General features: G+C 37.5%; 98 protein-coding genes (1 of these 98 running past the window's edge). 70 read left to right on the top strand and 28 right to left on the bottom strand.

Annotation, left to right across the window (positions count from 1 at the left end; translation table 11 throughout):
• A protein-coding gene (locus BUC06_RS02700) for an OmpA family protein (protein WP_073329434.1) crosses the window boundary here: on the bottom strand, nucleotides 1-11 show its beginning. 823 nt of this gene lie to the left of the window's left edge; only the first 11 of its 834 coding nucleotides appear in the window; it begins with the start codon at nucleotides 9-11; the stop codon falls past the left edge of the window.
• Between the two features lie 87 nt (nucleotides 12-98).
• Between BUC06_RS02700 and tilS the strand changes: the two genes are divergently transcribed.
• From tilS to BUC06_RS02625, 14 genes are all read left to right on the top strand, one after another.
• On the top strand, nucleotides 99-1,397 hold the full coding sequence (gene tilS, locus BUC06_RS02695) for a tRNA lysidine(34) synthetase TilS (protein WP_083563912.1): 1,299 nt from the start codon (nucleotides 99-101) through the stop codon (nucleotides 1,395-1,397).
• Nucleotides 1,394-1,948, top strand: a complete 555-nt coding sequence (locus BUC06_RS02690; RefSeq protein ID WP_073329430.1) for an RNA polymerase sigma factor — start codon at nucleotides 1,394-1,396, stop codon at nucleotides 1,946-1,948. The genes tilS and BUC06_RS02690 overlap by 4 nt, the downstream gene beginning before the upstream one ends.
• An 88-nt stretch (nucleotides 1,949-2,036) precedes the next feature.
• Nucleotides 2,037-2,999, top strand: a complete 963-nt coding sequence (locus tag BUC06_RS23325; protein ID WP_083563910.1) for a redoxin domain-containing protein — start codon at nucleotides 2,037-2,039, stop codon at nucleotides 2,997-2,999.
• An 87-nt stretch (nucleotides 3,000-3,086) separates the two neighbouring features.
• The gene (locus BUC06_RS02675; protein WP_073329427.1) at nucleotides 3,087-3,533 is read left to right on the top strand and encodes a YHS domain-containing (seleno)protein; all 447 of its coding nucleotides are present in this window, start codon (nucleotides 3,087-3,089) and stop codon (nucleotides 3,531-3,533) included.
• 23 nt (nucleotides 3,534-3,556) lie between these two features.
• Nucleotides 3,557-4,471, top strand: a complete 915-nt coding sequence (locus tag BUC06_RS02670) for a hypothetical protein (protein WP_073329423.1) — start codon at nucleotides 3,557-3,559, stop codon at nucleotides 4,469-4,471.
• 44 nt (nucleotides 4,472-4,515) lie between these two features.
• A complete protein-coding gene (locus tag BUC06_RS02665; RefSeq protein ID WP_073329420.1) occupies nucleotides 4,516-4,944 on the top strand; it encodes a DM13 domain-containing protein in 429 nt (142 codons plus the stop codon).
• Between the two features lie 10 nt (nucleotides 4,945-4,954).
• Nucleotides 4,955-5,320, top strand: a complete 366-nt coding sequence (locus BUC06_RS02660; protein WP_073329417.1) for a DoxX family protein — start codon at nucleotides 4,955-4,957, stop codon at nucleotides 5,318-5,320.
• The gene (locus tag BUC06_RS02655; protein ID WP_073329415.1) at nucleotides 5,317-5,826 is read left to right on the top strand and encodes a hypothetical protein; all 510 of its coding nucleotides are present in this window, start codon (nucleotides 5,317-5,319) and stop codon (nucleotides 5,824-5,826) included. The genes BUC06_RS02660 and BUC06_RS02655 overlap by 4 nt, the downstream gene beginning before the upstream one ends.
• On the top strand, nucleotides 5,827-6,537 hold the full coding sequence (locus BUC06_RS02650; protein WP_073329412.1) for an NRDE family protein: 711 nt from the start codon (nucleotides 5,827-5,829) through the stop codon (nucleotides 6,535-6,537). It abuts the gene before it with no gap.
• Nucleotides 6,512-7,564, top strand: coding sequence for an ATP-grasp domain-containing protein (locus tag BUC06_RS02645; protein ID WP_073329409.1), 1,053 nt, complete (start codon nucleotides 6,512-6,514; stop codon nucleotides 7,562-7,564). The genes BUC06_RS02650 and BUC06_RS02645 overlap by 26 nt, the downstream gene beginning before the upstream one ends.
• 51 nt (nucleotides 7,565-7,615) lie before the next feature.
• Nucleotides 7,616-9,691, top strand: coding sequence for a protein-disulfide reductase DsbD family protein (locus BUC06_RS02640; RefSeq protein WP_073329406.1), 2,076 nt, complete (start codon nucleotides 7,616-7,618; stop codon nucleotides 9,689-9,691).
• 301 nt (nucleotides 9,692-9,992) lie between these two features.
• Nucleotides 9,993-10,517 carry a biopolymer transporter ExbD gene (locus BUC06_RS02635; protein ID WP_073329403.1) on the top strand — a complete coding sequence of 175 codons (525 nt, stop codon included), beginning with the start codon at nucleotides 9,993-9,995 and terminating at the stop codon, nucleotides 10,515-10,517.
• Nucleotides 10,518-10,636: 119 nt separating this feature from the next.
• On the top strand, nucleotides 10,637-11,419 hold the full coding sequence (locus tag BUC06_RS02630) for an alpha/beta fold hydrolase (RefSeq protein ID WP_073329400.1): 783 nt from the start codon (nucleotides 10,637-10,639) through the stop codon (nucleotides 11,417-11,419).
• A 70-nt stretch (nucleotides 11,420-11,489) separates the two neighbouring features.
• Nucleotides 11,490-12,302 carry a patatin-like phospholipase family protein gene (locus BUC06_RS02625; RefSeq protein WP_073329397.1) on the top strand — a complete coding sequence of 271 codons (813 nt, stop codon included), beginning with the start codon at nucleotides 11,490-11,492 and terminating at the stop codon, nucleotides 12,300-12,302.
• Nucleotides 12,303-12,324: 22 nt separating this feature from the next.
• Here the strand turns inward: BUC06_RS02625 and BUC06_RS02620 are convergent, their stop codons facing one another.
• Both BUC06_RS02620 and BUC06_RS02615 read right to left on the bottom strand, forming a co-directional pair.
• Nucleotides 12,325-13,914 (bottom strand): T9SS-dependent choice-of-anchor J family protein, encoded by a 1,590-nt coding sequence (locus tag BUC06_RS02620; protein WP_083563906.1) that lies wholly within the window; start codon nucleotides 13,912-13,914, stop codon nucleotides 12,325-12,327.
• 85 nt (nucleotides 13,915-13,999) lie between these two features.
• Nucleotides 14,000-15,007, bottom strand: coding sequence for a DHH family phosphoesterase (locus BUC06_RS02615; protein WP_073329392.1), 1,008 nt, complete (start codon nucleotides 15,005-15,007; stop codon nucleotides 14,000-14,002).
• A gap of 234 nt (nucleotides 15,008-15,241) precedes the next feature.
• On the opposite strand from BUC06_RS02615, the gene rpmH reads away from it, so the two are divergent.
• Both rpmH and BUC06_RS02605 read left to right on the top strand, forming a co-directional pair.
• Nucleotides 15,242-15,400: a 50S ribosomal protein L34 gene (rpmH, locus tag BUC06_RS02610; protein ID WP_034701860.1), complete on the top strand. Its 159-nt coding sequence runs from the start codon at nucleotides 15,242-15,244 to the stop codon at nucleotides 15,398-15,400.
• 154 nt (nucleotides 15,401-15,554) lie between these two features.
• The gene (locus BUC06_RS02605) at nucleotides 15,555-16,265 is read left to right on the top strand and encodes a cell division ATP-binding protein FtsE (RefSeq protein ID WP_073329389.1); all 711 of its coding nucleotides are present in this window, start codon (nucleotides 15,555-15,557) and stop codon (nucleotides 16,263-16,265) included.
• A 76-nt stretch (nucleotides 16,266-16,341) separates the two neighbouring features.
• On the opposite strand, the gene BUC06_RS02600 is transcribed toward BUC06_RS02605, so the two are convergent.
• From BUC06_RS02600 to BUC06_RS02590, 3 genes are read right to left on the bottom strand one after another with little or no spacing between them, the layout of a single operon-like run.
• Nucleotides 16,342-17,037 carry a tRNA1(Val) (adenine(37)-N6)-methyltransferase gene (locus BUC06_RS02600; RefSeq protein WP_073329386.1) on the bottom strand — a complete coding sequence of 232 codons (696 nt, stop codon included), beginning with the start codon at nucleotides 17,035-17,037 and terminating at the stop codon, nucleotides 16,342-16,344.
• Nucleotides 17,037-18,491: a sensor histidine kinase gene (locus BUC06_RS02595; RefSeq protein ID WP_073329384.1), complete on the bottom strand. Its 1,455-nt coding sequence runs from the start codon at nucleotides 18,489-18,491 to the stop codon at nucleotides 17,037-17,039. The genes BUC06_RS02600 and BUC06_RS02595 overlap by 1 nt, the downstream gene beginning before the upstream one ends.
• 1 nt (nucleotide 18,492) lies before the next feature.
• Nucleotides 18,493-19,077 (bottom strand): riboflavin synthase, encoded by a 585-nt coding sequence (locus BUC06_RS02590; RefSeq protein WP_073329381.1) that lies wholly within the window; start codon nucleotides 19,075-19,077, stop codon nucleotides 18,493-18,495.
• A 48-nt stretch (nucleotides 19,078-19,125) separates the two neighbouring features.
• Here BUC06_RS02590 and pdxA point away from each other — a divergent pair, with 48 nt between their 5' ends.
• From pdxA to BUC06_RS02545, 9 genes are all read left to right on the top strand, one after another.
• On the top strand, nucleotides 19,126-20,217 hold the full coding sequence (gene pdxA, locus BUC06_RS02585) for a 4-hydroxythreonine-4-phosphate dehydrogenase PdxA (RefSeq protein WP_073329378.1): 1,092 nt from the start codon (nucleotides 19,126-19,128) through the stop codon (nucleotides 20,215-20,217).
• An 84-nt stretch (nucleotides 20,218-20,301) separates the two neighbouring features.
• Nucleotides 20,302-20,838, top strand: a complete 537-nt coding sequence (locus BUC06_RS02580; protein ID WP_073329375.1) for a YceD family protein — start codon at nucleotides 20,302-20,304, stop codon at nucleotides 20,836-20,838.
• 66 nt (nucleotides 20,839-20,904) lie between these two features.
• A complete protein-coding gene (gene rpmF / locus BUC06_RS02575) occupies nucleotides 20,905-21,108 on the top strand; it encodes a 50S ribosomal protein L32 (protein WP_007843326.1) in 204 nt (67 codons plus the stop codon).
• A 127-nt stretch (nucleotides 21,109-21,235) separates the two neighbouring features.
• On the top strand, nucleotides 21,236-21,715 hold the full coding sequence (accB, locus tag BUC06_RS02570; protein WP_073329372.1) for an acetyl-CoA carboxylase biotin carboxyl carrier protein: 480 nt from the start codon (nucleotides 21,236-21,238) through the stop codon (nucleotides 21,713-21,715).
• A 99-nt stretch (nucleotides 21,716-21,814) separates the two neighbouring features.
• Nucleotides 21,815-23,170: an acetyl-CoA carboxylase biotin carboxylase subunit gene (accC, locus tag BUC06_RS02565; RefSeq protein ID WP_073329369.1), complete on the top strand. Its 1,356-nt coding sequence runs from the start codon at nucleotides 21,815-21,817 to the stop codon at nucleotides 23,168-23,170.
• Nucleotides 23,171-23,499: 329 nt separating this feature from the next.
• Nucleotides 23,500-23,904, top strand: coding sequence for a type VI secretion system tube protein TssD (gene tssD, locus BUC06_RS02560; RefSeq protein WP_073329366.1), 405 nt, complete (start codon nucleotides 23,500-23,502; stop codon nucleotides 23,902-23,904).
• A gap of 400 nt (nucleotides 23,905-24,304) precedes the next feature.
• The gene (gene rocD, locus BUC06_RS02555) at nucleotides 24,305-25,552 is read left to right on the top strand and encodes an ornithine--oxo-acid transaminase (RefSeq protein WP_073329363.1); all 1,248 of its coding nucleotides are present in this window, start codon (nucleotides 24,305-24,307) and stop codon (nucleotides 25,550-25,552) included.
• Nucleotides 25,552-26,307 carry a glycosyltransferase family 2 protein gene (locus tag BUC06_RS02550; RefSeq protein ID WP_073329360.1) on the top strand — a complete coding sequence of 252 codons (756 nt, stop codon included), beginning with the start codon at nucleotides 25,552-25,554 and terminating at the stop codon, nucleotides 26,305-26,307. Before rocD ends, BUC06_RS02550 begins: the two co-directional genes overlap by 1 nt.
• 383 nt (nucleotides 26,308-26,690) lie before the next feature.
• Nucleotides 26,691-27,434 (top strand): polysaccharide deacetylase family protein, encoded by a 744-nt coding sequence (locus BUC06_RS02545; RefSeq protein ID WP_073329358.1) that lies wholly within the window; start codon nucleotides 26,691-26,693, stop codon nucleotides 27,432-27,434.
• Here BUC06_RS02545 and BUC06_RS02540 read toward each other — a convergent pair.
• A complete protein-coding gene (locus BUC06_RS02540; protein WP_073329355.1) occupies nucleotides 27,431-28,510 on the bottom strand; it encodes a glycosyltransferase family 4 protein in 1,080 nt (359 codons plus the stop codon). The two genes, BUC06_RS02545 and BUC06_RS02540, sit on opposite strands and share 4 nt — an antisense overlap.
• 59 nt (nucleotides 28,511-28,569) lie before the next feature.
• Here BUC06_RS02540 and BUC06_RS02535 point away from each other — a divergent pair, with 59 nt between their 5' ends.
• From BUC06_RS02535 to BUC06_RS02500, 8 genes are all read left to right on the top strand, one after another.
• Nucleotides 28,570-29,547: a WaaS/CpsH family glycosyltransferase gene (locus BUC06_RS02535; protein ID WP_073329352.1), complete on the top strand. Its 978-nt coding sequence runs from the start codon at nucleotides 28,570-28,572 to the stop codon at nucleotides 29,545-29,547.
• Nucleotides 29,544-30,731: a glycosyltransferase family 4 protein gene (locus BUC06_RS02530; RefSeq protein WP_073329349.1), complete on the top strand. Its 1,188-nt coding sequence runs from the start codon at nucleotides 29,544-29,546 to the stop codon at nucleotides 30,729-30,731. Before BUC06_RS02535 ends, BUC06_RS02530 begins: the two co-directional genes overlap by 4 nt.
• 66 nt (nucleotides 30,732-30,797) lie before the next feature.
• The gene (locus BUC06_RS02525) at nucleotides 30,798-32,033 is read left to right on the top strand and encodes a glycosyltransferase family 61 protein (protein WP_073329346.1); all 1,236 of its coding nucleotides are present in this window, start codon (nucleotides 30,798-30,800) and stop codon (nucleotides 32,031-32,033) included.
• A 280-nt stretch (nucleotides 32,034-32,313) separates the two neighbouring features.
• Nucleotides 32,314-33,084 carry a T9SS-dependent choice-of-anchor J family protein gene (locus tag BUC06_RS02520; RefSeq protein ID WP_073329343.1) on the top strand — a complete coding sequence of 257 codons (771 nt, stop codon included), beginning with the start codon at nucleotides 32,314-32,316 and terminating at the stop codon, nucleotides 33,082-33,084.
• A 2-nt stretch (nucleotides 33,085-33,086) separates the two neighbouring features.
• A complete protein-coding gene (locus BUC06_RS02515) occupies nucleotides 33,087-35,030 on the top strand; it encodes a hypothetical protein (RefSeq protein ID WP_073329340.1) in 1,944 nt (647 codons plus the stop codon).
• Nucleotides 35,031-35,107: 77 nt separating this feature from the next.
• The gene (locus BUC06_RS02510) at nucleotides 35,108-36,016 is read left to right on the top strand and encodes a glycosyltransferase family 2 protein (protein WP_073329337.1); all 909 of its coding nucleotides are present in this window, start codon (nucleotides 35,108-35,110) and stop codon (nucleotides 36,014-36,016) included.
• A 132-nt stretch (nucleotides 36,017-36,148) separates the two neighbouring features.
• Nucleotides 36,149-37,657 carry a glutamate--tRNA ligase gene (gene gltX / locus BUC06_RS02505; RefSeq protein WP_073329335.1) on the top strand — a complete coding sequence of 503 codons (1,509 nt, stop codon included), beginning with the start codon at nucleotides 36,149-36,151 and terminating at the stop codon, nucleotides 37,655-37,657.
• Between the two features lie 48 nt (nucleotides 37,658-37,705).
• Nucleotides 37,706-38,662 carry an acetyl-CoA carboxylase carboxyltransferase subunit alpha gene (locus BUC06_RS02500; RefSeq protein ID WP_073329332.1) on the top strand — a complete coding sequence of 319 codons (957 nt, stop codon included), beginning with the start codon at nucleotides 37,706-37,708 and terminating at the stop codon, nucleotides 38,660-38,662.
• A gap of 62 nt (nucleotides 38,663-38,724) precedes the next feature.
• Here the strand turns inward: BUC06_RS02500 and BUC06_RS02495 are convergent, their stop codons facing one another.
• Complete coding sequence (locus BUC06_RS02495; RefSeq protein WP_073329330.1) at nucleotides 38,725-39,453, bottom strand: DUF6759 domain-containing protein; 729 nt, start codon at nucleotides 39,451-39,453, stop codon at nucleotides 38,725-38,727.
• A gap of 145 nt (nucleotides 39,454-39,598) precedes the next feature.
• Between BUC06_RS02495 and tsf the strand changes: the two genes are divergently transcribed.
• The 10 genes from tsf (at nucleotide 39,599) to BUC06_RS02445 (ending at nucleotide 57,265) form a co-directional block, all read left to right on the top strand.
• Entirely contained in the window at nucleotides 39,599-40,426 is an 828-nt protein-coding gene (tsf, locus tag BUC06_RS02490; protein WP_073329327.1) for a translation elongation factor Ts, read from the top strand.
• Nucleotides 40,427-40,622: 196 nt separating this feature from the next.
• The gene (locus BUC06_RS02485) at nucleotides 40,623-43,973 is read left to right on the top strand and encodes a T9SS type B sorting domain-containing protein (RefSeq protein ID WP_073329324.1); all 3,351 of its coding nucleotides are present in this window, start codon (nucleotides 40,623-40,625) and stop codon (nucleotides 43,971-43,973) included.
• Between the two features lie 77 nt (nucleotides 43,974-44,050).
• Complete coding sequence (locus BUC06_RS02480) at nucleotides 44,051-46,912, top strand: T9SS type B sorting domain-containing protein (protein ID WP_073329321.1); 2,862 nt, start codon at nucleotides 44,051-44,053, stop codon at nucleotides 46,910-46,912.
• A 137-nt stretch (nucleotides 46,913-47,049) separates the two neighbouring features.
• Entirely contained in the window at nucleotides 47,050-49,893 is a 2,844-nt protein-coding gene (locus BUC06_RS02475) for a T9SS type B sorting domain-containing protein (protein ID WP_073329318.1), read from the top strand.
• Between the two features lie 113 nt (nucleotides 49,894-50,006).
• Nucleotides 50,007-53,405, top strand: coding sequence for a T9SS type B sorting domain-containing protein (locus tag BUC06_RS02470; RefSeq protein ID WP_073329316.1), 3,399 nt, complete (start codon nucleotides 50,007-50,009; stop codon nucleotides 53,403-53,405).
• 161 nt (nucleotides 53,406-53,566) lie between these two features.
• Nucleotides 53,567-54,355, top strand: coding sequence for a hypothetical protein (locus BUC06_RS02465; RefSeq protein ID WP_083563903.1), 789 nt, complete (start codon nucleotides 53,567-53,569; stop codon nucleotides 54,353-54,355).
• Between the two features lie 203 nt (nucleotides 54,356-54,558).
• Nucleotides 54,559-55,332 (top strand): DUF6759 domain-containing protein, encoded by a 774-nt coding sequence (locus tag BUC06_RS02460; RefSeq protein ID WP_073329309.1) that lies wholly within the window; start codon nucleotides 54,559-54,561, stop codon nucleotides 55,330-55,332.
• 98 nt (nucleotides 55,333-55,430) lie between these two features.
• Nucleotides 55,431-56,108, top strand: a complete 678-nt coding sequence (gene trmB, locus BUC06_RS02455) for a tRNA (guanosine(46)-N7)-methyltransferase TrmB (RefSeq protein WP_073329306.1) — start codon at nucleotides 55,431-55,433, stop codon at nucleotides 56,106-56,108.
• A 21-nt stretch (nucleotides 56,109-56,129) separates the two neighbouring features.
• On the top strand, nucleotides 56,130-56,825 hold the full coding sequence (locus BUC06_RS02450; RefSeq protein WP_073329303.1) for a DUF6759 domain-containing protein: 696 nt from the start codon (nucleotides 56,130-56,132) through the stop codon (nucleotides 56,823-56,825).
• 5 nt (nucleotides 56,826-56,830) lie between these two features.
• Nucleotides 56,831-57,265: a DUF6759 domain-containing protein gene (locus BUC06_RS02445; RefSeq protein WP_073329228.1), complete on the top strand. Its 435-nt coding sequence runs from the start codon at nucleotides 56,831-56,833 to the stop codon at nucleotides 57,263-57,265.
• A 130-nt stretch (nucleotides 57,266-57,395) separates the two neighbouring features.
• Here BUC06_RS02445 and rpsB read toward each other — a convergent pair whose 3' ends face one another.
• The 3 genes from rpsB to rplM all read right to left on the bottom strand — a co-directional run bounded on the left by rpsB (nucleotide 57,396) and on the right by rplM (nucleotide 59,206).
• Nucleotides 57,396-58,157, bottom strand: a complete 762-nt coding sequence (gene rpsB, locus BUC06_RS02440) for a 30S ribosomal protein S2 (RefSeq protein WP_034746531.1) — start codon at nucleotides 58,155-58,157, stop codon at nucleotides 57,396-57,398.
• Nucleotides 58,158-58,357: 200 nt separating this feature from the next.
• Complete coding sequence (rpsI, locus tag BUC06_RS02435) at nucleotides 58,358-58,744, bottom strand: 30S ribosomal protein S9 (RefSeq protein WP_042722891.1); 387 nt, start codon at nucleotides 58,742-58,744, stop codon at nucleotides 58,358-58,360.
• A 6-nt stretch (nucleotides 58,745-58,750) separates the two neighbouring features.
• Entirely contained in the window at nucleotides 58,751-59,206 is a 456-nt protein-coding gene (rplM, locus tag BUC06_RS02430; protein ID WP_034706094.1) for a 50S ribosomal protein L13, read from the bottom strand.
• A 351-nt stretch (nucleotides 59,207-59,557) separates the two neighbouring features.
• Between rplM and BUC06_RS02425 the strand changes: the two genes are divergently transcribed.
• Nucleotides 59,558-60,673 (top strand): DUF3667 domain-containing protein, encoded by a 1,116-nt coding sequence (locus BUC06_RS02425; RefSeq protein ID WP_073329225.1) that lies wholly within the window; start codon nucleotides 59,558-59,560, stop codon nucleotides 60,671-60,673.
• Here the strand turns inward: BUC06_RS02425 and BUC06_RS02420 are convergent.
• Nucleotides 60,670-61,002, bottom strand: coding sequence for a hypothetical protein (locus BUC06_RS02420; protein ID WP_073329222.1), 333 nt, complete (start codon nucleotides 61,000-61,002; stop codon nucleotides 60,670-60,672). The two genes, BUC06_RS02425 and BUC06_RS02420, sit on opposite strands and share 4 nt — an antisense overlap.
• Before the next feature lie 185 nt (nucleotides 61,003-61,187).
• On the opposite strand from BUC06_RS02420, the gene BUC06_RS02415 reads away from it, so the two are divergent.
• The 4 genes from BUC06_RS02415 to BUC06_RS02400 all read left to right on the top strand — a co-directional run bounded on the left by BUC06_RS02415 (nucleotide 61,188) and on the right by BUC06_RS02400 (nucleotide 67,991).
• Nucleotides 61,188-64,535 carry a methylmalonyl-CoA mutase family protein gene (locus BUC06_RS02415; RefSeq protein ID WP_073329219.1) on the top strand — a complete coding sequence of 1,116 codons (3,348 nt, stop codon included), beginning with the start codon at nucleotides 61,188-61,190 and terminating at the stop codon, nucleotides 64,533-64,535.
• Between the two features lie 212 nt (nucleotides 64,536-64,747).
• The gene (locus BUC06_RS02410; RefSeq protein ID WP_073329217.1) at nucleotides 64,748-65,785 is read left to right on the top strand and encodes a hypothetical protein; all 1,038 of its coding nucleotides are present in this window, start codon (nucleotides 64,748-64,750) and stop codon (nucleotides 65,783-65,785) included.
• Nucleotides 65,786-65,854: 69 nt separating this feature from the next.
• Nucleotides 65,855-66,565 (top strand): Dph6-related ATP pyrophosphatase, encoded by a 711-nt coding sequence (locus tag BUC06_RS02405; RefSeq protein ID WP_073329215.1) that lies wholly within the window; start codon nucleotides 65,855-65,857, stop codon nucleotides 66,563-66,565.
• 253 nt (nucleotides 66,566-66,818) lie between these two features.
• On the top strand, nucleotides 66,819-67,991 hold the full coding sequence (locus BUC06_RS02400; protein WP_073329213.1) for a serine hydrolase domain-containing protein: 1,173 nt from the start codon (nucleotides 66,819-66,821) through the stop codon (nucleotides 67,989-67,991).
• Here the strand turns inward: BUC06_RS02400 and BUC06_RS02395 are convergent.
• The 3 genes from BUC06_RS02395 to BUC06_RS02385 are packed head-to-tail and all read right to left on the bottom strand — an operon-like array spanning nucleotide 67,930 to nucleotide 69,643.
• Nucleotides 67,930-68,544 (bottom strand): hypothetical protein, encoded by a 615-nt coding sequence (locus tag BUC06_RS02395; RefSeq protein WP_073329211.1) that lies wholly within the window; start codon nucleotides 68,542-68,544, stop codon nucleotides 67,930-67,932. The two genes, BUC06_RS02400 and BUC06_RS02395, sit on opposite strands and share 62 nt — an antisense overlap.
• A gap of 53 nt (nucleotides 68,545-68,597) precedes the next feature.
• Complete coding sequence (locus BUC06_RS02390) at nucleotides 68,598-69,323, bottom strand: hypothetical protein (protein ID WP_073329209.1); 726 nt, start codon at nucleotides 69,321-69,323, stop codon at nucleotides 68,598-68,600.
• On the bottom strand, nucleotides 69,320-69,643 hold the full coding sequence (locus BUC06_RS02385; RefSeq protein ID WP_073329207.1) for a PadR family transcriptional regulator: 324 nt from the start codon (nucleotides 69,641-69,643) through the stop codon (nucleotides 69,320-69,322). The genes BUC06_RS02390 and BUC06_RS02385 overlap by 4 nt, the downstream gene beginning before the upstream one ends.
• An 84-nt stretch (nucleotides 69,644-69,727) precedes the next feature.
• Here BUC06_RS02385 and BUC06_RS02380 point away from each other — a divergent pair, with 84 nt between their 5' ends.
• Nucleotides 69,728-70,267 carry a 2'-5' RNA ligase family protein gene (locus BUC06_RS02380; RefSeq protein ID WP_073329959.1) on the top strand — a complete coding sequence of 180 codons (540 nt, stop codon included), beginning with the start codon at nucleotides 69,728-69,730 and terminating at the stop codon, nucleotides 70,265-70,267.
• A gap of 44 nt (nucleotides 70,268-70,311) precedes the next feature.
• Here the strand turns inward: BUC06_RS02380 and BUC06_RS02375 are convergent, their stop codons facing one another.
• Both BUC06_RS02375 and BUC06_RS02370 read right to left on the bottom strand, forming a co-directional pair.
• Entirely contained in the window at nucleotides 70,312-71,676 is a 1,365-nt protein-coding gene (locus BUC06_RS02375; protein WP_073329205.1) for a T9SS type A sorting domain-containing protein, read from the bottom strand.
• Nucleotides 71,677-71,678: 2 nt separating this feature from the next.
• A complete protein-coding gene (locus BUC06_RS02370) occupies nucleotides 71,679-72,170 on the bottom strand; it encodes a hypothetical protein (RefSeq protein WP_073329202.1) in 492 nt (163 codons plus the stop codon).
• A gap of 100 nt (nucleotides 72,171-72,270) precedes the next feature.
• On the opposite strand from BUC06_RS02370, the gene ruvC reads away from it, so the two are divergent.
• The 5 genes from ruvC (at nucleotide 72,271) to BUC06_RS02345 (ending at nucleotide 77,718) form a co-directional block, all read left to right on the top strand.
• On the top strand, nucleotides 72,271-72,825 hold the full coding sequence (ruvC, locus tag BUC06_RS02365; protein ID WP_073329200.1) for a crossover junction endodeoxyribonuclease RuvC: 555 nt from the start codon (nucleotides 72,271-72,273) through the stop codon (nucleotides 72,823-72,825).
• A 532-nt stretch (nucleotides 72,826-73,357) separates the two neighbouring features.
• Nucleotides 73,358-74,428, top strand: coding sequence for a DUF4407 domain-containing protein (locus BUC06_RS02360; RefSeq protein ID WP_073329197.1), 1,071 nt, complete (start codon nucleotides 73,358-73,360; stop codon nucleotides 74,426-74,428).
• Between the two features lie 14 nt (nucleotides 74,429-74,442).
• Nucleotides 74,443-76,305 carry an AAA family ATPase gene (locus tag BUC06_RS02355; RefSeq protein ID WP_073329194.1) on the top strand — a complete coding sequence of 621 codons (1,863 nt, stop codon included), beginning with the start codon at nucleotides 74,443-74,445 and terminating at the stop codon, nucleotides 76,303-76,305.
• 132 nt (nucleotides 76,306-76,437) lie between these two features.
• Complete coding sequence (locus BUC06_RS02350; protein WP_083563901.1) at nucleotides 76,438-77,028, top strand: phage tail protein; 591 nt, start codon at nucleotides 76,438-76,440, stop codon at nucleotides 77,026-77,028.
• Nucleotides 77,029-77,034: 6 nt separating this feature from the next.
• Nucleotides 77,035-77,718, top strand: a complete 684-nt coding sequence (locus BUC06_RS02345; protein WP_073329192.1) for a T9SS type A sorting domain-containing protein — start codon at nucleotides 77,035-77,037, stop codon at nucleotides 77,716-77,718.
• A 364-nt stretch (nucleotides 77,719-78,082) separates the two neighbouring features.
• Here BUC06_RS02345 and BUC06_RS02335 read toward each other — a convergent pair whose 3' ends face one another.
• The 8 genes from BUC06_RS02335 to BUC06_RS02300 all read right to left on the bottom strand — a co-directional run bounded on the left by BUC06_RS02335 (nucleotide 78,083) and on the right by BUC06_RS02300 (nucleotide 87,304).
• Entirely contained in the window at nucleotides 78,083-79,948 is a 1,866-nt protein-coding gene (locus BUC06_RS02335; RefSeq protein ID WP_073329187.1) for a zinc-dependent metalloprotease, read from the bottom strand.
• Between the two features lie 353 nt (nucleotides 79,949-80,301).
• Complete coding sequence (gene guaB / locus BUC06_RS02330; RefSeq protein WP_073329184.1) at nucleotides 80,302-81,762, bottom strand: IMP dehydrogenase; 1,461 nt, start codon at nucleotides 81,760-81,762, stop codon at nucleotides 80,302-80,304.
• A 179-nt stretch (nucleotides 81,763-81,941) separates the two neighbouring features.
• Nucleotides 81,942-82,442 (bottom strand): DUF4252 domain-containing protein, encoded by a 501-nt coding sequence (locus tag BUC06_RS02325; RefSeq protein ID WP_073329182.1) that lies wholly within the window; start codon nucleotides 82,440-82,442, stop codon nucleotides 81,942-81,944.
• A 13-nt stretch (nucleotides 82,443-82,455) separates the two neighbouring features.
• The gene (locus BUC06_RS02320) at nucleotides 82,456-83,736 is read right to left on the bottom strand and encodes a DUF4252 domain-containing protein (RefSeq protein WP_073329179.1); all 1,281 of its coding nucleotides are present in this window, start codon (nucleotides 83,734-83,736) and stop codon (nucleotides 82,456-82,458) included.
• Between the two features lie 66 nt (nucleotides 83,737-83,802).
• Nucleotides 83,803-84,474, bottom strand: coding sequence for a hypothetical protein (locus tag BUC06_RS02315; protein ID WP_185116973.1), 672 nt, complete (start codon nucleotides 84,472-84,474; stop codon nucleotides 83,803-83,805).
• Nucleotides 84,449-84,958, bottom strand: coding sequence for an RNA polymerase sigma factor (locus BUC06_RS02310; protein ID WP_073329954.1), 510 nt, complete (start codon nucleotides 84,956-84,958; stop codon nucleotides 84,449-84,451). The genes BUC06_RS02315 and BUC06_RS02310 overlap by 26 nt, the downstream gene beginning before the upstream one ends.
• A gap of 622 nt (nucleotides 84,959-85,580) precedes the next feature.
• Nucleotides 85,581-86,741: a GlmU family protein gene (locus tag BUC06_RS02305; RefSeq protein WP_073329176.1), complete on the bottom strand. Its 1,161-nt coding sequence runs from the start codon at nucleotides 86,739-86,741 to the stop codon at nucleotides 85,581-85,583.
• A 311-nt stretch (nucleotides 86,742-87,052) separates the two neighbouring features.
• Nucleotides 87,053-87,304 carry a type B 50S ribosomal protein L31 gene (locus BUC06_RS02300; RefSeq protein WP_073329174.1) on the bottom strand — a complete coding sequence of 84 codons (252 nt, stop codon included), beginning with the start codon at nucleotides 87,302-87,304 and terminating at the stop codon, nucleotides 87,053-87,055.
• Nucleotides 87,305-87,485: 181 nt separating this feature from the next.
• On the opposite strand from BUC06_RS02300, the gene BUC06_RS02295 reads away from it, so the two are divergent.
• The 6 genes from BUC06_RS02295 (at nucleotide 87,486) to BUC06_RS02270 (ending at nucleotide 92,891) form a co-directional block, all read left to right on the top strand.
• A complete protein-coding gene (locus BUC06_RS02295; protein WP_073329171.1) occupies nucleotides 87,486-88,895 on the top strand; it encodes a hypothetical protein in 1,410 nt (469 codons plus the stop codon).
• Complete coding sequence (locus BUC06_RS02290) at nucleotides 88,895-89,221, top strand: nucleotide pyrophosphohydrolase (protein ID WP_040997695.1); 327 nt, start codon at nucleotides 88,895-88,897, stop codon at nucleotides 89,219-89,221. Before BUC06_RS02295 ends, BUC06_RS02290 begins: the two co-directional genes overlap by 1 nt.
• An 87-nt stretch (nucleotides 89,222-89,308) precedes the next feature.
• Nucleotides 89,309-90,532, top strand: a complete 1,224-nt coding sequence (locus BUC06_RS02285; RefSeq protein ID WP_073329169.1) for a 3-phosphoshikimate 1-carboxyvinyltransferase — start codon at nucleotides 89,309-89,311, stop codon at nucleotides 90,530-90,532.
• A 53-nt stretch (nucleotides 90,533-90,585) separates the two neighbouring features.
• Nucleotides 90,586-91,071, top strand: a complete 486-nt coding sequence (locus BUC06_RS02280; RefSeq protein ID WP_073329166.1) for a hypothetical protein — start codon at nucleotides 90,586-90,588, stop codon at nucleotides 91,069-91,071.
• Nucleotides 91,072-91,086: 15 nt separating this feature from the next.
• A complete protein-coding gene (locus BUC06_RS02275; RefSeq protein ID WP_073329165.1) occupies nucleotides 91,087-91,761 on the top strand; it encodes a hypothetical protein in 675 nt (224 codons plus the stop codon).
• 143 nt (nucleotides 91,762-91,904) lie between these two features.
• The gene (locus BUC06_RS02270; RefSeq protein ID WP_083563899.1) at nucleotides 91,905-92,891 is read left to right on the top strand and encodes a phosphatidylinositol-specific phospholipase C; all 987 of its coding nucleotides are present in this window, start codon (nucleotides 91,905-91,907) and stop codon (nucleotides 92,889-92,891) included.
• An 86-nt stretch (nucleotides 92,892-92,977) separates the two neighbouring features.
• On the opposite strand, the gene BUC06_RS02265 is transcribed toward BUC06_RS02270, so the two are convergent.
• The 3 genes from BUC06_RS02265 to BUC06_RS02255 all read right to left on the bottom strand — a co-directional run bounded on the left by BUC06_RS02265 (nucleotide 92,978) and on the right by BUC06_RS02255 (nucleotide 99,296).
• A complete protein-coding gene (locus tag BUC06_RS02265; protein WP_073329160.1) occupies nucleotides 92,978-94,810 on the bottom strand; it encodes an alkaline phosphatase in 1,833 nt (610 codons plus the stop codon).
• 65 nt (nucleotides 94,811-94,875) lie between these two features.
• Nucleotides 94,876-96,384, bottom strand: coding sequence for a RagB/SusD family nutrient uptake outer membrane protein (locus BUC06_RS02260; RefSeq protein WP_073329157.1), 1,509 nt, complete (start codon nucleotides 96,382-96,384; stop codon nucleotides 94,876-94,878).
• A gap of 23 nt (nucleotides 96,385-96,407) precedes the next feature.
• Nucleotides 96,408-99,296, bottom strand: a complete 2,889-nt coding sequence (locus BUC06_RS02255; RefSeq protein ID WP_073329154.1) for a SusC/RagA family TonB-linked outer membrane protein — start codon at nucleotides 99,294-99,296, stop codon at nucleotides 96,408-96,410.
• A gap of 394 nt (nucleotides 99,297-99,690) precedes the next feature.
• On the opposite strand from BUC06_RS02255, the gene BUC06_RS02250 reads away from it, so the two are divergent.
• From BUC06_RS02250 to BUC06_RS02205, 10 genes are all read left to right on the top strand, one after another.
• Nucleotides 99,691-100,479 carry an SDR family oxidoreductase gene (locus BUC06_RS02250; RefSeq protein ID WP_073329151.1) on the top strand — a complete coding sequence of 263 codons (789 nt, stop codon included), beginning with the start codon at nucleotides 99,691-99,693 and terminating at the stop codon, nucleotides 100,477-100,479.
• A 111-nt stretch (nucleotides 100,480-100,590) separates the two neighbouring features.
• On the top strand, nucleotides 100,591-102,195 hold the full coding sequence (locus tag BUC06_RS02245) for a BamA/TamA family outer membrane protein (protein WP_073329148.1): 1,605 nt from the start codon (nucleotides 100,591-100,593) through the stop codon (nucleotides 102,193-102,195).
• Between the two features lie 206 nt (nucleotides 102,196-102,401).
• The gene (locus tag BUC06_RS02240) at nucleotides 102,402-105,548 is read left to right on the top strand and encodes a SusC/RagA family TonB-linked outer membrane protein (RefSeq protein WP_073329145.1); all 3,147 of its coding nucleotides are present in this window, start codon (nucleotides 102,402-102,404) and stop codon (nucleotides 105,546-105,548) included.
• A 19-nt stretch (nucleotides 105,549-105,567) separates the two neighbouring features.
• Nucleotides 105,568-107,103, top strand: a complete 1,536-nt coding sequence (locus BUC06_RS02235; protein WP_073329143.1) for a SusD/RagB family nutrient-binding outer membrane lipoprotein — start codon at nucleotides 105,568-105,570, stop codon at nucleotides 107,101-107,103.
• A gap of 80 nt (nucleotides 107,104-107,183) precedes the next feature.
• Nucleotides 107,184-109,526, top strand: coding sequence for a phosphocholine-specific phospholipase C (locus BUC06_RS02230; protein WP_073329140.1), 2,343 nt, complete (start codon nucleotides 107,184-107,186; stop codon nucleotides 109,524-109,526).
• Nucleotides 109,527-109,748: 222 nt separating this feature from the next.
• Nucleotides 109,749-110,327, top strand: a complete 579-nt coding sequence (locus BUC06_RS02225; RefSeq protein ID WP_073329138.1) for a hypothetical protein — start codon at nucleotides 109,749-109,751, stop codon at nucleotides 110,325-110,327.
• Between the two features lie 91 nt (nucleotides 110,328-110,418).
• Entirely contained in the window at nucleotides 110,419-111,225 is an 807-nt protein-coding gene (locus BUC06_RS02220) for a WxL protein host-binding domain-containing protein (protein ID WP_228423606.1), read from the top strand.
• A complete protein-coding gene (locus tag BUC06_RS02215; RefSeq protein WP_073329135.1) occupies nucleotides 111,218-113,974 on the top strand; it encodes a COG1470 family protein in 2,757 nt (918 codons plus the stop codon). Before BUC06_RS02220 ends, BUC06_RS02215 begins: the two co-directional genes overlap by 8 nt.
• A gap of 38 nt (nucleotides 113,975-114,012) precedes the next feature.
• The gene (locus tag BUC06_RS02210; protein WP_228423605.1) at nucleotides 114,013-114,495 is read left to right on the top strand and encodes a hypothetical protein; all 483 of its coding nucleotides are present in this window, start codon (nucleotides 114,013-114,015) and stop codon (nucleotides 114,493-114,495) included.
• The gene (locus tag BUC06_RS02205) at nucleotides 114,496-115,035 is read left to right on the top strand and encodes a hypothetical protein (protein WP_083563897.1); all 540 of its coding nucleotides are present in this window, start codon (nucleotides 114,496-114,498) and stop codon (nucleotides 115,033-115,035) included.
• Nucleotides 115,036-115,343 lie beyond the last annotated feature (308 nt).

Raw genomic sequence — 115,343 nt, 5'->3', positions numbered from 1 at the left:
ATAATCTTCATAAGTAATCATTTTTAGACGAATCAAAGTTAGGAAAATTGAATTGAATTTTATGGATTATCTTTGCATAAAAGAAATCCTCAGCAGACATTTTGGAAAAATTCAGTTTTAAAAATCAGCTTGAAAACCTTGTCCGGAACCCGGAAAACCACCACTATCTTCTTGCCGTAAGCGGAGGTGCTGACTCTATGGTTTTAGCCTCTCTATTTCAGGATTTAGGGCTGATGTATCAGGTAGCTCATATCAATTATAAACTCCGGGGAAAAGATTCGGATCTGGATCAAAAAACGGTTCAGGATTTTTGTGAGAAAAATCATATTCAATTTCATCTGTATGAAGTTTCAGAAAAAGATAAAAAACCGGAAAACTCTATTCAGCTGTGGGCAAGGGAACTTCGCTATCATTTTTTCAGAGAAATTCAGGAGCAGCAAAACCTGGAATTCCTTGTTACTGCGCATCATCTGAATGATCAGCTGGAAACGTTTATCATCAATCTTTCCAAAGCTTCAGGCATCAACGGACTGAGTGGAATTCCTGCAGAAACCCATAATATTCTCCGACCACTCTTAAACTTTTCAAAAAAGGAAATATATGAATATGCCGAAGAAAACAGGATTGATTTCCGGGAAGACCTTTCCAATAAAAAGAGTGACTATCTAAGAAATAAGATCAGAAATGAAATCGTTCCAAAACTTTTAGAAACGAATGACCAATTTCTGGAAAACTTCAAAAAAAGCTCTTTGTATCTTAACCAGACCAAAGATTTTGTACAGAAACAGATTGAAGAGATTGAAAATAAACTGATCGTATTTAACCCCGAACATAAAATCTTATCAAAAGAAAAGCTGCATAAGGAAAGTGCTTTCGTACAGTTTGAGATCTTAAAGAAATATGGATTCCATCAGGAGGAAGAAATTCCAAAAATATTTACGGCAGAAAACGGAAGCTATTTTTACTCAAAAGAGTATCAATTGGTTGTTGATCGTGACGAATTAATTTTCATACACAAAAAAGCAGAAAAAGAAACGCCAAACGACATTCTTCTGATTGATAAATTTGATTCTTCCGAAAACCAAATCGTCATTAATCTGGAAAATAATATTGAAAAAATCAATAAGGATTTTGAATGGGATTTTGATGTTGAAAAATTACACTTTCCGCTACGACTTAGGAGACAAAAGGATGGTGATGAGTTTTATCCTACAGGTTTTTCAGGCAAAAAGAAGGTTTCTAAGTTTTTTAGGGACGAAAAAATATCTATTTTAGTGAGACAAAAAATCTGGATTTTAACGGACTGTGATAATTCCGTTTTGGGAATCATTCCTTTCAGGCAGGATCGCAGATTTATGGCAACAAAACACACAGAGAAAGTTCTGACTATTACATGAACAAAAGAACGACTAATGCTTTAGCTATCGAAGATTTCCAAAAAGACAATAATGTTGCCTTTGGTGTTCTGTACCAAAAATATTTCGGGTACACCCGGAAATTTGTTCTTGGAAACAAAGGAAATTTAGAAGATGCAGAAGATGTTTTTCAGGATGCTTTGATTATTTTGTACGAGAAATTGTACGATGACGATTTCAAAGCCTACACTTGTCTTGCCAATTATGTCACCGGGATTTCTAAAAACCTGTGGCTTAAAAAACTGAGAAACCGAAACTTTTTTGTGGAAATTCACGAAACCTATTATTTTGACAACAAGGAAGAGATTAACCAAGCCATAGAAAACGAAAGAGATTATTGGGATAAGCTCAACGATTATATCAACGAAATCTCTTCTCACTGCCAGAATCTCATCCATGATATTTTTATTCAACATAAAAACATCGAAGAAATACAGGAAAAATACAAGTATTCCAGCAAACACAATGCTCAGAATCAAAAGCATAAATGTGTAGAACAAATCCGAAAAATAAAAAAAGAAGATAATTTTTAAACCTGATTATCAATACATTATAAAAAATCACCTTTTCATCGGGTGATTTTTTTTGTTTTTGGGAACTTCATAGTAAATACTTTATCTTATGCTTACCAAACTTTTTTACGGATTTTGCCTTTTGATGACGATTTCCTTTTATGCACAAAATAAAACAGGCATTCAGTTTCAAGACAAAAATTTAGAGGAAGCCAAAAAACTGGCTGAACAAGAAAACAAACTTATCTTCATAGATCTGTATACTACATGGTGCGGGCCATGCAAACTGATGAAAAAGAATACCTTCCCGAATCCTGAGCTGGGAGAATTCTTCAATAAAAATTTCATCAGTCTTTATATTGACGCCGAAAAAGAAGGAACAGAACTTGCAAAAAAATTCAAAATCGTTAATTATCCGTCCTTTCTTTTCTTAGACCAGAACGGCGAGCTGGTACAGTATGATTTTGGATATTATAACGCTGCACAATTTTTAAATATCGGACAGTCGGTTTTAGAAAAAAGAAATCCGAACAAAAAAATCAAAACGCTGGAAGAGGTAAAAGGCAAAATGGCAGGCGAAACGATTGCCAACTTTACAGCGAAAGATCAATTTAATAAAACTTTCTCTTTGTCAGCGGAAAAAAAGAAAACGGTGTTGGTTTTCATTCGTGGACAATGGTGCCCTTACTGTAATAAGTACATCGAAAGCCTTCAAAATCTTGCGCCTGAATTACAATCTAAAAACACAAGATTGGTCATTATTTCTCCCGAAAAACCTGAATTTATAGAGAAAACCATCAGTAAAACTAAAACTCAGTATTCCGTTTTGTATGATGAAAACTACAGAATTGCAGAACTTTTTGATGTTCTCTACACTCCCGAGAAAAAAACGCTTGATTTCTACGAAAACCGATTGGGAGATGATTTCAAGAAAAGCCGTTCCGATAATTCCGGAAGACTACCTGTTTCTGCTACTTATATTTTAGATGAAAATCAAAAAATAATCTGGAGACATTTCAATCCTGACTACAAAGAAAGAGCTTCGTTGGAAGATATTTTAAAACAGCTTTAATGTGAAATCGCCATTATTAGAAAACACAAATACCGATAAAGACTCTGCGTTTGCATAAGACAAATGAAAAACAATAAATATCTACATATGAAAAATATAATAATCATCCTGACATTTTTGGTTTCGTTTTTTGCATTTTCTCAAAAAAATGAACACCGAAATCTAGAAGACAAACTGGCGATACAAGGCTATGACCCCGTTTCCTACATTGAACAGAAAAAGGCCGTAAAAGGTAAAAAAGAACTGGCAGTTAATATAAATGGAGCCATTTATTATACTTCTTCGGAAAAAAACAAAGAATTCCTAAAAAAAGATCCCACCAAATACGAGCCGGCTTACGGAGGTTGGTGTGCATTTGCAATGGGAGATGATGGTGAGAAAGTAGAAATTAATCCTACAACTTTTAAAATCATTGATGGAAAAACCCATTTGTTCTACAATAAGTTTTTCAGCAACACCCTTTCTTCCTGGAATAAGAACGAGGCAAAACTGAAAAAAAGCGCAGACCAGAACTGGAAGAAACTGACTAATTAATCCTCATCAAAAAAAATAAAATTATGAAAACATTTAAAATTTTCTTGGGAACAGCATTTTTATTACTTCTGCAAAGCAATTATTTATTTGCCCAAGGATGCAGTGATGCCGGATTCTGTACGGTTAACAGTTTTCAACCCAATAATAATGACAGCATAAAAGCTTACCATAATCAGATTAAAACCGGAATTTTCTTTGGCAAAGCAGATAATTCAATTTCTGCGTTTGGAGGCTATATCGAATACAACAGGCAGCTTGGAGAGAAATTTGGTTTTGATGTAAAACTGACATCGTTGGCACAAAGCGGAAACGATGTTTCCACCTTCGGACTTTCTGATTTGTTTTTGAATGCCAATTACAGAGCTAACGAAAAACTAAAATTCACATTAGGCGCAAAAGTTCCTTTGTCTGACGCGGGAAATTCTAAGGACAATATACCGTTGCCAATGGATTATCAATCCAGCTTAGGAACGCTTGATTTGATTGTAGGAGTTGGATATAAGATTAAAAAACTCCAGTTGGTTGCCGCTCTTCAACAGCCATTAACACAGAATGATAATCAGTTTCTGGCATCACAATATCCCGCGAGTTCAGAGCTGCGAGGGTTTTTATCCACTAATAAATTCAAAAGAAGCGGTGACGTTTTGCTAAGGATTTCTTATCCACTAATGATTCATTCAAAGATAAGACTTACCCCGAGTCTTTTGCAGATTTACCACCTGAAGAACGACCGGTTTACCAATCAAAACAATGAAGAACTGCAGATTAATAATTCAGAAGGACTTACGCTTAATGGAAATGTTTATCTGGATTACGAAATCAACAGAAGAAATGGCATTCAACTTAATATGGGCGTTCCTTTTATTGTAAGAAAATCCAGACCTGATGGATTGACGAGAAGTTTCATCGCCAATGTAGAGTATAGGGTGAAATTTTAATTCCCCGATCAGAAAGTTTATAAAAGATAAAAACATCAGAAATTATGAAAACAATGATCACCTTTATTTTCGCATCACTTTTCTTGGTTTCCTGCATCAGAGAAAGCACAGCAACAGAAGATTTAATGGAAATGGCTCCGGAAAATGCCACGTTAAAATATTCCGGAAACTTTATGCAGGGACCTTATGGAAATAACGTCAATGGAAAAGCCGAAATTTATGAAAAAGACGGAACTTATTCTTTGGCTTTTAATGATGGTTTTATGATTAGCAATGGTCCTGATCTGTACGTTTATGTAAGCAAAGAAAAGCAACCATCGCAATTTGTTTCTTTAGGAAAACTGAAATCTGTGAATGGCGGACAAACCTATACTTTTACAGGTTCAATAAATTTCGATGAGTACAAATACGCAGTCGTTCATTGCCAGCAGTACAATCATTTATTTTCTTACGCCTTACTCGAGAAAAAATAACTGTACAAATATGAAAAACTACATCAATTGGATATTAAGATTGGTTCCCTCCATTATTTTACTGCAAACTTTATTCTTCAAATTTACGGCACATCCGGATTCTGTCGCTATTTTTTCTAAGCTTCACGCAGAACCTTTTGGAAGAATTTTTTCCGGTATTCTGGAACTCATCACAGCAGTTTTGATACTGAACCCGAAAACCTCTTTCTGGGGAGCTGTTTTGGGATTTGTAACGATGATTGGAGCGATAACTTCACACATTTTCATTTTAGGAATTGAAACCAATAACGATGGCGGAAAATTATTCTATCTTGCTCTTACCGTTCTTGTTTTCTGTGTGATTCTTTTGTTTAAATTTAAAAAAAGTAAAGTATGAATAAAGACGAATCGGTTTATGTCATCTTACATGAGATTCTTACCGACCAACAGAATTTACTGAGAAAAGTTTCGGCAAAAATGTACACTCATACTATTCCATCTCTGGACGGTTCTACCATTGGCGGCCATACAAGACATATCATTGAGTTTTTGGAGATTTTACTGAACTCTTATCATACGGATCAAATTAATTATGATGAAAGACAAAGAAATCTGGAACTGGAAAAAAATCCTGAAAAGGCTATACAGGCTATTTCTGAAATACTTTCCAACATCAACTTGCCCAACAAAAATTTGATGATGCATCAGACAGTAGGAAATGTGTCTTTGGAAATCCCGACCAATTTCTTTCGGGAACTGCTCTACAATATCGAGCATTGCATTCATCATCAGGCTTTGATAAAAGTAGCTTTTAACGAGATTAAAATGAGCCATTTACTCAACAAAAATTTTGGGATTGCACCTTCCACCATACAATACAGAGAAACTCAAAAACTAAATTAAATGTGTACTGTAACGTATTTTCCACTGAAAGACCAAATTATTCTGACTTCTAACCGGGACGAAAAACCCAATCGTTCCGCAAAGGAAATCCATCAGGAAAAAGGTGTTTTTTATCCAAAAGACGCCACAAAAAACGGAACCTGGTTTGCTGTTTCCGAAAGCGGAAATGCTCTAATTTTATTAAACGGAGCTTTTGAAAATCACCGTAAAACAACTGAATATCATAAAAGTAGAGGACTCATTGTTTTAGATTTAATTGTGAAAGACAACATTCTCAATGCCCTACAACTAATTGATTTGAAAAATATTGAACCTTTTACTTTGGTTATTTTGCAGGAAAAAAATTTGGCAGAATTCCGTTGGGACGGCGCTGAAAAACATTTTAAAATGTTGGATATTACTCGTCCGCAAATATGGTCTTCCGCTACTTTGTATGATGCAAAAGCACAGGAAAAAAGAAGACAAATTTTTCAGGCGTTTTTACAGAACAAAACGATTTCTGAAAATAATATCTGGGAATTTCATCATCAGAAAAGCGGCGATATGGAAAACGGAATTACCATAAAAAGGCAAAATACGATACAAACTATCAGCACGACACAAGTTGTAATCTCTCACGAAATTACATTGAAACATAACGACCGACTCAACCCATTTTCAAAACCTGAAAAAATATCCCTTAAAAATGAAACTCAAACATCGCATTCATAAGATTGCACATTGGGAATATTGGTCAACATTTACCATTTACTTACCGCTTTTTCCGGTTTGGCTTTACTGTGCCTGGAAAGCAAGAACACTCTTATTTTTCCACGGCGCAAATCCTTCCATAAAATATGGCGGAATGGCGATGGAAAGTAAAAAAGAAATCTACGATTTGATTCCCGAAAACTGGATTCCGAAGACTCTTTTTGTCTCTTCACAAACTCAATTTCAGGAAATATTATCCGAATTAAAATCACATCCAATAAACTTTCCCATTATTGCAAAACCAAATATTGGCTTAAAAGGTTTAGGCGTTGTTCAGATTGAAGATGTAGATGAATTAGAACATTATCAAAACAATAGTGATTACGATTTTCTAATTCAGGAAAAGATAAATTTCCTACATGAAGTCGGCATTTTTTACCATCGTTTTCCAGACGAAAAATCGGGCAAAATCACAGGAATGGTCAAGAAAGAATTTCTTTCTGTAAAAGGAAACGGCAAAAAAACCTTAAAAGAATTGGTAATGGAAAATCCCAGAAGTGCTTTCCAAATCAAAGCTATAGAACAGAAAATGGGAAACGAGATGCAGAAAATAGTTCCTGAAAATGAAGAAATTACTTTAATTCCATTTGGAAGTCATACAAGAGGTGCAAAATTTATAGATATTTCAACCGAAGTTACAGAAAAATTAGAACAAAAAATAGATGAAATCTGCACCAGAGTGAATGGCTTTTATTTCGGAAGGCTGGATGTGATGTTCGAAAATTTGGAGCTTTTACAAAAGGGCGAAAATTTCAAAATAATAGAGATAAACGGTGCTAAAAGTGAACCGACCCATATGTATGACCCAAAACATTCCTTATTTTTTGCCTGGAAAGAAATTACCAGACACTGGAGAATAATGGCAGAAATCAGCAGAAAAAATCACGAAACAGGTTTTCCTTATCTCAAGATAAAAGAGGGGTTTTTAGCTTTAAAAAATAATCTGGCTATAGAAAAAAGGCTGAGGAAGATTTCTTCGGTTGATTAATCTGCAAAAAACAATTACTTTTGTATAATAGTATTTACATAAAATAAAAATATGAGATTCTCTTCGATTTATAAAATTTCGTTTCTCCTTTTCTTTTTTATTACTCTCGGATTTTCGGCACAGATCAAAAATCCTGTAAAATTTAAATTTACCATCAATGAATTAGGCAACAATCAATACGAGGCTGTATTGAATGCAACGATGGAAAGTGGCTGGCATATTTATTCCAAAGATCTGCCTGAGGATACAGGAATTCCTACTGAATATAAAGTTTCAGGGAAAAATATTGAACTGATAGGGAAATTCACTGAAGTCGGTAAAAAACATGAAGAATTTTCGGAAGCCTTTGGCGGAACCATTGTTTTTTATTCCAATGCAGCCGGTTTCAAACAAAAATTCAAATTAAAGGACCCCACAAAACCTGGTGAAGTAATTTCAGAAATTACGTATCAGACGTGTGACGACAGAGTGTGTCTGGCTCCAAACACTTTAGAATTCAATCAAAAAGTAACGCCAAAAGGGGCTGCTGAAGAAACTGTAGACGAAAAAGCTGAAGCTACAAAAGATTCAGTAAAAGCGATAGAAACTGTTGTCACAAATCCTGAAAAAGGAGCTGTGACGGTTACCCAAACTTCACAATTAGATCCCAAGCAACTAAAAATAGCCACCATTGATTTCCAGAAACCTTTAACGGATTGTGGAACTGCGGTTGAAAAAGTTGGTGAAAACTACTGGACGTATTTATTTCTGGGATTTGCAGGAGGTCTTATCGCCTTACTGACACCCTGTGTTTTCCCAATGATTCCACTTACAGTTTCATTCTTTACAAAAGGAAGCAGTAATAAAGCAAAAGGAAAAAGAGATGCACTGATCTATGGTTTTTTCATTCTTCTGATCTTTGTGCTTCTAAGTGTTCCGTTCCATCTGATCGATGGGATTGCCGGGAATATTTTCAATGAAATTTCGACAAGCGTCTGGCTGAATGTGGCCTTCTTTATCATATTTATCTTCTTTGCAGGAAGTTTCTTCGGATACTATGATATCACGCTGCCCAGCTCTATTGCCAATAAATCTTCAAAAGCAGAAGAAGCAGGTGGACTTGTTGGTATTTTCTTCATGGCTCTAACGCTGGTTATTGTCTCTTTCTCATGTACAGGCCCTATTCTGGGAGGTTTGTTAGGAAGTGCAGTGACTGGATCATCTAACGTTCCGATGCTGCTTACTTTTGCATTGGCAGGATTTGGATTGGCGTGGGCTATCGTTTTCGGATTGCTTGCATTATTCCCGCAAGCATTAAAAAGTCTTCCAAAGTCCGGAGGCTGGATGAATACGGTGAAAGTGGTTCTTGGATTTGTAGAACTGGCTTTAGCTTTAAAATTCTTATCTAAAGCTGATTTGGTTTCTAAAACGTTCTTGTTAAAAAGAGAACTTTTCATTGCCATCTGGATCATTATTGCATTAGGACTGGCTTTATATTTATTCGGGATTATAAGATTTCCGCATGATGATAAAAAACCGAAAATTTCTATCACAAGAAAAATATTGGGGGCATTAGGAATTGGTTTTGTGATTTACCTTATTCAGGGATTAATTCCTGCTGAGCGTCCAAAACTCCAGTTATTAAGCGGAATTTTACCTCCACTGAATGTTAGTTATCTGCATGATGAGAAAGACGGAATTCTGGGAATGCATCCTGAACACGATTTCTTTAAAGCGATTGAACTCGCTAAAAAAGAGAACAAACCTATTTTGATAGACTTTACAGGCTACGGCTGTGAAAACTGTCGTAAAATGGAGGAATTCGTCTGGAGCGAACCGGATATTCTTCCTATACTTCAAAATGATGTTGTACTGGCTTCTCTTTATGTAGATGACAAAGAAGAACTTCCTGAAGATCAAAAAACTAAAATTGATCTTGGAGACGGACAGATCAAAAAAGTAAAAACCATTGGTGACCGTTGGAGTTTATTCCAGCAGGTGAATTTCAACAACAATTCTCAGCCACACTACGTTCTGATCACTCCGGACGGAAAAGTAATCAACACTCCGGTATCAGGATATATGCCGAAAGAAGATTTCAAAAAATTCCTGGAATGCGGCGTTAATTTTTACAAAACAATGAAATAAGATCAACTATCAATATCATCTACAGCCTTATCAATTTATTTTGGTAAGGCTTTTTTTATATAATTATTCAAAAGCAAGCAGGTTTCATCAATCAACTTATCAATAATACACAAATACTTAAACTGTCACAAAATGTTATGAAATTAAAATACAAAAATATATTTTTATGTTAAATAGGAATTTATTTTTAAAAATTTATAACAATTAAGCAATTTAGGTATAAACTTTGCATCGCTTCCATCAAATCATCATAGGTTTTTACCTTTCATCAAATACCGTTTAACATTTAAAAATATGAATTATGGCTGAAGTAATCGCACAAGAAAAACAAGGAGGGAAGCAAAAGAAAAAATTAATCCGGGTAGACATGACTCCTATGGTAGATCTGGGATTTCTACTGATCACTTTCTTTATGTTCACCACCAATTTTACAAAACCTAATGTAATGGACCTGGGACTTCCTGCGAAGGATCCTCATCCAAACCCTATTACTGATAATGTCATTAGAGATAAAAATCAGGTAACCTTTATTCTGGGAAAAGACAACAGAGTGTTTTACCATCAGAGTAACGAGACTGATCTGAATGCAGGAAACCTGAAGGAGACAGATTTCAGCGGCGTGAAAATCTCTAAGATTATTTCTGAAGCCTATAAAAATGCTCCGGTACCAGAAAACTTTACCGTTATTGTAAAACCTACAGATGAAGCCAATTATAAAAACTTCGTAGACATTCTGGACAACATCGCCATCTCTAAAAAGGAAAGATACGGTATCACCGATATAAAGCCCTGGGAAAAGAAAGTTTACACAGAATTGACAAAATAAGATAAGGAGCATTTTTAGAATGCTCTTTTTTTATTTACATTTGATTTTGATAAGGCAACTGATTTTGAAATCTGACATTGTCTTCTGATTTATTTTTAACGGTTATAATATTTAAGATCATGCTGAATTTTGAGAGAAAAGGAAACGGAAAAGAAACTTTGATACTGCTTCACGGATTTATGGAAAACCTGTCGATCTGGAGTGATATGGAACCTCATCTTTCTAAAGATTTTTCATTGTTGAAAATAGATCTTCCAGGTCATGGTCAGTCTGATATTTTAGGGGAAGTTCACACGATGGAATTGATGGCGGATGAAGTAAAAAAAGTCCTAGATCATGAGAAACTTGATAAAGTCCACCTGTTGGGACATTCTATGGGAGGCTACGCCTCGCTGGCATTTGCAGAGAAATACCCCCACACTCTTAAAAGCATGACCTTATTTTTCTCAACCTATTTCGCTGATGACGAAGAGAAAAAACAACAGCGAATTAAAAGTTACAGAATCATCAAAGACGCTTTTGCCCACTATGCGAGAGCCGGAGTTCCGAATCTGTTCAATCCCAATGAAAGGGATATTCTCGAGGGAAAAATTGAAACCGCTCTTGAAACCGCTCTTTCGACCAATAACCTGGGAGCCCTTGCCTCGGTAAAAGGTATGGTAGAAAGGACGGACAAAAAACATATCATGGAAAATCTGGAAGCTAAAATTTTAATTTTAGCAGGAAAGCACGATAATGCCGTAAAAACAGATAGGGTTATCAAACATCTACCGGACAGAACCAATATAAAATCATATATCCTTGACTGCGGACACAACGGGCACTGGGAGAAACCGGGCATCTGTGCAGAAATTATCAATACAGAACTTCTTCATAATCTGCCAAAAAAATTAGTCATGTAAAAAAGCATTCATAGATGCCGGACAATGCATATCAAAATTTCTTGTATATTAGTAGAGATTAATTATCTCAATGAGTTTATTCTCTTTCAAAAAAAAGAAACCACCAGTCATCGGGCTTACACTTTCCGGCGGAGGAATGCGGGGAATTGCCCATATCGCAGTACTGAAAGCACTGGAAGAATATAACCTTAAACCTCATATCATTTCGGGAACCAGTGCAGGCTCTATTGTAGGCGCTTTCTATTCTTTCGGTAAATCACCGGATGAAATGATGGACATTGTAAGGCATACTACTTTTTTTTCGAGGTCTTATCTGAAACTGTCAAAAAATGGTCTCTTCAGCCCAAATTTCATTTTAAAACTGTTGACCGATCATTTTCCCGAGAATGATTTTAAGATCTTAAAAATCCCGGTTTACGTAACTGCAACAGAAATGACTCACGGAATTGTAGATTTCTTTTCAGAAGGAGAACTTTTCGCGCCTCTTCTGGCTTCGTCAAGCGTTCCTTTCATTCTGCCCCCTGTAAGAATGGGCGAAAAAATATACGTAGACGGTGGTGTACTGGATAATCTTCCTATCGAACCTATTATTGACAAATGTGATTTTTTAATTGCTTCTCATGTCAATTCTATAAGCTATGATGAACTCAAAAAAATGAGTGTGATGAAGGAATTTGACAGGATTCTTCACCTAGCCATTGCCAAATCTGTTTATTCTAAAGTGAAATCCTGTGATATTTTTTTAGATCCGCCTAAAATGACGAAATTCAGTTTATTCAGCAAAAAAAATCTGGACATCATGTTTCAGGAAGTTTATGAATATACCTGTAAAGAACTGGAGGAGAAAGGGTATAGAAAAGGCTCCCCAATTGAGAGCCTTTAATTTATCTGATTATTAAGTATAATTATTCTTTGATGACCTTAAATGTCTGTTCAGAATCTGCTGTTTTTACTTTAACAACATACACTCCTGATTTCAAATCATTCGTCTGAATTACAGAAACATTTTCTTTAACAGATTTAACCAATCTGCCCTCAGCAGAATAGAAGGTCACTTCTGTTACTTTTCTGTCTGCTGCTGAAATATTTAAAATATCCTGCATTGGATTCGGATATACGGCTAATTTTGTTTTCGCATTCGTTTCATTTACCGCCAGTGATCCGGCAGGAACGATGGTAATACTGTAATCTTCAGCTTGTCCGTAAGCCGTTGTTCCTGAAGTAGCCGTAAGCGTTGTACCTGAAGAATAACAAGGACTTAAGTAAATGGTTGAACCGTACGTCTTTTTCACTCTCATTCTGGTCTTTCCTAATGTTGCTGTAGCCGGAACAACAATATTTCCGGTAGCTGTTTTGGTATCTATACCGGTGGAGTTCACTAATGTTACTGCAGTAGCTGCCGTTCCAAAAAACACTTCTCCAGTATCTAAGAAATCTCCATCCTGATTCCAGTCTATGTAGACAATAAATCTATTTGAATTATTCCCGTCTGTATTGCCTTTGAAGGTTATCGGATAAGTTCCGCCCTGTTCCACTGAAACATTTCTGTTAGCAAAATTTTCGTGGGCAGGACTTGTTAATGCTTCTGAAGAAGTATTGGTCATACTTCTTAACTGAACAGACGTAATAGGCTCTATACCACTTGTAAATAATAGGTTTCCATAGCAATAGGGAGCAAATGATTCTCCGGTTGTGAAACTTGAAGTTTGACATCCGACCGCTGCACCGGCAGCATTTTTAGCGACCACTTTCCAATAGTAGGTGGTATTTCCCAATAATGTTGTAAAATCAGCAAATAAATAATTGCTGGCCACCAGCGTGGTTGGATTGGGGTTGGTGTCCAGATACAGATCGTAGCTGTCTACTTTTGGTCCTGAGGTTGGCGCTGTCCATGTCAATGTTACCGAATTTGGATTTACTCCTGTTGCTCCATTGCTTGGTGAAGTTAAAGCAGCAACACAATTGGGAACGACCGTAGGCGCAGTATCACTGCTTACATCATCAAACAGCAATCTGAACATATCTGCAGAAGTGGAGTGAAATCCTACATACACTGTTTGTCCTACATAAGAAGAAAGATCTACTGAGAAGAAGGTCCATTTACTTGGAGCAGGGGTCAAAGGGGTAAGTATGGTGGTAAAGGCAGCTGCAGTGGCTGTTGTAGTAGATAATTTAACAGCGTAGCTTTCCACATAATTAGGGTCCTGATTCTTCACAAAATAGGTAAGTCTGTCATTAACACCTGCTACTACCGTAATGGCAGGAGTTACTAAAAAATCATCATGAGCTGCAGTACTGAAATTAATTTGCGCTGCATTAGGTAACGAGTACACACTTCTCGGAGCTCCCGGGCCAAAAGTAAACCCGTTGGTATCTCCTCCGTTAATTACACTCCATCCGGCGGGAGTTGTGGTACCTGCATCAAAGTTTTGAAAAAATTGCGCATTGGCCATAAACGGCAATGCAAACAACATCGTAAGTAATTTTGTTTTCATAAAATAATTTGTTTTTTCATTAATTCACTGCCTAAAGTACAATAAATTTACAAACAAAACAAACTATAAGTCCATTCTTTATGACTTAATGAATTTCTCCTTCTCCAAGAAAACGTTTAAAATCTTCGATGGTGCTACTCAGGGATCCATCAGATTTTCCACCTGCTGCATTGATATGCCCGCCTCCATTAAAATATTTTCTGGAGAACTGATTCACATCTACATCATCTTTACTTCTAAAAGAAATTTTAATGAAATCATCATATAAATCTTCCATAAAAAATGCTGCCATTTTTACTCCTGCAATACTCAGCCCATAGTTAACGAAACCTTCCGTATCCCCTTTCTGGAATCCGTACTCTTTCAATTCGTTTCTTGTGAGAGAAAGTAAGGCTACCTTACCATTATTCACTACTTCTATTCTTCCTAATACCAAAGCAAGAAGGTGAAGACGGGAAACGGTGTTGGTATCCCATGTATTTGAAGTGATAATGGAAGGATCTGCTCCTTTTTCAATCAGATTGGCGATAATACGGTGCGTGGTTGCACTTGTAGAACGAAAACGGAAACCGCCCGTATCAGTCATAATTCCCGTATAAAGACATTCTGCAATATCCTGATTAACCAGCTTCTCATCATTCATTGCTTCAATAAAATGATAGATCATCTGTGAAGTAGCAGGGATTACGGTGTCAGAATACACGAAATCAAACACCTCCGGCTGTTGATGATGGTCGATAAGAATTTTCTTAGCCTTGGCTTTAGTCAGCCACTCCCCTAATAATCCTATTCTTGAAGGAGAATTAAAATCAAGGCAAAAAATTACATCTGCTCCACTGATAAGCTCAAATGCATATTTTCTCTTATACTCTCCGATGATCACCTTTTTAGACTCCGGCATCCATTTCAGAAATTTTGGAAAATCATTTGGAACAATCACTTCTGCCGGAATTCCTTTTGCTCTCAAATAATGTTTTAACCCCAGACTGGAACCTATTGCATCTCCGTCCGGATTATAATGAGTAAGGATAACGATCTTGTTTTCAGGCGTAAGTAGCGTACTGATATCTAAAAGTTCTGTTGGTGTAAACATCGTGTGTTTATTTTTCTTTAAATTTGAGTTTTCAAAGATAGAGCTTTTAAATAAATCATTTCAATATAATTTCCGCCCCCGGATTTCATTTCCATTCGCGGGTTATAGAGAATAGGATCAAAAACATTTCAAATAATTTCTAAAAAAAGATGACTAAAATTTGTAACTTTTAAAAATTTCTATATCTTTGCAACCTGAAAATTAATAGATTAATTACGATTTAAATATATAGTAATGAGTAAAAGAACATTCCAGCCATCAGAAAGAAAGAAAAGAAACAAACACGGTTTCAGAGAAAGAATGTCTACGCCAAATGGTAGAAGAGTTTTGGCAGCAAGAAGAGCTAAAGGCAGAAAGAGTTTAACTGTTAGTGCTGCACGCGCTAAGAGATAATATCTCGGATATCATATACAAATCATGCTTGAAAAGAAGTTTTTCAGGCATTTTTTGTTGTTAAAATTTCCTAAAGTTTAGGTTTTTTAAGCTTCTTTTTTCTATTTTTAAGATCTGAAAAAATATTTTAGAAATAGCACGATAAAACTGAATTATGCCGCATACAAATATCTCCGGAGATAATATTATAAGCTTACAGCACGCAAAAATTGCGCAAAAAAACTTCACTGTTCTTACTGACGTTAATCTTAACATCAAAAAAGGCAGATTCTGCTACCTTATCGGAAAGACAGGTTCCGGAAAAAGTTCACTTTTGAAAACGCTTTACGGGCACATTCCTTTAGCATCAGGACATGGAGCTGTGGTAGGCTTTGAACTGGCCAAGCTGAGACCTTCAGACATCCCTAACCTGAGAAGAAAATTAGGAATTGTATTCCAGGATTTCCAGTTACTTTCCGACAGAACCGTTGAGAAAAACTTAAAATTCGTTCTTGAAGCAACAGGATGGAATGATAAAGTAAAAATGGAGGACCGCATCAACGAAGTACTGGGAAGTGTCAACATGAAAAGCAAGAAGCACAAAATGCCTCATGAGCTTTCAGGAGGAGAACAACAGCGTGTTGCTATCGCGAGAGCTTTACTTAACCATCCTGACCTTATCTTAGCCGATGAGCCTACAGGAAACCTTGACCCGGAAACATCCAATGAAATCATGACCCTCCTGAAGCAGGTAGCCCTTGAAAACGGAGCCGCTGTAGTCATGGCAACACATGACTACCACATGATCCAGAACTTCCCGGGAGAAGCGATCAGATGTGAGGACGGAAAGGTATCTGTACTGGATACAGCAGAATTATTCGAGTAAGATTGAAAAATTCAAAGAATTAGAAATTTGAAAAGATAGGCTAGACTTTTATCATCTAATCTCTTATTTCTAACTTCTATTTTTTAAAGACATGAAACTCTTTTGTGAGTTCAAGATATTGGTCCGAGTATTGTCTCGGACTTTTTTCTATGACAAAATCAGATACCTCAACCGGCAATTCTGCAGATGAAAATTCAAGAACTAATCTTTTCGTTTTTGAGTTTTCAATTCCTTTAATATTGATTTTCCGGGTGAGAAACAGGTTATTATCCAAAGCAATTTGAATAAAACCATCGCCCGCCTCAGCAGGAATAATAACCGACAAAATACCTTTCCCAGACAACAATTTGGCAGAAGCTGCGATAAGTTGCTGAAAATTCAACTCTACGGTTTGACGGGCAATTTTGTCTTTACCGGAACCTGACTCTTCAAAATAGGGAGGATTGGAAACAATCAGATCAAATTTCTTCTCTGTTTCAAAGGTTTTAAGATCCTGATGACTATTTTTTAATCTTAAATGAAAAGGGGAATGTTCAAAATTCGTTTGGGTTAGTAAAGCAGCCTCCTTATTAATATCAAGTCCAAGAAAAAATGCCTGTGTATTTCTTTGGGCAAGCATTAATGAAATCAGGCCTGTTCCTGTTCCTATTTCTAAAACTTCCCAAGCATGGGCCACATTAGCTAAAGCACCCAGCAAAACACCATCTGTTCCTACCCGGAAGACGTCTTTTGACTGCTGAATTTCGAAATATTTAAATGTAAAAGGTTTCACTATAAATTCGTAGGAAGTGTTATCGTAAATGTAGAACCCTTTCCTACTTCTGATTTCACAGCGATTTCACCTTTGTAGTCTTCAATCATTTTTCTTACCATAGAAAGTCCAAGTCCCATTCCACTGTTTTTAGAGGTAAAATTGGGCTCAAATATTCTTTCGTACATATTTTCAGGAATTCCTATCCCGTTATCCTGTACGGAAATCATTACTCTTCTCTGATGCTGTTCCACATCTACATTAATTATCAGTTTACGCTCTTCACTCTGAGCCTGTTTTGCGTTCGTTACAAGATTGGTAATGATTCTGGAAAGATAAATTCTATCCATATTGATCATAATATTAGTCTTATTGGAATGCATAAATATACTGTCGTCATTGAAAACACGCAGAATATCTTCAACTTCTGTATTAAGGTTGATCACCTCATTATTTTTTTCCGGAAGTTTTGCAAATTCTGAGAAAGCAGAGGCAACAGTAGCAATCAGGTCAATCTGATCTACCATGGTTTTGCTCATCTGTTTTACTCTTTCTCTGATATTCGGATCTTCAGGATCAAATTTTCTTTCAAAATTCTGAATGGTAAGTTTCATTGGGGTAAGCGGGTTCTTCACCTCATGCGCTACCTGCTTTGCCATTTCTCTCCATGCTTCTTCAGACGCCTTAAAACGCAGTCTTTCTTTCTGGTCCTGAATCTGCAAGATCATCCTGTTATAAGCTCTGGCCAGGGCATTAAGCTCATCATTTTTATAGTACCTGATAGGACGCATTTCATTTTCAAATAATGTAATACGGGTAATCATATCAGAAAATTTAGTAATATTTTTTGCAAGACTGTTAGAAGTCACCCAGCTTATCCAGATACTGAAAAGAATAAGGAAAATATCTACCAAAAGAATATATTTGATATACTGGTGAAGAACATCCAGATAGGCGGATTCATTATGATACAAAGGAATGTATACAATGCCTATCGGTTCAAGTTCATTGTTTTTCAAAAGGAGATAGGATGAAGTGCGTCCTGCATCTTTGGTTTTATCGTAGCCTCTGATATCAACTCTGGAATCTGTGGCCAGAATTTTATTGACAATATTGATGGGAATTGTTTTCTGATCGATAAGACTTTCATCTTTATTGGAAAGAAGATAACTTCCCTTCAGATCATAGATCACAATATCATGTTGGTTGATATCTGCTATTTCGAAGATTTTATTACCCAACACCTTTGGCAGATCCTCTGTCTCTACAAGGGTGCGGCTCACTGCATAGTCCAGATACCTCATTACCGCATTGGTCTTCTCCTGCATATCAATATTGCTCTGCTGCAGAGAATTGTTCCTCAAGACAAAATAGGGAACCAGCGATGTCGCAACAACACTTAAAAAACATACAAGCAGGAACCCGAAAAATACCCGGTTCCTTAGACTGTATCCTTTGTATTTACTTATTGACATCCTACTTTTTAATTAACCTAGCAATATACTTACCAATGATGTCAAATTCTAAATTAACTTTGTCTCCGATTTTAAGATGCTTCATATTAGTAAACTCCCAGGTATAAGGAATAATGGCCACTGAAAACTGTGTATCTTCACTTTTTGCCACTGTAAGACTGATTCCGTTTACGGTAATGGAACCTTGTGGAACGGTTACAAACTGGCCTTCATCTTCGTATTTAACCGTAATAAAATAACTTCCGTCTTTATTTTCTATCCCTGCTACTTCACCGGTTTTATCCACATGTCCCTGTACAATATGTCCGTCTAACCTTCCATCCATCTTCATGCATCTTTCAAGGTTAACCACGGTTCCTTCCTTCCATTGTCCAAGATTTGTCTTTTCTAATGTTTCGTTGATTGCCGTTACCACGTACTGATTATCTTTAATTTCAACAACCGTCAGGCAACAGCCGTTATGAGCAAGGCTTTGGTCTATTTTTAATTCGCTGGTAAAAGGGCATGTTAATGTAAAATTGATGTTACTTCCTTTTTCTTCAATCTTTTCAATAACACCAACTGCTTCAATAATTCCTGTGAACATATTATTTTTTGCTAAATTTGTAAATTATAATCTTCAAAGATAATCAAAATGAGCCCAAAAAACCACAAAGTACGAGTAGGAATTTCAATAGGTGATTTTAACGGCATCGGTCCGGAGATCATCATGAAGTCTCTGAAAGACAAAACCATTACGGACTTTTTCACTCCGGTGATTTTTGGCTCGGGAAAGTTATTCACCTTCCAGAAAAATATTTTCAAGCTAAATCTTAATTTCAACTACATCAACGAAGCATCACAGGCTCAGGCAGGAAAACTGAATATGGTGAACCTGGTAAAGGATAATGTGAATGTAGAATTGGGAACTCCGACACAGGAATCGACCCAAATGGCTATCGATTCTTTGGAACTGGCCACCGAAGCTTTAATGAAAGGAGATATTGACGTTCTTGTTACTGCTCCTATCAACAAGGATGAAATGGTAAAAATGGGTTTCAAACATGCCGGACATACAGGATATTTTGAGGAAAAATTCAGTAAAAAAGGACTGATGTTCTTAGTTACAGAGGATCTTAAAGTAGCTGTTTCCACCCATCACATACCCATTGCCAGTGTTGCGGAAAATATTTCCAAAGAAAAAATTAAAAAACAGATCAGAGCCCTGAATCAAACGCTGATTGAAGATTTCTGCATTCAGAAGCCAAAAATTGCAGTATTAGGACTGAACCCTCACGCAGGAGACGGAGGCGTAATCGGAAAAGAGGAAATAGAGATCATAGAACCTGCTATTAAAGAACTTTCTGACAATGGAATATTAGCCTTTGGACCTTATCCTGCAGACAGCTTTTTCCAGCCTAATAAATATAAAAAGTTTGATGCTGTATTAGCCATGTACCACGATCAGGGACTGGCTCCATTCAAAACATTAGCGTATGAAGAAGGGGTGAATTATACTGCAGGACTTCCATTTATCAGAACCTCTCCAGACCATGGAGTGGCGTATGATATTGCAGGAAAAAACATAGCAGATGAACAGAGTTTTACAGAAGCCATCTTCACTGCTATTAAGATATTCAAGAACAGAAGCGAATATAATGATCTGATGACCAACCGTATGCAACCGAGAAAAGTATCTGTTGATACCGGTGTAGATGAGGATCTGCCTGATGAAAATGAGGCATAATTCGTTAAAACAAATTTTAAATTAATTTGTTATGGATTTTATTTGTTATTATAAAAAAATTGCATATTTTTGCACACTCATTTTATGGACAAGTTAAGAAACTATGACGTAAGCTTTTCCGGACTTAAAAACGGAAAGCACGTGTTCAAATTTGAGATAGATCATACGTTCTTTCAATTATTTGACACTGAACAGGAATTTACAAATCCTAAAATAGTAGCTGATGTTTTTCTGGAAAAGCATACTACCTTTTTAGAATTTGAGATCAAAGTAGACGGGACAGTAGAGCTCATTTGTGACCTCACCAATGAAGAATTCGATTATCCTGTTGAAAACGAGATTGGAATTTTGGTACATTTTGGTGAAGAATATGACGACAGCAATGAAGATGTCATTACTATTCCCAGCTCAGATCATGCCTTTAATGTGGCTCAACTGATCTATGAAAATGTACAGCTTTCTATACCGATGAAAAAAGTTTCACCGAATGTAAGCGATGAAGATCTTGAAATCTTAAACAGGTTCAGTCCAAAAGATATTGAGGAATCTGAAGAAGAGGAAGAAGAACATGAGAGCGACCCGAGATGGGAAGCACTGAGAAAGTTAAAAGACAATAATTAAATAAAATAATTTAAATATGATGAGATGATGAATCTCATCGCTCATCAATTAAAAAAGTTATTCAAAATGGCACATCCTAAGAGAAGACAGTCGTCCACAAGAAGAGATAAGAGAAGAACTCATTATAAAGCAGTAGTTCCTCAATTAGCGAAAGATGCAACAACTGGTGAACTTCACCTTTACCACAGAGCTCACTGGCATGAAGGAAAACTTTACTACAGAGGTAAAGTAGTATTGGAAAAAGAAGTAGCAACTACAGAAGAAAACTAAGAGTCGCTTTTCACTGAAAAAGCCTCATTTTAATACAAAAACCGCCCAATTTTGATAAAATTGGGCGGTTTTTTGTTGTTTTTTATGTTTTTTTGGTATCTTTGGGACAAAATCAAATATCAAATTTATGGACATTAAAGACATACAAAATCTTATCAAGTTTGTATCTAAGGCTGAAGTTTCAGAAGTGAAATACAAAACTAAAGATTTCGAAATCACTATTAAAACTCCATTAGCAGGCAGCGACGCGGTTTATGCACAGCCAGCAGTTTACCACACAGCTCCTCAGACAGCAGCAGCTCCGGCACAGGTAGCAACTCCTGCAGCACCAGCTGAAAAGGCTGAACCTGTATCTGATGACAGCAAATACGTTACAATCAAGTCTCCAATGATCGGTACTTTCTACAGAAAACCATCTCCGGATAAAGATGTATTCGTTAACGTAGGTGACGAGGTTTCTGTAGGAAAAGTAGTTTGTGTAATCGAAGCAATGAAGTTATTCAACCAGATCGATTCTGAGATCAGCGGAAAAATCGTGAAAATTTTGGTAGATGATGCCACTCCGGTAGAATACGACCAGCCTTTATTCTTAGTAGATCCATCTTAATTTAGAGGTTAGATGTTAGACATTAGATGTTAGACTCAATTCTGCATTCAAAATAACATTATCTAATTTTCAAATTATCTAATTTTCAAATTGAAGAAGATGTTCAAAAAAATATTAATAGCCAATCGTGGCGAAATTGCAATGCGTATTTTACGTACGTGCAAAGAAATGGGGATCAAAACCGTTGCGGTATACTCTACTGCAGACAAAGACAGTCTTCACGTAAGATTTGCTGATGAAGCAGTTTGTATAGGTCCTCCTATGAGCAAAGACTCATACCTAAAAATCCCTAACATTATTGCGGCGGCAGAAATCACCAATGCAGATGCCATCCATCCAGGTTACGGATTCCTGTCTGAAAATGCTAACTTCTCCAGAATCTGTCAGAAAAATAACATCAAGTTTATTGGTGCTTCTCCTGAACAGATCGAAAAAATGGGTGATAAAGCCAATGCCAAAGCTACCATGAAGGCCGCAGGGGTACCTTGTGTACCAGGTTCTGACGGATTGATTGAATCTTACGAGCATGCTGTAAAAGTAGCTGCAGAAACAGGATACCCTGTCATGATCAAAGCTACTGCAGGTGGTGGTGGAAAAGGGATGAGAGCTGTATGGAAAGAGGAAGACCTTAAAGATCACTGGGAATCTGCTATTCAGGAAGCTGTAGCTGCCTTCGGAAACGGAGGAATGTACATGGAAAAACTGATTGAAGAGCCCAGACATATTGAAATTCAGGTTGCCGGTGACCAATACGGAAAAGCATGTCACCTTTCTGAAAGAGACTGTTCTGTACAGAGAAGAAATCAGAAACTGACAGAAGAAACTCCTTCTCCGTTCATGACTGACGAACTTCGTGAGAAAATGGGTGAAGCAGCCGTAAAAGCTGCAGAATTCATTGGATACGAAGGCGTAGGTACTATTGAATTCCTTGTAGACAAACACCGAAATTTCTATTTCATGGAAATGAATACAAGAATCCAGGTAGAACACCCGATCACGGAACAGGTAATTGATTATGATCTGATCAGAGAACAAATCCTTCTTGCTGCAGGAACTCCTATTTCAGGAATCAACTACTATCCGAAACTGCACTCTATTGAATGTAGAATCAACGCTGAAGATCCTTATGCAGACTTCAGACCATCTCCGGGGAAAATCACAGGATTGAATATTCCCGGTGGGCACGGAATCAGAGTAGACACTCACGTTTATTCAGGATATAGTATTCCTTCTAACTATGACTCAATGATTGCCAAGCTTATCACTACGGCTCAAACCCGTGAAGAAGCTATTGCTAAAATGAGACGTGCATTGGAAGAATTTTATATCGAGGGAGTGAAAACTACCATTCCTTTCCACAGACAACTGATGGATAATGAAGATTATCTTGCAGGAAACTATACAACGAAATTCATGGAGGATTTTGTAATGGATAAAAAATATGATAATCACTAAGATTATTGATCTATAAATTGTAAACTGCCTCTTTCGGGGCAGTTTTTTTATTTCTGAGGTTTTGATATTGTTTATTTTAATAAGAAATATTGAAACGCTTTTTCTGTCATTCATTAATGGTCCTGTCAATAAGAAGTTAATAAATGCTACCTACAAAAAACTTAAACCACTGACAGCCAACAAACAGCAACCCTAACACTTGTTAGTCGAAGAATTACGACACTTTTTAAAATTTATTCAATTTTTTTTTTTTGATACTATAATTACTTCTATTTTTGGTGACATAAAATAACAAACCACACAATATTAACAATTAAAATTTACTAATCATGGCAGACAGAAATTCAAGAGGAATTTTAAAATTCAATGGCGGTGAAGGACAAAAGTTATTAAAACTTAACTACAGTGTATCCCGCTCTACAGACGTATCAGGAAGAGTTGCATCAGACCCGTCTAATGCACTGATCAAACTTACAGTGGAAGCCACTGAAAAATCAGATATCCTGGAAAGCCTTCTTAACGGAAAATACAAGCCGACAACCGGAGAAGTAACATTCAACAAGTCTCACGAAGAAGGAACATTAACTACTTTAAAATGGGAGAACGGTTATGTGATCCAGCATGAATTAGATTTCGATGCAGTAGATGAAAACAGTATGTATATTACTTTTGTGATCAGTGCAGAACAAATTGATCTTGGAAATTCTTCTTACAGAGGAGAATGGCCATCTTAAGAATATAATTCCTACATCCAAAAAACAGCAGACAGAATAGTATTCCCGGCTTTAGGGATGCTGTTCTGTCTTTTTTTGACGATCCCTATTCATTTCTAATTACAGAAGTTACCAATAATATAAGATGAAAAATATTTAGAAAAGTGGCAAAAACAGTACCCTAAAAAATAACACGAAAGTATTACCTTAAAAACGGATATCTCTTTTCGTCAAAACTTCAAAGAAAAAAAACCATCTTGTCAAAGATATAAAACCTGCATTGCCCGATTTGTGAAATAAATATTTTCTAAAACAGCGTAATGTACCCTTAAAATACACTTTAATTACTGTCGTGTACCACATTACGTTTTTGTTTATGCATCTCATTAATAATGCTTAAATTTGTCGAAAACCAAAACATATGTCAACAGCAGCAACAGCAAAAAACTCACAGTATTTTATTGACCTTGAAGACAAACATGGAGCGCATAACTATCACCCTCTTCCAGTGGTTCTTGACCGCGGAGAAGGCGTTTTTGTATGGGACGTAGAGGGCAAGAAATATTATGATTTTCTTTCAGCATATTCTGCTGTGAACCAAGGACATTCCCACCCAAAAATTGTAGCAGCTTTAGTACATCAGGCTCAGAAACTGGCCCTGACTTCAAGAGCATTTTACAATTCAAACCTAGGAGAGTACGAGCAGAAAATCACGACTCTTTTCGGATTCGACAAGGTTCTTCCAATGAATTCCGGAGCTGAAGCAGTAGAAACAGCCGTAAAATTGGCCAGAAAATGGAGCTATGAAGTAAAAGGAATTTCAGAAAATGCAGCTAAGATCATTGTTTGTGAAAATAATTTCCACGGAAGAACAACAACCATTGTTTCTTTCTCTAATGATCCCGATGCCAATCAGAACTATGGTCCTTTTACTCCCGGATTTATAAAAATCCCTTACAACGATACTTCAGCACTTGAAGAAGTACTGAACAGAGAAGCAGGAAATATTGCCGCATTTTTAGTAGAGCCTATTCAGGGTGAAGCTGGTGTTTATGTTCCGGACGAAGGTTTTCTGAAAAATGCTTCTGAACTGTGTAAGAAGCATAACGTTCTTTTCATCGCTGACGAGGTTCAGACGGGGATTGCAAGAACAGGACAACTGATTGCGTGCCATCACGAAAATGTACAGCCGGATATTCTGATCTTAGGAAAAGCACTTTCAGGAGGAATGTATCCTGTATCAGCAGTATTGGCGAATGACAACATCATGAATGTCATCAAGCCTGGACAGCACGGTTCTACTTTCGGAGGAAATCCAATTGCATGTGCAGTGGCAGTAGCAGCTTTGGATGTAGTTGCTGATGAAAAACTTTCTGAAAGAGCAGAACAGCTAGGGCAGCTTTTCAGATCTGAGATCGAAAAAATTATTGAGAAGAACAGCCTTATTACCAAAGTAAGAGGAAAAGGTCTTTTAAATGCTATTTTAATCAATGATACTCCGGACAGCTCTACAGCATGGAACTTATGTCTTCAGCTGAAAGAAAATGGTCTTCTTGCAAAACCTACACACGGAAATATCATCAGATTGGCACCGCCTTTGGTGATTACAGAAGAGCAGCTTTTAGACTGCGTTAAAATCATTGAAAAAACTATTACAGAATTTCGTTAATGAAGTTATCAGTCTGTTATATTGTTTTAAATGGAGAAAGAATCATAGAGAAAAGTATCAATAGCATTTACGAAATAGCTGATGAGATCATTATCGTTGATTCTTTTTCCACAGACAAAACTGAGGAGATTTGTACCGGATTTCCAAAAGTAAAATTTATCAGAAAAAAATTTCGCGGCTTCGGCTGTCAGAAAAACTATACCCTGTCTGAAGCTTCAGGGGAATGGATTCTGTTCCTGGATTCTGACGAGGTTCCGGATGAAACAGCAGTGAATGCCATTAAAGAAATTTTAAAAAGCTCTAACCCCACTTATAAGGTATATGAGATTCACTTCAACAATATCCTGCTGAGCAAAACCATCAAATATGGAGGCTGGGGTAATGTATGGAGAGAAAGATTTTTCAAGAAAGGTCACGGAAAATATACGGATGATCTTGTCCACGAGTGCTTTATTACGAAGGACAAAAAAGGTAAACTTCCTGGAAATATCAATCATTATACTTATAAAAGCATTGCTCATCATATTGAGAAGATTAATAATTATACTCAGTTGATGGCAGAAAAAAAGGTTTCCAACGGAAAATCGGTCTCTCTTTTTAAGATTATATTTTCCCCATTTTATGATTTTATGAAAACCTATTTTTTTAAGCTTGGTTTTCTGGATGGGGTGGCGGGATTTTATATTTCGATCACCGGAGCATTTTATACGTTTCTGAAATATATCAAGATCAACGAGATTCTAAAATTCAAATAGTCTCTTTCACATAGACAATAAAAAAAGCCGGATTGCCACTTAAATCGCAGCCGGCTTTTTTCATCATCCGACATCTTTAATCTGCTTTATATAGTCAGATCGCTTCAGTTGATCTTCCTGAAGACTCGATTGATCATCTTTTCTTTAGTTTTATAACTAATTGGTCAGAAATTTAAATTTTATTTTAATGTATTTTTAAGCTACTGCGTTCAATAAATAATTAATTTTGAATACTGTAACAGATATCTATTTATGTAGACTCATACCAGTATATCAGGTAATATATTAACCTAAAGATAAAAACAGCAGAATGATATGGACCGTAAATAATTTTTCATAGAAATAAATTCCATGAAATTAACGATCCCAAAACTCAGATAACCATGCTCAGATTTGTTAAAAGGACTCTTGGATTTTCAAGCACAGAAAGTGTCCGTATCCTAATGTATCACAAAGTTCTTCCGGAGAAGCAAATCTTCGGAAAAGATTTTCTTACGGTATCAGCCGAAGATCTGGAAAAACAATTTGAATACATTAAAAAGAATTACAACACTTTATTCTTTAACGAACTCACGACCCAAAGTCATCTGAAATATAAACTCATTCTTACTTTTGATGACGGGTATCTCAACAATCTGCAATATCTGGTTCCCCTATTGCAAAAGCATCAGCTTAAGGCTACAATCTTCATACCCACCGGACTTATCCAGAGCGATGAAAGCGATCAAAACCGTGATATGATGACGTTTGAAGAGATCAGGTCTCTGAATCCCGAATATGTTGAAATTGCATTGCACAGCCACGCTCACAAAAATTATTCCCAGATCTCTCTTCAGGAAGCAGCGGATGATCTTCGTGAGAACATTCGTAACTTGGAAGAAAAAGAAATTCCTTTTACAAAAGTACTTGCCTACCCTTATGGAAAATTCCCCAAAAAGGGAGAACAAAAAAAAGAATTCTTTGCCATGCTTGAAAAGGCCGGAATTACTTCTGCAGTGCGCATTGGTAATAACATCGCTTCCTATCCGTGGAAAAATAAATTTGAAATCAAAAGGATCGATATCAAGGGAGGCGACAGTTTCAGTGTATTTAAATGGAAACTGAGGCTCGGAAAGATTAAACTTTAATTCAACAGTTCACTGTAAAGGTTTTCGTAAGCATCTGCCATTTCCTGATATCCAAATTTCAGTGCCCTCTCTTTTAACCGGATCGCATATTCATCTGCCCTGGCTCCGTAAGCCTGCATTCCGGACGCGTAAACATGTTGCATGTGTTCTGCCTCGAAATTATCAAAATAAAACGCCAGATCGCCTCCAATTTCAGGGAGACTCGTCAGTTTACTCAAAAATACCGGCTTTCCAAAATACATTGCCTCTACAGGCGGAATTCCAAATCCTTCAGCTAATGACGGATGACAGTAGGATTCGCAATTCTGAAGCAGGAAATACTTTTCGCTGTTATCTACATTTTCCAGGATATGTACTCTGGTTTCCAATCCCAATGTCTTGATTTTTTCCAAAAATTTCTCTTTGTAGGCAGACTTTGCGGAAGAGGTCACAAGCACTAAATCCCTGTCATTCTGGGAAATAAGATCAAGAAGCGATTCCTGATTTTTCTTTGGAAACAGAACACCAATATTTAAAATATATTTTTTTCCGATAAAACTGTAGTTGTTCTCAGATTTGAATTCTAAATTTTCAGGAAAGATCAACCCATTGTAAATCACCTCCACTTTGACATTATTTTTTAGGGCAAAAAAATGTTTGTTTTTAATAAAATCATTTTTCACGAATTCTGAAATACAGACTATTGCATCAGCATTCCCTATGTTTTTCTGAACGACTTTAGTGGTTTTGTTCACTTTTTGTTCTGAGCTCCCATCGTGGAGAAAATTAAGATCATGGAGCGTCACTACCTTTCTCTGTCCTTTTTTTACGGTATGAAAATATTTAGAAAGCTGATGCGCCGTATGGATCAGAGCAAAAGATTGGGTATTGATTGAGATTTTCTTTTGCCAGAATCTCCAGTTGATAATATTAAAGTTTTTTTTCGTCTGTGGAATATTTTTTTTTGGTCCGTAAAAGGTATACTCAAAATCAGACGGTTTTTCGTCCAGACCCTTTATTAATGAAACACATACGTTGGCAATTCCCGACTTCGGGTACTTCAATCTTTCGGCATCAATCAGAATTTTCTGTGTCATTATCGTCAGGCTTTTCATCAAAAATATAAATTTAAATATGAAATTTTTATTTTTGCAGTATGAAAATTTGTTTAATCAGCTTCGATTTCTGGCATTATGATGAACACATAGTGGAAAAACTGAGTGATAGAGGCATTCAGGCATGCCATATCAACATCGGAGCCTTTACCCATAAAAATACCGGAGAGCGTATAAAAAACACTTTCAGTAAAATTTTTCTGGGAAAAAACCCGAAATATCACAAAAGACAAAGTTTCATATTGGAATCTCTGGAAAAAATTGGTAAGCAGGATCAGATTCTTGTGATCAATCCGGAAGCTATTGAAGAAAGCATTCATCAGAAGATAAGAGAATATGCAGACCGGAATATCGCTTATCTTTATGACAGTATGGCCAGAAATCCCGCAACCCATCTTTTACATTATTTTGACACTGTATTTTCTTTTGATGATCAGGATGTGAAAAACTTCGGATTTGAAAAGATTACCAATTACAATTATCTTGATTATCTTCCCGCGTCCAGACAGCATCCGAAGCTGGATCTGTTTTACATTACTTCTTATGATCAGAAAAGACTCACGGCGTTGAATCTGCTGATCAACAGAGTGTCTTCTATGAAACTAAAATTTGAAGTCTATATCGCAGGAAAGAAAGGCTGGAAAAACAAACTGAACCAGATCATTGATCAAAAGAATATCGATATTTTAAAGTTCGGAAGAAAAAAAATACCTCATCACGCTCTGCCGGCTTATTATAAAAACACCAAAGTCATTCTTGATCTGATGCGTGCTGACCAAACCGGACTCAGCTTCAGAATATTTGAAGCAATGGCTCTGGAAAAAAAGATCATTACGGACAATCCTACCATCAAAACTTATGATTTCTACAATCCTAACAACATTTTGGTACTGGATAAGAATTTCCGTAATGTGAAAAAAGATTTTTTCAATACTCCATACGAAAAACTGCCTGAAGAAGTTTATTATAAGTATACTCTTGATCATTGGGTAAATACTGTATTTAAACTGAATTCATGAAAGAAATAAAAAATGTACTTATTGTAACCCGGGAATACAAATCTTCCCGAACCCCTAAAGTAGGAGGTACAGGCGTTTTTTATAAAAACTTATGTACTGAACTTGTAAAAAGAGGAATTTCAGTACATGTTTTCCTGATCTCAAAATATACATTTGATCTTGAGGAAGACGGAGTGAATATCCATTCTATCAAAGATATTTTCAAAGCTAATCCTCTTCTTGAGCTGGTAAGATCTTTTACCGGAAAAGTAAAGGCATTGGAAAAGATTCATTTTAAAACTTATTTGTCTGAGAAAAGAATAATATCCGACACCATCCATACCTGGATAAAAAAAAACAATCTTCATTTTGATGTTGCAGAAACCCATGACTTTGATGGTCTCGCGCTTTCCATCCCTGAGGGAATTCCTTATGTGATCAGATGCCACGGTTCCTGGTCTGTTCTGGAAAAATATTTCGGCTATAAAAAAGTTCATCAGGGAAGGATTTTTTGTGAACAGGAAGCTTTTAAAAATTCAGGAAATATCATTACGATATCCCGGTACAATGAGACGATTAATAAAAATCTTTTTGGCATTAAAAATTCAAAGCTCATCTATAACGGTATTGATGAAAAATTTTATAAGCCAGAGGATAATCCTGAAATGATCATCCATTCTGTTTTCTATTTAGGAAATGTTTCTTATGAAAAGGGCGCAGAAACGCTGATCAGTTCTTTTATTAAACTTAAAAAAGATTACCCCGAAGCATCCCTCCATTTCATAGGAAATCCTAATCATTACCCCGAATATATTACTGAACATATTCAGGATAAAGAAATAAGAAATTCCGTTCATTTTTATGGGAATAAATCAGCTGCAGAAATTGTACAGCTTATCAGCAAAGCAGAGGTGGTATGCTTCCCCTCCAAAGGTGAAAATTTTAGCTTATCTTTGCTTGAAGTAATGGCCATGCAGAAACCTGTTATATGTTCTTCAATAGATTCCTTTAAAGAAATCATTGAAGAACCTGTCAATGGCCTGATTGCTGAGGAAGAAAATTTCCATGAAAAAATAAGTCTTATTTTTAAAGACAAAGATCTGAGAAACAGGCTATCATTACATGCCCGAAAATCGGTAGAATTACAATTCGGTATTGATAAGATGGTTGATGAAACCATAAGGTATTATCAGGAAATCATATAGAAATACAATTTTATAGATCACTGAAAATAACGACCTAATTTCTTAGTTCATCCTAAGTTTTAGAATATGAATGCAAAGGAACAAATTGAAAATTTAGAAGAACAGCTTAAAGCACTTAGAAAAAAATATTATATCAAGTCATTTTTCAGAAAAGCAAAAAGACTGGTTACCGATTTTTTACCGCTGGATTCTATACCATCCGAATATTGCACAGAAAAAATTACAATCACTGAAAAACATGAGGCAGAACTATATTTGCCTAAGACTTTTCATGCTCCGCAGCGATCTGTAAAAACACCTAAAAATGCAGTCGAAATCTTTGCACTTCAAAATGTTCTCTGCACACCGAATTCCACTTACTTTTTAAATCTTAAGAAAGATAAAATATTCTATGAAAAATGGCATGATGACGACAGGATTATCTATGTCTACAATACCAATAATTTAATGCAGCATTCAATAACGCTTGCCAAGGTAAAGAATTATAAGAATGTATATTATGATGAGGAAGCGATTTTTCTGGGCGGAACTTTTACTTTTAATTATTATCATTTTCTGGTAGACATCCTTTCAAAGATTGAGTTCTTCCAGTATATCCCCGATGCTAAGAATAAACTGATCATTATAGACGAAGAAATACAAAAGGTGGAAAACCTGAAAGATCTTTTATATTTCTTTCTGAAAGATTATAAAATATTATTCCTCAGCCACGACAAAAACTATTTTCATTTCAAAAAACTGTGGCATATCACCAGTACGAACTATGCTATTCCGAATATTATGCCTGGAGAGGTGTATGAGCCCGGATTTGCAAAATTGTCAAAATCGTCTCTTCAGTTTCTTAGAAAAATCGCCTTCGACAATTTGAATCTTAGTAAAGTTCACATAGATCCTGTTAAAAAAATATTTATTTCAAGAAGATCACAGTACCGAAAATACAATGACGAAGAAATCTTTGAAGTGGCAAAAACATTTGGATTCGAAGAAGTATTTTTTGAAGACCTGAACATCCACGAACAAATCTACCTGGTCAATAATGCCGACTACATCATCGGACCGAGTGGAGCAGCATGGACCAATGTTTTGTTTGCCAAACCGGGAGCGAAAGGTCTCAGCTGGTACAGTGCTGTATGGGGGGATTTTGCTATTTTCTCTACTTTAGCCAAGGAAGTCAATTTTGATCTTTATTTTTATATTTACCCTCAAGACGATGAAGGCTTTCATGAAGATTACAAACTTGATCCTGAAATTTTCAACCAACAGCTTCAGCAGCTATTTGATTCAAATTCTTCAATTCATTAACAAGCATAATTTGTTTTAAAAATCATTCTCATCAACCTTATGATCATCTAAAAAAAATACACAAAACACGATCTATTCTTGTAAAACCTTAATTATTATAGAGATTACACTATTGTATTTTCATTAAATTCTAATATATCACATTATTATATCTAAAAATAATGTAAATTTCCTCCGCCAAATTGCGATTATAATTGAATGAAAAATTTTGAGGTTGTACATAACTTATTATGTCCTATTTCATCATAAATCAAACTATTATCTGTAAAAAACATATCGCATGAAATTGATATTTATAGGTCTTCTTTTACTCAGTGTATTCTCGTTTGGACAGTTTTCTGATAATTTTGACACGTATCATCTTTCAAAAGTTCCGGAGGACTGGGCTATTTTTAAAGGGAACAATGATGCAGGAAATGACTCTAATAACTGGCAGTTAGAAACCGTGAATAAAGATGGGTCTAATAAATGCTTTTTTGTAAGATATGAGAATTCCGGTGAATTAAACGAAGACTGGCTTGTTACTCCTAAAATAGACCTGAGTGATTATCAAAATAATTATTTAATCTTCTCACAACGGAATTCTTTTCCCGGTAACAATACAAGATATGAAATCAAGATATCTATAGACTCTCAATCGGATCGTGACCAATTTGAGACCGTTGCCTCTTATAGCGATGCCACATTTGGTAAAAATTTCAGTATAAAAAAAATCAACATTTCAAAATACGATAAAAAGCAAATCTATATTGCTTTTGTAAAAAAAGATGACGACGGAAATAACTGGTTCATAGATAATGTATCGGTTGAAGGGAGTTCTGTTTCAGGAAAAAATAAATCATTGTTTTTCCCTAATCCTACATCCGGAAAACTTTATGCAGAACAAAAAATTACAAGCATTCAGGTGATCAGTATGGACAACAGACTTCTAAAAACCTATTCAAACACCAGTTCTATTGATATTTCTGATTTGCCGGCAGGAATATATCTTCTTAAGGGTACTTACGAAAATGAAGAAATTTTTGAACAAAAAATTGTAAAAAAGAATTAACCATGTCTAAAACTAAAGTACTGCTTTTTAAAAGTTTTATACTCGTATTTTTGCTTCAGAATTTCATCTTTGGACAAAACTATTTTGTAGGATTTTCAAAAGAACCGATTAACCCCAACTCTACGATATTGTCCTCTCCTCTCGCTGGATTCGGAGATCCCAAACAAGGAAGATTCAGCATCAACTTCATGGAAACAGGTACCGCAAAAAATGTTGTTGCCATGTGCTCCTCCGATACAAAATTATATATTGCTACAGGAAATAACAAACTTTGGCAGGCTGAAATCAGCTCCGGTGATCCCAACTGGATTTATATAGGACCGTCTTATTATGTAACCGCACTCGCTTATGGAAACGGGAAGCTCTATGGTGCAGATAAAAACAATAAGTTGTGGATGAGAGATGCGGTAGAAAACGACAATCCATGGATCAATATTGGATCTGCCTATAACACTACCGGGTTGACCTTTTTAAATAATAAATTATACGGTACTACGAAAAACAATAATTTGTGGGTAAGAGATGCTACTCCGTTGAGTTCCCCATGGACCAATCTGGGGAAAGCTAATTCTGTAAGATCACTAACCAGTGATGGATCCAATTTAATTGCATTGTCTAAATATGATAATGAATTATGGACAAGAACTACCTCACTATCACCCAATGAAAAATGGCTAAAAATTGGAACTCCCAACCATACAACTTATGGTAACTATTTATCAAATATCACCTATATTAAAAATAAACTGTACGCAACTTCCAATAACAATAAATTGTATTACTCACAACATAGCCAGACACCCATCTATGCCTATGCCTCTTATTTTGAAAAAAACTCAAAAAAAGCACTCATTATTACCTTAGATTTATGCGGGATCAATTATTCTTTTTCACATACAATAAAAGCCGAAATAAAAAGCCTGTATAATATCGATGAAAACGCAATTTTAATTAATTGTTCACATACCCATTATGCTCCGGTATCTCAAAATTACTCTTGTCTCCAGGAATTCTATCAAAATCCCAATCCTAAATATCTTGAGATTGTAAAAAATTCTATTTTAGTAGCTACACAAAATGCCATTAACAGTAAATCAAACAACAGTTTAAGCTTTGTAAAAGGTAAAACGAATATTGGATACAACAGAGCGGATATTACGAAGGACTTAGATAACAATATCACCATGGTTATTGCAAAACAAAGCAATACAAATATTGCAAATGGTGCCATTCTGAGCGCAAGCACTCATCCTGTATCATATAGTCAGGCACGGGACTTTATTACGATTTCATCAAACTATGTTGGAGCCACGAGAGATAAACTAGGAACGTTAAAAAACATTAACAGTGTCCAATTTATGCAGGGATGTGCAGGCGATATCAATCCTTACAAATCAGATACTCCGGATCAGACAGCCACTAAACTAACGCAAGATTTTAGTAATTTATTTTCTTTATCATCATCCAATATCAGCGGAGAAATTACCGTTAAATTCGATTCTATTGCGGTACCTCTTAACAATTTCACGTTCAATAGGGCTGTCAATATTAAAAAGGCCAATACCGGAAAATATGACCAGGCCTCTGAAAGGAATGTAAGATGGGCCAATAAAATTATTAATCAATATACTTCCGGTACCCTTTCCAAATCGGCAACTGTCTATATTCAAATTTTAAAAATAGGTGACTGGAACATTATTGCCCTGAGCCGGGAAGCTGTTTCTCAATATGCCATTGATTTATACAACCATTTTCCTGCTCTAAAATTAACCGTATTAGGGTATTCCAATGATGTATCAAGTTACCTTCCCGTACAATGGCACATTAATAAATCTGTTCCAAATTATGAAGGGTATGAAAGCTTTTTCATTTATGGGCAAAGTGGTATTCCTGTCAATAATGTGGAAGATATGATATTGACAAAAATATATAGCATGATGCAATAAAATCAATCAATCCATTATCTTTGAATTGGAATATCTTATTCATTCTACATACAGAAAAATCAGTAACAGTTTAAACAATGAACAATCCGCCGCTTGTAAGCCTCATCATCATCACCATGAACCATGAAAAGTTCATCGAACAGGCCTGCATGTCCGCCATTTCGCAGACCTACCCTCACTATGAAATTATTCTACTGGATAACGCTTCGAAAGATAAAACCTTTGAAAATGCAGAGAAGGTGCTTTCACAATTCGGACAGCATTATCAAATGATCAGGAATACCGAAAGTTTCGGGGTGGCTAAAAATATTAACATTGCAGTTTCCCATGCTTCGGGAGAATATATTTCCCTGCTTTCGGGAGATGACTGGTATACGGAAGATAGTTTGATGGAGAAAGTATCCTATATTCAGGAAAACCCGGTAGATTTTATCCTTTCAGACGGCTATAAATATTATCAGACAGAAGACAAAACGACTGACGCCTACACTCCAAAAGAAAAAAAACAGGTCATCGACAGTCTTTCCAATTTTTTCCATGAAAATGTCTCTGAAAATAAAACGTCCAACGTAGGAACATTCGTAAAAAGAGAACTTTTGGTAAAATATCCTTTTGATGAAAATATTAATACTGAAGACTGGGATATGAATCTCAGACTCACCTCCAAAGGCTATAAGATCGGATTTATCGACAAAAAATTATTCTACTACAGAATTCTTTCCACCAGTTTATCGAGAAACTGGAAGCTGATGAAAGATTCTTATGAGAAAGTGACCCATAAATACATAGACTACATTAAAGCTGACCAGGAACTTTATAAAAAATACAGGCTTAAGCTTATCCATTTCAACTACGAAATCCAATTATCCGAAACAAACTCGGAATCGGAAAAAGCAAGACTGCAGATGGAATGGAAAAAAGAAAAGTATAAGGTCAAGTACAAAAATCCTGTCTTATTCTTTAAACTGCTGATGCTAAAAAAATAAATCAAAAGGATGGAGTAATTTTTAACTTCATCCTTTTTTAATTTCTGAAATCAAAAAAAGCCAATAACCAAACTGTAAATAATCCTAAAAACATATAATTTTAAGTAAATTTGCACCAAAATTTTAATTGAAATGGAGAAAGTAAGAGTTCGTTTTGCTCCAAGTCCTACCGGACCTTTGCATTTGGGAGGCGTAAGAACCGCATTATATGATTATCTTTTTGCCAAAAACCAGGGTGGCGAATTTGTCCTTCGAATTGAAGATACAGATACGGCGAGATATGTAGAAGGAGCTGAAGAATACATTGAGGAAGCTCTAGAATGGTGCGGAATCATTCCTGATGAAAGCCCGAAGAAAGGAGGGAAATTTGCGCCTTACAGACAGTCTGAAAGAAGGGATATCTACGACAGATATACTGAGCAGATCCTGAAAACAGACTATGCCTACCTCGCTTTTGACACGCCTGAAGAACTGGATGCTATCCGTGCTGAGTTTGAAGCAAAGGGAGATGTTTTCTCTTATGACAACAAAACCAGAAACCGACTGAGAAACAGTATTGCACTTACTGAAGAGGAAGTTCAGCAATTGCTTGATGAAAAAACACCTTATGTGGTAAGATTCAAGATGCCGGTGGACAGAATTCTGAACCTTGAAGATATCATCCGTGGAATATCTGCGGTCAATACCAATACATTAGACGACAAAGTTCTTGTCAAGAATGATGGAATGCCTACTTATCATTTTGCCAACATCATTGATGACCACGAAATGGAAATTTCTCACGTGATCCGTGGAGAAGAATGGCTTCCGTCTTTAGGACTTCACAAATTATTATATGAGGCAATGGGCTGGGAGGCTCCTCAGTTTGCTCACCTTTCATTGATCTTAAAACCTGAAGGAAAAGGAAAGTTAAGTAAAAGAGATGGTGACAAGTTCGGATTCCCTGTATTTCCATTGGATTTCAAAGATCCTGCGACGGGAATTGTTTCTAAGGGGTACAGAGAAAACGGATATCTTCCTGACGCCTTCATCAATATGGTTGCCCTTTTAGGATGGTCTCCGGCGGATGACAAAGAAATTTTAACTCTGGAAGAAATGTGCAAAGAATTTGATCTTCACAAAGTACATAAAGCGGGTGCCAGATTCAGCAAAGAAAAATCAGAATGGTTCAACCACCAGTATATTCAGTTGAAATCTAATGAAGAACTTCTTCAGATCTTAAAAAATACAGACCTTGACTTGTCAGCGGTTTCTGATGAAAAATTAATCAGGATCATCGGTTTGATGAAAGAAAGAGCTACCTTCCCGAAAGATATTTACGAAAACGGAAAATTTTTCTTCGAAGCTCCCGTTTCTTATGATGAGAAAGCATCGAAAAAAGCTTGGAATGATGAAACGTCTGCTGTTTTAGGTGAATTAGCAGAAAATCTTACGACCACTGAATTTACTTCAGAAATTGTAAAGCAGGCGATCCATGATTTCGCGGAAAACAAAGGCCTGGGAATGGGAAAAGTAATGATGCCACTTCGTTTATCTTTAGTAGGAGAACTGAAAGGTCCTGACGTTCCGGATATCATGGAACTTATTGGAAAAGAGGAGTCTATCTCCAGAATAAACAATGCTATCAATAATTTTAAATAGTTTTTCATAATTTTTCATAAATTTGAAAGATTTAATTTACTTCAAGAAATGGAATATTTAAGTTTCGAACTTCCTATAAAAGATCTAATGGATCAACTTCAGACTTGTTCTTTAGTAGGAGAAGAAAGTGGTGTTGATGTAAAATTAGCATGCAGCCAGATTGAGGATAAGATTTTAGAAAAGAAAAAAGAAATCTACGAAAATCTTACCCCTTGGCAGAGAGTACAACTATCCCGTCATCCGGATCGTCCTTATACAATTGACTATATCAACGGAATGGTAGATAAAGGAAGTTTTCTGGAACTTCACGGAGACAGAAATTTCGCAGACGACCCTGCAATGATCGGCGGTTTAGCCACATTGGATGGTCAGAAAGTAATGATCATCGGAACCCAGAAAGGGAGAACGACCAAAGAAAGACAGTACAGAAGATTCGGAATGCCGAATCCTGAAGGATACAGAAAAGCTTTACGACTTATGAAGCTTGCTGAAAAATTTAAAATCCCTGTAGTGACTTTAGTAGATACGCCGGGAGCTTATCCTGGATTAGAAGCTGAAGAAAGAGGACAGGGTGAAGCGATCGCCAGAAACATTTTTGAAATGGTTCAGCTTAAAACTCCTATTTTCACTTATATCATCGGTGAAGGAGCAAGTGGTGGTGCCTTAGGAATAGGAGTAGGAAACAAAGTGTACATGCTTGAAAACACCTGGTATACCGTAATTGCACCCGAAAGCTGTTCTTCCATTTTATGGAGAAACTGGGATCACAAGGAAGATGCAGCCAATGCACTAAACCTTACCCCAAAAGATGCTTTAAGAGAAAAATTCATTGATGGAATCATAGAAGAACCTCTTGGAGGTGCTCAATATGATCCCGAAGTAGCTTATCTGAATCTTAAACATTCTATTTTACAGAATATCAAAGCTTTTTCAAAATTCTCAGGACAGGAACTTGAAACCCAAAGGCAGGAGAAATTCATTGCGATGGGACAGTTTAAAGGATAAAAAAATAAAAACGGTTAAGAACTATTTCTTAACCGTTTTTGCTTATCGTCTTCTTAATTTTATTATTCAGATACATTGAGTGCGATTTCTATATCCTTATCAATCTTTTTGAGTGATGAATATTTTGCATCGCATACCATTGTAGTCAGTACATACTCTCCTTTATCAATCAGAATAAAATTCTGTCCTTTTGCAGGAACAGTCAGGTTATAATATTTTTTTCCGCTTATTTTCACGATCAGATTACAGCTTGATCTGTTCTTAATGTTAATATAAGCATCGTTTTTATTGGTATCATTATTGAAAAGATGGGTAAGCATCGCTGCCGTTCTTTTGGCCTCTTCGCTGGGCTCCGCCTTATTGCTTGCTCCAGCGCTTTTGGAAGATCCTGCGGAAGCATAGCTTACAGTTCTTTCTGGTTTTGATGCAATAGCTGTCGTCGTACCTGTCTTGGAGGCAAGTACTTTTCCACTGTTCAGTTCATTATTCTTAACAATCTTTTCAATTTTTTCCTTGCTGATAGGTTTAATGGTAGGTTTTGCTTCAGGAGAATTATCTGCCATGATCATATCGATCAGTTTTCTTTTAAAGTAATCTGATTTGGCATGTCCGGGATTTTGTTTCAGGAAACCGGCAATGACTCTCGCCTCTTTTGAAGCCTCTGCATCCTGCTCTGTATAGATGATGATTGTTTCTTTTTCTACGACAGCCTTAGATTTCGATTTCTTCTTTTTTTGTGAAAAACCTAGTGTAAAAATGCATAGAAATATCAGTAGAAAGATTTTTTTCATTAATCAAGTCTTTAAAATAGTATTAAATATATCAATAACGTGAAAAGTCATTTTTTAGTTTATCATTAAAATCATTATCTTTGCCCTGCTCTAAAAGTAAGCTAAAAATTATTACTAATCTTAAATAAAAAAAATAATACATATTATGTCTTATACACCAGTTGCTGCAGACGTAGCGAAATTAAGAAACCAAACAGGTGCAGGTATGATGGACTGCAAGAAAGCTCTAGTTGAAGCAGAAGGAGACTTCGAAAAAGCAGTAGATATCCTTAGAAAAAAAGGACAGAAAGTAGCTGCTAACAGAGCTGACAGAGAATCTTCTGAAGGTGCGGTAATCGCTAGAGTAAACGAGGATAACACTTTAGGTGTTGTTATCTCTCTAAACTGCGAGACTGACTTCGTTGCAAAAAATGAAGCATTCATTGAACTAGCGTACGAATTAGCTGAAATGGCTATTTTTGCTGCTACTAAAGAAGAGCTTTTAGCTACAGATTTCCACGGACTTACGGTTGCTGAAAAATTAATCGAGCAAACAGGAGTTATCGGTGAGAAAATCGAGATCGGAGCTTTCGAAAGAATCGAAGGACCATTCTTGGGAGCTTACATCCACGCTGGAAACAAAATCGCTGCTATCACTGCCCTTTCTGCTAAAGTAGACGGAGCTGACGAAGCTGCTAAATCTGTTTCTATGCAGGTTGCTGCAATGAACCCTATCGCTTTAGACGAAACAAGAGTTTCTCAGGAAACAATCGATAAAGAACTAGAGATCGAAAGAGAACTTCTTATAAAAGAAGGGAAGCCTGAAAACATTATCGAAAACATCCTTAAAGGTAAAATGCAGAAATTCTACAAGGACAACACATTGGTACACCAGTCTTTCATCAAAGACGGAAGTATCTCTGTTGCTGACTATGTAAAATCTGTTAACGCAGACCTTAAAGTAACAGGATTTGTAAGAATAAGCTTAGCTTAATTATCTTTCAAAAAATAATACGGAATCCCGGTGAATATTTCACCGGGATTTTTTTATGGGATCATCCGCTGCTGTTAACCCAATATGACGTGAATCTTAAATCTTCAACAATATAATCATAAGTGCCTATTTGTGAAATATTTTAAGGTGAAAATAGATTATTAATGTTTAAATTTGCTGCCCCTTATAATAAAGCATGAAAAAATTTCTACTAGCTATTTGCACTTTTCTTTGTTTACTCGTTAATGCACAATTAGATAATGAACACTGGTTTGCTCCTATGTCAGCAAGTTCCCTTCAGGGATCTCCGCAATGTTATTTATATTTGTCAACCAACGAGACGGTTCCGTTTTCTGTGCAGGTTTCCAATAACAATATTGTTTTTTCTACCGTACAGGTAAGCAAAGGAAATCCCGTACAACTTACCGTTCCAAGCAATTATATGATTGCTTCCACAGCCAACCAGCTTTTTACCCAGAATTCAATGGGCCTGCATGTAAAAGGAATTAAAAAATTCTTTGCCAACTTCAGGTTTTCAGTTCCCAACCAGGCTGAAATCATTACTTCGAAAGGATTGGCCGGGATAGGAAAAACTTTTTTCATAGGGACTGCGCCTACCACTTTCCCTAAAGATTATGTCAATTCTACCCTAGGAGTTACTGCTACGGAAGACAATACCACTATTACCCTATCCGGATATAATTCTGATGTTGTTTTCTCAGACGGCAGCGTCATGCCTACCAGAACATTTACCATCAACAAAGGAAAATCTTACATCATTGATGTCACAAGCGATATGGGGGGAGCAAGTAACAGAAAAGGATTATTAGGCGCAAAGCTTGTTGCCAACAAACCGGTATCAGTCACGAACGGAAACTTCAACGGTCTTTATACTACCCAGAATAATAGCAATGTAGACATCCTGATGGATCAGGCTGTTCCTGTAGACAGATTAGGAAAAGATTTCGTCATGGTAAAAGGAAATGGCCCGGCTACTGTGGGGATGGAAAAAGCCCTGATCATTGCTACAGAAAATAATACGACCCTTACTGTCAACGGAAATCCTTTACCTGGCGTTAACCTTAATGCAGGTGGATATTATATGATCGAAGGAAACAGCTATATCAATCAGGGGAATGGAAATTACAATATGAGCATCTCTTCCAGCAAAAACGTTTACGTATACCAGCTTCTCGCCGGAACTTCCGGAAGTACGGTGTATCAGACAGGAGGAATGAATTTTATCCCGCCTTTAAGCTGCTTCCTGCCAAAAGAAATCAATGAATTAGGCTTTATTAACAGAATCGGAACTACCTACTACGATACCAAACTTAACATCATCACACAGGCAGGTGCTGCGGTAACACTCAACGGTAATCCGGTTGCGGCAGCTACAGGTCCTTATCCTGTAACCGGAAATCCAGGGTGGGTCACTTATTCTGTTATGAATGTTTCCGGAAATATTACTGTCAACTCTACAAAACCTGTCACTGCAGGAATAGCAGCAGGAAATGGGTCTGTAGGATACGGAGGTTATTTCGCCGGATTTTCTTCAGTCCCAGCCATTACAAAAACAGGAGACTGCTACGCAGGGATTCGTCTTGAAGTAGACAACAGTTATGATGCCTACCAATGGTATTTCAATGGTGTTCTCATTCCAGGAGCGACCTCTTATTTTATCAATCCCGAATTATACGGGGCAGGAACGTACACCTGTTATATCACTAAAAATAACTGTGAATCCAGATTAACCTCCGAATACCAATATACATTATGTCCTCCGATCTCTACAACAACATACAATATCGGATCATGTAATACCAAAGTGATCACTCCTGTTTTCACGACCTCTACGCAGGCCATTGTTCCTTCACATACAAGTATTATTTCTCAGCCAACCAATGGTACAGCTACGGTAAATCCTACAACCGGACAGATCACTTATACTCCTAATGCCGGACTTACAACGGATACTACAGATTCTTTCATTTATTATATTGATGGAAACGGAAACCCGGCTGATTTTGAGTATTTCAAAGTGGTAATGAATATTGATGTTCTTCAAACTCAGAATGCTAATCTTTCTTCATGCGCCAATGCCAGTGGAAACGGAACTTTTAACCTCACAACCGCTATTTTAAGTCCGGATACTGGGACGACAGCAACTTATTATACCAATGCTAATTTAACCGGACAGATTACAAGTCCTGCCACCTATTCAGGTCCTGCCGGAACCATTTATGCTAACGTAACCTCAGCCTTTGGATGTACTAAGGCAGCACAGATCATCTTAACCCTGAATCCTTCACCTAATGTGAACACCAGTAATTTTAACGCAAGCTTCTGCGATGATAATTTTGACGGAATCATCAGTGTAAATTTCACCACTGTAACTCCCCAGATTGTAAGCAATTCAGCCAATTTCACCGTACAATATTACCTCATTCAGGCAGATGCTACTGCAGGAAATAACAACACCCTTCCCGCTAACTGGACTTATAATGCCAATACAACCGTTTATGTAAGAGTAACCCCAAACATAGGGGACTGTCCTGCAGCACTTGGACAGATCAATTTTACCATTGGAAATAAAATTACATTAATCACCAATTCTGTGACAGCGGATGTCTGCGATAATGACCTCAGCGGATCTGAATCTGCCAATCTTAATGATTATAAAAATTTATTTACTGCAGATCCTTCGGTGATCTTATCATTCCATACTTCACTGGCTGATGCGCAGGCAGGAACCAACGCAATCTCCCCTACTCAGAATATTACTTCGGTCCATACTTATTATGTAAGATTTCAAAGCAATACGGCATGTCCGGCTACCGGAACTTTAAAACTTAATTTAAAAACACCTAAAAAATCTAACAGACTCAACAACCAGGTGGTTTGCTCAGATGAAAAAGTAGTATTGGATGCAGGACCTGGCTTCTCATCTTATCTATGGAGCAACGGAGCAACAACGCAGAGTATCACCGTAGGTGCGGGAAATTATTATGTAGATCTTGGGTCCAATGGATGTGTATACCGCCAGACGGTAAGTGTAACAACGGCTCAGGCTCCAACCATTACAAGGGTAGATACTTCAGGCTCTACTGCGACAGTCTATGTGACGGGAGGAACTGCTCCTTATCAATATTCTCTGGATGGAATGAATTATCAGTCTTCCCATGTTTTCATGAATCTTTCAAGAGGTATCCATAAGGTCTATGTACTGGGCTCAGACGGATGTATGCCGGTGACCAAGGAATTTTTGGTCCTGAATCTTGTTAATGCCATTACCCCTAACGGTGACGGACTCAATGATGTTCTTAATTATTCTGATCTAAGGATCAAGCAGAATGTGAAAATTGAGGTAGCGGATCGCTACGGAGCGTCTGTTTATAAGTCTTCCGATAAGAATTACGTATGGGATGGTAAGGCCAACGGAAGAAGTCTTCCTACAGGAACCTATTGGTATGTAATTACCTGGACAGAACCTGACACGAAATTACCAGTTTCATATTCGGGATGGCTTTTAATTAAAAATCGTGATTAATTTTTAACTTTTGTTATATTTATTTAATACTATTTCAAATATTATTTTAAATTTGTAGAAATCCTAATTCCACACACATGAAAAGATTTCTACTCAGCTTAGTATTACTTCTTTTATCAATTAATACCGTCTTTGCACAAAGGGATACGGAGCACTGGTTCGCCCCTATGGCGGCAAAACCATCTGCATTGATAAGTCCCAAACAGGCTTTATATTTTTCTACGGATTCTGTAACCCCGTTTCCTGTGGAAATATATAGTAACGGGGCATTGCTTGGGACGGTTACGATCATGAAAGGTGACCCTAAAGTGTTTGACATATCAACTGCTACCATGATTACAATGGAACCCCTTGATATGTTTAAACCTGTTGGTAAAGGAATTTACACTAAAGGTTTAAAACCATATTACGTCAATTTCAGATTTAGTGTTACCAGCCATGGAGAAATATTAACCTCTAAGGGGAAAGCAGGAATCGGAAAAAAATTCTATGCCGCTTCGACTCCAATGACAGGGCAATCTATTACATATTTAAATTTCACAGCCGGAGTTTTAGCGACTGAAGATAATACAACGGTTACCGTTTCAGGATATAGTTCAGGATTACAGTTTACCAACGGTACTACAGGAACGACAACCCCAACGATGACATTTACCCTTAATAAGGGACAAGCTTATATCATTGAGGGCCGCGATAATACCGGAACGAATGCCACGGGTTTTATTGGCGCAAAGATAGAATCCAATAAACCGATATCAGTTACAAACGGAAACTTTAACGGACAGTTTGCGCTTCCGTCTTCTGCCGGCTCGGCAGGTTCTGACATTGTGATGGACCAGTCTGTTCCTACGGACCGATTGGGAAATGAATTCGTTCTTGTAAAAGGAAACGGAGACGACAATGACGGCGACGAGGATGCATTAATCATTGCGACCGAAGATAATACACAAGTTTACCTTAACGGATCTACTACTCCTGTTCAAACCCTGAATGAAGGACAATGGTATAGAGTAGGCCAGGGAGCAGGTGGCAGCTATGTATTCCCATATATAGACCAGGGGAGTTCGCACTTTAATATGCATATCAAAACTTCTAAAAATGCCTATGTGTATCAGCTTCTGGCTGGTCTTCCCAACAGTACAGCAACAGAAGGATTCAATTATATTCCCCCTTTGAATTGTTTCTTACCAAGAAAAATTGACGAAATAGGATTGATCAATCAACTTCCTGAAAGCAGCTCAAGTGGTACAAAAAATGTTAAATTAAATGTACTTACTGAAGCCGGAGCAATTGTTAATGTTACCGTAAACGGAGCACCTGCACCAACCGTTCAGGGACCTTTCACTGTGACAGGAACTACAGCATGGGTGTCTTACTCTGTTCCCAACGTGACAGGAAACGTTACCGTTACCTCTACTAAAGCCGTTACTGCAGGTATTTCTGCAGGAAGTGGTGCTGTAGGATACGGAGGCTACTTCGCCGGATTCTCATCCATCCCGGTCATTGCTAAACGTTCCGGAGAATGTGCACCAGGCATTATACTTGAGGTAGATGATAGCTACGAAGGCTACCAGTGGTTCTTAAACGGAACAGCGATCACAGGAGCCACGGCCAATACATTCTCACCTGCAACGGCCGGAAACTATACGGTAAAAGTAACCATGGGAACATGTCCGCCTGTTACAACCCCGATTTATAAGGTATTTAGCTGTTTAAAACTGACAACACAAACATTGAATGCTTGTGCCACTAAGGTGATCACTGCTGCATTTACCTCTTCAACACAGACTGTAGTACCAGGAACACTGGTTATTATTACCCCTCCTGCCCATGGTACTGCCGTGGTGAATTCAAACGGAACCATCACCTATACCCCTACAACCAATTACTATGGGGCGGACCAGATTGTTTATAAATTCTGTGGAAATGGTGTTGAATTTATAGACTGTGAACAAATTACCTTAAACCTTACGGTTGTTCCTTTTGTAGTGAGAGATGCTATCATCAAAGCATGTCAGTATGATGTAGATCCGTATGCTTATTTTGATCTTACCAAAGCTAGCGTTACTGACTATAATCCGGTAGTAAAAAAATACTATCCGTCGATGGCTGATCTTAATGCAGGAACCAATGAGATTACCACTCTAGCTAATTATCCATCTGCCGGCGGATTCGTTTATGTAAAAGTAACGACCAACGAAGGATGTACGGCCAACGCAAAAATTGAATTGATCCCTCTGCCAATCAAAAAATCACCAATTCTTGTGGATCAGTTTATCTGCGCAGACAGCAAAACAAATCTGGATGCAGGTCCGGGATACGATTCTTACCAATGGAATACAGGGGCTACAACACCTGCTATCCAGAATGTAGGAATTGGGGAATACACTGTAATTCTGGGCAAAAACGGATGTTTTCTGACGCAGATCGTGAGAGTAAGAAAAGTTGAAGATCCTGTCATTACCAAGATTGAAATTTCAAATACTACAGCTACAGTGGTTGTAAACGGAGGAAAAGCTCCTTACCAATATGCAGTAGATACCCCAACAAACTGGCAGGACTCTAATATATTTACAGGTCTCACAAGAGGGCAGCATACATTCTATGTAAAAGATGTTTATAATTGTGATCCTACAACCGTAGAAGTAACAATTCCGAATTTGATCAACGCAATAACTCCTAACGGTGATAACAAAAATGACTTTATAGACTACAGTGAATTAGCCTACAAAGAAAACCTTACTTTTGTCATCTATGACCGATACGGAAACATGATCTTCACCGGAAACAAATTCAATAATTACAAATGGGACGGAAGACACTATGACAAAAAACTGGTTACCGGAACCTATTGGTATCATATCAACTGGAATGAATCCAATAAAGAAAAAACTCCGATTAAGTATACCGGATGGATTTTAGTTAAAAACATTGAATAATCCATTCTGACTATAAATATTTAACCGCGATTTCAAATCGCGGTTTTTTTTTAATCTAAAATCCATATTTTTTAAACATTTTATAATACCACATTAAATATTCTCCTATTTTTGCGGGAATCCTAATTCCCAAATAAATGAAAATATTTTTACTTACTTTTCTTTTGCTGTTGACAGCTATTAATCCCCTTTTTGCGCAAAGAGACACAGAACACTGGTTTGCCCCGATGGCGGCCCGAAGCTCCAATGTAAGTTCTCCTCAACAGGCCCTTTATTTTTCAACAGACTCTACCACTCCATTCCCTGTAGAAATCTACAGCAACAATACCCTTCTTGGAACAGTAAACGTTGCTAAAGGAGCTCCCCAGACCTTTCAGATTCCTTTGGGAAGCATTATCACAAGCAATATTTCTGAACTGTTCGTTCCTGTAAACAAGGGGCTTTACACAAAAGGAACAAAACCTTATTTCGCAACCTTCAGATTTTCTGTTACCAGCCATGGTGAAATTTTAACCTCTAAGGGAAAAGCAGGAATCGGTAAAAAGTTTTATGCGGTAGTTTCCCCTATAGAAAACCCGGTTGTTGCCTTAAATTTCACGACCGGTATTATGGCTACGGAAGACAATACGGTGGTTACCGTTTCAGATTATTCTGACAACGTCATATTTACCAACGGATGGACAGGGGTAACCAATCCCAGTTTAACATTCACTCTTAATAAAGGTCAATCCTATATTATTGAAGGAATTGGTGATAAGGCCGGAAATAAAGAAGGCTTCATCGGGGCCAAAATAGAGGCTGACAAACCTATTTCTGTGACGAACGGAAATTTCAACGGCCAGTTTGCAATCATTCCCCCAGGTTCTATCTTTGACGGATCTGATATTGTAATGGACCAGTCCGTACCAGTAGACAGACTGGGAAATGAATTTGTTCTTGTAAAAGGAAACGGAGACATTAGTGAACGAATGGAAGACGCTTTGATTGTTGCTACTGAAGGCGGTACCCAGGTATTCATTAATAATGGAGCCACCCCGGCAATTACACTAAGCGAGGGAGAAAGCTACAGGGTTAATAAGCTGAACAATACCAATTATATCAATCAGGGCAATAACCATTATAATATGTACATTAAAACAACGAAAAATGTTTACGTGTACCAGCTATTAGCAGGCGTTGCAACGAGTAATGCTACGATCGGGTTCAATTATATTCCTCCGTTGAACTGCTATCTTCCAAGAAAAATTGATGAAATAGGAAATATTAATATCTTACCTCCTACCACCAATAATGTTAAACTCAATATCCTTACAGAGACAGGTGCTGCCGTTACCGTAAACGGAGGAACTCCTCCAGCCGCTCAGGGCCCCTATCCGGTATTGGGAACTTCATCATGGGTATCTTATTCTGTACCGAACGTTACGGGAAATATGACCATCACCTCTTCAAAAGCTGTCACTGCAGGGATCTCCGGTGGAAGTGGTGTTGTTGGTTATGGAGGATATTTTGCTGGATTTTCTTCGATTCCTGTTATTGCCAAGCAAACCGGAGACTGTATTCCGGGAATTGTCCTGGAATTAGATGACAGTTTTGATTCTTATCAATGGTATAAAGACAATGTTCCCATTACAGGAGCAGTAAGCAATTCTTATACACCTACTCAATCTGGAGAATATACTGTCAAAATAACAGTGGGTTCTTGTCCTCCCATTATAACGCCTGTCTATAAAGTATATACCTGTCTTACAGAAACTACATTAAACCAGACTGTATGTGACGGGGTTAAGTTGATTGTTCCAACGTTTACAAATTCTACCCAGTCCGTGGTTCCAGGTACCGTAACCATCATTACCCCACCAGTTAATGGCAATGCTGTCATTGATCCTGTTACTGGTGTTATCAGCTATGCTCCTGCTTTCAACTATGTTGGACCTGATTCTTTTGTTTATAAATTCTGTGGAAACAATCCTAATTTTACAGACTGCGAGCAAGTGACCCTGAATTTAACTGTTTCAGAAAGTCCCATTGTTAACAATGCTTCTCTAAGAACATGCTTTCTAGAAGCTAATCAGGCTACCGGATTGTTCAATTTAACGAATGCCTCTGTCACAATGCAGCCGGGAGTTACCAAAAAATATTATCCCTCTCCAACAGATGCAGATAACAGCACCAATGAGATTTTAAATCCCACCAATTATATTGCTCCCACTGGAGTAGCTTATGTAAAAGTGATCAATGCTAACGGATGCTACAGAATTGCAGAAGTTACACTGACCGTTCTGCCTCCTGTAAAATCGGCTGTTCTGGTGGATAAAATTATCTGTGTCGAGGATAAAACAACACTGGACGCAGGTCCGGGATTCAATGGGTATGAATGGAGCACCGGGGCAACAACACAAACTATTCAAAATGCAGGAGTAGGCAACTACTGGGTAAAGCTGAAAACAGGAGACTGTATCACCCTTCAAACTGTTAAGGTATATGCGTCAGAGCAACCGGTTGTATCTAATATTGAGATTTCAAACACGACAGTGACGGTATATGCAATAGGCGGAAACCCTCCCTATCAATATTCTCTGGATAATATCCAGTGGCAGGATTCCAATATATTTGCAGACGTCGCCAGAGGCACTCCTGAGGTGTATGTAAAAGACAGTTATAATTGCGAACCTGTAAAAGTGGAAATTACTATTCCTAATCTGATCAATGCGATTACCCCCAACGATGACGGGGTGAATGACGTCCTGGATTACTCTTTATTATCAGGCAAAAAGAATCTGGAGTTTACTATTTTCGACCGATATGGAAGTAAAATATTCCAGGGGGATAAAACCAATGGTTATAAATGGGACGGAACCTTAGGCGGAAGCAAAAGAGTTTCTACCGGAAACTATTGGTTTGAGATCCGGTGGAATGAACCTTCCGGCAAGCAGACCGCTGTAAAATATACCGGATGGATCCTTGTCAAAAGCAGAGAATAAACACGTAACACCATCCATTTCAAAACCGCGATTTTAACATCGCGGTTTTTTTATTACTTTTTCAGGGAATGAATACATTTTATTATTAAATTTGTGTTAAACCCCTCCACTGAATGAAGAAAATTTTATCTTTTCTATTTATATTTTGTATTTTCACCTTTACCTTGGCCCAGCTGGACAGAGAACACTGGTTTGCGCCTATGATGGACAGGAGTGGAAGTCCCAATCCGTATCAGAAATTATACTTATCTACCAACAGGACAACAACTTTCCCGGTAAGTATTTACAATAATAATGTGCTTATTGGCACTGTAAATATCAGTAAAAACAATCCTCAAAAATTTGATGTACTCAGAAATTATATCATTACGACCAATCAGACTGATCTTTTTACACCTACTTCCAAGGGATTATATTTAAAAGCAGAGTTTCCTTTTTATGCTAACTTGAGATTTTCCGTCCTTAATCATGCTGAGATCATTACTTCAAAAGGAATACCTTCCACCGGAAAAAACTTTTACGTTGCCAACGCCCCCATTACGGTTGGAAATCCTATTTTAAATTTTATGGCCAGCGTTCTTGCCACAGAAGACAATACTGTAGTTACCGTAAGCGGATATAAACCAGCAGCCCAGTTTTCAAACGGAACTACGGGCGCCACAAATCCTATTATGACCTTTACCCTCAATAAAGGTCAGTCTTATATTATGGACGGTATAGGCTCGTCTGCCGGAAACTCTGATGCCTTCATCGGTGCCAAGATTACTGCCACTAAACCCGTCAATGTCACCAACGGAAATTTTAATGGCCAGTATGCAGGCAACTACCCTACGAGTTCTGATATTCTTATGGATCAAGCCGTTCCGGTAGAGAGACTGGGAACTGAGTTTGCTCTGGTAAAAGGAAACGGAACGATTGGCTCCAATATGGAAGGAGCCCTCGTCATTGCCACGGAGGACAATACCCAGATCTTTGTCAACGATGAAATTCCTCCTCTGACCACCTTAAATGCGGGACAATATTATGTAATTTCTGATTCAAAATATAAAGCCCAGGGGCTCAGTCATTATAATCTTTATTTAAAGACCTCTAAGAATGCGTATGTGTACCAGATCCTGGCCGGAGATTCCGCCTCGGGAAGTGAAGTAGCAACAGGTGGATTTAATTTTATCCCGGCACTGAATTGTTATCTTCCAAAACAGATCAATGAATTGGGTTTTATTAATGAAAACTTTGTTCATTCCAATGCTAACCCTTCCGGAATTCTTAATATCCCCACAAAACTCAACCTGATCACAGAAAGAGGAGCAAATGTTACAGTAAATGGAGCCACTCCACTGCCAACCACCGGCCCGTTCAACATGACAGGGACCAACAGCTGGGTTACCTACGGTATTCCCAATGTAACCGGAACGATCACCGTGATTTCTGACAAAGCCATTACGGCAGGAATTAATGCAGGAAGTGACGCGGTAGGTTATGGCGGATTTTTCGCAGGTTTTCCTACGCAACCTGTTATTTTAAGATCAGGAGGAACTTGTGCCCCAGGCATAGTGCTTACAGTAGACCCGATTATTTATGACACGTACCAGTGGTATATGAACGGAACTCTTATTCCGGGAGCTACCGCATCATCCATTAGCCCTGCACAGTCCGGATATTACACCTGTTCGGTGACTATGGGAAGGTGTGCCCCTTTAGTGACAGAACAGTTTAAAGTACTCAACTGTACAAAGCTTACTACATCAACCTATAATGTATGTACCACCCAAACGATCACGCCAGCCTTTACAGACTCCCCACAGACTCCTGTAACTTCTACAGTGGCTATTGTTACGCCTCCGGCGTTAGGTACTGTCGCTGTAAATCCAGTAACCGGAATTATTACCTATACTGTTAATACACCAGGAACTACCGGAACAGATAGTTTTTCCTATACCTTCTGTGGAAACGATCCTGTATTTCCAGATTGTGAAACGGTAACCGTTAACATCAATATTCTTGCGCTTACGGTTAACAATATTACATTGCATGCCTGTAACATTAATGGGCAAGGAACATTTAATCTTACGTCCGCCAATGTAACCAATAACTCACCGGTAAACATTACGTATTATCCTACTCTGGTGGATGCCCAGACAGAAAACCCCGGAGCACTTATCACAACAACAAATTCATATACTGCACCCGACGGCACTATTGTGTATGCTGTGGTGAAAAATAATTTAGGCTGTAAAAGTATTGCTCAGATCACACTTTCCCTGTACAATCTGGCGATAGTTCTTAATAATTACAACGGCATTTTTTGTGATGACAACCTGGACGGAACAGTTACGGTCATACTTTCCAATATAACCGGTATTGTACTTAATAACCCTGGCTATTTTATCAACGTACGATATTACGCAACCTTTGCTGATGCTAATGCCGGAAATGCCAATACCCTTCCCAACAACTGGAGCTATACCGCTACAACAACAATTTACATCAGGGTAGAGTCCCCGGACGGATGTGCTGTGGTGGTAAAACCTTTACAGTTCAGTATTGGAGCCAGAATTACTTTGATCACAAAAGCTGCTGCTGCCAATGTCTGTGATGATGATCTGGATGGAATAAAAGCAGCCAACTTAGCTCAGTTTATCCCACAGTTTACCATAGATCCTAATGTTACTTATACGTTTCATGCAACTCAGGCTGATGCCCAAAATAACAATGCTCCTCTATCCGGGACAGTCAATGTTACAGGAACACAGACTTTTTATATCAGATTTCAGAAAAACGGTGTTTGTCCTGAAGTGGGATCCATTAAAATTACAATCAAAATACCTAAGAAGTCTGATCTCTTAAAAGACCAGGTTATTTGTCCTAAAGCCACGACAACGCTAGATGCAGGACCTGGATTTGAAAAATATTTATGGAGTACAGGAGCTACCTCACCCTCTATTTCCAATGTTCCGGCGGGGAGCTACTGGGTAGAGCTTACATTCAATGGTTGTGTTTACAGACAGATTGTGATTGTTACGGAATCACCTACACCAATGATCACCTCAATAGAGATCAACGGAACGACAGTAACGGTTGGAGCAAGTGGCGGAACACCACCTTATGAGTACTCTCTGGATGGAGTAAGCTGGCAGAGTTCCAATATTTTCAACAATGTACCGAGAGGCCCTCATAAAGTTTTTGTAAGAGACTCAAAATTATGTGAGGAAATAACAAGACCTTTCGCTATCATCAATCTGATCAATACCATTACTCCCAACGGTGACGGACATAATGAACAGATCGACTACTCTGCTTTAATGAGCAATACCAATCTTGAATTCAGAATATTCGACCGGTATGGTGCTGAAATTTTCAGAGGAAGCCCGGACAACCGATACATATGGGATGGAAGAATGGGAGGAAGACCTGTACCTACGGCTACGTACTGGTATTTTATCAGCTGGGTTGAATATGGTACTTCTACCTCTGTAAAATATACAAGCTGGCTGCTGGTAAAACATAAATAATGACTGATTGTCCGTTTATATTTACCGGTATTCTTCTCATTGTTGTACGTTTATAACATTCATTAACAGTTTGGTATTAAAGTTTAATATAACTTTAACCTGAGATCATTATCTTAATCGGTATAAATTGCTGTATTTCTACGTAATTTTGCCCTAATTATATGAAGAAGCTAATTACCCTTTTGATGCTGGTTTTTCTAGCAAAAGTCAGTGCACAGATCTACTCAGGAGAGGTGTTTTTAAGAGACAACTCAATCTTGTATCTTAATCAGGTTTATGTAACCAATCTGAATACCCAGAAAACCGTACTTACCGATTATAACGGCACTTATAACATCCCTGCAGCTCCAGGCGATGTGATCCGTTTTACCTCTATTGTCACGGAACGAAAAGATGTAAAACTGACCCCTCAGATGATACAGCAGAAAAATTTAATTGAATTAAAGATTGCGTACTACGAGATCCAGGAAATTGTACTGACCCGTTTCAAACCTACCGGAAATTTAAGGTATGATGTAAATTCTATACGCAAAGTGGATAAAGCACTGGCAATAAAAAAAGTAATCGGCTTACCTGAACCTAAAGGCGACGGAACGTCTCCAGAACTTCCGGTGGCAGGATTGAGGGACGGTGGTCTTACTTTCAGCCTGGAAAGCATCTATGACATCCTTTCGGGAGACCGGAAGAAAAAGCAGCGTTATATGGCTTACGAAAGAATGAATAATTCAGTATCCCAGATCAAAAATTATCTTGGGAAGGATTATTTCGCGAAGTTCAAGATTCCGGAAAACCTGATCGACAATTTTCTTCAGTTTGTTTATACCTCAGAAAATATCGAGGCATATGTACTCGCAGGTAATTTTGAAGCGATAAAAATTCCAATCGAAAAATACCTTCCCATCTACCAGAAAAGGCTTAAAACCTCAAATCTTCAGGAGGTTATTAAATAATCTTCCGATATCAAAGTCTTTAAAAAAAGATACACTATTTAAAATTTATAGTGTACATTTCTTTTTTATTTAAAATATGCTTAATTTCCTATCACAATTAAGTGTTTAAAATAAAAATAGCTGTACGTCGTTATTATAGAGAAAACTAATTGGCTAAACACAAATTAAGAGAGAACACCAAATCCTTATTTAATATTTTGTCAATGAAAAAATTACTTTTATTTTTTGTTTCCATTCTATTTATGAGTCTGTCTGCCCAAAAAAAGGGAAAGGACTACAGCAATATTTTAAAAAGTAAAAACATCTACGAGATCAATGCTTTCCTAAGGGATGCTCATCCTGAGGACCCACGCAGGTCAGTACTAAAACCGCGGGTTATGGAAATGATGACGCAATACATTAAAGAGGCTCATCCTGCTGACCAAAAAGTAAAAGATATGCAGGAAATGCTTGCCCTTCTCAAAAGACGACCTTCTACCAAGATCAGCTTCGACGAGATGAATGCAATTATCAAACAGAAACAAATCGCCAAATACAAAGCAGAGCTTGCTGCTAAACAATCCACTGTAGTCTATACTCCAAGTACAGCTCAAAATGCCTTTGTAGTCAACACCTCTGCGAACGCTGCAGTTCCCAATGCAGAAGCCGAAGAATTCAATATGCTGATGGCCGTAAATCCGGTAGAACACAAGAACAAAACAGTAAAAATATTAAACTCTCTATTTGACAATGATCCCAACAGTAAGGAAAGTATCATCCTTATTCAGAATAAATCCGATTGCAATATCATTGTGAGAATGGAAGGTGTTGGAACTACAAAGTACAGGCTTGCCGTTCCTGCCCACGGTGAAAGCTCAATCGTTATAGATAAAGGGCAGTATCTTTTTACCAGTCTGGTCTGCGGGGCACAGTATGCATCGCAAAAAACGATTGAAAAAGCCATCATGGTAGCTTTGGGAAGTTCTGCAACACCATAAACCCAATATAAATACACTCAGTACATGCCTTTTATGTTTAAAAGACAAGGTAGTCTATGTAAAATTCGCTATTTTTGCGGGATTTTATAAATGACTCGATGGGCAAAAATAAATTAGCAAGATTCGCTGAAAACAAGATTTTACCAAATGTTATCCAACCTACAAGAGAAGAAGCTTTAATCGGTATTCCGCTGAAGGGAAACTGGAGAAAAGATTTCTTTAAGAACGACAATCCAATTGTACTGGAATTGGGTTGTGGCAAAGGAGAATATTCTGTAGGACTGGCCAAAACATTCCCTGAAAAAAACTTCATAGGAATAGATATTAAGGGGGCCCGATTCTGGTTCGGAGCTAAAGAAGCGGTGGACAGCGGCATGAATAATGTAGCATTCCTGAGAACACAGATCGAACTTGTAGACCATTTTTTTGCTGAAAATGAAGTGGACGAGATCTGGATCACTTTTCCTGATCCTCAGATCAAGTATAAACGTACAAAACACAGACTGACTCATCCTGACTTTTTAGAGCGATACAAGAAATTTCTGAAACCGGGTGGAATTATCCACTTAAAAACGGATTCGGAGTTCCTTCACGGCTATACATTAGGCTATTTACAGGGAGCAGGCTACGAAATAATTTCTGCTCATCACGACATTTACGGTGCTCCTGAATATGATCCCAACACAGAACACCTGAGAGATATAAAAACTTATTACGAAGAGCTTTTTTCGGCGAAAGGAAAAACAATAACTTATATTAAATTCAGGATAAGCTGATGAAATAAAAACAACAAATTGATGAAAAAAATTTTAACGACCCTCCTCTTTTTCCTGATTACGGGTTCTGCTATCGCGCAGAAAAAACACAAAGACATTCTGAAAAGCGTAAACATCGCAGAAATTGAAGAATACCTTAAGAACGCGCATCCTGAAGATCCCAAAAGGAGCGTTCTTAAGCCCAAACTGATTGCCCTTAAAAACTCTGAATGGACCAAAGGCGCACAGACTGCCAAACCTATGGAGGCAAGACCTGTCATCACTGATATCCCCAACAGGTTGTTGAGGAATTCAAACTCAAATGATGCAGAAGAGTTTAAAAGACTGATTGCTGAGACGTCTGACCAGCACAAAGAAAAAACGGCAAAACTTCTCAATGCTATGTTTGATGAAGACATTACCAGGAATGAGGCTATCCTCCTGTTTAGAAACAATTCAGATTGTAACATCGTCCTGAGAATTGAAGGAAAGGATTTCCATAATCTGGCGGTTCCGGCACATGGCGAGAATTTCATTACCCTCAATAAGGGCCATTATACTCTTAACAGTAATGTCTGTGATATCAGATACTCTTCTGAAAAGGACATAAAAAAAAGTATATTTGTAGTGATTGAAAACCCGGGTGCGCCCAAGCCTGAAGCGAATAAAGATCTGGTAAAAGACAACAAAGAAGTAACACCCGTGAAACCTTCAAAAAAGAAAAGATCAAAAAAATAACCGGTATGAAAAAGCTTCTCTTTTTCTCTGTGATTTCACTCAGTATTATAAGCTGTAATGCAAACTACAGCAGCTATCCCGTAAGAACCAATTACCCTGCAGGTTCCGCAACTTCAGCGGTCAATACCGAAAGGGAATATGCTGAGCTTATCAAAACCTACAAACCTGAAACAGCTGAAGTATTGAATGATCTTCTTAATGCAGACTCTCCGACTGCTCTCAAGACTTCAGTTTCCGTAGAAAACAGATCACCATGCAATATGGTTCTTACCATAAGCGGAAATGGCTTCTTTAAAAAGATTCCGATAGCTTCCGGCAAGGTTGGCTATACAATGGTTCCTAAAAACCAAAACTACAGACTATCCGGAATGCTCTGCAACTCATCTTATCAATCTACGAAATTTATTTCCACTTCATACGCGATAAAAATTTCTAATTAAATACAAACCCCACTTTATAAAGCGGGGTTTCTATATCATTAATGTGATATCAAGCTATTCTAATTGAATACAAATAAAAAAACGCTGGATCAAGATCCAGCGTTTTTCCTATATTAAAGAAAATCTTTAATTATTCAGCATCGAAATCAGCATCTGTTTCAGCAGATACTTTTTCTCCTTCTTCTTTAGATTTTTCTTTATCAGCTTTTCTTTGAGACTGACCTTCTTTGATAGAATCAGAAACAATGTTCAAGATCATATCAATAGACTTAGAAGCATCATCGTTTCCTGGGATAACGAAGTCTACTTTTCTTGGATCAGAGTTTGTATCAACAATACCGAAAACTGGAATACCTAATTTCTTAGCTTCAGTTACAGCGATATGTTCTCTCATGATATCTACAACGAAGATAGCAGAAGGAAGACGAACCATGTCAGAGATAGAACCTAAGTTTTTCTCCAAGTTAGCTCTTTGTCTGTCTACCTGTAATCTTTCTTTTTTAGATAAAGTTTCGAACGTACCGTCTTTTTTCATTTTGTCGATATGGTTCATTTTCTTTACAGCCTTTCTGATTGTAACGAAGTTCGTTAGCATACCTCCCGGCCATCTTTCTGTAATATAAGGCATATTAAGTTCAGAAGCGTGTTTTGCCACTACTTCTTTCGCTTGCTTCTTAGTCGCTACGAAAAGAACTTTTTTACCTGCAGAAGTTAATTTTTCTAAAGCACTACAAGCTTCATCTAATTTAACTGCTGTTTTATGTAAGTCTACAATGTGAATACCGTTTTTCTCCATAAAAATGTATGGAGCCATATTTGGATTCCACTTTCTAGTCATGTGACCGAAGTGTACGCCAGCCTCTAAAAGGTCTTTTACATTTGCTTTTGCCATGTTTTCTGTTTTTGTTAGTTTACTTTCCGTTTCTTAAACAATCAACAACTTCTTTAGATGGGAGAAGTGTTTGGATGCTAAACGTAACGGGCAATTTGCTTTAAGCTTTAGGCATTAAGCTGTAAGCTTCAAGCGAGTTAAAAAGTTTAATAAGTTTTTCAAAAAGCCTATCGCGTAATGCTTTAAGCTTATCGCAATTCTTAACGTTTTGAGAATTGGAATCTTTTTCTTGCTTTTTTCTGACCTGGCTTCTTTCTTTCCACCATTCTTGCATCTCTCGTAAGTAAACCAGCAGGTTTCAAAGCTAATCTGAATTCAGCATTGATTTCGCATAAAGCTCTTGAAATACCTAATCTGATAGCTTCTGCCTGACCTGTATTTCCACCACCGAATACGTTTACGGTAACGTCATACTGACCAACAGTCTCAGAAAGGATAAACGGTTGGTTCAATTTATAAACCATAACGTCTGTAGAGAAATAAGTTGCAGCATCTTTACCGTTTACTGTAATGTTTCCAGAACCTGGTCTTACATAAACTCTCGCTACAGAAGTTTTTCTTCTTCCGATTTTGTGAACTATAGACATAATTAATTATTTAAATTCGTTAACATTAATTGTTTTAGGCTGTTGAGCTTCATGTTTGTGCTCAGTTCCTTCATATAAATAAAGGTTCTTTAATAAAGCAGATCCTAATCTATTTTTTGGCAACATACCTTTCACAGATTTTTCCAATACTTTTAAAGAATCTTTCTTCTGAAGTTCAGCCGCAGTCATAGACTTCTGTCCACCAGGGTAACCTGTATGCCAGATGTAAGTCTTATCAGCCCACTTATTTCCGGAAAGCGTAATTTTCCCAGCATTCAAAACGATAACGTTATCACCACAATCTACGTGAGGTGTAAAGTTCGTTTTGTGCTTACCTCTCAAAATCTTTGCAACCGTAGAAGCTAGTCTTCCTAACGGCTGTCCTTCAGCGTCTACCACAACCCATTCTTTATTAGCAGTAGCTTTGTTCGCTGAAACAGTTTTGTAACTTAATGTATTCACACGTTTTAGTTAAAGATTAAACATAATTTTCCCCTAAAAGGGTGTGCAAAGGTACAAATAATTTTCGTAACCCAAAAACATATTTTATTTAATCTATATTCACTAAGATTTTAATACCATCTTAATAGATTCTAACGACAGTTCTAATTTTGGCACAGAACTTGTAAAATGAATCGCCGATGAAAAAAAATATTTAGAAGATTCTAAAAACACAAGCGATAAAGCAAAGAGTTTTATTCTTAAACTCTTTCTTTATTAATTTTTCTTAAAAGATTCCTGCAAAAGCTTACTGATATACTATTTTATATAGCAAAATATTTATATTTGCTCCCAAATCATATTCTATAATTCATGAGCCACGGAAAAATCAGAGAAGATAAAACCTGCCTGAACTGCGGGCATCAGGTTGAAGAAAGATTCTGCCCACACTGTGGACAGGAAAATATCGAAAGCCGCCATCCCTTTTATTATCTCTTTACTCATTTTTTTGAAGATTTCACCCATTATGACGGACAGTTCTGGGGAACGATGAAGAATCTTCTTTTCAAACCGGGGCGACTTACCAAAATCTATCTGGAAGGAAAAAGAACTCAATTTGTTCCTCCAGTAAAACTTTATATCTTCATCAGCTTCTTAACCTTCCTTTTCATTTCATTCCAGATCGCAGATATGAATTTCGGATTACAGGGAGCAGATAATGAGAAAAGCCTTAAAAAGGAAATTCAAAAAGCAGTTTCAGAAAATGACACTATCCGTAAAGACATCCCGGAGTCTCGCGATATTACCATTGGTATTTCTTCCGAAGACGGGGCACCATCTAAGTTGTCAGATACTAAAACCGGAGATACCATCAAAACTAACAGAAACGGTATAGACCTCAAAGAAGTATTTAAGAGTAAAAGTATTACTCAATCTTTTGGATTGCAGTCTATGGAGGATTTTGACAAGAAAGAAGAAAAAAACGGAAACAAATACAAAACGATCCGTCCATTTGTTGCCAAGGTATTTGAATTGGAAGAAAGAGGACATTCGCCACGTGAAATCGTTGATTTATTTATCAGGAGCTCTATTCAAAATTTACCTAAAGCTCTTTTTATATATCTTCCCCTGTTTGCTTTTCTTTTGTGGATATTTCACAGCAAAAAAAAGTGGTGGTATTTTGATCATGGTGTTTTTACACTCCATTATTTCTCTTTTTTATTGCTGCTCACCTTACTTATTTTTGTAGTGAATAAATTGTTGAGCTACTTTGACGAGAATACTTTTGTGATCGTCATGAAGATCCTTTTCATTTCAGCTGCTGTGATTTATTCAGGATGCTATTTCTTTATAGCTCACTACAGAACCTACAGAACCCATCCTGCGCTTACTATTTTAATCGGTGCTATCCTATTTATTATTAACTATGTCTTATTCCTCTTTCTATTGATAGGCTTAGGAGTAGTAAGCTTTTTACTGATGCACTAACGGCGCAGAGATTTGTTTGCTCTGAAACTTGCAATTAAGTAATACGCTACAAAAACCGTTGAAAATTTAAGGATTGAAGGAATGGCAAGCTCTAAGCTGAATACAAGTGTTCCTATCAGTACTAAAACAGCCATTGCCGCAAAAGAAATACCTAATTTTTGTGGGAGTGTAAAATTGGGGGTATCCAGATAATAAGCGATTCCCCATGCAATCCCAAAAGCCAGTGCATAATAGATATCCAGACCGACATTTTCAGAACTGTAAAAAAAATAATTGATCAGGAAACTAAGAACTGTTCCTAACGCAAAGTACATCAAAGCCTTTTTCATACTCTCTATATAATTCTGCAAAAATAGAGAATTTAATGATCATTATTAAACGAATGATTGTTAAGTTGGGGAAATAACAACCTATCCTTTTCAAACAACCTTCTTAAAATCAAATTATTAGACAAAACCAAAAGGTTCTTATTTTATTATTATATTTGAAAATTCAGAAATTTTCTAGATTTTTTATGGAAACCCAAAAATATACTCCAATCAACAAAGTGAGAATCGTAACCGCGGCGTCATTATTTGACGGACACGATGCTGCGATTAATATCATGCGCCGCGTGATCCAGGGAACAGGATGTGAAGTGATCCACCTTGGGCACGACAAATCAGCAGAGGAAGTTGTCAACACAGCGATCCAGGAAGATGCCAATGCTATTGCTTTAACCTCATATCAGGGAGGTCACAACGAATATTTTAAATATATCTACGACCTTTTGAGAGAAAAAAACTCGCCGCAAATCAAGATTTTCGGTGGCGGTGGCGGTGTAATTCTGCCTGAAGAAATTGAAGATATCATGTCTTATGGAATCGACAGGATTTATTCTCCGGATGACGGCCGTGAACTTGGTTTACAGGGAATGATTGATGATTTGGTTAAAAGATCAGATTTCGCAACAGGAAAAGACGTAACTGCAGAGGATCTGGATTCAATTGATTTTGAAAATTCCACCAGCATTGCGAAAATCATTTCTGCCGTAGAAAACTTTTCAGACGAAAAGCCGGAACTGGTAAAAGCCATTGACGAAAAATCAAAAGACTTAAATATTCCGATTATCGGTATCACTGGTACTGGTGGTGCGGGAAAATCTTCATTAACAGATGAATTGGTAAGACGTTTCTTACGTTCCAATACGGATAAAAAAATTGCCATCATTTCGATCGACCCTTCAAAAAAGAAAACCGGAGGTGCTCTTTTGGGAGACAGAATCCGTATGAACGCGATCAATGATCCGAGAGTGTATATGCGTTCGATGGCGACCAGAGAGAATAACGTTTCCGTATCCCCTTTCATCCATTCTGCTTTGAATGTACTGAAACTGGCTCATCCGGATGTAATCATTCTGGAAACTTCGGGTATCGGTCAATCCGGCTCAGAAGTTTCAGATTTTGCCGATGTTTCCATGTACGTAATGACTCCTGAATATGGAGCTTCTACTCAGTTGGAAAAAATCGACATGTTGGATTATGCAGATTTGGTTGCTTTAAATAAATCTGACAAACGCGGAGCTTTAGATGCGCTTCAGGCTGTCAAAAAACAGTTCCAGAGAAACCATTTGTTGTGGGAAAGTCCATTGGATGATATGCCGGTTTATGCAACAAAAGCCTCTCAGTTCAACGATCACGGAACGACTGAACTATTCAACAGATTGATTGAAAAAGTAAACGAAAAGTTTTCAGCATTAAATCTGCAAGGTTTTGTTGAGCAGGAAGTGACGGACGAAGTAACGATCATTCCTCCAAAAAGAGTTCGTTATCTTTCTGAAATTGTTGAAAACAACAGACAATACGACGCCAATGTTGAAAAACAGGCTGAATTAGCCCGAAAAATGTATCATATAGAAGGAGTAAAAAGCTTCCTTTCCAATGAGACTTTAGATGCTGAATATCAAAAGGCTGAAAAAGACCTTCAACAGGAAAATATCGATTTTCTGAAAACATGGGATGACACAAAAGAAGCTTTCAAAGCTGAGTTTTATTCCTATTTTGTTCGTGGAAAAGAAATCAAAGTTGAAACTTCAACCGAGTCTTTATCCCATTTAAGAATTCCTAAAATTTCTTTACCAAAATATACCGATTGGGGAGATCTGATCAAATGGAAAGGCCAGGAAAACCTTCCGGGAGGATTCCCTTACACAGCGGGAATTTATCCGTTCAAAAGAACCGGTGAAGATCCGACAAGGATGTTTGCAGGAGAAGGAGGGCCGGAAAGAACCAACAGAAGATTCCACTACGTTTCTGCGGAAATGGATGCCAAACGTTTGTCAACAGCGTTTGACTCTGTAACTTTATATGGCCAGGACCCTGCTTTACCACCGGATATTTATGGTAAGATCGGAAACGCGGGAGTTTCTATTGCTACATTAGATGATGCTAAAAAGCTGTATTCAGGTTTTGATCTGGTGAATGCAATGACTTCGGTTTCTATGACCATCAACGGTCCTGCTCCTATGCTGCTGGCTTTCTTTATGAACGCTGCTATTGATCAGAATGTTGAAAAATATATTGCTGAAAACAAACTTGAAGCTAAGGTTGAAGCTGTTTTAAAAGCAAAATTTGATGACAGAGGTTTAGAAAGACCAAAATATAACGGAGAATTACCACCTTCCAATAATGGTTTAGGATTAAAACTATTAGGAATCACAGGAGATGAAGTGATTCCTGCTGAAGCTTACGCAGAAATTAAAGCTAAAACAATTGCTACGGTTCGTGGTACGGTTCAGGCAGACATTTTAAAAGAAGATCAGGCTCAGAATACCTGTATTTTCTCTACTGAATTTGCTTTAAGACTGATGGGTGATGTTCAGGAGTTTTTCATTACTGAAAAAGTAAGAAATTTCTACTCCGTATCGATTTCAGGCTATCACATTGCTGAAGCAGGAGCCAATCCGGTTTCCCAGCTGGCATTTACACTGGCCAACGGTTTCACTTATGTGGAATATTATCTGAGCCGTGGAATGGATATCAATGATTTTGCACCCAACTTATCTTTCTTCTTCTCCAATGGTATCGACCCTGAATATTCAGTGATCGGACGTGTAGCCAGAAGAATCTGGGCAAAAGCAATGAAAATCAAATACGGAGCAGACGAAAGAAGCCAGATGCTGAAATACCACATCCAGACTTCCGGACGTTCTCTTCATGCTCAGGAAATTGATTTCAACGATATCAGAACGACGCTTCAGGCACTTTATGCGATCTATGATAACTGTAATTCTCTTCACACGAATGCTTATGACGAGGCGATTACCACTCCTACTGAGCAGTCTGTAAGAAGAGCAATGGCGATCCAGTTAATTATCAATAAGGAATTAGGTTTAGCTAAAAACGAAAATCCATTACAAGGTTCATTCATTATTGAAGAATTAACAGACCTTGTAGAAGAAGCCGTGTATACAGAATTCGACAGAATTACAGAAAGAGGCGGTGTTCTTGGTGCTATGGAAACCATGTACCAACGTTCAAAAATCCAGGAAGAATCTATGCATTACGAATGGCTGAAACATACAGGAGAATATCCGATCATCGGGGTGAATACTTTCCTTGGAAAAGACGGTTCGCCAACGGTTCGTCCGGGAGAAGTGATCCGTTCTACTGAAGAGGAAAAGCAGGTTCAGATTGAAACCCTTCATAATTTCCAGAAATCGAATGAAGATAAATCTGAGGAAGCCCTTAGAAAGCTACAGTATGCCGCCATCAATCAGCAGAATTTATTTGCCGTGATGATGGATGCCGTGAAATACTGCTCTCTTGGACAGATCACCAACGCCCTATTTGAAGTGGGTGGTAAGTACAGAAGAAATATGTAACGGCAGTGCCGTAGACAATTATTGACTACTAACTGCATCAACAATTATAAATTAAAACCTCAAGGAATTTTCTTTGAGGTTTTTTTGTATTTTTTTTCTGACACTGATAACACGAAATTATTTTTGAACTGTTAAAAAATGATTCCTGTTTTCAGTATTTACCAGATTTCTTTATTTTCGCAAACATAAAATATCTATTTTTATAGTATACCATGAAAAACACAGTACAAAAAATTCAAGTTCTTATTGCCTTATGTCTTGCGGTTTTTTTATTTTCCCAGAAGCGTGTAGAAGATTTTACAATCAGTCTTCCTGATCAGAAACTGGAGAAAAGTTATTATAAAACCATTACGTTAATCGATAACCGAATAGATACCACTTCTCTTGGGATTGTCCAAAAAGGGGCATTCAATACAAAAGCGAGGGTAGTTCCCACGACCAGTTTACCGGATCAGTTTCAGAATCTCTTACAACACATCAATGGAGCCAATACAGAAGAAGGCACCATCGTCATGTATCTGAGACAACTCTACTTTGCGGAAGTCACGGGAGCTTTCAGCGAGCATGGCTACTGCTATTTCCAGGCCTATCTATTTGCAAAGAACGATGATGGAACGTATTCTTATCTTGATAAAATAGATTCTGTCATCGACCATTCTTCAATGGATGTTACCAAAGCGACCATGAAGAAAGGAAGTGAGATGGTAAGCGATTTTATCCGTAAAAACATCTCCAAAAAAGCAGCGGAAACCAATCACTACACCTTAGACGATATCAAGAATTTCGACAATATTGAAAAACAAAAACTGGCTCTTTATAATTCGGAAACCTTGAAAGACGGGCTTTATAAAAATTATGAGTCATTCAAAAACCAACAACCTGACAAAGAGATTGTTAATCCTAAATTTTATGGAAAGTCGTCTAAAATCATCAAAATATATGAGATGACGGATGGTAAAGAAAAAGAAGTTAAGAAAAATGACAACTATGCTGTAGTATATCAGGGAATTCCATATCTCTACGTTCCTGTTGAAAATTTATTTACAAAAACTGAAAAAAGAGATGGTGATTTTTACCTCATCGGTAAGATAAAAGGAACTGCTAAAACCGGAAATGTGATGACGGCTACGGTCTTTTTTGGCATAGTTGGTGGTTTAATTGCAGCCAGCCCTGCCTCTTATCCTTTTGAACTAAAAGTTGATTATCTGAACGGCGCATTCATTCCGATCAAAGAAGTAGAAAAACAATAATACCTACCTATCCCTTATCTATCAACCTTCTATCACCAGGAAGGTTGATATTTTTAATTGACAAGCCATATGAAACCAAAAGCCGTATTCAACTGGAGCAGTGGAAAAGATTCAGCTCTTGCCCTTTATAAAGTTTTACAGGAAAACCGTATTGAAGTAACCACTCTTTTGACCAGTATCAACAAAGAATTTCAGAGAATTTCTATGCACGGCGTTCACGTTTCACTTTTGGAGAAGCAGGCTGAAAGTTTGGGACTCCCTTTAATCAAAATGGAGCTCCCCAAAGAACCGTCTATGGAGGAATACCGGGAGCTGATGAACAAGACCATGTCGGAAATTAAGGCCATGGGAGTCACTCAATCCATCTTTGGAGATATCTTTCTTGAAGACCTTCGGAAATACCGTGAAGAACAACTGCAATCGATCGGAATGGAAGCGGTATTTCCTCTCTGGAACAAGAATACTACTGAGCTTATCCATGAGTTTCTTGATCTTGGTTTTAAAACTGTTGTTACCTGTGTGAATGAAACGTATCTCGATAAAAGTTTTGCCGGCAGAATCATTGATCGGGACTTCATTCGTGATCTTCCTGAAAATGTTGATCCATGCGGAGAAAACGGAGAATTTCATACGTTTACTTTCGACGGCCCTATTTTCAAAGAACCTGTACAGTTTGAAATCGGGGAAACGGTAAAGAAAACGTACCCTAAACCTAAAGCCGATGGTAAAGATCAGGAAGAAGAATATATTTTCTGGTTCTGTGATCTGAAGCTTAAATAATGGATAGGAAAACTTCGTTTTAAATTCATTAAAACCAAAACGCGTTTTTAAGAACAAAAAATATTTTGTGAAATTTTCCACGATTCATAAAAGTACTAATGATCTGTGCACTGCTTTTGTAAAAAACGAGTAATAAATTACAACATTTCCCATTGATCTGCAATAATATTTCATATTTCCTGCCCTGTTACATTGAGCAGTTTTTCTTATTTTTGATAGACAATGCTGTAAAAAATTTATTTCCCATCACAAAATGACAAAAAAAATCTCTTCCTTTCTTTTATTCATTTTTCTCATATCCGGTTTAATTTCATGTAAAAATGAACCTGCTCCCGCTATTGCTCAACCCATTAATAAAAATGCGGTTATCGATTCAACAATTACCGCTTTCCAGACCACTCTTTTGGAGCAGCAGATTGATTCTGTTTTTAAAAAATATGATTTCAACGGAAGTATTGCTGTATTTAAAGATTCACTTCAGCTGTACAGAAAAGAAAATGGTTATTCGGATTTTAAAACGAAAACAAAGATGGACAGCACTACTGTTTTTGCCATCGGTTCTGTAAGCAAGCAGTTCACTGCAGTACTTATCCTTCTTCAGATGGAACAGGGGAAATTGAATGTTACCGATAAAGCCTCCAAATACCTTAAAGAATTTCAGACCAAAGAGTATGAAAATATCACGATTCACCAGCTTTTAAACCATACTTCAGGGCTCAATATGTTTGGAGGAAAACTGATGTTCAGAAGTGGTTCAGATTTTTTTTATTCCAATGACGGTTTTAATGCATTGGGAAAAATTGTAGAAGCCGTTTCCGGAAAATCGTATGATGAAAATGCTCAGGAACTGTTTAAAAAAGCAGGAATGCCCCATTCTTCTACAGCAAATGTTTTCGAAGGAAAGAATTTTGCGAGCGCTTATCTGGGCAACGGGAACAGTTTTCAGGTAGTTCCCGATATGCCGAAGCGACTGGCTGGAAAAGACATCGGAACTCCGGCTGGCGGTATTCTTTCTACCATAGATGATCTTCACCAATGGAACTGTGCTCTGTATAGCGGAAAGATCCTGAAACCCGAAACGTTAAAGCAGTTTAGTTCTAAAAGCGCAGAAAGGCATCATGCTATTCTGGGTAAAATGGGTTACGGCTACGGAATTATGATGAACATCGGAAAACCTGAATGCTATTTTCACAGCGGCTATGTAAAAGGCTCTCCGTCTCTGAATATTTATTATCCGCAAACCAAAACATCGGTGATTATTTTATCCAATATTGCAAATGAAGAAAAAGGAAAGAGTTCCACTTTCCGACCTCACATGGAAGTTAAAAAAATCACAGATCATCTGGAAAACACCTTATTACAGCTTAAATCAAAACATTCACTTTCTTTGTATTCCAATAGAGAAGCTGAATCTGAACAGCAGTAGCGAACAAAAAGAAAGGTTTTATCATGACGGAAAGAACCATTTTTAAATCCTGAAAGAAGAAAGAAGTACATCCAATCACCACCAGCCCCACGAACAGGTTTTTTAACAACAAAGGATGGAAACTGATTTGTGTATAATGGTACAGCTTCATTTTTCTAAAGATAAAATTATATCCCGAAAGTCCAAATATGATGGCAAAAGCTCCCATCTGCACCTCATTATAAAGATCAGGTTTTATATAGAGTACAATTAAAAAACACACGGAACTCAGTAAAGCATATCCTGTCATCTTTCTGAATCTGTTCCGAATAATATCTTTCTCAATTCTGGAGATTTTTCTGGTTGAAAGTAAGTCTGCTTTTACCATTTCAAGCTCATAGCTCCAGTTCATTTTGGTTTGAAGAAAAGCTTCCTGAAAACCTGTATTATGTTCTTCCATCAGGTTGGTGATCTGAAGGATAAAATGGTCTTTGATTTCCAGCAAAAGCTTCTGATCCAGTTTTTTTGAAAGAAGGTACTGTATGATTTCAGTTTCCTGCGCAGTATTTATCATATCTATATCATTCGGGTTATTATATTATTTTTAAAATGAGCTTCCTGTGTGTATTATTTAACTGAAGGTTCAAGAAAATTATGCAATTTTTTCAGTGACTTTTTATGTTCATAGAAATTGAGTAATGTAAAGATAATAGCCGTTTGCAGTACAAAAGGAATCAGTAATGTAACAATAACTCCAAAGATCTCTGTGGTATTTTGATTTTTGAAAAACTGATAGGCGTAATGTCCGTTTTTTCCAACGACCTGTATCATGGAAACGGCACTTATCACCATCAGCCCCACATTCTTTTGGTACATTGTATAAAAGCATTTTCCTTTGTATTTAAGGTCCGCCTTTGTATATTTCCATATCTTCATATTGAAAATCCAGACCGCAACCAGTGCCAGCAGGAACACCCCATTCATTAATCGGAAAAACAATTTGTATTCTTCCTGATTTTTTGAAGAATAGATGAGAAGCAGGTTAATCCCAAAGAAAATAAGTCCTATTAAAAAAGATTTCTTCAGCAGGCTATTGTATTTTTCCTTCATTACTTTTTTGGCAATCAAAGGAAGTTCTACAGGGGAAAATAAGAGATAGCTGACCATTTTGAATTCGCCGTCCCAGGATTTTTTCACTTTCAGAAATGCATCTTCAAAACTCAGATGTTCATTGATCCGGATATCTGAAATCTGCGAGATCATATGGTCTTTAATTTCCAGTAAAATGTCAAGCGGAAGCTGTTGAAAAATAAGATAATCTGTAACCTGATTTTCCTGTGTTTCAGTCATCATAAATTAAAAATAGCATTTAGGTTCAACAAATAACTTTTCATTTCATTCTCCTGAACAGCCTGATCTTTTTTCCCTTTTTCAGTCAAAAGATAATATTTTCTGTCTCTGCCATTGATTTTTTGAACCTCCGAAGTGATCATTCCATCATTCTCCAATTTATGCAGCAGCGGATACAACGCACCCTCCGTCATTTCAAGCTCTCCTTCTGTAAGCTCTTTTGCCCGCTGGGTAATTTGATAGCCGTACATTTTTACTTCTTTTGAAAGCAATTTCAGAATAATGTTCTGGAGTGTTCCTTTATAGAGGCTGTTTTTTTTCAAATGACGATATTTTTAATACCTTACAAATCTATGCATAATTTTCTTATGTATGTAAATTTTATCAGAAAAAATGTATTTTGTTGTATGAAAAAAATGTATTTCATTGCGATTTACCCTCCTCAGGAAATCGTTGAAGAGGTAAAGGCATTTAAAAAAGATCTCGCCTTGAATTACGAAAATTCAAAGGCGTTAAAAAATGATGCGCATATCACTTTATTCCCTCCTTTTTCGAGAGCGCTTGAATTGGAAAGTGACATCCATGCTGCTTTTCAAAAAATAGACACCAATCTCTCTCCCTTTGAAATTACATTAAATGGTTTTGGGAGTTTCCCCAATCCTAAAAATCCGGTAATTTATGTACACCCCGAACCCAATGAAAACCTACATATTCTTTATGAAAGGGTAAAGCAATATTTCAATTTCATTCCCTATTCTTTCACCCCTCACATCACGGTTGGATACAGGAACCTTAGTTATGATAATTACCTGAAAGCGTGGGAGATTTACAGGGAAAAAGAATTTAAAACTAAATTCATAGTTGACAAAATAACGCTCCTCCGGCATGATCAGGAATGGATTCCCATTGCAGAAAAGAGGCTGACAGAAAACGTCAACAAACAATAAATGCCGCCTTATACAAGCGGCACTCTATTTTGAATCTTATCCATCTATTCTTTAATGATTTTCTGGGAAATGATCATTCCGTCATTTTCATAAACATTAACAAGATAGCTTCCAGCCGGAAGATTTTTAATATCTATCCACAATGTTGAACGATCTTTCAGTTCAGATTTCCCTCTGATGAGTTTTCCTGAAGCATCATACAATTCAACTCTTGTATTACCCGAAAAATCCTGTTTTCCTCTGATGAAAAATTCGCCATCGGAAGGGTTAGGATAAATACTGTATCGTCTTTCTTCTGCTTTTACCTCTGTCATTTTGCGAGCTGAAGATTTATTCAGCGTCCAGGTGACATTGGTAAAATGAACGGTACTGTGATTATTGACCTTTATCAATGGATTATTATCATTAACAGAAAAGATCAGGGTATTATTTCCTGCATTCAGCTGGGAAGGAGAAATGGTGATTGCATTGGCTGTTGAGGCAAGCAGTGTTCCGTTCAGCTTCCAGGAATTAACCAGTGTGTTGGGAATCGGAAGAATTTCGTTAACGGTAAATGTTACGTTAGAATTGGCATTTACCGCTGAAGTATTGGCAGGGGTATAAGAATCCACCGGAGATACCAGTGAATGAATTTTTTCAATAATAGCTTCTTTACAGACTGAACAGAACTGTTGATTCAGATACCTCATCTCACAACTTTGGTGAGGGCGGAACCAGGAAGGGCTTTCGGCAAAAGAATAAACCCCTACTCCATTGGTTCCTACCCAGTTTTTCCACTTTACGGTAGCGGGATTGGAGGTCTGCGTTTTATTGGGAGATTCTCCGGAGCCGGAAAACCAGTATTCATCAGCAAGCTTTCCAAACGAATGTCCTAATTCATGAACAACAATTTCATTGGATGAACCATTGAGCGAAGCAAATGCATACGCACCACCGCATCCTCCATATTCTGTAGAGTTCCCCAGCACATAGGTAATATCGTAATCCGGTACATTGGCGGCAAGCACCTGACCTACTTTGTTTGTCGTATTGCTGTACATACAACGATGGACCCCGAAATCAAAGGAGGATCCAAGATAATTACCGGGATTAGAAACGGGAATTACAGGTTCTGTCACATCGGTGGCTGTTCCCGGATGTTTTACTCCGGAAGCGGCAGAGACTACTTTCACTGCGTAGGCGTTGAAATAGTTTTTATATTCCGTATAGGGGCTTTTTGTAAAAAGATAATTGACAGTGGCCTGTGCAGATGAAACGAAGGAATTTTGCTGAGCAGTGGTAAAACCATCACCTAATACTGCAATAATAATTCGTTTGTCGTTCGTTCCGTTCTGAAGAAGAGGAACCGTCTGGAAAGTCTGTGCAGCACAGCAGCTTCCGATTAATAAGGCTAATAAAGTTTTTTTCATGATTAAAGTTTTTGAGTGAATACAATCTGTGTTCCTGAATCAGTTACTTTCTCGATTTTTACCATTTGAATGTGTTCAGAATAGGCATATCTGACACTGAATTCTGCATTGTCAAGGGATATTTTCTTTCTGCTGACTCCCTCTTTTTCGTATACTTCCATTTCGGGATGCAGCGGATTTTTCACGAGCTGCTTGCTCACTTCTTTCCCTCCAGAATCAGATAGAATGACAATCAGATCTCCGCTTTCAACTTCACTTCTGTCGAAAGAAGGGCTGAATTTCAGTTTTCCTTCAGTAATTTTCTTTTCCTGAAGGACAATTCTTTCTTTTCCGGAAGCTTCTTTATCAGTCTGAAAAAACAGATAAACAATCTTGCCTTCTTTCCGGATCTCAGCACCAGCCGTTTTATCCCACCAATAGCCTAATGCGCTGTTTTTCTGAAAGCTGCAGAGTAGCAGTACGGGAACCATTAAAAGATTAAATAAATTTTTCATGACATTTTTTATTTAAAGTTATAAATATTTCCCGAAATGTTGAATATTTTAAATGATATTTTCTCTGATAAAAAAGTTTAGAATATCCTATCTTTGAACCATGATTTCAGAGAAGATAATTTTAGGGATTGACCCGGGGACGGCTATTATGGGTTTTGGTATTATTTCCATAAAAAAAGGAAAGATGGAAATGATTTCAATTCATGAACTGATCCTGAAAAAATACCCGAACCATGAAACGAAGCTGAAATATATTTTCGACAAAACATTAGCTCTGATCGACGAATATCATCCTGATGAAGTAGCTCTTGAAGCTCCGTTTTTTGGAAAAAATGTACAGAGTATGCTTAAACTGGGCCGAGCCCAGGGAGTTGCCATGGCTGCAAGTCTTCACAGAAATATCCCTATTACAGAATACTCTCCGAAAAAGATCAAGATGGCCATCACCGGAAATGGAAACGCCAGCAAGGAACAGGTGGCAGGAATGCTTCAGAACCTTTTAAATCTGAAAGAATTTCCTACAAAGTATCTGGATGCCTCGGATGGTCTGGCTGTTGCGGTATGTCACCACTTTAATTCCGGAACAGTAGCCGGTACAAAATCATTCACCGGCTGGGATAGTTTTCTTAAACAGAATCCGGACAGGTTGAAATAGTATAAACGAAAAGAATCCTTCTCAAAACAAAAAAGTGAAACGGATTCTATCATCGTAATTAATTATATTTGAATTTTAATGTCACTCCATAATCATGTATTCCTGTCTCCTGCAGCTCCTTCCCATTGTATTTATAACTATAATAGCTTCCAAGATTAGAATTATTATTACTTTTTCTTTACTTGTTACTTCCTTCGCTTTTGTATAAGAAGTTGCGCCACCGCCGCATCAATGCCTATAGTAGAAAACAAAATGGTGATTGATAATCTGCTACAATACTTCCTGGGCAGAAAACCCAAGGATAGTGCATAGAACAAATGCACCATAGTAGAATTTCTTCATCTGTTTGTGTATTTGAGTTAATACTTGATGTATTTTAAATAAAATATAAAAAAATCAATCTTCTATCATCATCAAAATAATACAATGAAAATCAATCCATTAAATCAAAACACTCAATTACTTGGTAAAACATAATACTATCTTTTACATTGGTATGATTTTTAGTATTACATTTGTATAAATTTTCAGTATGAAAACAAACCAACAAACTATAAATCAAGCGAATCATAAAATAAACTGGTTCCAGAAGTTTCTGATGGTATGCTCCGGAGGAAACATTCATATTTTAAGAAAGACCCCCAGCGAATGGAATAAATTTTCAGGAATTGGAGGGATCGTACTGTTTACCGCAGTCTTTGCTACTCTATCAGCAGGATATGCGATGTATACGGTATTTGATAATATATGGACTTCCGCAGGATTTGGAATTCTATGGGGATTAATGATTTTTAATCTTGACCGATATATTGTTTCGTCGATCAAAAAAACAGGAACATGGTGGAATCAGATTTTGATGGCAATTCCCCGTCTTATTCTAGCCACGTTCTTAGGAATTATTATTTCAAAACCTTTAGAACTTAAAATTTTTGAAAAAGAAGTCAATAAACAATTAAATACGATTATTCAACGAAATAAAAAACAGCTTGAGGGTGAAATGAGCGGCCGGATTTTAAAGCAAAGCGGCCCCTTTGAAACGGAAAAAAAGCAGATCGCCGAAAAGACATTACAATACCAAAAAGCATATGACTCAGCGGCGGTAGAACTTGAAAAAGAAATCCTTGGAAAACAGTCAGGCCTCACCAGTGGAAAAGAAGGATATGGCCCTAATGCAAAACGTAAGCAGGAACTAAAGGAACAGCGTCGTCTTGATCTGGAGAATTTCCAGAAACAAAATGCATCCAGAGTGGCATATTTAGATCAGGAAATCTCTAAAGTCTATACAAATCTTGAAACGGAAAGAAAATCGTCAGAAACCTTTGAAGATAAATTTAATGGATTTGCAGCAAGACTTCAGGCATTGGATGAACTTGGAAAAAATTCAGCGATCATAGGATTGGCAGCCGCTTTTATTATGGGCCTTTTTATCTGTCTGGAGATCTCACCGGTTTTGGTTAAATTAATTTCCCATGTAGGGCCTTATGATCACCTGCTGGAAAAAACAGAAAATGATTTCAGGCTTTATTCTAAAGAAAAAATTGAAAAAGGAAATGCTCTTACCGATTTCAGAATTGACGATTTTAAGGATAATTTAAAAAAATAACGTATTTTTCATACATGATTATTGATAAAGAAGAGATCCAGAAAAAAAAGAAAAAGCTGGACGACTGCAAAGCATTCCTGAAAAAAGAATTCATCGGAATTGATAAGATTATTGATGATTTAATGGAATACCTTCAGATCTGGTATCTGATGCCTGAAATCCTGACACGACCTGTGGTGATTAATCTATGGGGAATGACAGGGGTTGGAAAGACAGATCTTATCCGGAAAACCGTTCGTTTTCTGGAATTTCAAAACCGTTTTGTAGAGATCGAACTGAGCAACAGTGATGAAACCACTTGGAGCAAAAGTGTTTCCGATATTTTCCAGAGCAACCGCCTCAATGACGAAAAACCCAGTATCGTACTTTTTGATGAAATTCAGCGTTTTAACACCATCGATCCAGACGGCACCCCTGTACCACAAACGAAGTTTACCGATTTTTGGGAACTTTTAAGTGATGGAAGACTAAGCAGAAGGGAGCGTGATGATCTTGAACATTATCTGTTCTCCTATCTTCTCCGCAAAAAGGAAAATGATCGACGCAAAATGAACGGGGAAGCAGAAATGGATGAAAATCCCTATCTGAACCTTTGGGATGCTAAAGAACTGAAGAAATACCTCAGCATGGAAGATGATGTGATGAGCATCATTGATATGAAAGAGGAAGATATGATCAAGCTTATCCTTAAGAAACAGAAGGAGAAAAAAATCTACGAACCCGTAGACTATAGTAAAATGCTGATTATCATCAGCGGAAATCTGGATGAGGCTTTTCAGATGTCCCGTGAAACCAGCGAAGCAGATATTGATGCCAATATTTACCATGCCTTCACAAAGAAAATTACCGTTGTTGATATCAAAAATGCTTTATCGAGAAAATTCCGTCCGGAACAGGTCGCGAGATTCGGAAATATCCATCTGATTTATTTTTCATTAAAGACGGAAGATTTTCAACAGCTGGTTCAAAGGGAAATAAATAATCTTAAAACGAAAACGAAGTCAAAATTCGGGATCAGCCTAAAGATCACTAAAAATATTAATGAACTGATTTACAGAAACGGAGTTTTCCCGGTTCAGGGGGTACGACCTGTTTTCAGCAGTGTTGTTGATATTTTGGACACGAACCTCAGCAAATTCCTCTTTGAAGCCATCATCAATGAAGACAAAACAATAGAAATAGATTATCTGGTAAAAGAGAAAACCATTGCCGGAAAAGTGGGAGGACGGATCATTAATATACCGTACACAGGAAGGATCGACCGTATACGCCAGTCTAATCAGCAGGATGCCGTAGCCAACATCAGCGTTCATGAATGCGGACATGCCATTTTGTATATGCTCTACACAGGTTATGCACCCCTGCAACTGAAGAGTAAAGTAGCCAGCAGCTATGCCGCAGGATTTACATTCCCTCACCAGATTCATGACACGAAAGAAAGCCTTCTGGATAGAATTAAAATTTATCTTGCCGGAGGTATTGCGGAAGAAATTGTTTTTGGTGAAAATAATGCAAGCATAGGAAGAAGCCATGACAGAGAACAGGCCACCGCCCTCGCTGCTGATTATATCAGAAAATATGGATTTGATGAAGATTTTCAGGCCGCCTACAGCCTTGAAGATTACCCTCACCGCATGCAGCATGACATTACGGATAAAAAGATTGAAAAAATCATCCAGGATCTTGCAAAGAAAACAAGAGAGGATTTGCTTCTTCACCTGGATCTGCTGAAAGATATGAGCATTGAACTGAGTAAAAAGGGAAGCATGCTGCCTAAAGAGATCTCTGAAGCAGCCAGAAAGCATCAACTCGAGGTAAGCATAAAAGAGGAAGGCTATCTTCATATTGCAGAATATCATAAAACACTCAACTCATAGAGAATAAATCCAACATAATACAGATATACATTAATAAAATCTTACCTTTCGGTTAATTCTGAAGGGTTTTTTATTTCTATAATGACTTTATCCGAAATATTTTATAATTTTACACCACTTAAACTAATCATCATGAAAAACTTAATTTTAGCCATCACACTGCTTGTAAGCTGTGCATTCACACCTACTTTAAAAGCACAAATGGATCCTTATCTGGGACAAATTATTTTTGTTCCTTATAACAGAACTCCTAATGGATGGGCAGACTGTAACGGACAGCTTTTATCCATCGCTCAAAACCAGGCTCTTTTCTCTTTAATAGGAACAACCTTCGGAGGAAATGGAACGACTAATTTTGCATTACCGGACATGAGAGGAAGATCTCCTATTTCTTATGGAATGGGTGTCGGTAGTGCTAACAATTATATCGTAGGCCAGACCGGAGGCAGCGAGTCTGTTACTTTAACTCAACAGGAAATGCCTGCACATTCTCATACCGTAAATGCCGTAACCAGTGAGGGCAATCAGAATGTGCCAACGAACAGTCTTCCTGCAGATACAAAACTTTTAGACAAGGAATATTCTGATGCTGCTGCCAATACGACGATGAAGGCAACAATGATCAATCCGGCCGGAGGAAATCAGCCTCACGAAAACAGATCCCCTTTCCTTACGATGAGATGTATCATTGCAACACAAGGTATTTATCCATCTTTTAATTAATAAGTTATGAAAACTCTATACTTATTAGCCTTAGCTCTTGGAAGTTCAGTGGCCGCGCAGACCATTACCTTCAAAGGATGCTATAATCTGTTTGACAACCAGAACTTTGTTTTTACGAAAAGCGGAGTGGATGCGTACAATAAAAACATCTACATCACGACACCGGTTGATGGGCAGCCATGTGGCGGATTAGGAAGCTGCGAGTTTAAAATCCAGTGGAATAATGCTCTTACCAGATGGGAATTTCTTGCAGATACAGGTAACGGAACTTTCGTCAATCCCAATTTGATTTATTACAACTCAACAGGAAACAGCGCCAGTTCAAGACCACCAAGCAATACATTTGGATTATGGGTAGAGAATACAGCTGTAACAATCGGCCAGTGCGGAGGTAATCTTACCGGTACCAACTCTACCATGACAGGTGATGTAAGCAGTTCTTCACTCGCAACATCCGATGTTACAAAATCTAAAATTCAGGTTTTCCCAAATCCTGTTTCCGATATCATCCGTATTTCAGGAATCGATAACGGACAGACTATCCAAATTTATAATGTAGATGGAAGACTTGTAAAATCTGAAGCATTCGATCAAAAAGTGGATGTTTCTCAACTTTCTGCAGGAGTCTACGTTTTAAAAGTTAGCACTAAAAATTTCGAATCCCATGAATTTAAATTCGTGAAAAAATAAAAATACAATGCCAATATAGCATTAATTGATTATTGATATAGCCTTCAGAATTGCCTGAAGGCTATTTTGCTTAATAGGAATATTCTTTGATGGCTCCATACTATGCCTTCAAGTGTTGTCAATCAATACAGCTACTTTCCAGAGACTTAAAAACTACGAATTGCTTATCAGTAAAGAGCTGTTGATGACGATCTCAAAGTACCGCTTGCTGTTTCTGAAAGATTCAGGCAGGCAAGATCAAAAAGGAAGGCTTCTTACTGCTGTGATTAAGCGGAGATATCGATTCATTAAAAATAACTGACAGTAATTTAATGAAAAATGCCTCCATAACCGGAGGCATTTAAACTTTTACAACATCAAAAAATTATTTAATGATCAGTTTAGATGTTTTTACGTCTTTTCCATTGGAAATCTGAACCATATAAACTCCTTTTTCAAGCTGTTGGTTTATTTTGTAAAGCCCGTTTCCTTCATCAGATACTGATGGACTGGATACCACTCTTCCTGACATATCAGAAATGGAAACTTTTAAATCTTTTCCGTTTTTAGCTTTGATAAATACATTATCACCTGTCGCAACCGGATTAGGGTAGATAAAAAGATCATTATTATCTGTTTTCACTTCACTTGTTGCTAAAGTAGTAACAAATTTCACTGTATAATCCTCTGCCTGTCCATATTTTAATTGACCGCAAGGAGTAATATTAGCGTTCTCATCATCTACAATAACTCTCATTCTTAATGGAGTATTAAGTACCGTAGAAGCAGGCGCTGTAAAGTTTACGTTAAAAGTACCAATTAATGTAGTAGGATCTGCAATAATATTATCAGCTGAACCAATAAGTTCAGAAGATTCAAAAGTACCGTTATTATTAAAATCAATCCATGCTCTCACTTCATTATTTGAATCTGATACATTTACCTGAAGGTTATTTGAGGCTGTTGCCAGAAGCTGAGTGGATGTAGCTCTCAAACAACTTGTTCCTGTATAATCTTCATAAAAATTAGCAGCATTCTGCCAGTAACCCGTTGAAGCATTATTAATATTTCCTAATTTCACCAAAGTTGGTCCTACAAAGTAATTGCCTGGATTGGCCACACCCGTTGGAGCACATGCAGGAATAGGTGTCCCGATGGAAGAAGCTGCAGATGGCGCTGTTCCTCCAAGTGAAGTACTTAGCGCTCCCTTCATTAAAAAGTAATAAAGAGCAGCTCTGTCATGTTGTCCATTGGTAAACTTAAATGCTATTGGGTTTGTATAATTCATCATATTATACTGCACTCCCTGATAATTAGTCCCTGTACAATAATTCATACTGTTATTGGTTGGAGCCGGATCATTAAGTAAACTTCTTGATCTTTCTGTATCACAAACCTGATCATCATCTTTAGTACAGTCATTATTTGTCTGTGCAGGGCAGTAAGAAACATCAGTAGTTCCTTGTGGTGCATCAGCGTTGGCATTACCAAAAGTATGAAGTAGTCCCATACTATGTCCAAATTCATGGGCTAAAGTAATATCATCCTGCAAAGTAACTACAAAAGATTTCATGAAAGATTCATATGAAGAATCCGGATTCTGAGGTAATCCTGCCCATCCCATAATCCCATACTGTCCACCGCCATCTACTTTATTCATGATATAGATGTTAAAGTAAGAAGCCTCCGGCCAGTGTGGAGCAATTGTTTTTACCTGTGCAGTAGTAACTCCATTTGTTCCGCTACGTTTTACTCCGTAATTATCATATCCTGTAAGTGTACCTCCATTGTATCTGATAATTCCTGTTGTCGCATTGCAGCTAGGATCTCTTTTAGCCAATACTAATTTGATTGGCATTGTAGCCGCCACTCCAAAATCAGCTGGAACTCCCTGAGCCCACTGATAGGTACCAGCATACATTGCATTACAACGATCCAGCCATGCCTGAATCTGGACATCACTTTTATTATATGCAGATCCCACAGCAGCTCCCGTAGGGGCTATTACGTGGACCACTACAGGAATTTCATAAACTCCATTGACTGTTTTAAAAGCACTCCCGTTCTTAGCCGTGCTGTTCTGGTTGGAACTAGCAATACGACTACGGATGTTACGAATCATTTCGTCTATTTCCTGATTCTCTTTTTGGTGTCCTCGCTGCTCGGCATCAAAATCACACCAATCTTTTTTTTGTTGTGCTGATACTGAAAGAGAAAACAATACAACTCCACAAAGGAAAATTTTCTTCATACTTCTACTATTTAAATTATAGATTTTATTATTGCTTTATTATTACTCTAAAAAAAGTAACCATAAATACATTTCACATTAGTAGAAAAAAATGACTTTTGTTACAAATATTTAATAGTTTTTTAAGAAAAAGATAACATTTCGTTTAAAAGGCATCCTATTCAAACAACAAAAAATCAATTAACATTAATATAAAATAGAATAAAATTCTACAACAAAATATAAAATAAGAATTAAACGACCGCTTATCATTTACAGATTAAAAATTTACAGTTAGTTAAAATAAATTATCATCTTATAATAAAATAGGCTGCACAAATCTGCGCAGCCTATTTTATATTTAGCTTATAATTCTAAAAAGAATAATTCGGAGCTTCCTGAGTAATAATTACATCGTGCGGGTGAGATTCTTTCAATCCACTTCCGGTAATCATCACCATTTTGGTATCTTTCTGTAAAGCTTCAATATCTTTAGCTCCACAGTATCCCATTCCTGCTCTTAAACCTCCGGTAAGCTGGAAAATCACATCTTCCAATTTTCCTTTGTGCGGTACTCTACCTTCAATTCCTTCCGGAACGAATTTTTTAGCCTCACTCTGGAAATATCTTTCTTTGCCTCCTCTCTTCATCGCAGAAAGACTTCCCATTCCCTGGTAAGATTTGAATTTTCTTCCCTGGAAAATAATTTCCTCTCCCGGAGCTTCATCTGTTCCGGCTAAAAGAGAGCCCAGCATGACAGCTCCTGCTCCACTTGCGATAGCTTTTACAATATCTCCCGAAAGTTTAATTCCTCCGTCAGCGATCACGGTTACGTTCTTAGATGCTGCATATTCATAAACATTATAAATAGCAGATAGTTGAGGAACCCCTACTCCTGCAACAACTCTGGTTGTACAGATAGAACCAGGTCCAACTCCTACTTTAAGAACATTAGCACCAGCTTCAATAAGATCTTTTGCCGCTTCTGCCGTTACAATATTTCCTCCTACGATATCTAAATCCGGATACGTTCTTCTGATTTCTGAAATTTTATCCAAAACACCTTTAGAATGTCCGTGGGCTGAATCAATAGCCACAATATCAACACCAGCATTCACCAGCGCTGCAATTCTGTCCATGGTATCTTCTCCTACGCCAACTCCAGCGCCTACGATAAGACGACCTTTGTGATCTTTATTTGAATTCGGATATTCCAGTTGATTGTCAATATCTTTAATCGTAATTAAACCTACAAGTTTGTTATCCTGATCTACAATCGGAAGTTTTTCAACTCTGCTTTTCAGAAGAATTTCTTTTGCTTTCTCAAGGTTTGTATTTTTATCAGAAGTGATCAGATTTTCTTTCGTCATGATCTCTTCAACCTTCATCGCAAGGTTTTCCTGATATTTTACATCTCTGTTGGTAATGATCCCGATCAGTACATTGTCAGCATCAACGACAGGAAGACCGGAAATTTTATATTTGGCCATTGTTTCCTTGGCTTCAGCTAAAGTATGATCTTTTGAAAGGGTAACGGGATCAGAGATCATTCCGTTTTCGGAACGCTTTACACGATTGACCTGTGCAGCCTGCTCAGCAATCGTCATGTTTTTGTGGATGAAACCTAAACCACCCACTCTTGCCAAAGCAATAGCCAGATCTCCTTCAGTAACTGTGTCCATCGCAGCAGAAACTATCGGAACATTCAGCGTGATTTTGTCGGTAAGTCTTGATTTTAATGATACCTGATTAGGTAAAACTTCTGAATAAGAAGGGACTAGAAGAACGTCATCGAAAGTGATGGCTGTCTCTACAATTTTGTTATGAATAGACATCTTTACTTTCTTTGCAAAATTAGGTTATTTCAGCGAGATATGAAAATCCTTTTCAATAGTTTAAATAAAAATTAATAATCAATAACTTAAATCGAAAAACCGCTCTTATCAGGAACGGTCTTTCTGTACAAAATAATTAGTGTAGTATGAAACTACTTGTTATATCTCTAGGCAGCTGATTACTTATCAGTTGCTTCATTAATTACTTTTGAAATATCATCAGCCGTAAAACTCCCTCTCACATCAACGAAAACCAATTCTTTATCTGAATTTACAGTGATCATCATATTTTTAATGGTTTCGCCATTCTGTTTTACTCTTACATTGACATTTTCTCCGTCATGTTTGATGGTTGCCCAGTCTTCAAAATCATTATTGTTTAAATATTTAGAATAATCATTCAGCATGGCTTTGCTTCCGTTATCTACCGTCATTACTTTTATCTTTGAGATTTTCTTGATCAGCGCAATGACTTCCTCACTTTCGCCATCTTCCCTCAACGCCTTTTTAATAAAAGGCTTGGCCAGAAATACAGGGACATTGAAACTTGCAAATTTTGCTTCTTTATAATTGTGTCCGGACTGTTTAAAGAAATCGATATTAGGCCTTCCTGAAACAATGCACGACTGAAGGATAAGCACTGCTAAAATTCCTGTAAAAAATTTTATTAAAGTTTTCATGGCTGTTAATTTGTTAATCTATAGGTTTCAGAGTTCCTCCTGATGTCTTGCTGATATTCGCTTCTATTTCCGGTCTTCCTTTATATTTTACCAATCCTCCTGAAGAAGCCCTTACCTTAAGTCTGCCGGAAACATTCACAGAAAGATTTCCTCCGGATGTAGCCTCCGCTTCAAGATTATCCAGTTTTAGTTCGTCTGCTTTACACAAAGCACCGCTGCTGATATCTATTAGTCCGGAATTAGCTTTTCCCTCAATAGCCGCATTGGATCCGCTGGAAGCCTTTACCATAACAGATGTTGCCGTAACTCCTACTCTTATATTTGAGCCTGAAGAAGCTGCAATTTCTACTGCGTTGGTGATTTTAAAATCTCCCTTAACATTCGCTCCGGAAGAAGCATCAATATTCAAGCTGTTTTCTTTTATAGAATTCACCACTCTGAAGTTAGCTCCCGACGAGGCTTTGATATTATCCATTCTAGGTGAAGAAATATTAACGCTTAAATTTTTAAATCTTAAATTTTTTTGTCCTTTATTATCTATATATACCTTTAAAACTCCGTTTTCCACTTTAGTAATCACGTACTGAAGTTTATCAGCATCTGCAATAACTTTCACATTGGTAGGACTTTCCTGTTTGAAAACTACATTCACGCCGGTGCTTACACTAATTCCCGAAAACTCACCTACATTTCTGGCCTCTCCGTTCAGATAGGAAGAATTACTCTCGGAGGTAAAACTAGTTCTTGTATTGGTTACAGAATTGGTTTTTGTTTCGCTGGAATTGATGATCTTGTTCACATCATCCATCGAAAGTTTTCCATCCAGCATGACGAGGATATTCTCTCCTTTTCCTCCATCAATGCTTAAAAGCAGGTCATCCAGGATCCCGTCTTTTGCTTCCGCAGAAAGAAATTTAATCTTTGCTCCGGAATTATTAACGGACATGATCTCATTGTAGTTCAATGTTTTTAAATAGGATGCCACATCTTTGTTTAGCTGTGCAAGATGAGTCTGAACCTGAATTCCTTCTTTGCTATTTGCTTTCTCAGGATTTTCGGTGATCAGAATTTTTAATCCGTTAATTTTAGACAGTAGCGGCTTGATCTGATCCAACTGTGAATCGTCTATATTAAGACTGCTAAGCATACTAAACATGGGTTTAGCAATTTTAATAGAGGTTACTCCTTCCACTTCCTGATACTTCTCAAAAAGTCGGTCAAACTTGTCGCTTTGCCCGGACACCATAAAGAAATGGGAAAAGGCAAGGGCAAATATTATGAATATTTTTTTCATGAGTCAATTTTTATTTTTTAAAGCTGATTACTTTTGCCTGATCAGGTGCATAATCTATTTTGTTTGTTAATAATCGTCTTCTACAACGGTAGGCTGTGCTAATTTTTCACTTACGTTATCCGCAAATATCTGGAATGAATACTTAGTCACATTGATGGCTTCTTCAACATTATCGATTCTTTTACCGTTGACGATAACATATGAATTTTTATAGCCTGTTGAATCTTTTAAAGCTTTGTTACTAAAAGATGAATTGTTCACAAATCTAGGCTTTACTTCTTTTTTAAGTCTTCCTCTTTTAGGCAGAATCTCATCCATCACATCTTTTTCCGCTACTGAATTCTCCTGAAATATAGAATCTTTCTTTGCTCCGGAAATAGAGTCGGTATGATTCACCGCTACCTGTTCCTGATGGTCATTATTCTCTTCTATAAATTTTGATTTCTGTTTCAAAACCTCATTTTTCACGAATTGCTCTTTTTCAATAACACCGGTACGGTAATCGTTAAAGAAAAAGCCAACACTCAGGAGAAGGACTAATCCTGCTGCCATCCAGAACCATTTCGGGAAAGAAGGTTTATTCTTCGGTATCGGAATAATAGGTGCCTGCTGAGTTTCAGGGTCAGGAACTCCTCCTTCTGCCTTCTGAAGAAAATCTTCAAAGCTCCAATCCATTTTTTCTTCCTTGATATCCTGGAAGATTTCGTTGTATTTATTCTGAAATTGATCTTTGTTCATAGCTCATCAGTTGTGATATTTGTTCTTTTACTTTTTGTCTCGCCCGCATCAGGTTGACTCGTACTGCGTTTTCTTCCATGTCCAGCATTTCTGAGATTTCGGAGACTTCATATTCTTCTACATCTTTCAGATGGATCACCATTTTCTGTTTTTCCGGGAGCTGGTTGATAAATCCTATAATATAATCCTTCATATTATTGATATCCATGCTGTATAATTCTGAGCGGTGAAGCTGCAAATCTGCAAATCCCAACTTTACATCGTGGTGCTTCAGCCGGTTCAGGCATTCGTTCCGGACGGACTTTAAAGCATAGGATTTCAAATTTCCAAACTTTTCGAGTTCCTCCTTCTTCTGCCAGAACTTTATCATCAGGTCCTGCACCACATCCTCTGCTTCATCACTGCTCATCACAAATCTTTTCGCAAAACGATACATCTCGTCTTTGAGAATAAACACCGTATTCTTGAAAGTTTCTTGGGTCATGAGTTTTGTTTCTATTAGTAAGACAATTAAAATCTTAATTCTATTACATGATACTTTAAAAAAATTGATATTTCCTGCATTCCGCATCTTCCACATACTCATAAACCCCTTCTACAAAAGCGTTTCAATGATTTTTATAAAAATACCTATTTTTTTTCTTTTTAGAAAGATAATTTCAAAATCTTAAGTTTTCTGCTATTTTTCGGTATAATAAATTTGAAAGTTCATAAAGAGATAGAAAACTTACATCCCATTGCTTCTCCTTACCATACCTTTAGAAATACAATCATCTGTGGGATTTGTGGGATAAAAAAAAATTATTTGTAGTGGGGGTTTGAACGATAAACAATTCCCGCAGATCACACGAATCACCCAGATGATTGGGTTATGTGAATCTATTTATTTTGTGCAATCCGTGGTCAATAAATAATAACCACAAAGGCAATTTTTTTTAAAACACTTTAGTTAATTTAAGTTGACCTTACAACTACATAGAAGGACACATAAGTTTTCCAAAAATCTAAGATTTTTATATGGACAAAGTGGTAAGAAATATTCTCAATTATCAGTGTTCTTGTATAACTTGTAGCAAAAAAAACCTCCGAAATGGAGGCTTTCAATATTAATAGGTATCAAAAATATGTTTTAAAATAGCTTTATCATCATCGGTTAATGGCATTTTCCTTCTTGCCATAGCTCTTTCCGCGACTTCATAAGCTTTGTCCAGCTTAAATCTTTCATCATCTTTACCTCCGCCCCACGAAAAGTTTTCTACCAGATTGGGTGGAAAACCGGGTTTGAATATATTGGAAGCAACGCCAATTACAGTTCCGGTATTCAATTGGGTATTGATCGCTGTTTTGGAATGATCGCCCATGATCAGCCCCGCAAACTGAAGTCCTGTATCTTCGAAAGCCTTTGTTCTGTAATTCCATAATTTGACGTGGCTGTAATTATTTTTAAGGTTGGAAGAATTGGTATCTGCTCCGAAATTACACCATTCACCAATCACTGAATTTCCTACAAAACCCTCATGACCTTTGCTTGAATAACCAAATATAATAATGTTATTCACTTCACCACCTACTTTACAATGAGGTCCCACTGTAGTAGCTCCGTAAATTTTTGATCCTAAATTAAACTTAGAATCCTCTCCTAATGAAATCGGTCCGCGAAGATTACAACCTTCCATCACCTCAGCATTTTTTCCTATATAGATCTTCCCCGTTTTTGTATTGATGGTAGAAAATTCTATCTGCGCTCCTTCTTCTATAAACAGGTCTTTTTTATCTCCTAAAAACCCATTGGTAGAAGATAGTTCCTGTGATGTTCTCCCTTCTGTAAGCAAGGCAAAATCAAAATCTATGGCCAGATGATTATACGTAAACAGATCGGTTGGTTTTTTAAAGAAAATTAATTCCTCTTTGATATCTGTCATCTTTTCAATCTGATTCAGGGAAAACCCTTTCATATTGATTTTAGCAGCGACCAGTTCATCTTCATAAACGAGCGCCTCTCCTTGTTTAAGGTCTTTGATCTGTTGGATTACAGTTTCTGTAGGAAGAAAATTAGTAACCAGGAAAAGACTTTCCTTGTCTTCGGGAGTTTTAAATTTATCCTGAAGATAATTTTCAGTAAAGTAAGAAACTTCGGTATTTCCCAGGATCTTTTGCCATCGTTCAGAAAAAGTAAGAATTCCGCATCGCATGGCGGCTACAGGACGGGTAAAGGTAAGAGGAAGGAAATCTTCCCAATATTGGGCATCTGAAAATACTAATTGCATTGTATAGAAGTTAGAGATTAGAAGTTAGAAGTTAGAGGCTGAAACCTGGAAGTCTTATCGTTGACAACCAATTGACAGGATCTCATTTCTGTTCAGAACAAAAATACGAAAATAGCGGGAATGGAGAAATTAGATGTCAGAAGTTAGAGATTAGTTTATAAAAGTCTCCGTAAGAATATGTTTCTTTCTGTTTGAAAAGAATATGATTTCAATTTATAGAAATAAAGTACAAAACATACCCAACTAAATTCTATTAACAAAAAAAGTCTTCCAATCAATTGGAAGACTTCAGTATGTTGGGTAACAAAAAATTACTTGCTGAATTTTTTGTATTTGTTCATAAACTTATCAACTCTACCTGCAGTGTCAACCAGTTTCACTTTACCAGTGTAGAAAGGGTGAGAAGTTGAAGAGATTTCCATTTTGATCAATGGGTATTCTTGTCCTTCAAATTCAATGCTATCTTTTGTTTCTGCAGTAGACTTACAAAGAAACACGTCGTCGTTACTCATATCTTTGAAAACAACAAGTCTATAATTTTCTGGGTGGATTCCTTTTTTCATAATACAATTTTTAAAAAATTAAAGTTTGCTTTCGAAATAGTAATGGTATTTCTCTGCTAATTTTAGGCTGCAAAAATACAACATTTTTTTAAATATCCAAATACTGCATCCAATTTTTTTTATTGATAAGAAATTCAAAGTATTTTCGTTAAATTTGGAATCTATTTAAACTTTAATTTCGATGAAATTCAAACTATTACTGGCTTTTTCTTTCTGGATGCTTCTTGTGGCGGTATCATGTAATAAAGACGATATTACTTTTGATGCTCCCTCACAACAGTTGAGTTTTTCAAAAGACACCGTATTCTGTGACACGGTTTATCACCAGGTACGTTCTGAAACCTATGTCGTAAAGGTATATAATAATGAAGACAAGGACGTTCTCATTCCAAGAATCAATCTTGAAAAAGGAAGTGCATCATTATATAGGATCAATGTAGACGGAAAACCTGGATTTGATTTCAAAGATGTGCCTTTGAGAAAGAAAGACAGTATGTATATTTTTGTTGAAATAGCACCTGAAGCTACAGGTCCGCAAGCTATAGCAGAAGATAAGATTTTATTCAACAGTGGCGCAGGACAGCAGCATGTGACTTTATTTTCAGTGGTACAGGATGCAGAATTCTTTATCCAGACTCCTACCAATCCTAATTTGATCACTACGCATACCATATGGAACAAAAACAAAGCGAAGATCATCTATGGTGACCTTACGGTTAATCCTAATATAACACTGGATATTCAGCCCGGAACAAAAGTGTATTTCCACACCAACAGTGGGATGAAAGTATCAACAGGGGCTACATTAAATATCAACGGAGCCCTGAATGATGAAGTTATTCTCCGTGGCGACCGAAATGACCTTGATCACGACACGCTTCCTAAAAACTGGAATTCTATCCGCATGGAAGCAAACTCCAATCTTAATATGAATTTCGCCAGACTTTTCGGAGGAACCAGAGGACTGGATATGAAACAAAATACGGCCAACATCAGTAATTCATTCATCCATACCTTCTTTGAATACGGAATTTATGCTGTAGGATCTACGGTGACCGCTAAAAACCTCGTAATGAATAACTGCGGTGAGTCATGTATCGGGATCTTCAGAGGAGGAAATCACAGCTACACCCACGCGACCATTGCCAATTATTCCAGAACAATGGGATCATTCAACAGAAACGGAATAACTGCAGCTAACGAATGGAAAAATGCAGCAGGAACTACAGAACAGGGAGCTCTTCAGCGTCTTGATATAAAGAATAGTATTGTGTATTCAGACAGGGACAACTCTGTTAATTTTGAGCAAACTCCGGGACAGCAGTTTGAATTCCTGATCCAGAACTCGCTCATCAAATACTCAGGGGTACCTGAAGCCGGTTTCCCTTTTGATAATAATGTAAGAGTAGTACAGAGCATCAAGAATGAAGATCCGCAATTCCTTAACTATTTTGCAGCGAAGATGAATTTAAGAGTAAAGACGGCATCTCCGGCAAGAGGAAAAGGAAATCTAACTGTAGCAGGAACTGTCCCTCTTGATATTGTGAATGTATCCAGAACCACCAATCCTACTTTAGGAGCTTATCAATAATGGAAATCACACAACTGCAACAGCAGGTCGACGAATGGATCAAAACCATCGGCGTCCGATATTTCAATGAACTGACCAATATGGCTATGTTGACTGAAGAAGTGGGTGAAGTAGCCAGGATCATCGCCAGAAGGTATGGAGAACAGAGCGAAAAAGAAAGCGATAAAAGCAAAGACCTTGGGGAAGAACTGGCAGATGTACTGTTTGTAACTTTATGTCTGGCCAATCAAACCGGAGTGAATCTGCAGGAAGCTTTCGATAAAAAGATGAAGATTAAGACTGACCGCGATAAAGACCGGCATCAGAATAATGAAAAATTAAAATAAGATACAAGATATGAGATTTCAGATCACAGGCTCATGGCAGTCTGAAATCTGATGTCTGTCATCTGACATCTTTAATCCGAAGAAACAATGAAGTTAGAAAAATCAAAATTACTAAGAGATAAAACAGTTCAGATCAGCGGTTCGAAAAGTATTTCGAATCGTTTGTTGATTTTGGAAAGTTTATTCAAAAATATACACATTGGCAATTTATCCAATTCTCAGGATACGCAGCTCCTGAAAAAGGCGCTGTCTGAAAACACTGAAATTGTGGATATCCATCACGCAGGAACGGCTATGCGTTTCCTTGCCTCCTATTATTCTATTTTTGAAGGGAAGACCACCATTCTTACCGGATCCAAAAGGATGAAAGAAAGACCGATCAAGAACCTGGTCAGCGCATTAAAAGATCTGGGGGTAGAGATTGAGTATTTGGAAAATGAAGGTTTTCCGCCTTTAAAAATTACCGGAAAGAAGATCACTCAAAAGCAGGTGAATGTTCCGGCTAATATATCCAGCCAGTTCATCACTTCCCTTCTTCTGATTGCAGGGAAACTGGACAGCGGATTGGAAATAAACTTAGTGGGTGAAATAACTTCAAGATCATATATAGAAATGACGCTGGATATTCTGACAAGATTCGGAATTAAAAACAGTTTTGAAGGAAATACTATTAAAGTGGAACCTTTTCATGGGAATGATGAATCATCACCCGTGAATTATGAGGTTGAAAGTGACTGGAGCTCAGCTTCGTACTTCTACTCGATAGCTGCGCTGGGAAGAGAAACCATCCACCTGAAAAGTTTTTACAAAGAGTCTACTCAGGGAGATTCTGCAATTGCCGGGATTTATGAAGACTTTTTCGGTATTAAAACAATATTCACAGAAGACGAACATAAAATCACTTTACAGCCGGAGGCCGATTTTTCTTTCCCGAAAAAAATCATTCTGGATATGAACAACTGCCCGGATATCGCCCAAACACTTTGTGTAACGGCTGCAGCATTAAAAATTCCTTTTGAAATTTCCGGACTGGGAACTTTAAGAGTAAAAGAAACCGACAGACTTCAGGCTTTATATAATGAACTGAAAAAACTGGGTACCGAAACAGAGATCACAGACCTTACGATCAAATCTGTCAGTTTTGGAGAACCGGAAGAAAATATTTCCATCGGAACTTACCAGGATCACAGGATGGCGATGAGTTTTGCTCCGTTCTGTCTTATTAAGGAGCTCAACATTGAGGACGAAGATGTAGTGGAAAAATCTTATCCGATGTTCTGGAAGGATCTTGATGATGTGATTGTTAATTGATGTGCGGATTCGTTGATATGACAATCTACTAATTTGAAAAACACTCTAGTTTTATGAGAAACTTTTTGCTGATTTTTGCTTTAATGATCCCGCTGGTTTTTTCTGCGCAATATCTTTTACCTAATGAGGAAACTATTTTTTCGTTTGACACAAAAAACGGAAAGAGAATGTCTTTGGTGAAAGATAAAAAGAATAGTTATATTCAATACCGATTGGGAAGCAAAAATCATGTAGAGATGGAGTTTCCCAATTCAAGGACGAAGGAAAGCTGGAAGCAGTTTACCTACAATTCTTACCACAGAGGCGGCGGAAAGCAGAATGCAGGTATGGACCTCAATTATTTATCCTTTTCAAATAATAATTACAAATATCAATTGTTCAGAACCTATTATGCAGAAGATGGATCCTATGCTGCCGGCATCACAGTTACTGACAGCAAAGGGAAAGAAACTGAAATTTCAGGCGTTTATAAAACGATTAAAGGCTGTATGTGCAATCTGGAAGACACAGAGGTAAAGAAAGAAGATTTTGGGTTATAATTTTAATGCCGTTCTATGAAAAAGCTTTTTTGTTTTATCTCTGCATTATTAATCATAGGTTTGCAAGCTCAAAGTCTGAAAGATTTTTCTGTTCCGAAAGGCTATCAAAAAATAGCTGAAGCCAAAGGAGATCTGGACAAAGACGGAAAAGATGAAACAGTGATCATTTTCAATACCGACAAAAAAAATAAACTGAATGACCGTGATAATTTTCTCAGATCATTCTTTATCTTAAAAAACATAGACGGTAAGCTGAAAATCTGGAAGGAAAATAGCACACTTCTTTTGTCCAGCGGAATGGGGTTTTATCCGGAAGAGAATGCGCCTCCTGAAATATCAATTAAAAACAACAGCCTTTCTATTACCCAGATATTCAATACCAATTCTCGGCATACGCAGACTTATCAGCATACCTTCAGGTTTCAGAATGGTGATTTTTACCTCATCGGTTCTCATGACAGATTTGAAGACACCTGCGATTTCAATTATCTGAACGAAATCAATTTCTCTACGGGAAAAGTTATTGCAGATGAAGAATATTCATCCTGTGATGAGGAACAAAAAGTGATCCCTAAAGATACTCACAAAGAATTTAAGCATCCGTTTAAAACCTTGATTAAAATGAACAGCTTCAAGATTGGGGAACATAAGTTTAAAATTCCAGGTTCAGATAAAGATTTCATTTACTAATTTTTTCGATGGATGGGAAGATTCATTACTCTTATATTTTAACACAACTTAATTATCTCTTAAGGTTGAATTAACTTCTCCTGGTATGATATATTGCTATTTTTAATCAAATAAAAATACCATAAACTATATCAACTTAAAGTATGAGATCTTCAACCATTTTATTCCTTGGCCTTACCGCTGCAAGTATGTTTTTCTCCTGTTCGGAAAGAACAGCCGAAATAGATTCAGACAGCACAGAACTAAGTCTTCATCAGAAAAAAAATGAGAGGGCTTCTTTAGCCTCAATCGAAACCAATAGCTGGATGTCCGGACTTCAGGATAATATTTCAATAGCTAAACTTTCGATCCCGGGTACTCATGATTCAGGTGCTATGAGAGAGGTGCCTTCCAACAGTGGTACTGCAAAAACCCAAAACCTTACGATTGCCGAACAACTTAATGCCGGAGTCCGTTTTCTGGATATTCGTTGCAGGCATATTGATAATTCATTTGCGATACACCATGGTGCGATCTACCAAAATTTGAACTTTGATGATGTGCTCACCGCTTGTTACGCATTTTTGGAGAGCCACCCCACAGAAACCATCATTATGTCTGTTAAGGAAGAATACAATGCTTCCAACACCTCAAGAAGTTTTGAAAAAACATTTGACACCTACGTTCAGAAAAATCCTTCTCGATGGAATCTGGGAAATAACATTCCGAGGCTGGGAGATATAAGAGGAAAAATCAGATTATTGAGAAGATTTCCCGCTGAAGTTTCTAAGGGGATTGATGCCACAGGATGGGCAGACAATACCACGTTTGAAATTAATACTACCCCGGGAACATCAGTAAAGGTTCAGGATTATTATAAAGTGACAAATAATGATGAAAAATGGACAAAGATTTCAACCCTTTTTAATGAAGCAAAAAATGATACAAGTGGCAAACTTTTCATCAATTTCACCAGTGGATACAAACCTTTAATCTTTGGAATACCAAGTATACCTGGAGTTTCTGATGCTATTAATCCTAAAGTGACCACATTCTTCCAAAATAACACCAAAGGATCTTATGGAATGATGCCAATAGATTTCATCAACACAGAGTTATCAACACTGATTATTAAAACAAATTACAACTAGATGATTACTTGATCATCCGCTACTATAAAAAATGTAGTCTTTAATTGCTAAAGACTACATTTTTTTCAACGCAGATTGTTTCCGGATTATCTCTGAATCCCGTAGGCTGAAAGTATTTTATTAAAGATTTCAGTATTTTCAAACAGTCCTGTGAATTCCTGAGAATGGGGTCCGTAAGCAAATACACTGGATGGAATGGAGGTATGATCGTTTGTACTGAAATTCCCGAAAACCCAGCCCTCTTTAAGGCTCCCATCCAAAAGTGTCAAGCCTCCGGTTTCATGATCTCCTACAACGATAACCAGTGTTTCTTTATTTTCATCAGAAAATTTCATCGCTTTTCCTACGACATGATCAAAATCTAAGAGTTCAGTCACCAGCTGCTCAAGATTATTGCTGTGTCCTCCTCCATCGGTCTGTGAAGCTTCCACCATCATAAAGAAGCCTTTTTTATTTTCCTTTAAATCATTTAACGTAAGATCAAAAGCATCAGCCAGCCAGTTTCCTCTTCCGTTGCTTATTCTCCGGGAGGCCAAAGGATCAATCACCAAAGTACGGCCGTTTATTGTGCTGACTGATTTCAGATCCTGATAGAAATCAATCCTGGCCTCTTTGATTTTTTGCCCGTTTTCCTGACTCAATCCTCCTGTAGGCCCTCCAATTAAAATCTTCGTTTTAGAATTGACAAAATCTTTAAGGATAGGCTCCGAACTATTTCTGTTATCCGAATGCGCGTAGAAATCCGCTGGTGTTGCATCAGTAATATCTCCTGTGGAAATTAATCCTGAATCCAGTCCCTTTGCTGCAATAATATCTGGAATCTGAGCCAGAGCTTTTCCTTTATCATCGACTCCTACAAATGTATTTTTTGTTTTAACCCCTGTTGCAAATGCCGTTGATCCGGGTGCAGAATCTGTAATGTAGGCATTGGAAGAATTGGTTTTGGATAATCCGGTGGATTTCATATTAAAAACATTCAGCTTCCCTTTGTTAGCTGTAAAAGCAGCATAATACTGGGGAAGGGAAGTTCCGTCCGGAATCAGGAGAATAACATTTTTAACCTTCTTTTTGGTCTGATCTGTTTTGTACGTTGGTTGGTATATTTCATATTCCTTTGTACTCTTATAAAAATTTTTAGGAATGGTATTGATGAACTTTTTAAGATCAGGAATATGATCGGTATTGATATAATCCACATCAAGATCCATCAGGTTTACCCAGGCATTGGTAAAATCAGGGGCTCCGTAAAAACGTACGGGCTTCTGCTGGACATGCGCCTTTTCTACTGCTTTTTTAATTCTTTCCGTTTCCTCATCCCTCGGAATTCCTTTTCCATTCCATTTGACCAGATTCTGGAAGTCTGCACTGAACATTCCCACTCTTTTCAGCTGGTCTCCGGTATAATTTGTATCCAGATCACCATCAAACCAGAGATAATCCGGATAGTTTTTAAAATCACCCGGCTGAGGTTTTGCTCCTGTAATCACCATTTTAATACCCGGACAGCCTGTAATTTCAGGATACTTCTTCAAAATGTTTACCAAAGCATTTAAAGATGTTTTATAATCCTGTTTGATATCGATGAGGAGCTGTAGCTTTTTAGTACTATCGGAATAAATATTTCCTTTGTTAAGTTTGATTTGTTTCGATATCGGATCAAGATAGAGGCTCTCCAGTGTTCGGTCTGGTAGCAGCTCTTTTTCCGTATGGGCAACCCAAAGCTTCCCTTTCACGAGGAAAACATCTGCCTCAATAGAACCAAAGCTGGCATAATAGGCCTGCCAGAAAGGAATTTCCTGCTGATAATCATTATGGGAATGGGCATTGCCCACCGTATACTTCAGATAATTCTGCGCCTGGTTTTGAGTAAACAACCCAAAAGCCAGTACAACTGCTATTTTTTTTGATAATTTCATCATACTATTAAAAAACCGTATCACTGTGCAGCTCACACAGTGATACAGTATATATCTATATTACTATTTTACCACCCTTCATTTTGCTTGATCACGCCGTGACTGTTGACAATTTCAACCTGCGGAACTGCCCATACATTGTGTATTGCCGGGTTGAAGTTTCTCGGAGCCCAGACTTCGTTACCATTGATACCATGAAGCGCTTTTGCATAGGTATTTTTAGCATCTCCCCAACGGACAAGGTCTCTGTGTCGGTCTGCCCACTCGCCTGCCAGCTCACAACGTCTTTCATGTTTCAGGTCAGCCAGTGTACATCCTGTTTTTGGTGTCAATCCTGCGCGGACCCTGATCAGATTAATTTCCACATCAGCATTCTGCCCCTGCATGAGCAAAGCTTCCGCTTTAATCAAAATTACTTCTGAGTAACGCATAATCGGAACGGCCAGATCTGTACATGGATAATCGCCATTCGCACTTACATGGCCGCTGTTGAGCGTATATTTGAAAGCATCCATGTATTTATTAAACTGATAACCCGTAAGTGAATTCGTAGAAGCATACGTTCTTGTTTTTCCGTTAAAAGTGAACTGATCTCCCAGTTTCAAAATGGTTGCACTTCTTCTCTGGTCTCCTGCTTCATATTCGTCATATAATTCTTTTGTCGGTTGGAAATATCCCCAGCCGTTATATTCTCCCCATCCTTTGTTTTCAAGCATCACGCCGGGAAGAATACTTCCCCAAGAGGTAAATTTAGGTGTACCCGGAATGGACCAGATGTATTCTGAGCTGTAATTATTCTCCGATTTAAAAACATCTGAAAAGTTCCCGAGCAGTTTTCTGTTTCCTTTGGTCATGACTTCATTAGCCCAGAATGCAGCGTTCTTCCAGTCTCCCATAAAAAGGTAAACCTTTGCCAGAAGTGCCCAGGCAGCTGCTTTATGGGGTCTACCGTAATCTTTAGGAGAAAGTTCTTCCTGAGAAGGAAGTAATTCAGCGGCTTTCTTCAGATCGTTCACTATATAATTGTAATTTTCATTCACATTGGCCGCTCTCGGAATAGGATTAGGGTCCGGTTCTTTAGTACGGTCGATAATGGGAATTCCTGCTTTTTCATTACCATAGTTATAAGCTAGCTCGAAATACATTCTGCTGCTCATAAACAGAGCTTCTCCAAGGTATTTGTTTTTAACAGCTACCGAAGCCTGAATATTATCCACATTACGGATCACACGGTTGGCAACACCAATCACATTAAACCTTTTATTCCACTGGGTTTCGAGATCACCTGCCGCAATATAATTGCTGCTGAAATTTTTAGCATTATCGGCTTCACTTTTCGCCCTTCCGGTTACCATATCATCACTGGCATTGATGAACCAGAAAAATCCTCTTCCGTAAAATTCTCCGTCAAAAAGAGGTTTATACATCGCATTAGCACCGGTTACCAGATCATTTTCCGTTTTCCAGAAACTGGCTTCTGTCGGCGTTCCTTCGGGCTGAACATCCAGCTCATTGGTACAAGACCAAAGAAGGGCGGATATTCCTGAAACTAAAATTATTGTATTGAAAAATTTCATCTTATTCTTTTTTATGTTTAAAATTATAACCCCACTTCTACTCCGAAAATAAATGAGCGTGACTGTGGATATCTTCCGGTGTCCACTCCGTAGGTATCCATTCCAACTTCAGGATCAAAACCGGTATATTTTGTAATGGTAAACAGGTTGTTGGTGGTCACATAAATCCTCAGCCTGTTCACATTGATCCTGCTGTAAATGTCTTTCGGTAATGAATAGCCAATGGTCAGGTTTTTAAGTCTGAGATAAGATCCGTCCTCAACGTAGAAATCTGATACTTTAGAATAATTCCCACTTGGATCACCATGGACAAGTCTTGGAATATTGGTATTGGTATTCTGCGGAGTCCAGGCGTTCAGGATATCCCGGTCCATATTATAATTCTGCCCGGTTCCGCCAGGATTCAATGAAACAAACTTCATCCCGTTGAAGATCTTATTCCCGTAAACTCCCTGGAAGAATACATTCAGGTCGAAATTTTTCCAGGTCATATTATAAGAAAGTCCGTAAGAAAATTTAGGATAGGGGTTTCCGAGATTTACAAAATCATTGTTATTGAGCACTCCTACATTTCCATCTTTTTTGAGGAATTTAATATCTCCGGGTTTTGCATTGGGCTGGATCAGATTTCCATTGGCATCTTTATAATTGTTGATCTCTTCCTGTGACTGGAAAATACCATCAGTCTTATACCCATAATAAGAGTACAGGGATTCGCCCACTTTGATACGGGTAGGTTTCAATACTCCTCTTACTCCGTTACTGTTGATGAAAATCTCATCCACATCCGCCAGTTTTTTCACCGTATTTTTTAGTTGACTAAAGGTAACGCCCACAGAATAAGTAAAATCACCAGTCTTTTTGCCATTGTAATTAATTCCCAATTCATACCCTTTATCCTGGAATAATCCTGCATTGATGTATTGATTATTGTAGGTTGCCGTACTTGGTAAGCTCACGTTAAAGATCTGGTCTCTGGAATTTTTCACGAAATAATCGAACTGTAAGGAAAGACTGTTATTCAGGAAAGAGGCATCCGCCCCAAAGTTGGTCTGCTCGGATTTTCCCCATTTCAGATCCGGATTCGGACGTGTGGTCGCATAGTAGGCAATATTCTGGGAAGGATCCTGGCCAAAGATAATATTGTTATCCCTTATCATTAAAGGATTAACAGCCTGCGGAGAAATCCCTCCAAGGTTTCCTAAAATACCATAACTTCCTCTCAGTTTAAAGGTCGAAAGCCATGAAATATTCTGCATAAAGTTTTCTTTAGATACTACCCAGGCTCCGGAAAGTGCATAATAATTAGCAAACCTGTTCTGTTTTGCTACCAACGAAGATCCGTCTCTTCTGCCTAATAAGCTGATCACATATTTACCTGCATAATCATAGTTTACTCTAGCCAGGTATGAGATCAAAGCCTGCTGGTATTTGTAACTGGAAACGTCTTTATTGGTATCTGCTGCATTCTGAAGATGCTGGAAAACCTCAGCTTCACTTCTGAAATCATAGGCTTTGGCCAAAAATCCTTCATCAATCGTTTTCTGGAAAGTGAATCCTCCCAGGAAATCAAAATTATGCTGCCCAAAATTCGTTTTATAAGTAAGAAGCTGTTCTGCCAAAGAAGTTGACGAGTTATTCGACTGGTATTCTAGATTATTGGTGTCAAAAATTTTCCCGACTTCCAGAACTCTGTAAGTGAAATTTTTAATCGTTCCTATTTTGAAGGTCTGGGAAAAATTGGATCTGAATTTTAAATTTTTAGCCAAACTGATTTCCGCGTAAGGGTTGATGAGAATCTCATGAGTAGGATTTCTGATACTGATTCTTTGAAGATAAGCAACAGGATTGATCATATCTCCGTACCCCCCTGCCACATCAATTGGTAATCCGGAAAAAGCTCCGGAAGATGTATAGGCAGGAACATTAGGCGGATAATACATCGCAGCGATCAATGCTCCCGTGTAACCACTTTTCGTATCTGCTGTATTTCCGTCCGAATAATTATAATACATATTTTCCCCGATCGTCAGCCAGTCTTTTACTTTATGTTCAGAATTGACTCTGAAATTATATCGTTTCGCCTGGGTATTGAGTAGAATTCCTTCTAAATTTCTATGGTTCATTCCCACAAAAAATCTGGATTTTTCACTTCCTCCACTTACATTGACGTTATATTCCTGTAGGGTTCCCGTTCGGAAAATTTCTTTCATCCAGTCTGTTCTTGTCACTCGCCCATCTGGATATTTGTCAGGATTGAAAGCAATGGGAAGACTGGTTAACTTCCCTGCACTTTCATAAGCTTTGTACATGACGTCCTGGAATTCTGCTGCGTTCAGAGATTCTTTGATTCTCCAGGCATTATTCACCCCATATTTCACGTCAAAGTCTACAGTCAGATTCCCTTTTTTTCCTCTTTTGGTCGTAATAAGAATTACCCCTCCTGAAGATCTGGCCCCGTAAATGGCAGCGGAAGCATCTTTAAGCACAGAGATATCCTGAATATCATTAGGGTTAATGGATGGCGTGCCGTTAAAAACAACTCCATCTACAACATACAGTGGTGTCTCTCCATTAATTCCCCCCAAACCGCGGATATTCACTTTTGGTGCACCATTGGGGTCTCCTCCTTCATTAATCACGGTTACTCCGGGCGCTTTTCCCTGAAGAACTTCTCCTACTCCGGATAAAGATCTGGAAGTAAGTTTGTCCAGTGAAGCTTCAGACACTGCACCGGATACTTTGCTTTTCTTTTGTGTTCCATATCCTACCACCACAACTTCTTCTATGGATTTTTCCTTTAAGCTGTCCTGTTTTTGGGATAGAACCAAAGGTGAGACCGATAGAGCACCGATCAATAAAACCCTTTCTGTTAAATTACCCACAGAAACCGGGATTTTAGATACATTCATTTCATCCTTTTTTATTGGGGACAAAATTAGAACAGGTCTGTCCGGGAATTCATTAAGATTTTCTTATGTTTTTATTAAGAAACATTGGCAGTTTCAAATATCGAGAAGTAACAAAACAACTCCAATTAACTACATATCAACAATATACACTAACTAAACTAATCATTCTATTTGTATTGTGAATACATTTGCTGTTAACTTTATTTTAAGTTTACATTATTCAATTTTCAGAAGTCAAAAGACTGATCTATTTTATACTGTAATAAATAAGAGAGTTCATTTTTCTTTTTTTACATTTGCTGAAAATCCGGTTTACACTGAGACACTTGGTAAAGAGGAGCTCAGCAGCGTCCGGAATACAAATTAAAAAGTCTAAAAAATTATAAACAATTCAATGACTATTATCATCACTGGAACCTCATCAGGAATAGGTTTTGTACTGGCTGAATATTTTGGAAAGAAAGGTCATCACGTATACGGTTTAAGCCGAAAACATACAGAAAGTCAATATTTCAGGTCTATTCCTACGGATGTTACCGATAACACCGCGGTTCTGAATGCCATCGCTGAAGTTTTAAAAACAGAATCGAGGATTGATGTTCTGATCAACAATGCCGGAATGGGAATGGTGGGAGCAGTGGAAGATTCTACCAAGGAAGATATTTTAAAACTGTTCAACCTGAATCTTGTTGGATCTGTTCAGATGATGAGCGCCGTTCTTCCGAAAATGCGTGAAAATAAATTCGGAAAGATCATCAATATTTCAAGTATCGGAAGTGAAATGGGACTTCCGTTCCGTGGCTTTTATTCTGCGTCGAAATCTGCATTAGATAAAGTGACTGAAGCGATGAGGTATGAAGTATACCCATGGAATATTGACGTCTGCTCGCTGCATCTGGGCGATATCAAAACAAATATTGCAGAGAACCGTGTGAAAACACAAGTGTCTGAACCGTACAAAAATGTATTCGATAAGGTGTATGCTTTGATGAACTCACATGTAGGCGACGGAACTGAGCCTCTTGAAGTAGCAACTTATGTTGAAAATCTTTTGAATAAAAATAAATGGAAGGCCCATTATTATTTTGGTAAATTCGGACAAAAGATCGGAGTTCCGTTGAAATGGATTCTTCCACAGGGAACGTATGAGAATTTAATGAAAAAGTATAATAAACTGGACTAAATTCAGTTATTTTAAAAAAATTATTTAATCTGGGTTTGAACCATTAAGATTATTTGGTAAGCTTTGCTTTCTATAGCTTTAATATCTGTTATGGTTTAAATAAATTGAGCATTGAAATTATTTCTAAAAATATTTTTTATCCTGTTCTGCGTTTTTGTACAAGCGCAGAAGAAACAGTATTGGCTCATTGACACGGAAACGAATGTCAGAAAAAAAGTAAAAGATTCTGTTTCTGCGGTGAAATATCTGGATTCTTTATCTCAAAGCAATTATTTCTTTACGAAGCTGAAGGATGTAAAAATGAAGGGTGACAGTACAGAAATTTTCTACGACAAAGGAAAAAACTTTAACGAAACCTACGTGGAACTTTCTGATTCCATCAGACAGAGACTGAAAATTCAGAAAGACTTTTTTACTAAAAATTTAGATTCAACAAAGAAAAGCATCAACAAACGGTATATCGATGACGGCTATTCTTTCAGCCGTCTTAAATCGAAATATAAAGGTCAGAAAAATGGGTATCCTGTTATAGAACTGGATATCAACAAAAATGATAAAAGGAAGATTGATGGTTTTGTAGTTAAAGGTTATGAGAGAGTCCCGAAAAGATTTATGAAAAATCTGGAAAAGGAATTCAAGGGAAAGAACTACGACGACAAAAACCTTTTAGCCATCAGTAAAAATTTCCAGAGCCACGCCTTTGTTACGCTGGAACGGCCTCCCCAAACATTATTCACCAAAGACTCCACGAGCATTTACCTGTTTATGGAAAAGAAGAAAACGAATACTTTTGATGGGGTAATTGGTTTCGGGAACGATAAAACGGAAAAATTTACGCTAAACGGAACCTTGAATGTGAATTTCAGGAATATGTTTAATGGTTTTGAAACAGTCAATCTGTACTGGCAGAGAAATCCGGATAAAGGCCAGACTTTTGACCTTCAGACTGATATTCCGTATCTGCTTAAATCCAATGTCGGAATGAATCTGAAAGTCAATATTTTCAGACAGGATTCTACGTTTGCCAATGTAAAATTCCTTCCGGCTTTCTACTATCACATCAATAACAGAAATAAAATCGGACTTAGGGGAACCCTTGAATCTTCCAGTATTATTGATACTTTATATGTTCAGGGAAAAGATTATAATAAAAAGGGACTCGGGATCTGGTTTGAAATGACAGAACCTACAGATATTGATCTTTTTCTTTACAAAACAAGGATCAATGCAGGGTATGACTACCTGACAACGACTTATACTAAAGACAATATCAAAGCGACCCAAAACCAGTTTTACTTTTTTGGGGAACACAATTATCATATTTCCGGTAATCACTTTCTGAATATAAAAGCTGAAGGTGCCATGATGGATTCCAAGGTAGAGTTCTCTGCGAATGAATTATACCGGTTCGGGGGTTGGAATTCCATGAGGGGTTTCAATGAGAAATCGCTTGCCGCCGATTTTTATTATTATGCTGGATTAGAATACCGGTACCTGATTGGCAATCAGGCATTTTTTGATTTCTTTGGTCAATATGGTCAGCTCAATAATAAATCTTTAAATGTCAAGCCAAAACTCTACAGTGTCGGGCTCGGATTTAACTTTTTTATCCCGATCGGGCTGATGAGTTTCCAGCTTTCCAATGGTAATGAATTTGGAAATCCTTTTAAATTTAATGACATCAAAATTCACTGGGGAATCCTGAGCAGATTCTAAGGAATCTTATTATTCATTCCTGTTTTTCCACTTCTTCTTCAAAACAATAGATCGTATAATAAAGTCAAATATTAGAATATCTTCTCTTTTTTAGCTTTATGATAATGTTAAATATTGATGTTAAAAAATATTAAAATCGTATTTTTCTTTTAATACCACATTAAAATTCTGGTAACAGTACACCGCTAAATTTGTCCTCAAAAAAAATGAAGAAGACTTTAGCTACTTTTGCTGTTTTTTTACTCCCCCTTTACCTTACTGCCCAAGAAATCAACATTTCCGGAAATGTAAAATCCGAGAATGGCTCCATCGTATCCGGAGTCAGTATTACCGACAAAAATACCGGAAAAACTACTTTAACTGATGAAAGCGGTAATTTTACGATTTCAGCCAATCCAAAAGATATCCTTGAGTTTTATGCACCTGATTTTTCCCTGTACACGGTGGAAGTTTCTTCTAAAAGACAATACACTATTGTTTTGACTAAAGCCAATGAAAAACAGATTGAAGGTGTTGTGATCACAGCTTTGGGAATCGCCAAAAAGAAAGAAAAAATAGGATATTCTACCCAGGAAGTAGGAACAAAACAATTTGAAACCATCACTACACCAAGTATTGGAAATTTATTTTCCGGACAAGTTGCCGGTCTGAATGTTTCCAATCCTACAGGAATGCAGCAGGCTCCGCAATTTACCTTAAGAGGAAACTCCAATCTGGTTTTTGTCATTGACGGGGTGATTGTAGAGAAAGAAGTGTTTCAAAATCTGGATCCTAACAATATTGCCAACATCAATGTTTTGAAAGGAGCTACAGCTTCTGCTCTTTATGGTTCACGAGGAAGATACGGAGCGGTTCTGATTACCACAAAAAGTGCTAAAAAGAATGGTTTCTCCGTAGAATTTTCACAAAATACCATGGTGACCACAGGATTTACCAATCTTCCGAAAACCCAAACCGAATACGGGAACGGATCACACGGAAAGTACGAATTCTGGGATGGAGCCGATGGTGGTGTGAACGACGGAGATATGATCTGGGGACCAAAATTTGTTCCGGGACTGAAAGTAGCCCAATGGAACAGCCCGATCAGGGATAAATTGACAGGACAGGTCATTCCGTGGTATGGTGCAGTATCAGGAACTCAGTATAATGATAAATCAAGATATGAAAGAGTTCCGATCGACTGGAGATATCACGATAATTTAGATACCTTCCTGAAGCCTGCCCTGATCAATAATAACAGTTTTGCCGTAAGCTATAAAAACAACAAAGATATCTACAGACTTTCCGGAAATTTCATGAACTACGATGACAGAGTTCCGGATTCTTATCTGCAGCGTTACGGCATCAATTTCTCCTCCGAAAATCATTTGGGAGAAAAACTGACGTTTGACACCAAATTTAATTTCACTCAAACCTTTACGCCCAATATTCCCAACTACGACTATAATCCAAGCGGGCATATGTACACCATCCTCATCTGGATGGGTGCAGACGTAGACGGGAGAGATCTTAAAAATCATAAGTGGATTCCAGGAAGAGAAGGAATTGCTCAGGCCAACTGGAATTATGCATGGTACAACAATCCTTGGTTCGGATCTGAATATTATAAGAATAAAAACAGAACCAATGTGATCAACGCACAAACCGGTCTGGAATATAAAGCAACTGAAGATTTCTCTGTAAAAGGTAAGATATCCATGGTTGAAAATCACAACAAGCAGGAAATTTTAAGTCCGTATTCCTATTTCAACTACAGTGCTCCAAGGAGTGGCGGATATCTTCTGAATGATTCCAAAACATGGAACCTGAACTCTGATGTATTAGCAACCTACAAGAAAAAATTCTCTGACAATTTTGACTTCACAATCAACGCAGGAGGATCTGCATTTTATTATAAAAACAATATAGACAACGCATCAACTGACGGGCTGAAAATCCCGGAACTCTATTCATTAGAAAATTCTACAGGCGCTGTAAAATATTATGACTATCTGAAAGAAAAACTAATTTACAGTGCGTATTCAACAATCGATATCGGATTGTATGATGCGTTTTTCATCAATATCTCAGGACGTAATGACTGGTCTTCCACACTTCCGAAAGCCAACAGGTCTTATTTCTACCCTTCTGCATCAGTAAGTGCGGTGATCTCTAATTTAGTAAAAATGCCTGAAGCGATTAATCTTTTAAAGCTTTCAGCTTCCTGGGCTAAAGTGGCATATGATTTCAAACCTTATTCGATAAGAAATTATTATCTGAACAATAAGGGAGCAACATTCAACGGGAATCCTATGTTCAATTACCCTACGATCCTGAATGTTGAAAACTCATTAAAACCAGAACAAACTAATTCTTATGAATTGGGATTAAGCGCAGGATTGTTTAAGAACAGACTGACATTAGATGTTACGTATTTCAGAACATTAGATTATAATAATATTCTTGAATTTCCGGCAGCTCCATCATCCGGTTTTACGTCTCAATATGTGAACGGAAACGAGTACACGACCAAAGGTTTGGAAATCTCCCTGGGATTGGTTCCTCTAAAAACAGCTGATTTTACATGGAGGTCTTTAATTAACTGGAGCACCTATGAACAAAAACTGACCTCAATCTATGATCATATGCCGAACTATAATAATATCAAGCTTGGTGAAAGAATGGACAGTTTCTATGATTATACGTGGAAGAAATCACCGGATGGAAAAGTGATCCTGGACGCTAAAACAGGAATGCCGACAAGAGCAGATGCCCCAAGTAATCTGGGCCATTTTAATCCGGACTGGACTTTCGGTTTCAACAATACATTTAAGTATAAAAAATTCACTCTGAATATCGGAATAGACGGAAGCATCGGTGGTGTGATGAGATCTCAGGTGGTGGAAAAAATGTGGTGGGGCGGAAAACATCCGAACTCTACAGCCTACAGAGATCTTGAATATGCGAATCCGGGAACATATTATTTCGTACCGGACGGGGTTAATTACAATGCCACCACAGGAATGTACACTCCGCACACAAAACCGATCAGCTTTCAGGACTGGGCACAGAATTATCCTTATCAGGCAAGGGTAACGGAAGACGAGAGTGAGTTATTTGCGAATGTTTTCGACAGAACTTTTGTCAAACTGCGATCTGTTGTGCTGGAATACGACTTCTCTTATCTCCTGAATCCTAAAGGAATGATTAAAAATTTCACGGCCAATATTTCTGCTTATAACCTGGCTATGTGGAAAAAATCCAAAAACCTGTATTCTGATCCTGATTACCAGATCGGCACAAAAGACGTGAACGACATCCAGGACCCTTCCAGCAGATGGATCGGAGTCGGATTTAATCTTAAATTTTAATTAATAAGTATCCTGAACAATGAAAAACAATATCAATAGTATAGCGAAATCGCAGAATAGTACAATAGCAAAACGATTCAGAGTATCCAGTATCATATCAGCTGCTTTTGCAGGACTGCTGATGCTGGCTTCCTGTGAAACCGATCTTGACAAGATCAATGAAAACCCTAATGATCAGGCCAGCGTAGATCCTAAAGTTCTTTTAACTTATGTTTCAAAAAATGCTTTCCAGGTGAATGGTGACAATATGTATGCTTCCAGAATGATGATAGGAACAGATGGTGAAAACGTTTATCAGTATATGAAATGGAATAATGCCTCTTTCGATGCCTACACTACCGGGCTTTTGAATACGGGAAAAATGATGCAGGAAGCCGAGAAGATCAATAATAAAAATTATGTGGCTATCGGTAAGTTCTACAGAGCGTATTATTTCTTTAATTTAAGTTTAAAATTCGGAAGCATTCCTTACACAGAAGCTGTAAAAGGTGAATCAGGAATTACCCAGCCAAAATATGATAGCCAGGAAACTGTAATGGCCGGAATTTTATCTGAACTGAAAGAAGCCAATGATCTTATTAATACCAATGATAAAATTGAAGGCGATATTATCTATAATGGCGATGCTTCAAAATGGAAAAAGCTGATCAATTCTTTCCGTCTGAAAATTTTAATGACCATGTCTAAAAAAACGACATTGGGAAGCTATAATGTCGCAACGGAATTTGCATCTATAGCAAACAGTCAGACTTTAATGACTTCTATTTCGGATAACGGAGAACTTAAATTCGTTGATGCAGCAGACAGCAGATATACGATGTTCAACAGCAGTGGTTACGGGTCAAGTTTATACATGGCAGATTATTTTATCAATTTGTTTAAGCTGAGACAGGATCCGCGTCTGTTTACTTTTGCAGCACAAACTACAGGAGCCAAAGAAGCGGGAAAACCCGTTACAGATTTCACTGGATACAACGGAGGAGATCCTAATTCTTCTTATTCTGACAATGCGACTCTGATCACTGCAAAAAATATTTCTAAAGTAAATGACCGTTTCTACAAAGATGCAACCAATGAACCTTCTTCCGTATTAAGCTATTCAGAGCTTGAATTTATCCTGGCAGAAGCTGCGGCAAGAGGATGGATCTCAGGATCCGCGAAGACCCATTATGATCATGCGATTAAAGCAAGTTTCACTTTTTACCAGACGTATGTAAAAAATCCGGGACAGTATTTTTCAGGATTTGATGTGAATCAATATCTGGCGTCCCCGCTGGTGATTTACAGTGATTCAGATTTGCCAGACGTGTGCTTAGAAAAAATTATGACTCAAAAATATATGACGATGTTTCATCAGAGCCAATGGACGTCTTATTATGATTATCTAAGAACAGGATTCCCTAAATATCCTCTTAAAGATGGAGTTCCAGCCCCGTTCAGATTCAGATATCCACAGGCTGAGTACAACTATAACAGTACTAACCTAAAGGCCGCACTTGCTGCTCAGTACGGAGGAAATGACAATATCAATTCCAAACCATGGTGGCTTCAGTAGGAAACTAATTATTATATAAAAACAGATAAACTGCAGGAAAATCCAATTAACTTGCGGTTTATTTCTTATTTTGATTGAACATGAACAGAAGAGAATTTTTAGAAAAATCAAGCCTTTTGATGGCCGGACTGGGAACTTCAAGTATTCTTCATCCAGCCATTTTAAAAGCACTGGCAATAGAACCTGCAGCACTTTCCACTTTTTATGACGCAGAACATGTGGTGATCCTGATGCAGGAAAACCGTTCTTTTGATCATGCGTTCGGGGCTTTAAAAGGAGTAAGAGGCTTTTTGGACAAAAGAGCTTTCATCAAACAGGACGGGCATTCGGTTTTCTTTCAAAAAGGTGATTCCGGAAAATATGCCTCGCCTGCCAGATTGGATCTCAGAAATACCAAATCTACGTGGATGAGCTCTTTGCCACATTCATGGTCCGACCAGCAAAAAGCTTTAAATAAAGGAAAATATGATCAGTGGCTTCAGTTTAAAGCTTCCGGAAATAAGGATTATAAAAATATCCCGCTTACTTTAGGATATTATAACCGCGAAGATCTTCCTTTTTATTATCAGCTGGCGGATGCATTTACAATATTTGATCAGTATTTCTGCTCTTCACTTACGGGAACCACTCCCAACAGACTTTTCCATTGGTCAGGAACCCTCAGGGAGCAGCAAAACGGGAAAGTAAAAGCGAATGTTTACAATGAAAATATTGACTACGATAAAGCAAGACAGGCCCACTGGAAAAGTTTTCCTGAAATTTTAGAGGAACAGAATGTTTCGTGGAGAATTTATCAGAATGAAATCAGCCTTCCGAAAGGAATGTCTGGCGAGCAGGAAGCCTGGCTGAGTAATTTTACGGATAATCCAATTGAATGGTTCTCAAAATTCAATGTCAAATTTTCAAAAGGTTACCATGAAAATATTCCAAAGATCATTGCTTACCTGAAAGAAGAGCTGGCAAAAAAACCTGATCAGAAAAAAAGATTTGAAACATTGATTGCTGAACTTGAAGAAGATCAGATACGATATGCTCCCGAAAATTATGCTCAACTTTCGCAGCAGGAAAAAAATCTCCATGAAAAAGCATTCACTACCAATTCCAATGATCCCGACTACTGGAACCTGGAAATTGGAAAAGATGAAAACGGAGAAAGACTGGTCGTGCCGAAAGGAGATGTGCTGTTTCAGTTCCGGAAAGATGTGGAAGAACAAAAACTTCCGCTGGTTTCGTGGTTGGTGGCTCCTGAACATTTTTCTGACCATCCGGGATCGCCATGGTATGGAGCATGGTATATTTCAGAAGTTCTGAATATCCTGACCAAAGATCCGGAGACCTGGAAAAAAACTATTTTTATTATCAATTACGATGAAAATGATGGCTATTTTGACCATGTTCTTCCATTTGCACCACCAGTTAATCCAAGTCAGCCCGTTGATCTGAACGGTAAAGAAGGCGCGGAATATGTAGATCAATCTCAGGAATATATGTCTGCCCTTCCATTGAAAGATTATGAAAGAATAGAAGGTACCGTAGGTCTTGGCTACAGAGTTCCGATGATCATTGCATCCCCCTGGACGAAAGGAGGTTTTGTGAATTCTGAAGTCTCTGACCATACTTCCGTACTGCAGTTCCTTGAGAAATTTATACAGAAAAAGTATAAGAAAGACGTTACAGTTGACAATATCAGTGACTGGAGAAGGGCGGTGTGTGGAGATCTGACTTCAGCTTTTAATTCTTCCAGTAGGAAGGCTCCGCAAATGAATTATCTTGATCAGAAAGAATATACGAAAACCATTAATGCTGCTAAAAGTAAACCCGTGCCTGATTTGAAATGGTATACTGAAAACGAAATCAAAGAGAGCCTTCTTGAAATGCAGGAAAGAGGAACCAAACCGTCCAATGCTCTTCCGTACCATTTCCATGTCAACCTAGAAAATGGAAAAATTAAAATGAAGAATTTAAAAGAATGCGGTGTTCCTTTGTTACTCTATGACAGAACACAATTGGACAGCAGCAATTATCATTTTTCATATGCCTTGTATTCCAGACAGGAGCTTTCCCATCCCATGAATCCCAGAAAATATGATTATGAAGTTTTCGGGCCTAATGGTTTCTTCCGAAAATTTAGCGGAAGCAATACTCCTGAAATAGAGATCGAGTTCAACAATAATGGTTTAAAAAATGAAGCAGAATTAATCTTCAAAAAAGGAAAGGGAAATACTTCCGTGACCATAGAAAATCTGTATGAAAAAAGTAAAAAGACATTTTCAATACATCAAACGGAGGAAAAAATAACGATGGATCTCAGCAAAAACAAAGGTTGGTATGACCTAAAAGTGCTATATGGAGATCATATCTGGCATTTTGCAGGAAGGATAGAAACCGGAAAAGTATCTATTTCAGACCCACACTGGGCGTAGACCAATAAACAGCAGCAGACCAAAGCCTTACACGAAAACGTAAGGCTTTTGTTATGATTACAGGCATATCCTTTTATTGTGATTTTATATAATTTACATATAAAAATTCATATAAATAAAGAAATACTATAAAGAAATAAATAACAATAATTAAAAATCGTAATTTTATTTTCATACTTTACTAATTTTTATTAAATTCACCTAACTAATTAACAAAATATCATGAAAAAATTAAACGTAAGCCTTGCCGTATGCTTTTTTACCTGTGCATTTGCAGGTACTTTACAAGCACAAGACACCAATACTGACAATCACACCATTACAATTTCTATCCCTGAAGTTGCATTAGTAGACATTGAACCTGCTGCGACAAAGAATATCACTTTGGGATTTACAGCACCTACAGAAGTCGGAAATCCTGTTACCGCGAGTGCTTCTAACAATACACTATGGCTGAATTATTCATCGATCAAATCTGTAGCAGATCCTACCCGTAATGTATCTGTAAAGGTAAATGCCCTTATTCCCGGAATTGACATTCACGTAACGGCCGCAGCTGCTACCGGAAGTGGTGGCGGAACCTTAGGAACACCGGCCGCCCAGATTACTTTGAGTGCTGCGGACCAAACCATCATTTCAGGGATCGGAAGTGCTTTTACAGGAAACGGAGCCAATAACGGACACAATCTTACCTATGCTCTGGCAGCAGGAAGCGGACCTGGAGGAGTAGCTGTGTATGCGGATTTACAGGCAACAGCGACTACGGTAGCTACAGTGACGTATACGATTTCAGACAACTAGTACCGTCTCAGTTTTACAACAAAACAAGAAGAAACCTCCCGTAAGTTTCTTCGAGGTTTCATATTGCCCATGATTTAATTCCAAACTTTACATGATGATGATAAAGCGTGTTCTATTTTTGATGTTTTTGATGCTGCAGTTAAGCTTCCTCCATGCAGGTATTGTCGTACTCAACGGTCTTACCCATAACTACAAAGTAGAAAACGGCAAGGTGTACAAAGGAAAAATTGCTATTGAAAATACCGGTAGCAAGCCGCAAAACGTAAAAATATTTTTACAGGACTTTGCTTACCTCGCAGATGGTTCTATAAGTTATACATCCATTCGCACCAATAACAGAACCAATGGTGACTGGATCAAACTTAATACGAACCTGATTACCCTCAAGGGAAAGGAAAAAACTGAAGTATTCTACGAAATTTCTGTTCCCGATCAGTCTGTAAATCCCGGAAGTTATTGGAGTGTAATCATTGTTGAACCTGTTGAAGATATAAAACCCAGTGACGATAAAGCTGGCGTCAACATCACCTCTGTAGTGCGCTATGCAATTCAGGTGATTACTGATTATGAAACAGAAAAAGCTAAACCAGATCTTAAATTTGAAAGTGTAAAAATTGAAAAAGAAGAGGGAAAACAGATCGCTAAGATAGCGATTGCCAACCATGGCAATCTGTACTGTAAACCCACAGCGTCTATAGAAATCTACAACCGGAAAACCGGGGAGAAACTCGGAAGTTACACGAGCACTGCAATGGGATTGTTACCACAGACCTCCAAATCATTTCATATTGATATCAGCAAAGTTCCGCCAGCTCAATACAAAGCTGTCATCATAGCTACCGATGAAGACGAAAATGCCTTTGCGCTCAATGTGGAATTAGAAGTAAAGAATGATTAAAACTTGGATTTTATATATTGTCCTATTATCACTATTCCCGGTACTTATTTTTTCACAGCAGCAGCCAGGTCAATTGGCCAGTAAAAAAGATAGTCTAATGCCGGGAATGTCTACTTCTATTTCTTTTTCACTAGAAAACCCTTCAGCAGAGGACAAGATATATGATGTTACAATTACTGCATCAAGTTCATTTGTCAAACCTATTTTAGCAAAAGCAGAATTTAAGATAGCTGCGCAAGAAAAAACAGTTTATATCGTTCCGATCCGTATTGCTGCAGAAACATCGCAAGGTGTTTATTCTGTCATCCTTCATGGAACAGATCGGTCTGACGGAAGTCGTTTTATAAAAACTTCGCAGATCACGATTTCCGGAAGCAGGAAACTTAGTCTCACTGCATTAGATTCACCGGAGTTTATAAGAGCTGGGGAAACAATCCGGGCATCGTTTCTTTTAAAAAATAATGGGAATGTTACCGAAAAACTGATTGTAGAGAGTAAGAATGCGGTTGTAGATCAAGAGACTTCTATCACATTGACCCCGAACGAATCAAAGGTAATAGGTATTTATAAAGTTACTAATGCTGAACTTGGACAAAATGAATTTCAAAATCTTAATCTATCTGTTTATTCACCGGACAATCCAAAAGAGAATTACACGGCCTATATAAGTACTAAAGTTATTTCGGTAAAACCTGTGGAAGACGATATCTATCACAGGCTTCCGGTTTCAGCTTCCATCTCGTTTATAGGAATGCAAAATAGGGGAATCTACCAGAATGGATTTCAGGGAGAGATATATGGTAAGGGAACTCTGGACAAGGAGAATAAAAACCAGATCGAATTCCATGCGGTATCAGCTAATCCGGTTGAATTCAACTCATTTACGCAGTATGAAGAGTATTTTATTAATTATAAAAGAGATAATGTCTTCGTGCATCTGGGTGATAAAACGTATTCAGCTTCTTACCTCACTGAATTTGCAAGATATGGCCGGGGTGCAGAAGTTCGTTACGATTTCAAAAGGTTCAGTGTAGGTGGATTTTATAACCATCCGCGTTTTTTCCGGGATATTAAAGATGAGTTTAATGTATATTCAACATTCAAAATCCGTAAAGAGTCAGAGATTACGGCAGGATATCTTTATAAAACACCAAGAACCGGGGAAATGAATTTCGGAAATATCAGATTGGACTCTGAAGCTCACCTTCCCTACACTGCGGGAAAATTCAAGATCTCAAAAAATATCGTCGTTTCCGGAGAGGCTGCTTACAGTAAGACCGAACAGATGGAAGGTACAGCTTATATGGCACAGGCTCAAGCTACTTTTGAGAGATTTAACGGAAATCTTATGTATATGAGAGCGAGTCCCAAATTTGCAGGCTATTTTACGAATACAAGCACATTTAACGGAAATATTCAATACAAAATTTCTAAAAAGCTGAATGTATTTGGAAATTACACCCAGGATGCCAGAAATTTTCAGAGGGATACGCTATTCTATGCTGCGCCCTATAGAAGATTTCTACAATATGGCATACAGTACAAGTATATTTCCACGGGTTCAATTACCTTATATAATGGCTTTCAAAAATACCAGGACCGTCTGGAGCCGAAACAGTTCGATTATTATGAGCAGTATTTTAAAGTGAGTGTCGATCAGCAGATAGGGCAGTTTCTTGTTAATGTACAGGGACAATTTGGAAAAACCAATAATTACCTGAGCGGATTTAATGGCAATTCGAGTTTCTATACCACCAATATATCTTTTGAAAAATTTAAAACTTCTTTCAGCATTTATGCAAGCTACGCTATTACTTCAAGGTACCAAATGCAGAATGAAAAGCAGGTTTATTATGGGGCTAGGATCTTCAGCAGGTTTTCTGACAAGACAAGCCTGAGTTTATTTTATCAGAATAATTATATGCCTGAGGAATATTTCAGGGATCGCAATCTATTTGAAGTGCTATATCATCAACAGTTATTTCGAGGCAGTGAACTGGATGTTTCTGGCAGATACTCATTGCAACGTGGTGAGCTGGGCAATAAAGATTTCATATTTTCATTACGCTATACGCTTCGCCTTAATGTACCTGTCCAGAAAACAGCAGAATACACTTCCCTATCAGGAAACATCAGTAATCTGGGCGTAAAAAAAACAGAAGGGATTAAACTCATGCTCGGAAATCATTTATCTATTACAGACAAAGACGGAAATTATCAATTCAAAAATGTTGTTCCAGGAGAATATTTTCTTGAAATAGACCGATCCACCGCTGATATTAATGATATAACAAATGTTTCTTTACCGGCCACTTTACATCTAGATGCTAAAGAGAATATTTTCAATTTTGGATTAACTACGGCATCAACAATCAAGGGAAATATCCATCTTTCTGAAAATGATGGCAAAGACGAATACAGTTTCGCTCAATATCAGCCTACAAAAGTAAAGAACAAAAGACAAAGTATCATTGTAGAAGCTTCCAATGGTGAGCAGACCTACAGAAAAATTGCATTTATCGGAGAAAACTTTGACTTCACTTATCTGCGTCCCGGAGAATGGAAAGTTAAGCTTTACAGAAATGGTTTAGACAAGAGGTATAAAATAGCTGCAGACTCTTTTCAGTACAGCCTTAAACCGTCACAAACCCAGAACATATCCATTCATATTGTAAAACAGCAGAGTGAAATTAAATACCAGCAGGAAATGATCAAAGTAGGGTACAACGATGTAAAAAAGAAAAAATGAAACTGAAAGAAAATATAATTTATCTAATTTTTTGCCTGATGTCATGCACGGTATTCTCCCAAAGTACTATTGCCTTGACCCTACCCGTTGTCACTTTATTAGATATTGAACCCACAGGCACTTTTACTCTAAATTTTACAGCACCTACTGAAGCTGGCCAAGCTTTGACAGCTCCAGCTGCCAATACCACAAAATGGATTAATTATACTTCAGCAATTGCTTCGGGAGGACTTACCAGAAGAATTACAGCTTCGATCAATCAGCTTGTTCCTGGTATCAGCATAAGAGTGCAGGCTGCTGCTGCGTCGGGATCTGGTGGTGGCACATTAGGAACATCCGCCGGGCAGGTTACTCTTTCTACCACAGCTACAAATATTATTACAGGCATTGGCGGTGCATTTACCGGAAATGGAGCTAATAATGGTCACAGACTAACAATCAGCGTTGCAGTGAACACTTATGCCAATCTTTCAGCGCTAACTAACTCACCTATTGTTATCACCTACACTATTACCGAATAAATGAAAAGAGAAACCCAACATACTCACTTTACTACTATTCAATATAAAAGATCTTCTATACAGTATATCGTTCTTATTATTGTATTGATATTCAGCTTTCAGAGCAAAGCTCAAACCGTAACGGTTCCGGTTACCAACTGGAACGCCAGCATTCCGGCTATTACAGAAGCAGGAAATAATTATGACGGGACCTATGCAAGTCCCACTAACCAGGCTAGTATTAACGTGGGCCTACCGGCACTGCTTGGAAGTGTAAAAGTATATGTGCACTATGAAGCAAATCCTACATGGAACAGTGCTCTGGTTTTATCAGCCAAACGAACCAGCAACGGCTCTACCTTATGTGTAGGCTGTAGTATATCTGGAGGAACTGCTTATATCACGGTACCTTTAACAGCTGTCGAATTATTCCGAATATCAACTGTATTATCAGTTACTTCTTATACCGGGATTAATATACAGTACCAGGTAAGCGGAGTATCGGTAACGATTCCGGCAGCGACATATAATAGCAGGATCGTTTTTACGGTAAGTAACTAATTGTTCCGCGATAGATAGATAGATAGATAGATAGATAGATAGATAGATAGATAGATAGATAGATAGATAGATAGGCCATTTGCGCTTATTGCTTATCAAAGATAAATGATGAATGATTTGTGGCGGTGGTCTATTCCCTCTCTTATCTCTTATCTGTTGTCTCTTGTCTCTTGTCTGTTATCTATTATCTTTTCTCTTTGGGGTATATCACAAAAAAAAAGTCTCATACAAATAAATGTATGAGACTTTTAAATAAAAACTGGCGGCGGCCTACTCTCCCGCTTTCGCAGTACCATCGGCGCTGGTGG

This window comes from Chryseobacterium carnipullorum (assembly GCF_900142785.1).
Taxonomy (GTDB): Bacteria; Bacteroidota; Bacteroidia; order Flavobacteriales; family Weeksellaceae; genus Chryseobacterium; species Chryseobacterium carnipullorum.
The sequence above is the reverse complement of the archived record's forward strand: the minus strand, read 5'-3'. Positions and strand labels throughout refer to the sequence as shown.

Coding starts and splice junctions, on each gene's coding strand:
- BUC06_RS23325 (WP_083563910.1), top strand. CDS start 2,037: ATGCTTACCAAACTTTTTTACGGATTTTGCCTTTTGATGACGATTTCC.
- BUC06_RS02525 (WP_073329346.1), top strand. CDS start 30,798: ATGAATGCAAAGGAACAAATTGAAAATTTAGAAGAACAGCTTAAAGCA.
- BUC06_RS02670 (WP_073329423.1), top strand. CDS start 3,557: ATGAAAACATTTAAAATTTTCTTGGGAACAGCATTTTTATTACTTCTG.
- BUC06_RS02465 (WP_083563903.1), top strand. CDS start 53,567: ATGAAGAAGCTAATTACCCTTTTGATGCTGGTTTTTCTAGCAAAAGTC.
- BUC06_RS02305 (WP_073329176.1), bottom strand. CDS start 86,741: ATGCAATTAGTATTTTCAGATGCCCAATATTGGGAAGATTTCCTTCCT.
- BUC06_RS02410 (WP_073329217.1), top strand. CDS start 64,748: ATGAAAAACACAGTACAAAAAATTCAAGTTCTTATTGCCTTATGTCTT.
- BUC06_RS02540 (WP_073329355.1), bottom strand. CDS start 28,510: ATGACACAGAAAATTCTGATTGATGCCGAAAGATTGAAGTACCCGAAG.
- BUC06_RS02255 (WP_073329154.1), bottom strand. CDS start 99,296: ATGAATGTATCTAAAATCCCGGTTTCTGTGGGTAATTTAACAGAAAGG.
- BUC06_RS02270 (WP_083563899.1), top strand. CDS start 91,905: ATGAGATCTTCAACCATTTTATTCCTTGGCCTTACCGCTGCAAGTATG.
- BUC06_RS02690 (WP_073329430.1), top strand. CDS start 1,394: ATGAACAAAAGAACGACTAATGCTTTAGCTATCGAAGATTTCCAAAAA.
- accC (WP_073329369.1), top strand. CDS start 21,815: ATGTTCAAAAAAATATTAATAGCCAATCGTGGCGAAATTGCAATGCGT.
- BUC06_RS02615 (WP_073329392.1), bottom strand. CDS start 15,007: ATGTTTACACCAACAGAACTTTTAGATATCAGTACGCTACTTACGCCT.
- accB (WP_073329372.1), top strand. CDS start 21,236: ATGGACATTAAAGACATACAAAATCTTATCAAGTTTGTATCTAAGGCT.
- rpmF (WP_007843326.1), top strand. CDS start 20,905: ATGGCACATCCTAAGAGAAGACAGTCGTCCACAAGAAGAGATAAGAGA.
- BUC06_RS02595 (WP_073329384.1), bottom strand. CDS start 18,491: ATGTCAATAAGTAAATACAAAGGATACAGTCTAAGGAACCGGGTATTT.
- tsf (WP_073329327.1), top strand. CDS start 39,599: ATGTCTTATACACCAGTTGCTGCAGACGTAGCGAAATTAAGAAACCAA.
- rpsB (WP_034746531.1), bottom strand. CDS start 58,157: ATGGCAAAAGCAAATGTAAAAGACCTTTTAGAGGCTGGCGTACACTTC.
- BUC06_RS02210 (WP_228423605.1), top strand. CDS start 114,013: ATGTCATGCACGGTATTCTCCCAAAGTACTATTGCCTTGACCCTACCC.
- BUC06_RS02300 (WP_073329174.1), bottom strand. CDS start 87,304: ATGAAAAAAGGAATCCACCCAGAAAATTATAGACTTGTTGTTTTCAAA.
- rocD (WP_073329363.1), top strand. CDS start 24,305: ATGTCAACAGCAGCAACAGCAAAAAACTCACAGTATTTTATTGACCTT.
- BUC06_RS02660 (WP_073329417.1), top strand. CDS start 4,955: ATGAAAAACTACATCAATTGGATATTAAGATTGGTTCCCTCCATTATT.
- BUC06_RS02515 (WP_073329340.1), top strand. CDS start 33,087: ATGTCTAAAACTAAAGTACTGCTTTTTAAAAGTTTTATACTCGTATTT.
- BUC06_RS02635 (WP_073329403.1), top strand. CDS start 9,993: ATGGCTGAAGTAATCGCACAAGAAAAACAAGGAGGGAAGCAAAAGAAA.
- BUC06_RS02500 (WP_073329332.1), top strand. CDS start 37,706: ATGGAATATTTAAGTTTCGAACTTCCTATAAAAGATCTAATGGATCAA.
- BUC06_RS02580 (WP_073329375.1), top strand. CDS start 20,302: ATGGACAAGTTAAGAAACTATGACGTAAGCTTTTCCGGACTTAAAAAC.
- BUC06_RS02335 (WP_073329187.1), bottom strand. CDS start 79,948: ATGAAGAAAATTTTCCTTTGTGGAGTTGTATTGTTTTCTCTTTCAGTA.
- BUC06_RS02650 (WP_073329412.1), top strand. CDS start 5,827: ATGTGTACTGTAACGTATTTTCCACTGAAAGACCAAATTATTCTGACT.
- BUC06_RS02375 (WP_073329205.1), bottom strand. CDS start 71,676: ATGAAAAAAACTTTATTAGCCTTATTAATCGGAAGCTGCTGTGCTGCA.
- BUC06_RS02405 (WP_073329215.1), top strand. CDS start 65,855: ATGAAACCAAAAGCCGTATTCAACTGGAGCAGTGGAAAAGATTCAGCT.
- BUC06_RS02675 (WP_073329427.1), top strand. CDS start 3,087: ATGAAAAATATAATAATCATCCTGACATTTTTGGTTTCGTTTTTTGCA.
- trmB (WP_073329306.1), top strand. CDS start 55,431: ATGGGCAAAAATAAATTAGCAAGATTCGCTGAAAACAAGATTTTACCA.
- BUC06_RS02640 (WP_073329406.1), top strand. CDS start 7,616: ATGAGATTCTCTTCGATTTATAAAATTTCGTTTCTCCTTTTCTTTTTT.
- BUC06_RS02625 (WP_073329397.1), top strand. CDS start 11,490: ATGAGTTTATTCTCTTTCAAAAAAAAGAAACCACCAGTCATCGGGCTT.
- BUC06_RS02480 (WP_073329321.1), top strand. CDS start 44,051: ATGAAAAGATTTCTACTCAGCTTAGTATTACTTCTTTTATCAATTAAT.
- BUC06_RS02215 (WP_073329135.1), top strand. CDS start 111,218: ATGATTAAAACTTGGATTTTATATATTGTCCTATTATCACTATTCCCG.
- tssD (WP_073329366.1), top strand. CDS start 23,500: ATGGCAGACAGAAATTCAAGAGGAATTTTAAAATTCAATGGCGGTGAA.
- BUC06_RS02590 (WP_073329381.1), bottom strand. CDS start 19,077: ATGTTCACAGGAATTATTGAAGCAGTTGGTGTTATTGAAAAGATTGAA.
- BUC06_RS02355 (WP_073329194.1), top strand. CDS start 74,443: ATGATTATTGATAAAGAAGAGATCCAGAAAAAAAAGAAAAAGCTGGAC.
- BUC06_RS02235 (WP_073329143.1), top strand. CDS start 105,568: ATGAAAAACAATATCAATAGTATAGCGAAATCGCAGAATAGTACAATA.
- BUC06_RS02345 (WP_073329192.1), top strand. CDS start 77,035: ATGAAAACTCTATACTTATTAGCCTTAGCTCTTGGAAGTTCAGTGGCC.
- BUC06_RS02460 (WP_073329309.1), top strand. CDS start 54,559: ATGAAAAAATTACTTTTATTTTTTGTTTCCATTCTATTTATGAGTCTG.
- BUC06_RS02630 (WP_073329400.1), top strand. CDS start 10,637: ATGCTGAATTTTGAGAGAAAAGGAAACGGAAAAGAAACTTTGATACTG.
- BUC06_RS02225 (WP_073329138.1), top strand. CDS start 109,749: ATGAAAAAATTAAACGTAAGCCTTGCCGTATGCTTTTTTACCTGTGCA.
- BUC06_RS02485 (WP_073329324.1), top strand. CDS start 40,623: ATGAAAAAATTTCTACTAGCTATTTGCACTTTTCTTTGTTTACTCGTT.
- BUC06_RS02605 (WP_073329389.1), top strand. CDS start 15,555: ATGCCGCATACAAATATCTCCGGAGATAATATTATAAGCTTACAGCAC.
- BUC06_RS02230 (WP_073329140.1), top strand. CDS start 107,184: ATGAACAGAAGAGAATTTTTAGAAAAATCAAGCCTTTTGATGGCCGGA.
- BUC06_RS02285 (WP_073329169.1), top strand. CDS start 89,309: ATGAAGTTAGAAAAATCAAAATTACTAAGAGATAAAACAGTTCAGATC.
- BUC06_RS02260 (WP_073329157.1), bottom strand. CDS start 96,384: ATGAAATTTTTCAATACAATAATTTTAGTTTCAGGAATATCCGCCCTT.
- BUC06_RS02380 (WP_073329959.1), top strand. CDS start 69,728: ATGAAAAAAATGTATTTCATTGCGATTTACCCTCCTCAGGAAATCGTT.
- BUC06_RS02350 (WP_083563901.1), top strand. CDS start 76,438: ATGAAAAACTTAATTTTAGCCATCACACTGCTTGTAAGCTGTGCATTC.
- BUC06_RS02425 (WP_073329225.1), top strand. CDS start 59,558: ATGAGCCACGGAAAAATCAGAGAAGATAAAACCTGCCTGAACTGCGGG.
- BUC06_RS02360 (WP_073329197.1), top strand. CDS start 73,358: ATGAAAACAAACCAACAAACTATAAATCAAGCGAATCATAAAATAAAC.
- BUC06_RS02655 (WP_073329415.1), top strand. CDS start 5,317: ATGAATAAAGACGAATCGGTTTATGTCATCTTACATGAGATTCTTACC.
- BUC06_RS02470 (WP_073329316.1), top strand. CDS start 50,007: ATGAAGAAAATTTTATCTTTTCTATTTATATTTTGTATTTTCACCTTT.
- BUC06_RS02220 (WP_228423606.1), top strand. CDS start 110,419: ATGATGATGATAAAGCGTGTTCTATTTTTGATGTTTTTGATGCTGCAG.
- BUC06_RS02325 (WP_073329182.1), bottom strand. CDS start 82,442: ATGAAAACTTTAATAAAATTTTTTACAGGAATTTTAGCAGTGCTTATC.
- BUC06_RS02645 (WP_073329409.1), top strand. CDS start 6,512: ATGAAACTCAAACATCGCATTCATAAGATTGCACATTGGGAATATTGG.
- BUC06_RS02535 (WP_073329352.1), top strand. CDS start 28,570: ATGAAAATTTGTTTAATCAGCTTCGATTTCTGGCATTATGATGAACAC.
- BUC06_RS02250 (WP_073329151.1), top strand. CDS start 99,691: ATGACTATTATCATCACTGGAACCTCATCAGGAATAGGTTTTGTACTG.
- BUC06_RS02550 (WP_073329360.1), top strand. CDS start 25,552: ATGAAGTTATCAGTCTGTTATATTGTTTTAAATGGAGAAAGAATCATA.
- BUC06_RS02320 (WP_073329179.1), bottom strand. CDS start 83,736: ATGAAAAAAATATTCATAATATTTGCCCTTGCCTTTTCCCATTTCTTT.
- BUC06_RS02415 (WP_073329219.1), top strand. CDS start 61,188: ATGGAAACCCAAAAATATACTCCAATCAACAAAGTGAGAATCGTAACC.
- BUC06_RS02665 (WP_073329420.1), top strand. CDS start 4,516: ATGAAAACAATGATCACCTTTATTTTCGCATCACTTTTCTTGGTTTCC.
- ruvC (WP_073329200.1), top strand. CDS start 72,271: ATGATTTCAGAGAAGATAATTTTAGGGATTGACCCGGGGACGGCTATT.
- BUC06_RS02275 (WP_073329165.1), top strand. CDS start 91,087: ATGAAAAAGCTTTTTTGTTTTATCTCTGCATTATTAATCATAGGTTTG.
- BUC06_RS02510 (WP_073329337.1), top strand. CDS start 35,108: ATGAACAATCCGCCGCTTGTAAGCCTCATCATCATCACCATGAACCAT.
- BUC06_RS02545 (WP_073329358.1), top strand. CDS start 26,691: ATGCTCAGATTTGTTAAAAGGACTCTTGGATTTTCAAGCACAGAAAGT.
- BUC06_RS02265 (WP_073329160.1), bottom strand. CDS start 94,810: ATGATGAAATTATCAAAAAAAATAGCAGTTGTACTGGCTTTTGGGTTG.
- BUC06_RS02620 (WP_083563906.1), bottom strand. CDS start 13,914: ATGAAAACAAAATTACTTACGATGTTGTTTGCATTGCCGTTTATGGCC.
- BUC06_RS02530 (WP_073329349.1), top strand. CDS start 29,544: ATGAAAGAAATAAAAAATGTACTTATTGTAACCCGGGAATACAAATCT.
- BUC06_RS02445 (WP_073329228.1), top strand. CDS start 56,831: ATGAAAAAGCTTCTCTTTTTCTCTGTGATTTCACTCAGTATTATAAGC.
- BUC06_RS02310 (WP_073329954.1), bottom strand. CDS start 84,958: ATGACCCAAGAAACTTTCAAGAATACGGTGTTTATTCTCAAAGACGAG.
- BUC06_RS02520 (WP_073329343.1), top strand. CDS start 32,314: ATGAAATTGATATTTATAGGTCTTCTTTTACTCAGTGTATTCTCGTTT.
- BUC06_RS02295 (WP_073329171.1), top strand. CDS start 87,486: ATGAAATTCAAACTATTACTGGCTTTTTCTTTCTGGATGCTTCTTGTG.
- BUC06_RS02450 (WP_073329303.1), top strand. CDS start 56,130: ATGAAAAAAATTTTAACGACCCTCCTCTTTTTCCTGATTACGGGTTCT.
- guaB (WP_073329184.1), bottom strand. CDS start 81,762: ATGTCTATTCATAACAAAATTGTAGAGACAGCCATCACTTTCGATGAC.
- BUC06_RS02240 (WP_073329145.1), top strand. CDS start 102,402: ATGAAGAAGACTTTAGCTACTTTTGCTGTTTTTTTACTCCCCCTTTAC.
- BUC06_RS02315 (WP_185116973.1), bottom strand. CDS start 84,474: ATGAACAAAGATCAATTTCAGAATAAATACAACGAAATCTTCCAGGAT.
- BUC06_RS02205 (WP_083563897.1), top strand. CDS start 114,496: ATGAAAAGAGAAACCCAACATACTCACTTTACTACTATTCAATATAAA.
- BUC06_RS02280 (WP_073329166.1), top strand. CDS start 90,586: ATGAGAAACTTTTTGCTGATTTTTGCTTTAATGATCCCGCTGGTTTTT.
- BUC06_RS02290 (WP_040997695.1), top strand. CDS start 88,895: ATGGAAATCACACAACTGCAACAGCAGGTCGACGAATGGATCAAAACC.
- pdxA (WP_073329378.1), top strand. CDS start 19,126: ATGAGCCCAAAAAACCACAAAGTACGAGTAGGAATTTCAATAGGTGAT.
- BUC06_RS02495 (WP_073329330.1), bottom strand. CDS start 39,453: ATGAAAAAAATCTTTCTACTGATATTTCTATGCATTTTTACACTAGGT.
- gltX (WP_073329335.1), top strand. CDS start 36,149: ATGGAGAAAGTAAGAGTTCGTTTTGCTCCAAGTCCTACCGGACCTTTG.
- BUC06_RS02420 (WP_073329222.1), bottom strand. CDS start 61,002: ATGAAAAAGGCTTTGATGTACTTTGCGTTAGGAACAGTTCTTAGTTTC.
- rpmH (WP_034701860.1), top strand. CDS start 15,242: ATGAGTAAAAGAACATTCCAGCCATCAGAAAGAAAGAAAAGAAACAAA.
- BUC06_RS02400 (WP_073329213.1), top strand. CDS start 66,819: ATGACAAAAAAAATCTCTTCCTTTCTTTTATTCATTTTTCTCATATCC.
- rpsI (WP_042722891.1), bottom strand. CDS start 58,744: ATGTCTATAGTTCACAAAATCGGAAGAAGAAAAACTTCTGTAGCGAGA.
- BUC06_RS02395 (WP_073329211.1), bottom strand. CDS start 68,544: ATGATAAATACTGCGCAGGAAACTGAAATCATACAGTACCTTCTTTCA.
- BUC06_RS02475 (WP_073329318.1), top strand. CDS start 47,050: ATGAAAATATTTTTACTTACTTTTCTTTTGCTGTTGACAGCTATTAAT.
- BUC06_RS02370 (WP_073329202.1), bottom strand. CDS start 72,170: ATGAAAAATTTATTTAATCTTTTAATGGTTCCCGTACTGCTACTCTGC.
- BUC06_RS02390 (WP_073329209.1), bottom strand. CDS start 69,323: ATGATGACTGAAACACAGGAAAATCAGGTTACAGATTATCTTATTTTT.